Source organism: Pandoraea apista, assembly GCF_001465595.2.
Taxonomy (GTDB): domain Bacteria; phylum Pseudomonadota; class Gammaproteobacteria; order Burkholderiales; family Burkholderiaceae; genus Pandoraea; species Pandoraea apista.
The window spans coordinates 1,376,179-1,490,646 of sequence record NZ_CP013481.2; the positions used below are offsets into that span (position 1 = coordinate 1,376,179).

At 62.9% G+C, this 114,468-nt stretch carries 100 protein-coding genes and 2 tRNA genes (1 of these 102 only partly in view); 56 read left to right on the plus strand and 46 right to left on the minus strand.

The window, feature by feature from the left end; all coding sequences use genetic code 11:
- Nucleotides 1-782: the 3' portion of a DEAD/DEAH box helicase gene (locus tag AT395_RS06370; RefSeq protein ID WP_042112581.1), read on the plus strand. The gene continues 709 nt to the left of window position 1, outside the view; the window shows 782 of its 1,491 coding nt (coding positions 710-1,491); the start codon falls outside the window, past its left edge; it ends in the stop codon at nt 780-782.
- 109 nt (nt 783-891) lie between these two features.
- On the opposite strand, the gene gluQRS is transcribed toward AT395_RS06370, so the two are convergent.
- Both gluQRS and AT395_RS06380 read right to left on the minus strand, forming a co-directional pair.
- Nucleotides 892-1,827 (minus strand): tRNA glutamyl-Q(34) synthetase GluQRS, encoded by a 936-nt coding sequence (gluQRS, locus tag AT395_RS06375; RefSeq protein WP_231606030.1) that lies wholly within the window; start codon nt 1,825-1,827, stop codon nt 892-894.
- Between the two features lie 8 nt (nt 1,828-1,835).
- On the minus strand, nt 1,836-2,735 hold the full coding sequence (locus AT395_RS06380; RefSeq protein ID WP_048627849.1) for a sulfurtransferase: 900 nt from the start codon (nt 2,733-2,735) through the stop codon (nt 1,836-1,838).
- Between the two features lie 227 nt (nt 2,736-2,962).
- On the opposite strand from AT395_RS06380, the gene dnaE reads away from it, so the two are divergent.
- On the plus strand, nt 2,963-6,523 hold the full coding sequence (gene dnaE / locus AT395_RS06385; RefSeq protein ID WP_376738416.1) for a DNA polymerase III subunit alpha: 3,561 nt from the start codon (nt 2,963-2,965) through the stop codon (nt 6,521-6,523).
- Nucleotides 6,524-6,613: 90 nt separating this feature from the next.
- Nucleotides 6,614-7,465, plus strand: coding sequence for a glycosyltransferase family 2 protein (locus AT395_RS06390; protein WP_042112576.1), 852 nt, complete (start codon nt 6,614-6,616; stop codon nt 7,463-7,465).
- 172 nt (nt 7,466-7,637) lie between these two features.
- Here AT395_RS06390 and AT395_RS06395 read toward each other — a convergent pair whose 3' ends face one another.
- Both AT395_RS06395 and recQ read right to left on the minus strand, forming a co-directional pair.
- Entirely contained in the window at nt 7,638-8,408 is a 771-nt protein-coding gene (locus tag AT395_RS06395; protein ID WP_376738417.1) for a glycosyltransferase family 2 protein, read from the minus strand.
- Nucleotides 8,409-8,525: 117 nt separating this feature from the next.
- Nucleotides 8,526-10,334, minus strand: a complete 1,809-nt coding sequence (gene recQ, locus AT395_RS06400) for a DNA helicase RecQ (protein ID WP_042112574.1) — start codon at nt 10,332-10,334, stop codon at nt 8,526-8,528.
- A gap of 163 nt (nt 10,335-10,497) precedes the next feature.
- Between recQ and msbA the strand changes: the two genes are divergently transcribed.
- The 5 genes from msbA to rfbC are packed head-to-tail and all read left to right on the plus strand — an operon-like array spanning nt 10,498 to nt 15,461.
- Nucleotides 10,498-12,249: a lipid A export permease/ATP-binding protein MsbA gene (gene msbA, locus AT395_RS06405; RefSeq protein WP_042112573.1), complete on the plus strand. Its 1,752-nt coding sequence runs from the start codon at nt 10,498-10,500 to the stop codon at nt 12,247-12,249.
- A 48-nt stretch (nt 12,250-12,297) separates the two neighbouring features.
- Nucleotides 12,298-12,882 (plus strand): peroxidase-related enzyme, encoded by a 585-nt coding sequence (locus AT395_RS06410; RefSeq protein WP_042112572.1) that lies wholly within the window; start codon nt 12,298-12,300, stop codon nt 12,880-12,882.
- Nucleotides 12,883-12,910: 28 nt separating this feature from the next.
- The gene (rfbB, locus tag AT395_RS06415) at nt 12,911-13,975 is read left to right on the plus strand and encodes a dTDP-glucose 4,6-dehydratase (RefSeq protein ID WP_042112571.1); all 1,065 of its coding nucleotides are present in this window, start codon (nt 12,911-12,913) and stop codon (nt 13,973-13,975) included.
- A 7-nt stretch (nt 13,976-13,982) separates the two neighbouring features.
- The gene (gene rfbA / locus AT395_RS06420; RefSeq protein ID WP_042112569.1) at nt 13,983-14,870 is read left to right on the plus strand and encodes a glucose-1-phosphate thymidylyltransferase RfbA; all 888 of its coding nucleotides are present in this window, start codon (nt 13,983-13,985) and stop codon (nt 14,868-14,870) included.
- A gap of 42 nt (nt 14,871-14,912) precedes the next feature.
- On the plus strand, nt 14,913-15,461 hold the full coding sequence (gene rfbC / locus AT395_RS06425; protein WP_048627814.1) for a dTDP-4-dehydrorhamnose 3,5-epimerase: 549 nt from the start codon (nt 14,913-14,915) through the stop codon (nt 15,459-15,461).
- 55 nt (nt 15,462-15,516) lie between these two features.
- Here rfbC and AT395_RS06430 read toward each other — a convergent pair whose 3' ends face one another.
- The 15 genes from AT395_RS06430 to AT395_RS06500 form a co-directional block, all read right to left on the minus strand.
- Nucleotides 15,517-16,824, minus strand: coding sequence for a cation diffusion facilitator family transporter (locus AT395_RS06430; RefSeq protein WP_048627813.1), 1,308 nt, complete (start codon nt 16,822-16,824; stop codon nt 15,517-15,519).
- 29 nt (nt 16,825-16,853) lie between these two features.
- Nucleotides 16,854-18,323, minus strand: a complete 1,470-nt coding sequence (rng, locus tag AT395_RS06435) for a ribonuclease G (protein WP_039367595.1) — start codon at nt 18,321-18,323, stop codon at nt 16,854-16,856.
- Between the two features lie 48 nt (nt 18,324-18,371).
- Nucleotides 18,372-18,971, minus strand: coding sequence for a Maf family protein (locus AT395_RS06440; RefSeq protein ID WP_042112565.1), 600 nt, complete (start codon nt 18,969-18,971; stop codon nt 18,372-18,374).
- A gap of 213 nt (nt 18,972-19,184) precedes the next feature.
- Nucleotides 19,185-19,964 carry a glycerophosphodiester phosphodiesterase gene (ugpQ, locus tag AT395_RS06445; RefSeq protein ID WP_042112564.1) on the minus strand — a complete coding sequence of 260 codons (780 nt, stop codon included), beginning with the start codon at nt 19,962-19,964 and terminating at the stop codon, nt 19,185-19,187.
- The gene (locus AT395_RS06450) at nt 19,961-21,058 is read right to left on the minus strand and encodes a sn-glycerol-3-phosphate import ATP-binding protein UgpC (RefSeq protein ID WP_042112563.1); all 1,098 of its coding nucleotides are present in this window, start codon (nt 21,056-21,058) and stop codon (nt 19,961-19,963) included. The genes ugpQ and AT395_RS06450 overlap by 4 nt, the downstream gene beginning before the upstream one ends.
- A 2-nt stretch (nt 21,059-21,060) precedes the next feature.
- A complete protein-coding gene (gene ugpE, locus AT395_RS06455; protein WP_042112562.1) occupies nt 21,061-21,906 on the minus strand; it encodes a sn-glycerol-3-phosphate ABC transporter permease UgpE in 846 nt (281 codons plus the stop codon).
- Entirely contained in the window at nt 21,903-22,799 is an 897-nt protein-coding gene (gene ugpA, locus AT395_RS06460; protein ID WP_042112561.1) for a sn-glycerol-3-phosphate ABC transporter permease UgpA, read from the minus strand. The genes ugpE and ugpA overlap by 4 nt, the downstream gene beginning before the upstream one ends.
- Before the next feature lie 135 nt (nt 22,800-22,934).
- The gene (gene ugpB / locus AT395_RS06465; RefSeq protein ID WP_042112560.1) at nt 22,935-24,266 is read right to left on the minus strand and encodes a sn-glycerol-3-phosphate ABC transporter substrate-binding protein UgpB; all 1,332 of its coding nucleotides are present in this window, start codon (nt 24,264-24,266) and stop codon (nt 22,935-22,937) included.
- A 289-nt stretch (nt 24,267-24,555) separates the two neighbouring features.
- Entirely contained in the window at nt 24,556-25,026 is a 471-nt protein-coding gene (gene rlmH, locus AT395_RS06470) for a 23S rRNA (pseudouridine(1915)-N(3))-methyltransferase RlmH (RefSeq protein WP_042112559.1), read from the minus strand.
- 24 nt (nt 25,027-25,050) lie between these two features.
- Nucleotides 25,051-25,491 (minus strand): ribosome silencing factor, encoded by a 441-nt coding sequence (gene rsfS / locus AT395_RS06475; RefSeq protein WP_042112557.1) that lies wholly within the window; start codon nt 25,489-25,491, stop codon nt 25,051-25,053.
- 54 nt (nt 25,492-25,545) lie between these two features.
- Nucleotides 25,546-26,295, minus strand: a complete 750-nt coding sequence (locus tag AT395_RS06480) for a nicotinate-nucleotide adenylyltransferase (protein WP_048627810.1) — start codon at nt 26,293-26,295, stop codon at nt 25,546-25,548.
- A 13-nt stretch (nt 26,296-26,308) separates the two neighbouring features.
- Entirely contained in the window at nt 26,309-27,244 is a 936-nt protein-coding gene (gene hemF / locus AT395_RS06485; protein WP_042112554.1) for an oxygen-dependent coproporphyrinogen oxidase, read from the minus strand.
- A gap of 125 nt (nt 27,245-27,369) precedes the next feature.
- Nucleotides 27,370-28,260 (minus strand): mechanosensitive ion channel family protein, encoded by an 891-nt coding sequence (locus AT395_RS06490; protein WP_042112553.1) that lies wholly within the window; start codon nt 28,258-28,260, stop codon nt 27,370-27,372.
- A gap of 312 nt (nt 28,261-28,572) precedes the next feature.
- Nucleotides 28,573-29,850: a phosphoribosylamine--glycine ligase gene (gene purD / locus AT395_RS06495; RefSeq protein ID WP_042112551.1), complete on the minus strand. Its 1,278-nt coding sequence runs from the start codon at nt 29,848-29,850 to the stop codon at nt 28,573-28,575.
- Nucleotide 29,851: 1 nt separating this feature from the next.
- Entirely contained in the window at nt 29,852-30,577 is a 726-nt protein-coding gene (locus AT395_RS06500) for a YebC/PmpR family DNA-binding transcriptional regulator (protein WP_010807005.1), read from the minus strand.
- A gap of 481 nt (nt 30,578-31,058) precedes the next feature.
- On the opposite strand from AT395_RS06500, the gene AT395_RS06505 reads away from it, so the two are divergent.
- On the plus strand, nt 31,059-32,534 hold the full coding sequence (locus AT395_RS06505; RefSeq protein WP_042117238.1) for a helicase HerA-like domain-containing protein: 1,476 nt from the start codon (nt 31,059-31,061) through the stop codon (nt 32,532-32,534).
- Nucleotides 32,535-32,652: 118 nt separating this feature from the next.
- Nucleotides 32,653-33,507 (plus strand): DMT family transporter, encoded by an 855-nt coding sequence (locus tag AT395_RS06510; RefSeq protein ID WP_048627809.1) that lies wholly within the window; start codon nt 32,653-32,655, stop codon nt 33,505-33,507.
- A 69-nt stretch (nt 33,508-33,576) separates the two neighbouring features.
- Here AT395_RS06510 and upp read toward each other — a convergent pair whose 3' ends face one another.
- Nucleotides 33,577-34,227 carry a uracil phosphoribosyltransferase gene (gene upp, locus AT395_RS06515; RefSeq protein ID WP_042117237.1) on the minus strand — a complete coding sequence of 217 codons (651 nt, stop codon included), beginning with the start codon at nt 34,225-34,227 and terminating at the stop codon, nt 33,577-33,579.
- A gap of 218 nt (nt 34,228-34,445) precedes the next feature.
- Here upp and AT395_RS06520 point away from each other — a divergent pair, with 218 nt between their 5' ends.
- Genes AT395_RS06520 through AT395_RS06530 form a run of 3 tightly spaced genes read left to right on the plus strand, consistent with a single transcriptional unit; the run spans nt 34,446 to nt 36,680 of the window.
- Nucleotides 34,446-35,225 (plus strand): SDR family oxidoreductase, encoded by a 780-nt coding sequence (locus AT395_RS06520; protein ID WP_042112547.1) that lies wholly within the window; start codon nt 34,446-34,448, stop codon nt 35,223-35,225.
- A gap of 19 nt (nt 35,226-35,244) precedes the next feature.
- On the plus strand, nt 35,245-35,658 hold the full coding sequence (locus tag AT395_RS06525) for a methylglyoxal synthase (protein WP_042112546.1): 414 nt from the start codon (nt 35,245-35,247) through the stop codon (nt 35,656-35,658).
- 47 nt (nt 35,659-35,705) lie between these two features.
- Entirely contained in the window at nt 35,706-36,680 is a 975-nt protein-coding gene (locus AT395_RS06530; RefSeq protein ID WP_048627808.1) for a quinone oxidoreductase family protein, read from the plus strand.
- Nucleotides 36,681-36,780: 100 nt separating this feature from the next.
- Here the strand turns inward: AT395_RS06530 and AT395_RS06535 are convergent, their stop codons facing one another.
- Complete coding sequence (locus AT395_RS06535; protein WP_042112543.1) at nt 36,781-37,107, minus strand: YkvA family protein; 327 nt, start codon at nt 37,105-37,107, stop codon at nt 36,781-36,783.
- A 303-nt stretch (nt 37,108-37,410) separates the two neighbouring features.
- On the opposite strand from AT395_RS06535, the gene AT395_RS06540 reads away from it, so the two are divergent.
- Nucleotides 37,411-38,904 carry a gamma-glutamyl-gamma-aminobutyrate hydrolase family protein gene (locus AT395_RS06540; protein ID WP_048627807.1) on the plus strand — a complete coding sequence of 498 codons (1,494 nt, stop codon included), beginning with the start codon at nt 37,411-37,413 and terminating at the stop codon, nt 38,902-38,904.
- Between the two features lie 124 nt (nt 38,905-39,028).
- Here AT395_RS06540 and AT395_RS06545 read toward each other — a convergent pair whose 3' ends face one another.
- Nucleotides 39,029-40,195: a porin gene (locus AT395_RS06545; RefSeq protein WP_048627806.1), complete on the minus strand. Its 1,167-nt coding sequence runs from the start codon at nt 40,193-40,195 to the stop codon at nt 39,029-39,031.
- A gap of 844 nt (nt 40,196-41,039) precedes the next feature.
- The gene (locus AT395_RS06555) at nt 41,040-42,281 is read right to left on the minus strand and encodes a sigma-54-dependent Fis family transcriptional regulator (RefSeq protein ID WP_082164645.1); all 1,242 of its coding nucleotides are present in this window, start codon (nt 42,279-42,281) and stop codon (nt 41,040-41,042) included.
- A gap of 182 nt (nt 42,282-42,463) precedes the next feature.
- On the opposite strand from AT395_RS06555, the gene AT395_RS06560 reads away from it, so the two are divergent.
- Nucleotides 42,464-43,408, plus strand: a complete 945-nt coding sequence (locus tag AT395_RS06560) for a LysR family transcriptional regulator (RefSeq protein WP_042112539.1) — start codon at nt 42,464-42,466, stop codon at nt 43,406-43,408.
- 104 nt (nt 43,409-43,512) lie between these two features.
- On the opposite strand, the gene AT395_RS06565 is transcribed toward AT395_RS06560, so the two are convergent.
- The gene (locus AT395_RS06565; RefSeq protein WP_042112538.1) at nt 43,513-44,235 is read right to left on the minus strand and encodes a GntR family transcriptional regulator; all 723 of its coding nucleotides are present in this window, start codon (nt 44,233-44,235) and stop codon (nt 43,513-43,515) included.
- A 354-nt stretch (nt 44,236-44,589) separates the two neighbouring features.
- Between AT395_RS06565 and AT395_RS06570 the strand changes: the two genes are divergently transcribed.
- The 3 genes from AT395_RS06570 to AT395_RS06580 all read left to right on the plus strand — a co-directional run bounded on the left by AT395_RS06570 (nt 44,590) and on the right by AT395_RS06580 (nt 48,454).
- The gene (locus tag AT395_RS06570; RefSeq protein ID WP_042112536.1) at nt 44,590-45,882 is read left to right on the plus strand and encodes an iron-containing alcohol dehydrogenase; all 1,293 of its coding nucleotides are present in this window, start codon (nt 44,590-44,592) and stop codon (nt 45,880-45,882) included.
- A gap of 122 nt (nt 45,883-46,004) precedes the next feature.
- Nucleotides 46,005-47,387 carry an MFS transporter gene (locus tag AT395_RS06575; RefSeq protein ID WP_042112535.1) on the plus strand — a complete coding sequence of 461 codons (1,383 nt, stop codon included), beginning with the start codon at nt 46,005-46,007 and terminating at the stop codon, nt 47,385-47,387.
- Between the two features lie 257 nt (nt 47,388-47,644).
- Nucleotides 47,645-48,454 carry a hypothetical protein gene (locus AT395_RS06580; protein WP_042112533.1) on the plus strand — a complete coding sequence of 270 codons (810 nt, stop codon included), beginning with the start codon at nt 47,645-47,647 and terminating at the stop codon, nt 48,452-48,454.
- A gap of 104 nt (nt 48,455-48,558) precedes the next feature.
- On the opposite strand, the gene AT395_RS06585 is transcribed toward AT395_RS06580, so the two are convergent.
- From AT395_RS06585 to AT395_RS06595, 3 genes are all read right to left on the minus strand, one after another.
- On the minus strand, nt 48,559-49,314 hold the full coding sequence (locus AT395_RS06585; protein ID WP_042112532.1) for an SDR family NAD(P)-dependent oxidoreductase: 756 nt from the start codon (nt 49,312-49,314) through the stop codon (nt 48,559-48,561).
- A 101-nt stretch (nt 49,315-49,415) separates the two neighbouring features.
- Nucleotides 49,416-51,278, minus strand: a complete 1,863-nt coding sequence (locus tag AT395_RS06590) for a TRAP transporter large permease (RefSeq protein WP_042117234.1) — start codon at nt 51,276-51,278, stop codon at nt 49,416-49,418.
- A gap of 15 nt (nt 51,279-51,293) precedes the next feature.
- Complete coding sequence (locus tag AT395_RS06595) at nt 51,294-52,313, minus strand: TRAP transporter substrate-binding protein (RefSeq protein ID WP_082117627.1); 1,020 nt, start codon at nt 52,311-52,313, stop codon at nt 51,294-51,296.
- A gap of 661 nt (nt 52,314-52,974) precedes the next feature.
- Between AT395_RS06595 and AT395_RS06600 the strand changes: the two genes are divergently transcribed.
- The 4 genes from AT395_RS06600 (at nt 52,975) to AT395_RS06615 (ending at nt 56,756) form a co-directional block, all read left to right on the plus strand.
- The gene (locus AT395_RS06600; RefSeq protein ID WP_042112531.1) at nt 52,975-54,141 is read left to right on the plus strand and encodes an acetyl-CoA acetyltransferase; all 1,167 of its coding nucleotides are present in this window, start codon (nt 52,975-52,977) and stop codon (nt 54,139-54,141) included.
- Between the two features lie 94 nt (nt 54,142-54,235).
- On the plus strand, nt 54,236-55,813 hold the full coding sequence (locus AT395_RS06605) for an acyl-CoA synthetase (RefSeq protein ID WP_231606026.1): 1,578 nt from the start codon (nt 54,236-54,238) through the stop codon (nt 55,811-55,813).
- Nucleotides 55,810-56,346, plus strand: a complete 537-nt coding sequence (locus tag AT395_RS06610) for a PPC domain-containing DNA-binding protein (protein WP_042112530.1) — start codon at nt 55,810-55,812, stop codon at nt 56,344-56,346. Before AT395_RS06605 ends, AT395_RS06610 begins: the two co-directional genes overlap by 4 nt.
- Nucleotides 56,343-56,756: a PPC domain-containing DNA-binding protein gene (locus tag AT395_RS06615; RefSeq protein WP_048627805.1), complete on the plus strand. Its 414-nt coding sequence runs from the start codon at nt 56,343-56,345 to the stop codon at nt 56,754-56,756. The genes AT395_RS06610 and AT395_RS06615 overlap by 4 nt, the downstream gene beginning before the upstream one ends.
- Nucleotides 56,757-56,836: 80 nt before the next feature.
- On the opposite strand, the gene AT395_RS06620 is transcribed toward AT395_RS06615, so the two are convergent.
- A complete protein-coding gene (locus tag AT395_RS06620) occupies nt 56,837-57,601 on the minus strand; it encodes an alpha/beta fold hydrolase (RefSeq protein WP_048627804.1) in 765 nt (254 codons plus the stop codon).
- Between the two features lie 127 nt (nt 57,602-57,728).
- Between AT395_RS06620 and AT395_RS06625 the strand changes: the two genes are divergently transcribed.
- On the plus strand, nt 57,729-58,508 hold the full coding sequence (locus tag AT395_RS06625; RefSeq protein ID WP_048627803.1) for an AraC family transcriptional regulator: 780 nt from the start codon (nt 57,729-57,731) through the stop codon (nt 58,506-58,508).
- Nucleotides 58,509-58,605: 97 nt separating this feature from the next.
- Here the strand turns inward: AT395_RS06625 and alaC are convergent, their stop codons facing one another.
- Entirely contained in the window at nt 58,606-59,823 is a 1,218-nt protein-coding gene (gene alaC, locus AT395_RS06630) for an alanine transaminase (RefSeq protein ID WP_048627802.1), read from the minus strand.
- A 180-nt stretch (nt 59,824-60,003) separates the two neighbouring features.
- On the opposite strand from alaC, the gene AT395_RS06635 reads away from it, so the two are divergent.
- Nucleotides 60,004-60,333 (plus strand): DMT family transporter, encoded by a 330-nt coding sequence (locus AT395_RS06635; RefSeq protein ID WP_048627801.1) that lies wholly within the window; start codon nt 60,004-60,006, stop codon nt 60,331-60,333.
- 51 nt (nt 60,334-60,384) lie between these two features.
- Here the strand turns inward: AT395_RS06635 and rocD are convergent, their stop codons facing one another.
- The gene (gene rocD / locus AT395_RS06640) at nt 60,385-61,590 is read right to left on the minus strand and encodes an ornithine--oxo-acid transaminase (RefSeq protein ID WP_058375297.1); all 1,206 of its coding nucleotides are present in this window, start codon (nt 61,588-61,590) and stop codon (nt 60,385-60,387) included.
- Nucleotides 61,591-61,783: 193 nt separating this feature from the next.
- On the opposite strand from rocD, the gene AT395_RS06645 reads away from it, so the two are divergent.
- The 3 genes from AT395_RS06645 to AT395_RS06655 all read left to right on the plus strand — a co-directional run bounded on the left by AT395_RS06645 (nt 61,784) and on the right by AT395_RS06655 (nt 62,967).
- Nucleotides 61,784-61,860: transfer RNA gene (locus tag AT395_RS06645), tRNA-Arg, on the plus strand.
- Between the two features lie 32 nt (nt 61,861-61,892).
- Nucleotides 61,893-62,381, plus strand: coding sequence for a hypothetical protein (locus tag AT395_RS25910; protein WP_174554639.1), 489 nt, complete (start codon nt 61,893-61,895; stop codon nt 62,379-62,381).
- Between the two features lie 103 nt (nt 62,382-62,484).
- Entirely contained in the window at nt 62,485-62,967 is a 483-nt protein-coding gene (locus AT395_RS06655; protein WP_042112519.1) for a YaiI/YqxD family protein, read from the plus strand.
- On the opposite strand, the gene AT395_RS06660 is transcribed toward AT395_RS06655, so the two are convergent.
- The 3 genes from AT395_RS06660 to AT395_RS06670 all read right to left on the minus strand — a co-directional run bounded on the left by AT395_RS06660 (nt 62,945) and on the right by AT395_RS06670 (nt 67,326).
- Complete coding sequence (locus tag AT395_RS06660) at nt 62,945-65,188, minus strand: hypothetical protein (protein ID WP_048627799.1); 2,244 nt, start codon at nt 65,186-65,188, stop codon at nt 62,945-62,947. The two genes, AT395_RS06655 and AT395_RS06660, sit on opposite strands and share 23 nt — an antisense overlap.
- 116 nt (nt 65,189-65,304) lie before the next feature.
- Nucleotides 65,305-66,372: a helix-turn-helix domain-containing protein gene (locus tag AT395_RS06665; protein ID WP_048627798.1), complete on the minus strand. Its 1,068-nt coding sequence runs from the start codon at nt 66,370-66,372 to the stop codon at nt 65,305-65,307.
- Nucleotides 66,373-66,453: 81 nt separating this feature from the next.
- Complete coding sequence (locus tag AT395_RS06670; RefSeq protein WP_048627797.1) at nt 66,454-67,326, minus strand: LysR family transcriptional regulator; 873 nt, start codon at nt 67,324-67,326, stop codon at nt 66,454-66,456.
- A 348-nt stretch (nt 67,327-67,674) separates the two neighbouring features.
- Between AT395_RS06670 and AT395_RS06675 the strand changes: the two genes are divergently transcribed.
- Genes AT395_RS06675 through AT395_RS06685 form a run of 3 tightly spaced genes read left to right on the plus strand, consistent with a single transcriptional unit; the run spans nt 67,675 to nt 73,513 of the window.
- Nucleotides 67,675-68,895, plus strand: coding sequence for an efflux RND transporter periplasmic adaptor subunit (locus AT395_RS06675; RefSeq protein WP_231606024.1), 1,221 nt, complete (start codon nt 67,675-67,677; stop codon nt 68,893-68,895).
- 2 nt (nt 68,896-68,897) lie between these two features.
- Complete coding sequence (locus AT395_RS06680; protein WP_048627795.1) at nt 68,898-72,053, plus strand: multidrug efflux RND transporter permease subunit; 3,156 nt, start codon at nt 68,898-68,900, stop codon at nt 72,051-72,053.
- Nucleotides 72,054-72,055: 2 nt separating this feature from the next.
- Nucleotides 72,056-73,513 (plus strand): efflux transporter outer membrane subunit, encoded by a 1,458-nt coding sequence (locus AT395_RS06685; RefSeq protein ID WP_048627794.1) that lies wholly within the window; start codon nt 72,056-72,058, stop codon nt 73,511-73,513.
- A 109-nt stretch (nt 73,514-73,622) separates the two neighbouring features.
- Here the strand turns inward: AT395_RS06685 and AT395_RS06690 are convergent, their stop codons facing one another.
- A complete protein-coding gene (locus AT395_RS06690) occupies nt 73,623-74,219 on the minus strand; it encodes a nitroreductase family protein (protein ID WP_042112513.1) in 597 nt (198 codons plus the stop codon).
- Nucleotides 74,220-74,334: 115 nt separating this feature from the next.
- Here AT395_RS06690 and AT395_RS06695 point away from each other — a divergent pair, with 115 nt between their 5' ends.
- Nucleotides 74,335-75,288, plus strand: a complete 954-nt coding sequence (locus AT395_RS06695; RefSeq protein WP_042112512.1) for a LysR family transcriptional regulator — start codon at nt 74,335-74,337, stop codon at nt 75,286-75,288.
- Here the strand turns inward: AT395_RS06695 and AT395_RS06700 are convergent.
- Nucleotides 75,188-76,420 carry an MFS transporter gene (locus AT395_RS06700; protein WP_048627793.1) on the minus strand — a complete coding sequence of 411 codons (1,233 nt, stop codon included), beginning with the start codon at nt 76,418-76,420 and terminating at the stop codon, nt 75,188-75,190. The two genes, AT395_RS06695 and AT395_RS06700, sit on opposite strands and share 101 nt — an antisense overlap.
- Nucleotides 76,421-76,486: 66 nt before the next feature.
- Between AT395_RS06700 and AT395_RS06705 the strand changes: the two genes are divergently transcribed.
- From AT395_RS06705 to AT395_RS06715, 3 genes are all read left to right on the plus strand, one after another.
- Nucleotides 76,487-77,380, plus strand: a complete 894-nt coding sequence (locus AT395_RS06705; protein ID WP_048627792.1) for a LysR family transcriptional regulator — start codon at nt 76,487-76,489, stop codon at nt 77,378-77,380.
- A gap of 146 nt (nt 77,381-77,526) precedes the next feature.
- Complete coding sequence (locus AT395_RS06710; RefSeq protein WP_042112508.1) at nt 77,527-78,294, plus strand: LuxR family transcriptional regulator; 768 nt, start codon at nt 77,527-77,529, stop codon at nt 78,292-78,294.
- 362 nt (nt 78,295-78,656) lie between these two features.
- Nucleotides 78,657-78,926: a DUF4148 domain-containing protein gene (locus tag AT395_RS06715; protein ID WP_042112505.1), complete on the plus strand. Its 270-nt coding sequence runs from the start codon at nt 78,657-78,659 to the stop codon at nt 78,924-78,926.
- A gap of 242 nt (nt 78,927-79,168) precedes the next feature.
- On the opposite strand, the gene AT395_RS06720 is transcribed toward AT395_RS06715, so the two are convergent.
- The 6 genes from AT395_RS06720 to AT395_RS06745 form a co-directional block, all read right to left on the minus strand.
- Nucleotides 79,169-80,662, minus strand: a complete 1,494-nt coding sequence (locus AT395_RS06720; protein ID WP_048627791.1) for an efflux transporter outer membrane subunit — start codon at nt 80,660-80,662, stop codon at nt 79,169-79,171.
- Between the two features lie 17 nt (nt 80,663-80,679).
- Nucleotides 80,680-81,651, minus strand: coding sequence for an efflux RND transporter periplasmic adaptor subunit (locus AT395_RS06725; RefSeq protein WP_048627790.1), 972 nt, complete (start codon nt 81,649-81,651; stop codon nt 80,680-80,682).
- Nucleotides 81,648-81,857, minus strand: a complete 210-nt coding sequence (locus AT395_RS06730) for a DUF1656 domain-containing protein (protein ID WP_042112501.1) — start codon at nt 81,855-81,857, stop codon at nt 81,648-81,650. Before AT395_RS06730 ends, AT395_RS06725 begins: the two co-directional genes overlap by 4 nt.
- Entirely contained in the window at nt 81,854-83,863 is a 2,010-nt protein-coding gene (locus tag AT395_RS06735) for an FUSC family protein (protein ID WP_048627789.1), read from the minus strand. The genes AT395_RS06730 and AT395_RS06735 overlap by 4 nt, the downstream gene beginning before the upstream one ends.
- A 3-nt stretch (nt 83,864-83,866) precedes the next feature.
- Nucleotides 83,867-84,340 (minus strand): MarR family winged helix-turn-helix transcriptional regulator, encoded by a 474-nt coding sequence (locus tag AT395_RS06740; RefSeq protein ID WP_042112500.1) that lies wholly within the window; start codon nt 84,338-84,340, stop codon nt 83,867-83,869.
- A 194-nt stretch (nt 84,341-84,534) separates the two neighbouring features.
- The gene (locus AT395_RS06745) at nt 84,535-85,071 is read right to left on the minus strand and encodes a MarR family winged helix-turn-helix transcriptional regulator (RefSeq protein ID WP_042112498.1); all 537 of its coding nucleotides are present in this window, start codon (nt 85,069-85,071) and stop codon (nt 84,535-84,537) included.
- Nucleotides 85,072-85,216: 145 nt separating this feature from the next.
- On the opposite strand from AT395_RS06745, the gene badH reads away from it, so the two are divergent.
- The 12 genes from badH to AT395_RS06805 all read left to right on the plus strand — a co-directional run bounded on the left by badH (nt 85,217) and on the right by AT395_RS06805 (nt 101,188).
- Entirely contained in the window at nt 85,217-85,984 is a 768-nt protein-coding gene (gene badH, locus AT395_RS06750; RefSeq protein ID WP_042112496.1) for a 2-hydroxycyclohexanecarboxyl-CoA dehydrogenase, read from the plus strand.
- A 66-nt stretch (nt 85,985-86,050) separates the two neighbouring features.
- A complete protein-coding gene (badI, locus tag AT395_RS06755) occupies nt 86,051-86,833 on the plus strand; it encodes a 2-ketocyclohexanecarboxyl-CoA hydrolase (protein ID WP_039375510.1) in 783 nt (260 codons plus the stop codon).
- A gap of 15 nt (nt 86,834-86,848) precedes the next feature.
- On the plus strand, nt 86,849-88,003 hold the full coding sequence (aliB, locus tag AT395_RS06760; protein WP_048628066.1) for a cyclohexanecarboxyl-CoA dehydrogenase: 1,155 nt from the start codon (nt 86,849-86,851) through the stop codon (nt 88,001-88,003).
- An 87-nt stretch (nt 88,004-88,090) separates the two neighbouring features.
- A complete protein-coding gene (gene aliA, locus AT395_RS06765) occupies nt 88,091-89,773 on the plus strand; it encodes a cyclohexanecarboxylate-CoA ligase (RefSeq protein ID WP_042112492.1) in 1,683 nt (560 codons plus the stop codon).
- 13 nt (nt 89,774-89,786) lie between these two features.
- Nucleotides 89,787-90,956, plus strand: a complete 1,170-nt coding sequence (locus AT395_RS06770) for an acyl-CoA dehydrogenase family protein (RefSeq protein ID WP_042112491.1) — start codon at nt 89,787-89,789, stop codon at nt 90,954-90,956.
- 80 nt (nt 90,957-91,036) lie between these two features.
- Nucleotides 91,037-92,530: an MFS transporter gene (locus AT395_RS06775; RefSeq protein ID WP_224787424.1), complete on the plus strand. Its 1,494-nt coding sequence runs from the start codon at nt 91,037-91,039 to the stop codon at nt 92,528-92,530.
- 338 nt (nt 92,531-92,868) lie between these two features.
- Complete coding sequence (gene nirB / locus AT395_RS06780; protein WP_048628065.1) at nt 92,869-95,319, plus strand: nitrite reductase large subunit NirB; 2,451 nt, start codon at nt 92,869-92,871, stop codon at nt 95,317-95,319.
- 10 nt (nt 95,320-95,329) lie between these two features.
- On the plus strand, nt 95,330-95,680 hold the full coding sequence (nirD, locus tag AT395_RS06785; protein WP_042112488.1) for a nitrite reductase small subunit NirD: 351 nt from the start codon (nt 95,330-95,332) through the stop codon (nt 95,678-95,680).
- A gap of 26 nt (nt 95,681-95,706) precedes the next feature.
- Nucleotides 95,707-98,424 (plus strand): nitrate reductase, encoded by a 2,718-nt coding sequence (locus AT395_RS06790; RefSeq protein ID WP_048628064.1) that lies wholly within the window; start codon nt 95,707-95,709, stop codon nt 98,422-98,424.
- A gap of 91 nt (nt 98,425-98,515) precedes the next feature.
- Entirely contained in the window at nt 98,516-99,313 is a 798-nt protein-coding gene (cobA, locus tag AT395_RS06795; RefSeq protein WP_048628063.1) for a uroporphyrinogen-III C-methyltransferase, read from the plus strand.
- Between the two features lie 111 nt (nt 99,314-99,424).
- Entirely contained in the window at nt 99,425-100,000 is a 576-nt protein-coding gene (locus tag AT395_RS06800) for an ANTAR domain-containing response regulator (RefSeq protein ID WP_048628094.1), read from the plus strand.
- Nucleotides 100,001-100,009: 9 nt separating this feature from the next.
- Nucleotides 100,010-101,188, plus strand: a complete 1,179-nt coding sequence (locus AT395_RS06805) for a CmpA/NrtA family ABC transporter substrate-binding protein (protein WP_048628062.1) — start codon at nt 100,010-100,012, stop codon at nt 101,186-101,188.
- 45 nt (nt 101,189-101,233) lie between these two features.
- Here the strand turns inward: AT395_RS06805 and AT395_RS06810 are convergent, their stop codons facing one another.
- Nucleotides 101,234-101,491, minus strand: coding sequence for a hypothetical protein (locus AT395_RS06810; protein WP_048628061.1), 258 nt, complete (start codon nt 101,489-101,491; stop codon nt 101,234-101,236).
- A gap of 294 nt (nt 101,492-101,785) precedes the next feature.
- Complete coding sequence (locus AT395_RS06815) at nt 101,786-102,127, minus strand: zinc ribbon domain-containing protein YjdM (protein WP_042112476.1); 342 nt, start codon at nt 102,125-102,127, stop codon at nt 101,786-101,788.
- Nucleotides 102,128-102,463: 336 nt separating this feature from the next.
- Between AT395_RS06815 and AT395_RS06820 the strand changes: the two genes are divergently transcribed.
- On the plus strand, nt 102,464-102,802 hold the full coding sequence (locus AT395_RS06820) for a hypothetical protein (protein ID WP_224787425.1): 339 nt from the start codon (nt 102,464-102,466) through the stop codon (nt 102,800-102,802).
- A gap of 147 nt (nt 102,803-102,949) precedes the next feature.
- A complete protein-coding gene (locus tag AT395_RS06825; protein WP_048628060.1) occupies nt 102,950-103,918 on the plus strand; it encodes a bifunctional helix-turn-helix transcriptional regulator/GNAT family N-acetyltransferase in 969 nt (322 codons plus the stop codon).
- Nucleotides 103,919-103,935: 17 nt separating this feature from the next.
- On the opposite strand, the gene AT395_RS06830 is transcribed toward AT395_RS06825, so the two are convergent.
- Both AT395_RS06830 and AT395_RS06835 read right to left on the minus strand, forming a co-directional pair.
- The gene (locus AT395_RS06830; RefSeq protein WP_042117224.1) at nt 103,936-104,460 is read right to left on the minus strand and encodes a cysteine hydrolase family protein; all 525 of its coding nucleotides are present in this window, start codon (nt 104,458-104,460) and stop codon (nt 103,936-103,938) included.
- Nucleotides 104,461-104,734: 274 nt separating this feature from the next.
- Nucleotides 104,735-104,811 (minus strand) — tRNA-Met (locus AT395_RS06835).
- A 198-nt stretch (nt 104,812-105,009) separates the two neighbouring features.
- On the opposite strand from AT395_RS06835, the gene AT395_RS06840 reads away from it, so the two are divergent.
- The 8 genes from AT395_RS06840 (at nt 105,010) to AT395_RS06875 (ending at nt 113,519) form a co-directional block, all read left to right on the plus strand.
- Entirely contained in the window at nt 105,010-105,654 is a 645-nt protein-coding gene (locus AT395_RS06840) for a TetR/AcrR family transcriptional regulator (RefSeq protein WP_042112471.1), read from the plus strand.
- A gap of 150 nt (nt 105,655-105,804) precedes the next feature.
- Entirely contained in the window at nt 105,805-106,608 is an 804-nt protein-coding gene (locus tag AT395_RS06845; protein WP_039375320.1) for an ABC transporter permease, read from the plus strand.
- A 113-nt stretch (nt 106,609-106,721) separates the two neighbouring features.
- On the plus strand, nt 106,722-107,786 hold the full coding sequence (locus AT395_RS06850; RefSeq protein ID WP_231606063.1) for an ABC transporter substrate-binding protein: 1,065 nt from the start codon (nt 106,722-106,724) through the stop codon (nt 107,784-107,786).
- 65 nt (nt 107,787-107,851) lie between these two features.
- The gene (locus tag AT395_RS06855) at nt 107,852-108,631 is read left to right on the plus strand and encodes an ABC transporter ATP-binding protein (protein WP_042117221.1); all 780 of its coding nucleotides are present in this window, start codon (nt 107,852-107,854) and stop codon (nt 108,629-108,631) included.
- Between the two features lie 83 nt (nt 108,632-108,714).
- Nucleotides 108,715-110,148, plus strand: coding sequence for an enolase-like domain-containing protein (locus AT395_RS06860; protein ID WP_048628059.1), 1,434 nt, complete (start codon nt 108,715-108,717; stop codon nt 110,146-110,148).
- A gap of 162 nt (nt 110,149-110,310) precedes the next feature.
- Nucleotides 110,311-111,474, plus strand: a complete 1,164-nt coding sequence (locus tag AT395_RS06865; protein WP_048628058.1) for a Gfo/Idh/MocA family protein — start codon at nt 110,311-110,313, stop codon at nt 111,472-111,474.
- A gap of 3 nt (nt 111,475-111,477) precedes the next feature.
- On the plus strand, nt 111,478-112,647 hold the full coding sequence (locus tag AT395_RS06870) for a dihydrodipicolinate synthase family protein (protein ID WP_042112467.1): 1,170 nt from the start codon (nt 111,478-111,480) through the stop codon (nt 112,645-112,647).
- Nucleotides 112,644-113,519, plus strand: coding sequence for a sugar phosphate isomerase/epimerase family protein (locus AT395_RS06875; RefSeq protein ID WP_042112466.1), 876 nt, complete (start codon nt 112,644-112,646; stop codon nt 113,517-113,519). Before AT395_RS06870 ends, AT395_RS06875 begins: the two co-directional genes overlap by 4 nt.
- 69 nt (nt 113,520-113,588) lie before the next feature.
- Here the strand turns inward: AT395_RS06875 and AT395_RS06880 are convergent, their stop codons facing one another.
- Nucleotides 113,589-114,317, minus strand: a complete 729-nt coding sequence (locus AT395_RS06880) for a transporter (RefSeq protein ID WP_048628057.1) — start codon at nt 114,315-114,317, stop codon at nt 113,589-113,591.
- Nucleotides 114,318-114,468 lie beyond the last annotated feature (151 nt).

The following is a 114,468-nucleotide window of genomic DNA, read 5'->3' on the forward strand; positions in this document are numbered from 1 at the left end:
AAGTTGACGAAGACGACAAGCGCGCTGCCGTGGTGCAGATTCTGAATGAGCGCGACCTCAAGCAGGTCATCGTGTTCGTGAACAGCAAGGTCGGTGCGAGCCGTCTCGCACGTCAATTGGAGCGTGAGGGCATTGTCACCGCTGCAATTCACGGCGACAAATCGCAGAACGAGCGTATGCAAGCGCTCGAAGCGTTCAAGCAAGGTGGCATTCGTGCACTGGTGGCGACCGATGTTGCCGCGCGCGGGCTGGACATCTCGGATCTGCCGGGCGTGATCAACTACGACCTACCGTACAACCCGGAAGACTATGTACACCGTATCGGTCGCACGGGCCGTGCGGGCGCGTCGGGCGAGGCGATCTCGCTGTGTGCACCGGATGAGCGCAAGCAACTCGTGGAAATCGAGAAGCTGATCAAGCGCGAACTCAAGCGTGGAGAGCTGGTAATGGAGCGTCGCAGCCGTTCGCGCGATGACCGTAACGGCGAACGCTACGATCGCGGTGAGCGTACGGATCGATCGGAGCGCAGCGAGCGTCATAGCCGCCACGATGGCCTGCGCGCCAGCCGTACCGGCAGTTCCGCACCCCGTCGCGTTCGTCCGGAAGACGAATTTTTCTACAAGCCCTACGAGCCGTCGCCGTCGGCGGACGACATGCAACGTGAAACGCGCTCGTCGCAAGAATCCGCTGCGCCGACCGCGTTCGGTGCGCTACCTGACAAGGCGCCGAAGCGTCAGGTGGCAGCGCTGCTCGCGGGCTTCCCCCGCAAGGCGAGCAACTAAGACGGACCGCGGGGCGCGCCGCCGCCATTTTGGCGCGCAGACAGTGAAGAGCCAGCGTGATTGCGCTGGCTTTTTTCATTGGGCGCCTGGGATAGAGAGGGGACGGGCCTCAGCGTCCGCGCTGTTCTCGCCAAGCCTGCGTGGCTGCCGCGTAGAAGTCTTCGCAGTGAGATACGCTGGCGAGTGACGGCGGTAAGCCGAGATGGATGGCGGCGTGCTTGAGGGCGGTGAGCACTGCGTCGGGCGTATCGAGGACGAGCGGCGCGGCACCGTTTTGCTTGCTCAGCTTCTCGCCGTCCTCAGCCATGACCAGCGGGACGTGCAGATAGCGTGGCGTTGGTGCGCCGAGACAGGTCTGAAGATAGATCTGACGCGCCGTCGAATCCAGCAGATCTTCGCCACGCACGATATCGGTGATGCCCTGCGCCTGATCGTCGACGACCACGGCCAACTGGTAAGCCCACTGGCCATCGGCCCGCTTGAGCACGAAGTCCCCGACTTCCGTTGCCAGATCCTGCGTTTGCGGGCCCATCCAACGATCTTCGAAGTGCATGCGAGCCGCGTCGCCGTCCGGCACCCGCAGGCGCCACGCGCGTGCCGTCTTGCCGTGCAGACCGTCGCGGCAGGTGCCTGGATAGGCGAGCGTACTGTGACGGGCGTGTACGCGTGTGAGCGAGTCGGCAATCTCGCGCCGCGTGCAACCGCAGGGGTACACCCGTCCGTGAGCCGTAAGCGAAGCAAGTGCTTGCTCGTAGAGGGCGTGCCGCCGGCTTTGCCAGACGACGGGCTCGTCCGAGTGCAGGCCCAGACGTGTCAGGGTAGCGAGAATGTCTTCGGCCGCGCCCGGCACACATCGCGGCGTGTCGAGATCTTCCATGCGGACGATCCAGACGCCGTCATGGGCGCGCGCATCGAGCCAACTGGCCAGCGCGGTAACGAGCGAGCCGAGGTGCAGCGGGCCGGTCGGCGAAGGCGCAAAACGGCCCCGGTAGCGGCGCGCGAGGCTGGCGGGCGGTGTGGCGTCGTGCACCGAAGTGTGGGCCACCGGCGCGCTTAGGCGGACGTGGCGGGCGTGATGGACGTCTTAGCCGTCGCGGCGCTTTCCGGTGCGCTGACGGCCGCCCGGGTGCCAACGCATGCCGGACAGTGCGCACCTTCGACGTAATCGGGGCTTTGTTGGTCCTCGGCTGTGACTACGGCACGGCATGCGAAGCACTGCTTGGTCGTCGACGGTGCGAGTTCGGGGGTGAGCGCCGTGCGGTAGTCGAACACGAAGCAGTCGCCCCGATAATGTGCGCCGCCCACGTCTTCAAAGTACTTGAGAATACCGCCGTCGAGCTGATACGTATGTTCGAGACCGATATCGCGCATGTAGATCGCCGCCTTCTCGCAACGAATACCGCCGGTGCAGAACGATACGATGGTCTTGCCTTCGAAGTCCTCGCGGTGTGCGGCGATGACGTCGGGAAATTCCGAGAATTTCGTCAGACGATAATCGATGGCGTTGTCGAACGTGCCGACATCGATCTCGAAGTCGTTGCGCGTGTCGAGCATGACGACCGGGCGGCCTTCGTCGTCCTGGCCCGCGTCGAGCCAGCGCTTGAGCGTGACGGGGTCGACGCCGGGCGCACGGCCATCTGCCGGCTTGATGACCGGCATCTTCATCGTGATGATTTCCTTCTTCTGACGCACCAGCATCCGGCGGAACGGCTGCGTCTCGGACAGGCTTTCCTTGACGGTGAGGTCGGCAAAGCGGGCATCGGCGCGCAGGCTGCCAAGGAAAGTGTCGATGGCCTCGCGCGAGCCAGCCAGAAACAGGTTGATACCTTCCGGTGCGAGCAGGATGGTGCCCTTCAGGTCGAGTGCCTGACAGCGTTCGAGCAGGGCCGGACGCAGGGTCGCGATGTCGTCGAGCGTGACGAACTTGTACGCAGCGATATTGACGATAGACATGGCAACAAAATTTCGCAAAAGCGTGAAGCAATAAACCGCCATTATCGCCGATTCGGCCCCGAAGCACTTTGATTTCACACCGGATTTCGCCAAATCGGACGGCATCCCGGGTTTGAAGCGGAAAAATTCTTAGTGCCTGTCCGGCGCCATCCGAAAAGCGGGGAAAGGCCGGACGTTTCGTCGGGCGAAGTCCGCTATCCGGGGGGCGCCGCGTTACAATACGGCCCATGTCAGAACCTCGCTTCGTCCACCTCCGTCTCCATTCCGAATACTCGATCGCCGATGGCATCGTGCGGCTCGACGACGTCGTCAAGGCCGCCGCCAAGGACGGTCAGGGCGCGCTCGCGCTGACCGATCTCGCGAACATGTTCGGCGCCATCCGTTTCTACAAGGAAGCCCGCGGCAAGGGCGTCAAGCCGATCATCGGCTGCGACGCCTGGATCACGAACGCTGCCGACCGCGACAAGCCGTCGCGCCTGTTGCTCCTTGCGCGCGACAAGGAAGGCTATCTGAACCTGTGCCAGTTGCTGTCCAAGGCGTGGCTAGGCAATCAGTGGCGTGGGCGGGCAGAGATTGAACCGTCGTGGCTTCAGGCCGACGGACTCGCACGCGGCCTGCTGGCGCTTTCCGGCGCGCAGATGGGCGACATTGGTGCCGCACTGGCGGCGGGCAATTCCGAACTGGCGTTGCAGTGCGCGCAGCACTGGGCAAGCGTGTTCCCGGGGGCGTTCTATATCGAGTTGCAGCGCACCGGTCAGGCCGGCATGGAAAACTACGTGCAGCAGGCCGTGCAACTGGCGGCGAAAGCCGGGCTGCCCGTCGTCGCCACGCATCCGATCCAGTTCATGACGGCCGACGATTTCACCGCGCACGAGGCGCGCGTGTGTATTTCGGAAGGCGAGATGCTGGGCAACGCACGCCGTGTGCGCCGTTTCACTCAGGATCAGAGTTTCCGCACGCAGGACGACATGATTGCCGCGTTCGAGGACGTGCCTTCCGCGGTGGCCAACACGGTTGAGATCGCCAAGCGCTGCAACCTGACGCTCGAGCTCGGCAAGCCGAAGCTGCCGCGCTTCCCCACGCCGGACGGTATGTCGCTCGATGACTACCTCGTGCACCTGTCCAAGGAAGGGCTGGAGACGCGTCTCGCGCAGTTGTTCCCCGACGAGGCGGAGCGAGACAAGCAGCGCCCGGACTATTACAAGCGGCTCGACTTCGAGACGGGCACGATCATCAAGATGGGGTTCCCCGGCTACTTCCTGATCGTGGCGGACTTCATCCAATGGGCGAAGAACAACGGTGTGCCGGTGGGTCCGGGCCGGGGGTCGGGCGCCGGTTCGCTGGTCGCCTACGCGTTGGGCATTACCGACCTCGACCCGCTTAAGTACAACCTGCTGTTCGAGCGCTTCCTGAATCCGGAACGCGTTTCGATGCCCGACTTCGATATCGATTTCTGTCAGGACGGGCGCGATCGGGTCATTCAGTACGTCAAGGAAAAGTACGGCGCGGACGCCGTTTCGCAGATCGCGACCTTCGGCTCGATGGCCGCCAAGGCCGCGGTGCGCGACGTTGGCCGCGTGCTGGATCTCGGCTACAACTTCGTCGACGGCATTTCCAAGCTGATCCCGTTCAAGCCGGGCAAGCACGTCACCATCGACGACGCGCTCAAGGAAGAGCCGCAACTCGCCGAGCGTTTCCAGACCGAGGACGAAGTCAAACAGTTGATCGAGTTGGCGCAGCGCGTCGAAGGCCTCACGCGTAACGTCGGCATGCACGCCGGGGGCGTGTTGATCGCGCCGGGCAAGCTGACGGATTTCTGCCCGCTGTACACACAGGGCAGCGGCGAAGATGCCAGCGGCGTGGTGAGTCAGTACGACAAGGACGACGTGGAAGCCGTTGGCCTGGTGAAGTTCGACTTTCTGGGGCTGACAACGCTCACGATCCTGAACTGGGCCGAGCGCTACATCAAACGCTTGCACCCGGAGATGGCGGACTGGTCGCTCGATCAGGTTTCCCTCACGGACCCCGCCGCGTTCAGCATCCTCAAGAAAGCCAACACGGTGGCTGTGTTCCAGTTGGAAAGCCGCGGCATGCAGGGCATGTTGAAAGACGCTCAGCCTGACCGGTTCGAGGACATCATCGCGCTGGTCGCGTTGTACCGCCCCGGCCCGATGGACCTGATCCCGAGCTTCTGCGCCCGTAAGCATGGCCGTGAGAAGGTGGAATATCCGGATCCGCGCGTTGAGCCGGTGCTCCAGGAGACCTACGGCATCATGGTCTATCAGGAGCAGGTGATGCAGATGGCGCAGATCATCGGCGGATACTCGCTCGGTGGCGCCGACTTGCTGCGTCGCGCGATGGGGAAGAAAAAGGCCGAAGAAATGGCCGAGCATCGCGAGATTTTCGCGAAGGGAGCCGCTGAAAACGGCCTCACGCGCGAAAAGTCGGACGAAATCTTCGACTTGATGGAGAAGTTCGCGGGTTACGGCTTCAATAAGTCGCACGCGGCGGCGTATGCGCTGCTCGCGTATTACACCGCATGGCTCAAGGCGCACCACCCCGCCGAATTCATGGCAGCCAACATGAGCTTGGCCATGGACGACACGGACAAGGTCAAGATTCTCTACGAAGACTGCCTGTCGAGCGCCAACGGGTTGGGCGTGCTGCCGCCGGACGTCAACGTCTCGGCTTATCGCTTCGAGCCCGCCGATTCGAAGACCGTGCGTTACGGTCTGGGGGCCATTAAAGGTAGCGGCCAATCGGCGATCGAAGAAATTCTGCGCGCCCGCGAAGAGCGGCCGTTCACCGATCTGTTCGACTTCTGCGCGCGGATCGACCGTCGGGTGGTGAATCGTCGCACGATTGAAGCCTTGATTCGAGCCGGCGCGTTCGACAGCATTCACGAGAACCGTGCGCAGTTGATGGCATCGGTGCCGATGGCGATGGAGGCTGCCGAACAGGCGAGCGCAGCGGCCAATCAGGTCAGTCTCTTCGATCTCGGCGACGAAAGCTTGCAAGCCCCGCTGGAGCTTGCCGACGAGCCGGCGTGGACCGACAAGCGCAAGCTGCAGGAAGAGAAGCAGGCACTGGGCTTCTATTTGTCCGGCCACATGTTCGACTCGTACTCGGAGGAGGTGCGCCGTTTCGTGCGCACGCGTATCCGTGACCTTTCCGAGGGACGGGACAGGCTCGTCGCCGGGGTGATTGCCAGCATGCGCACGATGATGACTCAGCGCGGCAAGATGCTGATCGTTCAACTCGACGACGGCACAGGCACGCTCGAAGTGACGATCTTCAACGAACAGTTCGAGGCGAACAAGCACCTCTTCAAGGAAGACGAACTGTTGATCGTGCAGGGCAATGCGCGCCCCGACAGCTTTACGGGCGGTTTGCGCTTCACCACGGAAAGCCTGATGGATCTCGGCCGGGCCCGTGCGCGCTTCGCGCGCGCGCTCAAGCTGTCGTTCAATGGCAATGCAGACTGGACACGTCTGCGCGCCACGCTGCAACCGCACTGCACGATGTACCGCGTCGCGGCTACCGCGAGTTCCGGCGGTGGCGGATTCAATGGCGGCGGCGGTGGCTTCGGCCGCCGGAATGGCAGCAACGGTAACGGCAATGGTGACGACGACAAGCAGAGCGGCTTGCCGGTGCACATTGTGTACCGTCGGCCGGACGCCGAATGCGAGTCACGATTGGGTGATGACTGGCGGGTACAGCCCGGCGATGAATTGCTTGGCGAGCTTCGCCATTGGCTCAAGCCCGACTCGGTACAGATCATTTATTGAGGTAACCCTCGGGGCCGGGCGTGGCTTGGCGCCGCCTGATGCCGCTCGCCAGTTCGTCAGTTCGCTATTCGGTACAACAAGGAAATCCGGATGTTCTCCATCATCGTTCCGACGTGGAACAACCTCGCTTTGCTACAACTCTGCGTGCGCAGCATTCGCCAGAATTCGAGCCATGCCCACCAGATCATCGTTCACGTGAACGACGGATCGGATGGATCGCTAGAGTGGGTGCGAGCCGAGGGCATCGAGCATACGGCCTCGCCCGGGAACATTGGTATCTGCTACGCCGTGAATCAGGCCGCAGCGCTCGCACGTGAGAAGTACATTGTCTATCTGAACGACGACATGTACTGCTGCCCAGGCTGGGACAGCGCCCTGATCGAACGCGCCGAAGCCATGCCCGACAAGGCTTTTATGCTCTCGGGCACGATGATCGAGCCGGTCGACACCCGCAATCCTTGTGTGCTGGTGCACGACTTTGGCCGTGACGTCGATACCTTCGACGAAGCGGGGTTGCTTGCTGCGGTACCGACTTATGCCAAGCCCGATTGGTTTGGCGCCACCTGGCCGCCGACGCTAGTGCATCGCGACTGGTGGTTCCTCGTGGGCGGCTACAGCACCGAACTGAGCCCGGGCATGAGCAGTGACAACGATTTTTCGATGAAGATGTGGGCCGCAGGCGCTCGCCGTTTCGTGGGCGTCGGGGCGAGCCTTGTGTACCACTTCCAGTGCAAGAGCACCGGCAAAGTCGTGAAGAACGACGGCCGCACACAATTCCTGCGCAAGTGGGGCATGACCCAGTCCATTTTCGACCGCTATTACCTGCGTCGTGGCAAGCCGGTGCCGACGGGCAACGATGGACGTTTGCCCGAACCCGTCGACGACGGCAAACTGCGCTGGGAGCTATTCCGCTCCCGCGTGAAGCGCGCGCTCGCCAAGTAACGGCGAAAGTCGGACGCTGAACATCGACGGCAGATAAAAAACGGACGCCAATCGCGTCCGTTTTTGCTTTTGCGGAGGTCCTGTGCTGGCGCATCGGACGCAATCGACTCAGCGGATTCGGTCGACGCAACCGATTCAAGCGATTCAACCGGTGCACACCGTGCTGGCGGCGTCAGACATCCCCACGTCGCAGCAAGGCGTACTTGAGGAACGCACTTCGCGCATTCATTCGCGCAATGGCGGCGCCGGTCGCGCCGTCGAGAAAACCGCGACGCAATACAAAGGTGCGTACGAACGCCCACCCTCCATTGATCCACGGCTTGAGCGGTGAAACTCGCTTGCCTCGCAACGCCATCTCTTTCGCGCCTGCGCGCGCATAACGCTGCACCTTGTCCTCGACCTGGCGGGCTTCGGTATAGCTGTAATGCAGCAGATGATGCGTCAAAGTGCCGATCTCGCCATCGACGATCACGCGCTCGTGCACGAGATTGTCGGAAAAACGACCCGCCTCGCGTCGGAACAGCCTTAGCACGTAGTCGGGATACCAGCCGCAGTGGCGCACCCAGTGTCCGAGGAATTGCGACAGGCGGGGCATCCGATAGCCCGTATGGGCGCTTTGTGCGATCGCTGCCGTAATGTCGGCGGCCAACTCGGGCGTGACGCGTTCATCGGCGTCAAGCGAGAGCACCCACGGCTGCGTGGCGTGCGAAAGGGCGCGGTTCTTTTGCGGACCGAAGCCGGGCCAATCTGTCGTCACGTGCACTTCGGCGCCCGCCGCGCGAGCGATATCTGCGGTGCCGTCCGTGCTTGCGTTGTCGACCACGACAATCTGAGATGCCAGCGACTGCACCGACGCAATGCACTCCGCTATGTTATGACGCTCGTTGCGCGTGAGTATCGTGACCGTAAGCGGCAAACGCGACAAATGCGGCGTTTGCGACATTTGCGACATTTGCGATGGCGAGGAAACGGACGGTGTAGCTTCGATCATGTGAATTCACGAAATGGCGGCAACAGACCTCAGACCCGCGAGTCCGGGGAGTCATCTCGCGTCGTCGGCTCAGGCGTTGAGCAGCTCGACGAGCGCTTCGCCGTAGCGTTCGATCTTGGCCTCACCGAGTCCGGTGATGTCGACGAGACCGTCGCGATGGCGCGGGCGGCGTTGTGCAAGCTCACGCAGCGTCCGGTCGTGCAGGATAACGTATGCAGGCACCTGCTGCGTCTTGGCGATGTCCTGCCGCCAGGCGCGCAATTTATCGAACAGTTGCTGATCGGCGGCGTCAAGTTCGATAGCGGGCGATGATGCGTAGCCGGCAAAGCGGCTCTTCTTGCCAGCCGTTGGTCGCTGGCGCCGCAACGATAGCGTGGTTTCCCCCTTGAGCACGGGGCGCGCCGCTGCGTTCAGCGTCAATGCGCCGTACTGGCTGCTGTCGGGTTCAATAATGCCGTGTGCGATCAACTGACGAAACACTGCGCGCCAGCCTTGATCGTCGAGTTCGCCGCCGACGCCGAATGTCGGCAGGGTTTCGTGCCCGAACTGACGAATCTTGTCGGTGCTGCGCCCGCGTAACAGGTCCACCAGATGCCCGGCGCCGAAGCGCTGGCCCGTGCGCAGAATGGCCGAAAGTGCCTTCTGTGCCGCAATCGTGCCGTCGAAAACTTCTGGCGGGTTCAGGCAGACGTCGCAATTGCCGCAAGGCTCGCTGGCCTCGCCGAAATACGCCAGCAGCACGGTGCGGCGGCAACGCGGCGCTTCGCAATAGCCGAGCAGGGCGTCGAGCTTTTGGCGCTCGATACGCTTTTGCAGGTCGGGGGCGTTCGACTCGTCGATGCGGCTGCGATGCACCACGACGTCGTTTAGCCCGTAGGCCATCCAGGCTTCCGCGGGTTCGCCGTCGCGACCGGCGCGGCCTGTTTCCTGATAATAGGCTTCGAGGCTCTTGGGCAAATCCAGGTGAGCAACGAAGCGCACGTCGGGCTTGTCGATGCCCATGCCGAAGGCCACGGTCGCCGACATGACCAGACCTTCCTCTCGCAGGAACCGCTGCTGGTGCGTGCGTCGAACCTCCGCATCGAGTCCGGCGTGATAAGGCAGGGCCGGAATGCCCTGCGTTTCGAGCCACGCGGCGGTTTCCTCCACCTTTTTGCGCGACAGGCAGTAGACGATGCCCGCCTCGCCGCGATGCCTGGCAAGAAAGGCAAGCAACTGCTTGCGCGGATTGTCGCGATCGACGATCTCGTAACGAATATTCGGCCGGTCGAAGCTCGAGACGAACAGGCGCGCTTCGGTCAGGCCGAGGCGTGTCTGGATTTCGTCGCGTGTCGCGTTGTCCGCGGTGGCGGTCAGCGCAATGCGCGGCACGCGCGGGTAGCGTTCGTGCAGTGCGGAGAGCTGAATGTACTCGGGACGGAAGTCATGGCCCCACTGGGAAACGCAATGCGCCTCGTCAATGGCGAACAGCGCCAGTTGACCCCGCTCGTCGAGCCGGTCGAGCAGATCGAGAAACCGCTCCGTGAGCAGGCGCTCGGGCGCGACATAGAGCAGATCGAGTTCGCCACGGGCAGCGCGACGCTCGGTATCGAGCGCTTCGTCGAAGCTGAGGCTGGAATTCAGATAGGCAGCGCGCACACCCGCTTGCAGCAAGGCGTCGACCTGATCCTGCATGAGCGCGATGAGCGGCGACACGACAATGCCGATGCCTGGGCGCAGCAGCGCGGGAATCTGGTAACAAAGGGATTTGCCACCGCCGGTCGGCATCAGTACGAGCGCATCGCCCCCATCGGCCACATGGTCGACGATGGCGGCTTGATCGCCGCGGAATGCGTTATAGCCGAATACGGTACGGAGGACTTCGAGTGCGCTTGCCATGGGCGGGAGTATACCGGTTCCACCCAGGCTTCGGCGCGCCGGATGCCCCGGATTGCGGGCACTGTCGCTATTTTTGCGGTGGCGTCCGAGTCCGCTCAGGACGTGTCCCGGCGGGACCGGCCGGTACGATAGAATAGCGGTTTTCCCGCCGTCCCCAACCTACATGAGCGTACCCCACAAGCCCACCGGCCCGATTTTGCGGCGTCTGCTGGGCTATCTCCAGCCGTATTGGCACATGGGCCTGCTGGCCGTTCTCGCCATGGCGCTTGTCGCCGGGACGGAAGCGGCCATTCCGGCGGTCCTCAAGCCAGTGCTCGACAAGGGATTTTCGGGGGGCGACCCGTGGAAGCTCTGGTACGTGCCCGCGGCGGTGATCGGTCTGGCCGTCATCCGGGGGCTGGCGCAGTATTCGGCCAACTACATGCTTTCGTGGGTCTCGAACCGCGTGCTGCTCGATCTGCGCGTACGCATGTTCGAACGGTTGCTGCATGCGCCGGCTTCGTTCTATCAGCGCGAGACCACCAGCACGCTCATCAACGCGCTGGTCTACGAAGTCAATCAGGTGCTTGGCGTGCTCACCACGGTGCTCATCACGCTCGTGCGCGATTCGCTGACGGTTGTGGGGTTGCTGGGCTATCTCTTCTACCTGAACTGGCGCCTCACGCTGGTGGTGGCCGTGATTCTGCCGCTCATCGGCTGGCTCGTCGGCAAAATCAATCGTCGACTGCGCCGTCTGAACCGCGAGCAGCAAACGCTGACCAATGCACTCTCGTACGTGGTCGAGGAGGCGGTGGGCGGTTACAAGGTAGTGAAGATCCACAACGGCGAGGCGTATGAAAAGTCGCGCTTCGACAAGATGACCAGCACGCTGCGCGGCTATGCCATGCGTGTGACTGTCTCCGGCGGTCTGGCGCAGCCGGTCACGCAGGCGCTCGCCTCGCTCGCCCTGGCTATTGTCATTACGGTGGCGATGATCGAGTCGTCGTCGGGCGAGATGACCGTCGGTGGCTTTACGGCGTTTGTCACGGCGCTGTTGCTCGTTGTCTCCCCGCTCAAGCATCTGATGGACGTCAACCAACCGCTGCAACGCGGTGTGACGGCCGCCGAGCTGATTTTCGAAGTCATGGACGTCGAAGTCGAGCCGATCGGTGGCGACCGCACGCTTGAGCGTGCCAAGGGCCGCGTGACATTCGATCATGTGAGCTTTCATTACGGCGCCAGCGAACGGCCGACGCTCGACCGGATTTCCCTCGATGTGGCGCCCGGTGAGATGGTGGCGCTGGTCGGGCCGTCCGGCAGCGGTAAGACAACGTTGGTCAATCTGGTGCCGCGCTTCTTCGACCCCACGGGGGGACGGATTCTGCTCGACGATATTCCGCTGACCGATCTGCGTCTGGCCGATTTGCGCCGCCAGATTGCATTCGTGAGCCAGGACGTCGTGCTCTTCAACGACACCGTGGCGGCGAACGTGGCGTACGGCCAGGAAATCGACTACGAGCGCGTGCAGGCGGCATTGCGTGCGGCCAATCTGGCCGATGCGGTGGCCGCCATGCCTGACGGAGTGGAGACACTCGTGGGCGACAACGGCATGCGCCTCTCGGGCGGTCAGCGTCAGCGTCTGGCGATTGCGCGCGCAATTTACAAGGACGCCCCGATTCTCATTCTCGACGAAGCGACGTCGGCGCTCGATTCGGAGTCGGAGCGCCATGTGCAGGCGGCGCTGGAAGTGTTGATGGAAGGGCGAACCACGCTGGTGATCGCGCACCGGCTCTCGACCATCGAGCGTGCGGATCGCATTGTGGTGCTGGAGCACGGCCGGATTGTGGAACAGGGCTCGCATCAGGCGCTGGTGGCACATAATGGCCTCTACGCGCATTTGCACCGCATTCAATACGCGCAACAACAGGAAGCCTGACCTCGCATTGCGCGCGTCAGACCTTTTGCCGAATTTGAGGAGATCACGATGAGCCAGCCGCCGATCAGTCGTTTCCCCGTACCCGATCTCGCCGCGTTGCCGGCCGATATCCGGGCACGCATCGACGAAGTGCAAGAAAAAGCAGGCTTCATCCCGAACGTGTTCCTCACGCTGGCGCATCGTCCCGACGAGTTTCGCGCGTTTTTTGCCTATCACGATGCGCTGATGCTCAAGGACGGCAATCTGAGCAAAGGCGAACGAGAGATGATTGTGGTTGCCACGAGCGCTGCGAATCAGTGCCTGTATTGCGTGGTCGCCCATGGTGCGCTGGTGCGCATCTACGAAAAGCAGCCGCTACTGGCCGATCAGGTCGCTGTAAACTACCTCAAGGCTGACCTTACGCCGCGTCAGAAGGCGATTCTCGCTTACGCGATGAAGGTTTGCGAACGCTCTCACGAGGTGGGCGATGGCGACTACGCAGCGCTGCGCGAACACGGTCTCGACGACGAGGATATCTGGGACATTGCCGCGATCACCGCGTTTTTCGGCATGTCCAATCGCATCGCCAACGCGATCTCGATGCGGCCCAACGACGAGTTCTTTTTGATGGGGCGCGTGCCGCGCGCCCGCTAAGTTTACCTCTCACCTATACTCGATACTTATGATCTTCGTGACTGGCGGTGCCGGTTTCATCGGTGCAAACTTCGTTCTCGACTGGCTGGCGCAACATGACGAGCCAGTGGTTACCATCGACAAGCTGACTTACGCCGGCAACCTGGCGAATCTGGCGAGTCTGGAGCGCGATCCGCGTCACCACTTTGCGCAGGTCGATGTTTGTGATCGTGCCGCGTTGGATCGTCTCTATGCAGAGCATCGCCCGCGTGCCGTGCTGCACTTTGCGGCCGAGAGCCATGTTGACCGTTCCATTCATGGCCCCGGCGACTTCGTACAAACGAATATCGTCGGCACGTTCACGATGCTTGAAGCGGCGAGGGCCTATTGGGGAACGCTTGACGCAGAGGCGCGCGGTGCCTTCCGTTTTCTGCATGTCTCGACGGACGAAGTCTATGGCTCGCTGAGCCCCACCGACCCGGCGTTTACCGAGACCACTCCCTACGCGCCCAACAGCCCGTATTCGGCGTCGAAAGCGGGTTCGGATCATCTTGTGCGTGCCTACCATCACACCTACGGTTTGCCGACGCTGACGACCAATTGCTCGAATAACTACGGCCCGTATCAATTCCCGGAAAAGCTCATCCCGCTGGTGATCGCGAACGCACTGGCCGGTAAGCCCCTGCCAATTTACGGCGACGGCAGTAACGTGCGTGACTGGCTGTACGTTGGCGATCATTGCTCGGCCATTCGGGAAGTGCTCGCCAGGGGCACGTTGGGCGAGGTGTATAACGTCGGTGGCTGGAACGAACAGAACAATCTGTCGGTGGTGAAGCATCTGTGCACGTTGCTCGACGAGCTGTCGCCGCGTGCGGATGGCAAGTCGTACGTCGATCAAATTACGTTCGTTACCGACCGCCCGGGACACGATCGCCGCTACGCGATCGATGCGCGAAAGCTTGAACGCGAACTGGGCTGGCGTCCGGCGGAGACATTCGAGACGGGTATGCGCAAGACGGTGCAGTGGTATCTCGCCAATGCCGAGTGGGTGCGTCAGGTGCAGTCGGGAGAGTACCAACGCTGGATCGAAACACACTATCAAAAGAATGACTGAGGCAGCTATGGGCATCAAACGTAAAGGCATTATTCTCGCCGGAGGATCCGGTACTCGGCTGTATCCCGCAACGCTAGCCGTCTCGAAGCAATTGCTGCCGGTGTACGACAAGCCGATGATCTATTACCCGCTCAGCACGCTGATGCTGGCGGGAATCCGCGACGTGCTGATCATCTCGACGCCGCAAGACACGCCGCGTTTCGAGCAGTTGCTGGGCGACGGTAGCCAGTGGGGGTTGAACCTGCAATATGCCGTGCAGCCCTCGCCTGACGGTCTGGCTCAGGCGTTCCTGATCGGGGCGGAATTTATCGGCAACGATCCGTGTGCGCTCGTACTGGGCGACAACCTGTTCTACGGGCACGATTTCGCGGGGCTGCTCTCGGCGGCAAATGCGCAGACAGAGGGCGCCTCCGTGTTCGCGTATCCGGTGCATGATCCCGAGCGTTACGGCGTGGTGACGTTCGATGCGAACGGCAAGGCTGTCGACCTCGTCGAGAAGCCGAAGGAGCCCAAGTCGCGTTATGCCGTGACCGGGCTGTACTTTTGCGACAACGACGTGATCGAGATTGCCCGGTCGATCAAACCCTCGCCGCGTGGCGAGCTGGAAATTACAGACGTCAATAACGAATATCTGCGCCGTGGCAAGCTCAATGTGCAAATTATGGGCAGAGGTTACGCGTGGCTCGATACCGGTACGCATGAGTCAATGCTCGAAGCGAGCACATTCATTCAGACGATCGAGTCCCGTCAGGGCCTGAAGGTCGCTTGCCCCGAGGAGATCGCATTCCGGCGCGGGTGGATTGACGCGGCAGCGATCGAAGCATTGGCGCAGCCGCTGGCCAAGACCGGTTACGGGCAGTATCTGCTCTCCATGTTGCGTGAACGGGTGTTCTAAGCCTGCGCAACGGATTCTTTCGATTTCTCTCGGTATCTCATCATGCAAGTGATTCCCACCGCCGTTCCGGCAGTTCGCGTGATCGAACCCAAAGTGTTTGGCGACTCTCGCGGTTATTTCTTCGAGAGCTTCAACCAGCGCAACTTCGACGACGCCCTGGGCGAGACACTCACGTTCGTGCAGGACAACCAGTCACGCTCCGGACGCGGCGTGTTGCGGGGGTTGCACTACCAGATCCGGCAGCCGCAGGGCAAACTCGTGCGCGTGCTGCACGGCGAAATCTTCGACGTGGCGGTCGATATTCGTGAAGGTTCGCCCACGTTCGGCCAATGGGTCGCAGAGGTTTTGAGCGCGGAGAACAAGAAGCAGTTGTGGATTCCGGCGGGCTTCGCGCACGGTTTTGTCGTGACGTCGGAGACGGCGGAAGTGCTGTACAAGACCACGGACTACTGGGCGCCGCAGTTCGAGCGCTGCATCCGCTGGGATGACCCGACACTTGCCATTCCCTGGCCGCTCGACGGCATCACGCCTATCGTCTCCGACAAGGATCGGCAAGGCATGCTGTTCGCGGACTACAAGCACGAAGATTAATACGGGCACGGGGAACGGCCCCGTACGGCAGGTCTCCGGCCACCGTGGCCTGTCGTCAGTCGACGGCGGGACCGGTGGCCGGTGTTTTTTCGGACGCCGCTGCGAGCTGGATATCGCCGGGCTCCTCCGCCCCCGACTCCGCTGACGATTCCCCCGTCATCCGCAGCACCCGGACATTGCGTAGCCCGAAGCGAGCGGTGAGCGTGTCGGCCACCGTTTGCGACGGAGGCTCCATGCCGCCATGTCTCACGTCCGCCTCATTTCCGCTGCCGGTCTGAGTGTCCGGGCGTGCCGGTTCCCGCAGACCTTCGACGATGACGTCAGCCTCCAATCCATTGTTCAGATAGTGCAGTTTGACGTCGTGCAGCGCGAGCGCGTTGGCACGGCACAGAACTTCTGCCGCGCCGACCATCGCCGCGCGTGCAGGCCATTGCTGCAAGGCGGTACCCTTGGTGTCGCTCTCGGGATCGACATGCACCAGCACGTCGAGAATCTGCGGTTCGCGCATGACGGCGGTGCGCGCCTGCTCGGCGATGTAGTGCCCTTCCGAGACCGACAGGCGTGCGTCAACGAGAATGTGCACGTCGACGACGATCTCGTCGCCCATACGCCGTGTGCGCAGCATGTCGACGGCGCGCACGCCGGGCGTGCTCAGCAAGTGTTCACGAATGTTGACGGTCGTGGCGTCGTCCACGCCGCGATCGATGAGGTCCTGCAACGCGTTCCAGCCGAACTTCCAACCGGTTCGGCCAATCATCAGGCCCACCAGCGCGGCAGCCAGCGGGTCGAGAATGCGATAGCCGGCCAGATTGCCCAGAATGCCGCACGCCACAACCAGCGACGACAGGGCATCGGAGCGCGCATGCCAGGCGTTCGCCACAAGCATGGCGGAGCGCACGCGCTGTGCCGCACGCAGCATGTAGCGGAAGAGCCCTTCCTTGCTGACCAACACGATCACGGCAACCACCAGCGCGACGGTATGGACTTCCGGAATCTCTTCCGGATGCAGCAGCCGTTCGACACCACGCCACAACATGCCCGCACCTACCACCAGAAGAATGACGCCCAGAAACAGCGACGCTGCGTTCTCATAGCGGCTGTGGCCGTAGGGGTGATCGGCGTCCGGCGCGCGGGCGCTGCCGCGCGCGGCAGCCAATACGACAAAGTCGGACACGATGTCCGACAGAGAGTGAATGCCGTCGGCGATCAACGCCTGCGAGCGGGCAAAAACACCGATGACGATCTGCGCCGTCGTGAGCATGACATTGACCCAGATGCTGACCCAGGTCGAATGGCGTGCAACGGCATGTTTGTCGAGCGCCTCGCTCGATGCCGCCAGATTGTCGTAGTTCGAGTAGGGCATGACGTCGGGGCGCGCGTGTCGGGAGAGGGTTACATCAGAATGATGTCGTACTGCTCCTGATGGAACGACGATTCCACCTGAAGCGAGATCGGTTTGCCGATGAAATCGATGAGCATCGCCAGATGTTGCGATTCTTCTTCGAGGAACAGATCGACGACTTCCTGCGAGGCGATCAGGCGGAATTCGCGCGGATTGAACTGGCGAGATTCACGCAGAATCTCGCGCAGGATGTCGTAGCACAACGTACGCGGCGTCTTGACCTGGCCCTTGCCCTGGCAGATGGCGCACGGCTCGCACAGCACGTGGGCAAGCGATTCGCGGGTGCGCTTGCGGGTCATCTCCACCAGTCCGAGCTGCGAGAAGCCGTTCACGGTGATGCGCGTGCGGTCGCGTGCGAGGGCCTTCTTCAACTCGGCCAGCACCGAGTCGCGATGCTCGGCACTTTCCATGTCGATGAAATCGATGATGATGATCCCGCCCAGATTGCGAAGCCGCAACTGACGCGCGATCATCAGCGCCGCCTCGAGGTTCGTCTTGAAGATCGTGTCGTCGAAATTGCGCGCCCCGACATAGCCGCCGGTATTCACGTCGATGGTCGTCATCGCCTCGGTCTGATCGATCATCAGGTACCCGCCGGACTTCAGATCGACGCGACGCGACAGCGCCCGCTCGATTTCCGTCTCCACGTTGTACAGATCGAACAGCGGGCGCTCGCCGGTGTAATGCGTGAGCTTGCCGAGCACGGCCGGTGTGTAAGTCGTGGCGAATTCGGCCAGCTTCTGGAACGTCTCGCGCGAGTCGACGAGAATCTTGCCGGTCTCCTCATGCACGAAGTCGCGCAGCACGCGTTGGGCCAGATTCAGATCCTGATACAGCAGCGACGGAGCGGGCAGGCGTGTGCTCTGCTCGCCAATGGTCTGCCACGACTTGCGCAGATAGGCGATGTCGTTTGCCAGTTCGGCATCGGCGGCGTCTTCCGCGATAGTGCGCACGATGAAGCCGCCTTTTTCGTCGGCCGGCACGAGCGCCTGAATCTTGCTGCGCAGCGCCTCGCGTTCCGCTTCGCTCTCGATGCGCTGCGAGATACCGATATGCGGCTCTTGCGGCAGATAGACCAGCGTTCGCCCGGCAATGCTGATCTGCGTCGACAAACGCGCACCCTTGGTGCCGATCGGGTCCTTGATGACTTGCACCATGAGCGTCTGCCCTTCGAAAACGGTCTTCTCGATGGGCGGCTGCGGGTGCGGCGTGGACGTGTCGTTGTTCGTGCGGGGATGCCAGATATCGGCGACGTGCAAGAACGCCGCGCGCTCCAGTCCGATATCGATGAACGCCGATTGCATGCCCGGAAGCACGCGCACGACCTTGCCCAGATAGATGTTGCCGACCAGGCCGCGCGACAGCGTGCGCTCGATGTGCAATTCCTGCACCGCACCGAGCTGCATGAGCGCCACACGGGTTTCCTGTGGCGTGATGTTGACCAGAATGTCTTCGTTCATAAAGTGTCAGTGTCGACCAGGCTCGAAATGCTTGGGCATCGGTATGCGTCAGAACTCGACGCCGGCTTGACGCAACAGCGCAGCGGTCTCGCACAACGGCAGCCCCATGATGCCTGAGTAGCTGCCATCGATGCGCATGACAAATTCAGCGGCTTTGCCCTGAATGCCGTAAGCGCCAGCCTTGCCACTCGGTTCACCCGAAGCGACGTAGCGCTCGATTTCTTCCCGGCGCAGCGGCCGGAACCAGACGTGCGAGATGTTGACCGCCTGATGCACCTGCCCGTCCGCACATACGGCCACGGCCGTCAGCACGCGATGGCGGGTGCCCGACAGGCGGGCGAGTACGGCACAGGCGTCGGCGTCGTCGAAGGGCTTGCCGAGGATGGTGCCATCGAGGCAGACCGTCGTGTCGGCGGCCAGAATGGGGGCGCCGGGCAGACCGGCGCGAGCCAGACGCGTGACAGCCGCTTCGGCCTTGGCACGGGTCACGCGCTGCACGTAATCGTCGGGCGGTTCTCCAGGCAGCACGGCTTCGAGCGCTTCGGCGTCTTCGTCGGCTCCCGGCAACAGCAGTTCGAAACGAACACCGAGCTGTTGCAACAATTCCTGGCGGCGGGGGCTTTGCGAAGCGAGATAGATGTACGGCATGGCGGCTTGGCTTGAATTCGTCCAGCCCGGCGCACGACTTTGCAGGGATTTGCAACGCGTGTACCGGGCCGCTGGATGGGCTGGGCGAGGGAACGCCCTATTATGCCGCCTTGCGCCCACGCCCGCCAGCACAGGCGGGCGGGCGGGGGCGGGGCGCTATCGGGCGCGAACGCGGAACCTGCCGGGCAGTGGGGGCCCTGCGGGCCGTGGCCCTCAGACGTCGGCGAGGAAGTCGACGCCAATCAGGTCGATGCGGTCGGTGCAGATGGCGTCTACACCCCACGCGGCCAGCTCACGCGCGCGCGCGGGCTCGTTGACCGTGTAGACCAGCATCTGGAGTCCGGCAGACTTGATCTCGGAAACCTGCGGGCCGTCGAGATGTTTGTGGCTCGCATGTAGCGAGACGGTGCCAAGCTTGCGGGCGTCGTCGCGCCAGTGCGCCGGCACGGCCTCGTAGAGCATGCCGCGCGGCAATTCGGGGGCGGCAGCGGCAGCGGCTTCGAGGGCTTCGTAGGAGAACGACGAGAGCAGGGGCGGCTGAGGATGCCCGGCCCACAGTGTCCGGACGGCCTCGGCCACGCGTTTGCCCGTCTCCACCTCGCGGCCCGGGCACGGCTTGATTTCGACGTTCGCGGCCAATCCCAGCGTCAGGCAGCGCTCGGCAACCTGAGCGAGCGTCGGCATTGTCTGACCGGCGAAGCGCGCATCGAACCAACTGCCGGCGTCCAGCTTGGCGATTTCGTCGTAGGTCATCTGCGCGGCGGCCCCGTGGCCGTTGCTCGTGCGGTCGACGGTGTCGTCGTGCAGCAGGAAGACGACGTTATCGGCCGAGAGCTTGGCGTCGAACTCGACCATTCGCAGGCCGAGCGACGCGCCCATTTCCAGGGCGGCCAGCGTGTTCTCCGGCGCCAGCTTGCCCCCACCGCGATGCGAGACGATGCGGGGATAGGGCCAGTGGCGCCATAGGTGGGCGGGTGTGGAGGTTTCGCTCATGCTTCGACTCGCTTGCCGGACGTCGGATCGAACAGATGCAACGTCTTGGCCGACATGGCCAGCGGTACCACCGTGCCCGCGGCCGGACGCAGTTCGTGAGGCAGTCGCACCGTGACGTGCTGATCGCCCCAACGGCCGTGCGCCAGATTGTCGGCACCCAACAGTTCGAGCTGATCGACGAGGATGTTGGTCTGTGCGGCGAACGCCCCCAGGCCATTCTGTTGTTCGGCGGGCACCAGATGTTCCGGGCGCACGCCAAGCACCAGTTCGCGATTGGCATGCGCCATGCTCGTGGGCGGCAACCGCAGCGACGGGCCACCGCCGTCGACCTGGAACGTGCGGCCTTCCGAGTCGACGCGGCCCTTGAGCAGGTTCATCGCGGGCGAGCCCATGAAGCTGGCAACGAACAGCGACGCCGGGCGCTCGTACACATCGGTCGGCGTGCCGATCTGTTCGGCGTAGCCCTTATTCATGACGATCACGCGATCGGCAAGCGTCATGGCTTCGACCTGATCGTGTGTGACGTAGAGGCTCGTTGTCTTCAGGCGGGCATGCAGGCGCTGGATTTCCAGGCGCATTTGCACGCGCAGCTTGGCGTCGAGGTTCGAGAGCGGTTCGTCGAACAGGAACACGGCCGGCTCGCGCACAATGGCACGGCCCATGGCCACGCGCTGACGCTGGCCGCCGGAGAGCTCGCGCGGCTTGCGGGCGAGCAGCGGCTCGAGCTCCAGAATGCGCGCAGCGGCGAGCACACGCTCGTCGATGGTCTTTTTGTCGATGCCGCGAATCTTCAGGCCATACGACATGTTCTGACGCACATCCATATGCGGATAGAGCGCGTAGTTCTGGAACACCATCGCAATGTTGCGATCCTTGGGCTCCAGTTGATTGACGACCTGCGAGCCGATCAGAATGCTGCCCTCGCTTACCGACTCGAGGCCGGCGACCATGCGCAGCAGTGTCGACTTGCCGCAGCCCGAGGGGCCGACGATGACCACGAATTCGCCGTCCTGGATATCGATGTCGACACCGTGCAGGACATAGTTGGTCTGGTCGTAGGTTTTCTTGACGCTATGGAGTTTGAGATTTGCCATGATTACTTTTCCGAATCCACCAGACCGCGCACGAACCAGCGCTGCATGAGCAGGACCACCGCGAGCGGCGGCAGCATGGCGAGCAGTGTGGCACTCATGACGAGTTGCCATTGGGTCGCCGTGTCACCGCTGCCGATCATGCTCTTGATGCCCACCACGGCGGTCGTCATTGACGGTGCGTTGGTCACCAGAATCGGCCACAGGTACTGATTCCAGCCATAGATGAAGGTGATGACGAACAGCGCCGCGATGTTCGTCTTCGACAGCGGCAGCACCACGTCGAAGAAGAAACGCATCGGGCCGGCGCCGTCGATGCGTGCGGCTTCGATCAGTTCGTCGGGCAGTGTCATGAAGAACTGCCGGAACAGGAACGTAGCCGTGGCCGATGCGATGAGCGGCACGGTCAGACCCACGTAGCTGTTGATGAGCCCGAGGCTGGAGATCACCTGCACCGTCGGGAAGATCCGCACTTCGACCGGCAGCATCAACGTGACGAAGATCAGCCAGAAGAACAGATTGCGCAACGGAAAGCGGAAGTACACGATGGCGAAAGCCGACAGGATCGACACCGAGATCTTGCCGATGGTAATGACCAGCGCCATGATCAGGCTGTTGCCGAGCATCAGCCCGAAGGGCATCGCCGTGTCGCCCGTGCCCTGATTCCATATCGTGGCGAGGTTCTGTAACAGGTGAGTGCTCGGAATGAGCGACAGGGGAACGGAGAAGATTTCCTGCTCGTTCATGGTGGCGGCGACGAACGCCACATAGAGCGGGAAGACCACCAGCAACACGCCGATTACCAGCATGACGTGGCAGAAGATATCCAGGCCGCGACGGTTCTCGATCATGCGTATTGCACCTTGCGTTCGATGAATCGGAACTGCACGACCGTGAGCACGATGACGATTGCCATCAGCACCACTGACTGGGCAGCCGAGCTGCCGAGGTCGAGCCCCTTGAAGCCTTCCGAGTAGATCTTGTAGATCAGCGTCATGGTCGACTGGCCCGGACCGCCGCCGGTGGCGGCATCTATCACCGGGAAGGTGTCGAAGAACGAGTACACGAGATTGACCACGAGCAGGAAGAACGTTGTCGGCGAAATCAGCGGCAGCACCAGTCCGAAGAAGCGCCGGACCGGGCCCGCGCCGTCAATCGCCGCGGCTTCCACGAGCGAGCGCGGAATGGCCTGCAACCCGGCATAGAAGAACAGGAAGTTGTAGCTGATCTGCTTCCAGATAGAGGCGAGCACGACGAGGAACATGGCCTGTCCGCCGTTGAGCGCGTGATTCCACTCGATACCGAACTTCGCCAGCCCGTAGGTCACGAGGCCGATACTCGGGTTGAACAGGAATGCCCATAGCACGGCGGCAATGGCGGGCGCCACGGCGTAGGGCCAGATGAGCAGGGTCTGGTATGCGCGTTTGCCGCGCGTGACGCGATCGGCCATTGCGGCGAGCAGCAGCGAGATGACCAGCCCGCAGACCGTGACCAGACCGCTGAAGATCATCGTGGTGCGAAACGATGCGAGGTAGAGCGGATCGCTCCACAGTGCCCTGAAATTGTCGAGTCCGACGAACTCGCTGGACAGCCCGAAGGCGTCTTGTGCCGATGTCGATTGCCACAGGGCTTCGCCTGCGGGCCAAAGGAAGAACACGACCGTGATGAAGAGCTGCGGTGCGACGAGCGCGTACGGCAGCCAGCCGGTTCCGAAGCGGGGGCGTTCTCTTGAATTGTGCGCCATAACGTAGTGACCAAAAAAAACCAACCCGGCCCGCATTGACGGCGGGCCGGGTGGTGTCATTGTAACGTCACGATTCGCACGGCGAATGCAGGCGACTGGCCCGCACGTCGCGCGTCATCGTACGTTGCGGGCCGCTTAGCTGCCCTGCTTCTGGAAGCGGCGCAGCAGATCGTCGCCACGCGATGCCGCCTTGTCCAGCGCCGCTTTGGGGGTTTGCTTGCCACTCCACACGCCTTCGAGTTCCTCGTCGATCACTGTGCGGATCTGCGGCATGTTGCCCAGACGCAGACCCCGCGTGAACGGCAGAGGCGGTTTGTTGAGCATCTGCTTGATGGCCATGTCGGAGCCCGGGTTCTTCGCGTAGAAGCCTTGCTTCTCGGTCAGTTCGTAAGCGGCCTTCGTGACCGGCAGGTAGCCGGTATCCTGGTGCCACTTGGCCGCCACGGCCGGCGAAGCGAGGTAGTTCAGGAACTTGGCCACGCCCTTGTACTCGGCAGGCGACTTGCCGGCGAGCACCCACAGGCTGGCGCCGCCGATGATGGCGTTCTGCGGTGCGCCCTTCACGTCGGCGTCGTACGGCATCATGCCCACGCCGTAGCTGAACTTGGCGTACTTGGCGATGTTGGCGAGTGCGCCCGAGGTGGTCATCGCGATACCGCAGTCGCCGCTGTAGAACTTCGAGGTCACTTCATCCTTGCGGCCCACGTACGTGAATGTGCCGTCCTTGGCCATGTCGGCCAGGAACTGGATGTGCTTGATCTGCTGCGGGCCGTTGAAGCTCAGCTTCGCGTCGAGACCGTCGAAGCCGTTGTTTTTCGTGGCGAACGGCAGTGCGTGCCACGCGCTGTAGTTCTCGAGCTGTGTCCAGCTTTGCCAGCCCATGGTGAAGCCGCACGACAGACCGGCCGCCTTGAGCTTCTGGGCGTCGGACTTCACGTCGGCCCAGGTCTTCGGCGGTGTGTTCGGATCGAGGCCGGCCTTCTTGAAGGCGTCCTTGTTGTAGTACAGCACCGGCGTCGAGCTGTTGAACGGCATCGACACGAGGTGATTGGTCTTGCTGTCGGCGTAGTAGCTTGCCACGGTCGGCACGAAGGCCGATTCGTCGAACGGCTCGCCAGCGTCCTTCATGACCTGCCACACCGGCTTCACAGCCTTCTGGGCTTGCATCATCGTGGCCGTACCGACTTCGTACACCTGAAGAATGGCCGGTGCATTGCCCGCGCGGAAGGCGGCAATACCGGCCGCCAGACCCTGCTCGTAGTTGCCCTTGTAGATCGGGACAATCTTGTAGTCGCTTTGCGAAGCGTTGAAATCGTTAGCGATCTGGTTCACGCGCTCGCCGAGCGCCGATTCCATTGAGTGCCAGAACTGGATCTCGGTGGCGGCCAGCGCCGAGGTGCTGATGCCGAGCGCCATTGCAGCGCCAACGCCGGCCAGGGCGATACTGCGCAGGGAAGGTTGCTTCATGCCAATCTCCGATGGTTCACGAGAAGTCTAGTTGTTCGCGGTGCGAACCTTGTAGCGGCGGCTAGACTATCACGCTGCCATGATTTTTCCACTCGCAGCGCACAATGCGTGTTGCACGGGAGCGTCTGAGGGGGATTGACAGTTTGGGGCGCAGGCCATCCGGCAAGGGGTTACGCCCCATCGGCAGCCGGATACAACGTTGCATTGCGCTGCACAAAGGGACCTGACTTATTTTTGACTTATTTTCTCGGTACACGCGCACGGCTGGGGGCGCGGCGGTGCGTTTCGGTCAGACCCGGTGATAAGGATGATTGGCGTTGATGCTCCACGCGCGATAGAGCTGCTCGGCGAGCAGCACGCGCACCATGCCGTGAGGCATGGTCAGACTGGATAACCGGATCAGGGTATCGGCGCGGGCCTTGAGGGCCGGATCCAGTCCGTCGGCACCGCCAATCACGAAGGCCACGTCGCGGCCGTCCTGTTGCCAGTTCGTGAGCGACTGGGCCAGACGCATCGTGGTGAGATCCTGCCCGCGCTCGTCAAGGCAGACCAGACGGCATCCACGCGGCAGGGCCGCATCGATACGCTGCGCCTCGGCGGCCATCACCGTCTCGGCCGTGCGGGAGTTGGAGCGTTGCTCCGGCTTGATTTCCTTGAGTTCGATGCGCAGCTCGGGCGGCATGCGCTTGGCGTACTCGGCGAAGGCGGTCTCGATCCAGCCGGGCATCTTGTGCCCGACGGCGAGAATGAACAGGCGCATGACGGCAGAATCCCGCGCCGGGCCTTACTTGGCCTTGCGGCGAGCGGGCGCCGGAGACTCGATCGCGTCGTCCTCGTCTTCGTCGTCGTCTTCCGCGCTGGCCTTGGCGCCGGCCTTGGTGCCGGCGGCCTTCAGGCGCACCGGCTTCTCGCCCCAGATCTCTTCGAGGTTGTAGTACTGGCGCAGGGCCGGTTGCATGATGTGCACAATGGCGTCGCCCGTGTCGACCAGCACCCATTCGCCCACATCTTCGCCTTCCATGCTGACGATGTCGCCGCCGGCTTCCTTGACCTTGTCGCGCACACTGGCGGCGAGGGCCTTGGTCTGGCGGTTTGAGGTGCCGCTCGCAATGACCACGCGGTCGAACAGGGCGGTCAGATGCGAGGTGTTGAACACCTTGATGTCTTGAGCCTTCACGTCTTCGAGGGCGTCGACGATCAGGCGCTGCAGTTTACGAATATCCATAGTGCGTCTTTTTGGTGAAACAGGGAGTGCGAGGTAGCGGCCCGTCGGGGGCCGTCAAGCGCGGTACAGGTGTTGCGCGCGGATGTACTGCCACACGGGTTCGGGCAGGTTCGCCGGGGGCGTGGCCGCGTCTCGCGCGTGCGCCAAAGTGGCGCGCAACTCGGTGGCGGAGATGTCGACGGCGAGTGAGTCGTCGATCAGAATGCCGCCGCATGGCGTGGATTGTACCCCGAGCGCGGACATTTCCCGTTCGGCGAAGACTTGACGCAGTTGGGGAGAGGCCGAATCGCGGTTGAAACCGGGGCGTGCTGCCGCACAGATATTGGCGTAATTGAACAACTCGCGCCACGCGTGCCACGTATCCAGACGCACCAGTTGATCTGAGCCGATGAGCAGCGAGAGCGATGCCTGTGCGCCGGCATCGCGGCGCAGTTCGCGCAGCGTATCGACGGTGTAGCTCGGGCCTGCGCGCTCGATCTCGCGCGTGCTGACGATCAGTTGTGTGGCCGGTTGTGTGCGCGCCAGCTCTGCGGCGAGCGTTTCGGCGGCCAGACGCGTCATCGCCAGCCGGTGTCCGGCCGGGGTGCTGCCTTGTTTCTGCGGTTGCTGGCCCGCCGGCATCAGGATCAGTTCGTCGAGCGCCAGCGTGCGGGCGAAAAGCGCGCCCAGCGCGAGGTGCCCGGTGTGAATCGGATCGAATGTGCCGCCCAGTACGCCAATGCGCCGGATCGAACCGATTGAGCCGATCGAGCCGGCGGGCGACGTACCTGGCGTCTGCGGTGCTGCCACGGAAGAGAGAGTCATGCGCGGCTGGCCTTCACACCCACTCGCGGCGCACGAGGAAGTCGGTATAGAGCTTCGCCTCCGGGGTGTCCGGTTCGGGCTTCCAGTCGTAGTGCCATTTCACGATCGGCGGCATCGACATCAGGATGGACTCGGTGCGTCCGCCCGATTGCAGGCCAAAATGCGTACCGCGATCCCAGACCAGATTGAATTCGACGTAGCGGCCGCGGCGGTGTGCCTGAAAGTCGCGCTCACGCTCGCCGTATGGCATGCCGCGGCGGCGCTCGACGATCGGCACATAGGCGTCGAGGAACGCGTCGCCCACGCTTTGCATGACGGCAAAGCCGGTCTCGAAGCCGCCCCCGGAGAAGTCGTCGAAGAAGATACCGCCAATGCCACGCGGCTCCTGACGGTGCTTCAGATAGAAGTATTCGTCGCACCACGCCTTGAAGCGCGGGTACCACGCCTTGTCGAAAGGATCGAGCGCGTCTTTGCAGGTCTGGTGGAAATGCCGGCAATCCTCTTCGAACGGATAGTACGGCGTGAGGTCCATGCCGCCGCCGAACCAGAACGCGGGCAGTTCGCCGGGCGCGGTCGCAATCAGAATGCGCACGTTGAAGTGCACGGTCGGGCAGTACGGATTGCGCGGATGCAGCACCAGCGAGACGCCGAGGGCTTCGAAACCGCGCCCGGCCAGTTCGGGGCGCGAGGCGCTGGCCGAGCCCGGCAGCTTATCGCCGACCACGTGGGAGAAATTCACGCCGCCGCGCTCGAAGAAGTTGCCGTCGTCGAGCACGCGGGTACGGCCGTCACCACGCAGAGCGCCGTCGGCCGGGCGTTGCCAGTCGTCGGCAAAGAAGCGTTTGCCGTCGAGACGCTCAAGCGTCTCGACAATGCGGTCCTGAAGCCCGAGCAGATAAGTTCGCACCGCGCCGGTATCCGGCGTCGGTGCGGCGTCTTGCGCTGTCATTCTGAGACGTCCCCATGCGTGGTAATAACTGCGATTGTACCGGCAGCCACGCGTTCGGGGGCACGACGGGGCGGCAAACGGCCTCGCCGAATGCCGCCCGAATGACCTGTATCAAGCCCCGGTGATCAGGGCGTTGGCGCGTTGGGGAGCGGGTTCGCCGGGGCTGCGCCGCCTGCGGCAGGCGATGCGGGCATTGCGCGGCCGCCGGTGTCGCCGGGCGGCGGCATGAAGATCTGGCGCGGTGCGGGCACTGGCCAGTGGGCGATGCCGCCGACCTCGGCAATCGCCTGATTGGTATCGAAGTACACCTGCCAGTAATCCTTGTTGTGGCAGTACGGACGCACCGCGAGCATCGGTCCGGCCGGCGTGAATTCGAGAATCACGACGTCTACGGCGGGGGTGCTCATCACGTTCGGAATCTGTGCGATGCGTGCCTTCAGGCGCGCAATCGCGTCCTGCACGTCGACCGTGTGCGCGAGTTGTGCCTTCAGATCGACGCGGCGAAAGGCGTTGGCGTCGTACACCGTGATGTTGTCGCCGAAAACCTTCGTGTTGCCGACATACACGCGCAGATTGTCGGCGGTCGTGAGCGTAGTAACGAACAGACCGATCTCGTCGACCACACCGGTCACGCCGCCCGCACTGATCATGTCGCCGGTCTTGAACGGGCGCAGCACGATGAGAAAGATGCCCGAGGCGAAATTGGATAGCAGTCCGGACCATGCGGCGCCGATAGCAATGCCGGCGGCGGCGAGCAGGGCGGCGAACGAGGTCGTTTCGATACCGCAGACACTGAGGATGGAAATGATCAACGCGATACGCAAGGCGATGCGTAGCGTCGATTCGGTGTAGCGAACGAGGGTGGGATCGATGGCCCGGCGGGTCATGGCGGCACGTACGAGCCGGGCAACCACGTTGATGACGATGCCGCCGACAATCCAGATGACGATGGCCATCGCGATCTTCAGGCCGAACGGCACCAGGTAATCGTTGACCAGTTTGTCGAGATCAAACATGTAAGTCTCCGTCGAGCGAGGGTCTGTCGGGAAAACTGTATGGACTCCGCCGGGATTGGCCGGATGCGCGAGCCCCCATGAGGCGAATGAGGCCAGTGAGGCCAGTGAGGCATGAGTGACGGCACCACGCGGTGCCAGCGTGCCAACTTGCCGGGCGCTTGTCAATCGCGGCAGCGCAGCATGGCTTCATGGCGGCGAGCCCCCGCCCCATAAGACGTCGCCCAAATGACAACGGCCCAGAGGACTTGATGTCCCCCGGGCCGTGGCAGACCGGTTACGCACCTGACGGCGAGCCTTCAGGTGCCGCCGGCCTTACTCCGGTTTGCGCGCCAGCGCGCGGTTACCGATGTCGTGGCGATACTGCATGCCGTCGAAGCTGATCTGGTTGACCATCTGATACGCCACGCTTTGGGCGCCACGCACGGTGTCGGACAAGCCAACCACGCACAACACGCGTCCGCCGGTAACGGTGAGCACGTCGTTTTCGAGCTTGGTGCCGGCATGGAACGTTACGCAATCGGCAGTCTCGGCCGGCACTTCGGAGATCCGGTCCCCCTTGCGCGGGGTGTCGGGATAGCCGTGAGCAGCAAGTACCACGCCCAGGGCGTAACGTCGATCCCAATCGAGTTCGACCTTGTCGAGCGTGCCGGCAATGGCGTGCTCGACCACCACCGAAAAGTCGCCTTTCAAACGCGCCATGATCGGCTGCGTCTCGGGGTCGCCCATGCGGCAGTTGAACTCGAGCGTCTTGATATTGCCTTGCGCGTCGATCATCAGGCCCGCGTACAGGAAGCCCGTGAAGCGAATGCCGTCGGTCTCCATGCCGCGCACGGTCGGCAGAATGATCTCGCGCATCACGCGGGCGTGAATCTGCGGCGTGACGATCGGCGCGGGCGAATAGGCGCCCATGCCGCCCGTGTTCGGGCCTTGATCGTTATCGAGCAGACGCTTGTGATCCTGCGAGGTGGCCAGCGGCAGCACATTTTTGCCGTCGACCATCACGATGAAGCTGGCTTCCTCGCCTTGCAGGAACTCTTCGATCACGACGCGGGCGCCGGCATCGCCGAGCTTGTTGTCCGCAAGCATCATGTCCACGGCGTTATGCGCTTCTTCGAGCGACATCGCCACGACCACGCCCTTGCCGGCGGCCAGACCATCTGCCTTGATGACGATCGGGGCGCCCTTCGCGTCGATATAGGCGTGCGCGAGCGCGGCGTCGGAGAACGTTTCGTAGTCGGCCGTGGGAATGCCGTGGCGCTTCATGAACGCCTTGGCGAAGTCCTTCGACGATTCAAGCTGCGCGGCTTCCTTTGTCGGGCCGAAGATCTTCAGACCGCGCGCGCGGAAAATATTGACGATACCGGCGGCAAGCGGCGTTTCCGGGCCGACCACCGTGAGTGCGATACCCTCGCGCACGGCGAATTCGGCGAGTACGTTCGGATCGCTGATCGGCACGTTGCGCAGGCGCTCGTCGAGCGCCGTGCCGCCGTTGCCCGGTGCGACATAAACCAACTGAATGCGGGGCGATTGGGCAAGCTTCCACGCCAGCGCGTGTTCGCGCCCGCCCGATCCGACAACCAGAATTTTCATCTTATTCCTCGATGACGGCGTTGGTGAATACTTCCTGCACGTCGTCGAGGTTTTCGAGCGCGTCGAGCAGCTTTTGCATCTTTACGGCGTCTTCGCCGGTGAAGACCACTTCCGTTTGCGGTTTCATCGTGACTTCCGCGACTTCGGCCTTCAGACCGGCCGCTTCGAGCTTTTCCTTCACGGCCTGGAGGTCGTTCGGCGGGCAGACGACTTCAAAGCTGCCGTCGTCGTTGGTGATCACGTCGTCGGCACCGGCGTCGAGCGCCACTTCCATCAGCTTGTCTTCCGGGGTGTCCGGCGAGAACAGGAATTGACCGCAATGCGTGAAGAGGAAGGCCACCGAGCCATCGGTGCCCATGTTGCCGCCGAACTTGGAGAAGGCATGACGCACTTCCGCCACGGTGCGCACGCGGTTATCCGTCATGGTGTCGACGATCACGGCAGCACCGTTGATGCCATAGCCCTCGTAGCGGATTTCTTCGTAGTTCGCGCCGTCAAGGCCGCCAACGCCGCGATCGATCGCGCGCTTGACGTTGTCCTTGGGCATGTTGGCGTCGGCCGCCTTTTCCACGGCCAGACGCAGGCGCGGGTTGCTGTCGGCGTCGCCGCCGCCCAGACGTGCCGCGACCGTGATTTCCTTGATCAGGCGTGTCCAGACTTTACCGCGCTTGGCATCTGCCGCAGCCTTCTTGTGCTTGATGTTGGCCCACTTGCTATGACCCGCCATGAATTTCTCCGTCGTGCCGCGCTGTGCGGCGAAGTATGCTCTGCCGGCCTGCGCAGTGCGGCGCGGCCGACCTTTGAAACGGGAGCGCCCGCCACCCCTGGGGTCGCGGGCGCCGATTGCCCAATCGCCCCGCGGGTTTGCCGGAATCGTCTCGATCCCGTCGGTCCCATCCGTCCAGCATTTCGGGCCGGGGCAGTCCGAGCGGCAACCTGCCGCTATAATCGGAGGCAATTTTATCATGCCGCCGCACCGTGCCACGGGTGTTTGCTGCGCCGTGTCACGAGCCCCGCCGCGTCCACCGCCGAGGTCTCTCATGCCCCAGAAGCCCGTGCCGCCGCAGGCGCCGCCGCAAGCGACGTCAGCCATCTCTCCTTCCACAGCCCCCGCGACTGCTGCGATAGCCGCCAGTTCCGCTCACGCCCCCGGTGAACAGCTTGTCATCGCCCGCAACGATCAGCATGTTCTCGGCCTGCTGCCCGCCATGGGCAATCGGCACGGCCTGATCACGGGCGCCACGGGCACCGGCAAGACCGTCACGCTGCAAGTCATGGCGCAAGCGTTCTCCGACATCGGCGTGCCCGTGTTTCTCGCCGATGTGAAAGGCGATCTGACCGGTATCACGCAGCCGGGCGTCGAGACCCCCAAGCTCAAGGAGCGCATTGCCAATCTCGGCTTCGAAACCCCCGACTGGCACGGCAGCCCGGCCACGCTCTGGGACGTATTCGGCGAGCAGGGCCACCCGGTGCGCGCGACCGTCTCCGATCTCGGGCCGCTGCTGCTCTCGCGCCTGCTCGGTCTGAACGAGACGCAGACCGGGGTGCTCAATCTCGTCTTCAAAATTGCCGACGACAACGGACTGCTCTTGCTCGACAGCAAGGACCTGCGCGCCATGCTCCAGCATGTGGGCGATAACGCGTCGAGCTTCACCACGCAGTACGGCAACATTTCGGCCGCCTCGGTCGGGGCGATCCAGCGCGGGTTGCTCACGCTGGAACAACAAGGGGCGGACAAGTTCTTCGGCGAGCCGATGCTCAATATCGAAGACTTTATGCAGACAGACGCGCAAGGGCGCGGCATCGTCAACATTCTTGCGGCCGACAAGCTGCTCGCCGCACCGCGCATCTACGCCACCTTCCTGCTCTGGCTGCTTGCCGAGCTGTTCGAGCGACTGCCGGAAGTGGGCGATCCCGACAAGCCGAAACTCGTCTTCTTCTTCGACGAAGCGCATTTGCTGTTCAACGAGGCGCCCAAACCGTTGCTCGAACGCATCGAGCAGATGGTCCGATTGATCCGTTCAAAAGGGGTTGGCGTGTATTTCGTGACGCAAAACCCCGTCGACGTGCCCGACACGGTGCTTGGCCAGTTGGGGAATCGTGTGCAGCACGCGTTGCGCGCTTATTCGCCGCGCGATCAGAAGGCGGTGAAAGTGGCGGCGCAGACCATGCGCGCGAACCCGGCGCTCAACATTGAAGCGGTGATCGGCGAGTTGGGGGTGGGCGAGGCGCTGGTGTCGTTGCTTGACGAGAAAGGGCGTCCTGCCGTGACCGAGCGGGCGTATATCACGCCGCCGGCTTCGCGCATCGGCCCGATCACGCCGCAGGAACGCGCAGCGCTGATGGCCTCGTCGCTGGTGGCGGGCGTGTATGAAAACGCGGTGGATCGCGAATCGGCCTACGAAAAGCTCGTCGGGCGCACGCAGACACGGCAGTCCGACGCGCCGGCGACTGCCGGAGGCACTGCGTCGCCGGACGGCGGCGCAGCATCCGGCGGCGGGTTGCTCGATACCGTGAAGGACTCGCTCGGTGGCCTGCTGGGCGGGGCGGGCGGCTCGCGCCGCAAGGACACCGCCGTCGAGGCCATGGTCAAGAGCACGGCGCGCACCATCGGCAGTCAGTTGGGCCGGGAGATCGTGCGTGGCGTGCTGGGCAGCATTTTTGGCGGTAACAGGCGCCGGTGAGCGCGTCCGCCTCACGTAACGATAAGGAACAAGTCCGGCGATCGGCTGCTGACGATGCGCGTTGCACCTTGCAGCGAGTCGCCGGCACCGTCGCCTCTCACGGATTCCCCGCTATCTCATGTCGCTGAAATCGTCGCTGGATCCGGTGCGTACCGGTGTGGCCCACGACCCGCTGTGGCTGCGCGCCGCACCGCTCACGTTTCTCGCCTTGCGCTACGGTCTGGTGCTCGTTCTGCTGACGCCGCTGGCGGTCGTCATGCGCCCGCCGCTGCCGAAGACGGCCGCTGCGTGGGGGCATCTCGTCGTCATCGGTCTGCTGATTCAGGCGTTGTATTTCAGCATGACATATCTGGCGCTGCGCCTTGGCGTATCGGCGGGCAGTGTGGCGTTGATCACCTCGCTGCAACCGATTCTCGTGGCGTTGGCGGTGCCGCATCTGGTCGGCGAGCGCGTGAGCGGTCTGAACTGGATCGGACTTGGGCTGGGACTGGCCGGGGCTGCGCTCGTCATCGTGGCGCGCTCGGCGGTAGAGGCGACCTCGGCGGTGGGGTTGATCCTCACGTTCGTGGCGCTCGGCGCGATTACCTGCGGCACCCTCTACGAGAAGCGTTTCGGCGTGGGACAGCATCCTGTCACGTCAAATCTGGTGCAATACGCGGTGGGTTTCGCGGCTACGCTGCCGCTGGCGTGGTGGCTTGAGCCCATGCATATCCAGTGGAATTGGCAACTCGGCTTATCGCTCGTCTACCTCGTGATCGGCAATTCGATCGTGGCGATCTCGTTGCTGCTGGCGATGATCCGGCGTGGCGAAGCGTCGCGCGTGTCGGCGCTGTTCTTCCTCGTGCCGCCGTCGGCGGCGCTGGCGGCGTGGGTCATGGTCGGCGAGCATATGCCTGCGCTCGCGTGGGGCGGCATGGTGCTGGCGGCCATCGGGGTGGCAATGGCCACGCGGCGCAAGGGCCGGTCTCGATGACCAAGGGGATGCGATGCGGGATGCGGCACCCCGGCGAGGCCGGGGCGCCCGGTTTGCGCCCGAGAGAGGTCAGTTCTTGGTGCCGAACAGACGGTCGCCGGCGTCGCCCAGACCCGGAATGATGTAGGCGTGATCGTCCAGACGCTCGTCGAGCGATGCGACATACAGCTTCACGCCGGGATGCGCGTCATGCAATACCTTCACGCCTTCCGGCGCGGCCACGAGTGCGAGGAACGCAATGTTCTCTTCTGCCACGCCGCGCTTGCGCAGCACGTCCACGGCGTGCACGGCCGAATAGCCGGTCGCGACCATCGGGTCGCACAGAATGAAGCGGCGGTCGGCCACATCCGGCAGACGCACCAGATATTCGACAGGACGATGCTGCTCGTCGCGATACACGCCGATATGACCGACGCGTGCCGACGGCACGAGATCGAGCAGACCGTCGCTCATGCCCACCCCCGCACGCAGCACCGGCACGATGGCGAGCTTCTTGCCTGCGATGACGGGGGCGTCCATGGCGACCATCGGCGTGTCGATGCGCTCGGTCGTGAGCGGCAGGTTGCGGGTGATCTCGTAACCCATGAGCAGGGTGATCTCGCGCAACAGGCCACGGAACGTGCGCGTCGACGTTTCCTTGTCGCGCATGTGCGAGAGCTTGTGCTGGATCAGCGGGTGATCGCAGATAAAGAGATTCGGGAAGCGGGAGTCTTGTTTCATGGCGGCGATCTGAGGCTGGGCCGGTGTGGCCCGCATGGCCGCGATTTTAGCCGATGCGGCGGCTGCCGGTCCGGGTTTCGACGCCGCAGGCCGCAAATCTCAGGGCCATGTTCGCTCTGCGCGGGACAAAGCGGCGCTCGCGCGATTCCCTTAGAATCGCTGCAAGACGGCCGAACGGCCGCATTTTTCCAATGCTTCACTTGTCTTGAAGGCTGATCATGGATCTGGGAATCAAGGGCCGCACCGCATTGGTGTGCGGTGCGAGCAAGGGGCTGGGGCGCGCATGTGCCCAGGCGCTGGCCGAGGCCGGCGCGAATGTCGTGATCGTCGCGCGTACGGCCGGCGCACTGAATGCCGCCGCCGACGAGATTCGTGCCGCGACCGGCGTGAGCGTGACTGCGGTGGCTTGCGACATCACCACGCCGGAAGGGCGTGCTCAGGCGCTCGCGGCGTGCGGGCAGCCCGACATTCTCGTGACCAACGCCGGCGGGCCGCCGCCGGGTGACTTCCGCGACTGGCAGCGCGACGACTGGATTCGCGCGCTCGACGCCAACATGCTCACTCCCATCGAACTGATCAAGGCGACCGTTGACGGCATGATTGCGCGCGGCTTCGGGCGCATCGTGAACATCACGTCGTCGGCCGTCAAGGCGCCCATCGACATCCTGGGGCTGTCCAACGGCGCGCGTTCGGGGCTGACCGGCTTTGTCGCCGGGCTAGCACGCACGACGGTCGCTCACAACGTCACCATCAACAATTTGCTGCCGGGCGCTTTCGATACCGACCGTCTCGCGGGCACCATGAAGGCATGGGCCGACAAGAGTGGACAAACCCTCGACGAGGCACGCGCCAAGCGGGCCGCGGCGATTCCGGCACGACGCTTCGGACAGCCGGACGAATTCGGCGCAACGTGTGCGTTTCTTTGCAGCGCGCACGCGGGCTACATCACCGGGCAGAACGTGCTGATCGACGGCGGCGCCTATCCGGGCACGTTCTAACGCTTCAGGAATCGATTCAATGACTGTATCGACAGTACCGAAAGTGCGCATCGCGCTCATCGCGCATGACAAGAAGAAGGACGAAATTCTCGCCGTCGCGCGCGACTATGTCGACGTATTGCGCCAGTGTGAACTGGTGGCCACGGGCACCACGGGCGGACGTATCGCCACCGAGTTGGGGCTCGACGTCGAGCGCAAGCTCTCGGGGCCGCACGGCGGCGACCTGCAGATCGGCGCGCAACTCGCCGAGGGGCGTGTCGACATGGTGCTGTTCCTGCGCGACCCGATGACACCGCAGCCGCACGAGCCGGATATCAACGCGCTGGTGCGCGCCTGCGACGTGCACAATGTCCCGTGCGCCACGAATAGCGCTACGGCGCGTCTGTTACTCGAACAATTGATCGTACGTCTGGCGGCACAGCCGGCAGCGTAACGCCGACAATCACGACATCACCCCGGCAAAAGGGGGAAGGAGCGAGGATGACCAAGGCAATTCGCATCGAACAGAATGGCGGCCCCGAAGTGATGAAGTACGTGGACGTCGAAGTCGGTGACCCCGGGCCGGGCGAGGCGCGTGTGCGTCACAACGCCGTGGGTCTGAACTATATCGACGTGTATTTCCGCACCGGTCTGTACCCGCAGCCGCTGCCGGCCGGCCTGGGCATGGAGGCCGCCGGCGTGGTCGAGGCGGTGGGCGAGGGCGTAACGCACGTCAAGCCGGGCGACCGTGTGGCGTATGCGAGCCGTCCGTGCGGGGCTTACTCGCAGGCGCGCGTCATGCCTGCGGCGTCGCTCGTGCGTGTGCCCGACGCCATCAGCGACGATCAGGCTGCCGCGATGATGCTGCAAGGCATGACCGCGCAGTACCTGCTGCAACGCACTTACCCGGTCAAGGCGGGGGATACGATTCTCATTCATGCGGCAGCCGGGGGTGTCGGCCTCATTGTGTGTCAGTGGGCCAAAGCGCTTGGCGCGACGGTGATCGGCACGGTCGGCTCCGACGAAAAGGCGGCGCTGGCGCGCAAGCACGGCTGCGACCATCCGATCGTCTACACGCGAGAGAATTTTGTCGAGCGGGTGAAGGAGATCACCGGCGGCGAAGGGGTGCCGGTCGTCTACGACTCCATCGGCAAAGACACGTTCATCGGCTCGCTCGACTGTCTGCGCCCGCTGGGCACGATGGTGAATTTCGGCAGCGCGTCGGGCCCCGTCACACAGATCAATACGGCGGATCTCGTGTCGCGTGGCTCGCTGTTCTTCACGCGTCCGACGCTGTTCAATTACACGGCCAAGCGTGCCGATCTGGAAGCCTCGGCGAATGCACTGTTCGACGTGGTGGGCAAGGGCGCGGTGAAGATCGAGGTCAATCAGCGTTACGCGCTGGCCGACGTGGCGCAGGCGCACCGCGATCTCGAAGCGCGCAAGACCACCGGGTCGACGTTGCTCATGCCCTGACGGGCCGGTGCGGCAGGAAAACCGCAGGAAGAATGAAAAGGGACGCCTCGGCGTCCCCTTTTTTTGACGGCTGACGATGCTGCGAGCGGCCGGGCGAGACTCAGGCTCGCTGGGTGAAGACGTGGGCGCGGGCATCCTCGCGCACGTCGGCGGGCAGACGCTTGATGAGCCAATGCACGACCATACCGATCACAATGACGTCGTCGAGCAGGCCGAAGACCGGCACGAAGTCCGGAATCAGGTCGAACGGGCTGATCAGATACACCACGAGCAGCGCCAGGGCGGGCAGCAGCCAGCGCGGGCGGCGCGGATCGCGTGCCGCATGCCATAGCACTCTGAAATCGTGGCGGGCGACTTGCCATAGACGGAGAAAACGCTTCACTTGCAGGCTCCAGATACCGGTATGCTCGCGGGGTGAGGCGAGCATCTTCACTCAATCGGCGCAAACGTCGCTCAATATTCTATGAATATCTCGCAACTTGTTCTGATTATACGCATCGACGATAGGATGTGCCGGATAAGCTCGCGTACGCGCGATGCGTGACAATGGCTTTCGACAGCGCCGGACCAAGACGGTTTCATCGCTGGTTATTTCGTGACGAATTCCGGTGCGTTGCACCCGGTGATCCGTCGGCTTTCCCGGTTGCGGCAGGATCGGTGCAGCGGGATAATTTGCCGGCCGCCGTGGTCAATCCATTTTTCCCTTCGCGGACGCCTTCCAAACGCCATCATGACCGACGCTCAAGATCCGAAATCGCCGCAACAGCCGAACAAGCCCGAGTCCGATACGAGCAAGAGCGTGCCCCCATCTCAGACACCGCCAGCCAGCAGCGCTGGCGCCCCCTCTGCTTCCCCCTCACCATCCGAGGGAGCCTCCGAGTACTCCGAGTACGTAGCGCCGGCAACACCGGCGACACCGCGTCCGACGGGCAAGCCCGTTGCCGGTACCGCGGAAGGTTCGGGCGATATGCCGCCGAACCCCGACACGCTTACGCGCCCGGCCCATGCGGCCGAGTCCGAAGCGTCCGGCCACACGCAGGCAGAGACGGCGCATGCAGCGCAAGCCTCCACGCCGTCGCCGCAGGCAGCCACGGCCCAGGTGGCGTCTGACAGCAACCCCATTGGCAAGCCTGCGCCAAAGTCGACTGAGGATGTCAAGGCGGCTGGTGTCGGTAGCGCTGGCGGCAACATGGGGGCGACAGGGCACTCGACGGCAGGCACGACAGCACCCGGCGGCGCTACGCCAAGCGGTACCGGTGGCGCGGGCGGCGGCGAGCCGCCGCATCAACCCACATTCAGCCCCGGCGCGGCGCGTCCGGGCAGTCCATCGTCGATGGGCGGTCAACCGTCGTACTTGCAGGCGGGGGATTCGCCCTGGTCGGTACTGCGCCGGATCATGTCGGCACGGTTCCGTGCGTGGTATGACCGTGCGGGGCAGCGCATTACGCAGCGCACCCTGAAGATCGGCATTTCGGCGCGCATTTTCCATCCGGAGCCGGGCTCGAAGGGGTTGCGCAGCAAGACACTGCAATACCTCGAAGAGTCGATCGCCCACTGGGTGATGTCGCGCGACGTGCTGGTATTCATGATTCCGACCGTCGACACGCAGGGCCAACTGCACCCGAGTCATATCCGTCTGCACGATTACGCGAAGCATCTCGACGGGCTGGTGTTGCAGGGCGGGGCAGACGTGGCGCCGCTCACTTATTCGGAAGTGGCGACGCGCCACGAATGGCAGGGCGACCGCATGCGCGACATGTACGAACTCGAGTTGCTGCATGAGTTCGTGGAGCAAGGCAAGCCGATTCTCGGTGTTTGTCGCGGTTGCCAACTGATTAACGTGGCATTTGGCGGCACCCTGCATCAAGACATCGCAACCGATCTGCCCGAGGCGATTCCGCATGTCACCGAGACGTACGAACACAACCGTCATACGCTGACGTTCCCGGAGGGGTCGTCGCTTGCCCAGATGCTGGGGCCGGTCGACGTGCCGATCGTCAACTCGATCCATCACCAGTCGGTGAAGACACTGGGACGCGATCTGAGCGTAGAGGCGATGTGTGCGGAAGACGGCGTGGTCGAAGCCATTCGCTATCGCAAGGCGCCGTTCGTGATGGGGTTGCAATGGCACCCGGAGTTTCACCGGGCGGGCGGGCCGGAGTTTCTTGACTGCACGCCAGTCCTCGATAACTTCCTGCGCGCGGCGCGCGAGACACGTTTCTGATTGGCGTGCTGCGAGCGCAGCACTTCGGTTCAGGAGCGCCGGGCAATAAAAAAGGGCAGCCGCGAGGCTGCCCTTTTTACGTCAGGCGTACCGGAAAACTGCCCCGGTACTCACGCCGCTTTGCTTAGAAGCGGTGACGGATACCCGTGCCCACAACGGTTTGCGAGCTGGTCGACGACATACCGCCGGCAGCGCCGACACCGGCTTGGAGGCCCGTGCCTTCGTTGTCGGAGATGTGCTGGTACGAACCGGTCAGGTACACATCGGTGCGCTTCGACAGACGGTAGTCAGCTTGCAGCGTAACGGTGTGGAACTTCGGCTTCTGGTCCGTCGAATCTTGCTTGGCCATCGTGTACGTGTACGCGGCCGACAGCGAGACTGCCGGGGTCAGCATGTAGCGACCGTTGATTTCGAAGTTGTCGAACTTCAGACCATCGTTGTTGAACGAAACAGCGGTGCTGTTGTAGTTCAGGCCCGACAGACCTTGCAGTTGCGTGTGGGTGTACACCAGGCCGACCGTTGCCGGGCCGAAGGCGTAGTTACCACCGATACCCCAGACGCGTTGCTTCGATGCGTTGAACACCGAGTCACCGCCGTTCGACGTGTCGACTGCACCGCCGGTGTTGTTGCTACCCGGATTGCCTTGGCGCTCCAAGTAAGCAGCAGCCACCGTCAGCGGGCCGTTTGCGTAGTTCACGCCGGCGCTGAATGCACGGTTGTTGGCGAAGTCGCCAGCCTTGTTCGAGAAGCCATACAGGCCGCCGAAGGTCAGGCCGTTGTAGTTGGCGCTCGAGTACTTGACCGAGTTGTTCACACGGAACGAGTTGTTCGTGTTGTCGTTATCGTACGGGTGCGATGCGATCGTGCCGCCGAACGACGAACCATTCAGGGTCAGCGGAGCCAGGTAATCAACCAGCGAGTCGTACTGACGGCCGATCGTCACAGCGCCGAACTTGTCGTTCTGCAGGCCAACGAAAGCCTGACGACCGAACATGCGGCCGTTTTGGCCCGACGTGCCGTTGTTGATCGAGAAACCGTTTTCCAGCACGAAGATGGCCTTGTTACCGCCACCCAGATCTTCCGAGCCCTTCAGGCCCCAACGGCTCCCGTTGATCAGGCCGCTCGTTGCGCGGAAGTTCTTCGAGCCCGAAGCACCTGCCGTGGTGGTGGAGTTGCTCGTGTAAGCAATGCCAGCATCGATCAAGCCGTACAGCGTGACGCTGCTTTGTGCATGCGCGGCGGTTGCCGAGAACGCGCCGACAACGGCTGCGGCAAGAAGAGTTTTTTTCATGGTTTAAGCTCCAGTAACGTGACACGAATCGCAGAATTCGCGTGAAAACAGAACGCGGCGAAACAGAACATGTCGAGGTGACGGTTTGTCATTCGCGGACCCGATCAGGTATCGGCACTGTTCTGCTGACAGGGGGCAGTGTATGAGTGAGCGTTACTCGCGCCTATTTCAGAATCCGCAAGAATCTATTGCAGATACGAAAAGAATCCGTCGCATGCGCCGCAAAGCTTTGTGCAATAAGGGATTGGCTTGATTAAGCCTAGGCGAGAAATAGCGATGCAAGCGACGTGTGTTGCGCTTGGGACACAGTGTGCGGCACATGCGAACACGCGCGCGAAGCGTTGTCAGTGCTGGATTTGCGCGCGACACGCGTGGATTGATTTGGTTCCTGCGATGCGCAAACATGTCGCAGACGCTGCGCGCGCAAGCAATGCATCGAGCGATGTTGTGTTGTCGATGCCGTCGTGCGAATCGATTCGGTTCGATGTGCGGCGCCTCGTGATGGGAGGTGTCTGTATCGATGGGTACCGATGCGCATCTCAGGTCGCTGCCATGCGCATGTCATCAAACGAATCTATGCGCGCGCGATGAGGGAAATCCGAGATGTTGGCAAGCGAACGATGTCTGCGCGGTTCGAAAAAGCCCTTTCTTTGCGAGGTTTTACGGACTATTGCGAGTCGCCGAATAATTCATTGCGTCGAATGATGACAATGATTTTGGGAGCCAGACCTATACTACGTTCCGCGAGAAGTAGACTTTTGCGTTGAGTGAAAAGTCTCCAAACCTTGGCGCGGCCTCATCGGCCGCGCTTTTTTTTGTCCATGCGATTAGGTCCGCCCAATTGTTATGCGTAAAGCCCTGCGCTGAGGGCTTCGCCGCAATCGCGCACATGCGGAATGCGCAACTGTTTGAGCTTGCGATACAGTGATGCGCGACAGAAACCGAGCGTGCGTGCGGCGGCAGAAATGTTCCAGCGGTGTTGTGCGAGCGCTTGCAAAATGCGTTCGCGCTCGCTGTCATGACGAGTGCATTGCGCCTTCGGCGCGACGGGCAGATCGTGCGGCACGGATAGGTCAGCATCGGTTGTCTCGCCGACGCATTCGCCTGCCATCGCGGATGTCTCGCCACACGGCGTGTGCCCATGCGACGCCACCGCAAGTTCCGGCGGCAGATCGTCCGCATCCAACAGATTGCCGCTCATCACCGCGCACGCATAACGTAGTGCCGCGCGGAGTTGACGCAGATTCCCGGGCCACGCATGCGTGAGTAGGCACGAGAGCGCGCTGGGCGAGATACGCGCCAATGCCTGATCGGGCCGCAGTCCCGGCCATTCGTCGCATAACATGCGCGCGATCAGTTCGCGCTTGTCGTCGCGCTCGCGCAGCGTGGGCAGTGTGAGTACCCCTACGGCAATACGGTAGTAAAGATCTTCGCGGAAGGTGCCTTGCGCCACGGCGCGTGCGAGATCCTGATGGGTTGCGCAGATAAGCTGTACATCCACAGGTACCGCATGACTCGCGCCCAGCGGGGTGACTTCGCGCTCCGACAGCACGCGCAACAGCCGCGTTTGCAATGCGTGCGGCATATCCCCGATTTCGTCGAGGAAAAGCGTACCGCCGTCGGCCTGTTGCAATTTCCCTTTCATGCCGCCCGGCAACGCCCCGGAAAACGCTCCGCGCTGATAGCCGAACAATTCGCTTTCGACGAGATGTTCCGGCAGCGACGCCGTGTTGATGGCGACGAAGGCTTGCGCGCGCCGCTCACTGTAGGCGTGCAGTGCTCTGGCGAGAAACTCCTTGCCTGTTCCCGTATCGCCGAGAATCAGCACGGGCAGGCCGCGATCGATAAAGCGCTTGCCACGAGCGAGCAGATCGCGCATGCGGGCGTCGGTGCCGCACAGGTCGTCGATGGCAAGGTAGTCGGGGCGCATCTGACGCGCGGCGGCGGGGGCGGCCGGCACACGTGCGATGCGCTCTGCGAGGGCGGCGATGTTGCCGAAGGCGGTATTGGCACTGGCCGCGCCGGTGGTGCTGGCATGGCCGACAGGTCGAGCGGGGGCAGGCGCTACAGCAAGGTGAGCGGGCATGACTTGTCTCCTTCTCGTATCGGTACGAAAGGTCGCCGTCGGTGGCTTGTGGCCTGGCGTTTCCTGACGTCTCTTTTATGTCGCAGCCGGCTCGGGTGACCAACTGCCAATGCAGCATACGACTGCACAGTCATAACATCCAATACAATATTGATGCACTATTAATACCTTTGAGGCATTAAATGATTGAGCTGCGTCATTTCCAGTACTTCGTGGTGCTCGCGGAGACGCTGCATTTCGGCCGGGCGGCCCAGCAGTTGCATATCTCGCAGCCCCCACTGTCGCGTCAGATTGCATTGATGGAAGCGGAGTTGGGCGTGCTGCTTTTCGAACGCACGCGTCGCAGTGTCCGGCTGACGCGCGCCGGCGCGCGCTTTTATCAGGACGCGGTGGAGATTCTCAACTCGGTCGAACGGGCGCGGCGCAATGTCGTGGCGGCGAGCCGGGGAGAGGACGGCGCGATCACCGTCGGTTTCATGATGTCCTCGGCATACAACATCTTGCCTGCCCTGACGCGCACCTATGCGGCCGCGTATGCGCGCGTCGACATGAAGCTGGCGGAAACGCTCCCCAATTTGCTGGCCGAGGCGGTGCGTGCGGGGCAAACGGACGTTGGCATCATGTACCGACCGGAAGACCTTACCGGGCTCGATACGGCGACGGTGTTTCGCGAGGAGATGGTGGCGGTATTGCCGCGCACGCACGCACTGGCGAAGGCGCGGGTGCTCGACGCCTCGCAGTTGGCCGAAGAATCGTTCGTGAGCATTCCGCGTGAGATTGCGCCGCTGGTCTACGATCTGGTCGTCGACCATTGCCGACGCGCGGGGTTTTCGCCGCACATCCGGCTGGAAACCAATTTGCAGCAGACGATTATCAATCTGGTGGGCGAGGGCCTGGGCGTGGCGATGGTGCCGATGTCGATGAGCAGCGCGAGCGCGTCGGGCAACGCGGTCTTCAAACCACTGCGCAACGCGCCGGTAGCGGAGGTGGCGCTACTGTGGAGCCGCGACAATCACAACCCATGTGTTGCCACGTTTGTGGAGAACGCGCGAACGGTGTGGCGCGAAATGCAGCGCGCACCGGGCGCGCGGCTGGTGCCGGACAGGCCGGACACCAGCGTGAGGTAAATATGCCGGGCAGGCAGATGGACGCGAAATCGCAACCGCCGGCTGCGCACCGAGGTTGTCACAAAGTGCGACATGCGCGGAAATTCTGCGGCGCTGCCGGTTGACTAGGCTCGGTCGCCCAACACGGTGGCCCGGGTGAATGCTTCGATGTTATCCAGCAATGCGTCGAGGCGCTCACCCGCTTGTTTCACGTCGCCGGCAGCAATCGCCTCGGCGACTTCCGCATGCAGCCGCGCCATGGTTGGCAGGTCGGCCGCTTCCTTGTAGTGGTAGTACCAGAAGCGGCGTGATAGCCCGTGCATCAGACGCATCGCCCCTTCGGCGAATTCGTTTCGAGCCGCGACGAGGCACAACTCGTTGAACTCACGGTCGGCACGCACAAACTCCACATCCTTGCCGCTGCGGGCGGAACTCTTGAACTCTTTCGCCAGACGCGTGAAGTGCTCGCGTTGCTCCGTCGTGGCTTTTTTCGCAGCGCTTCTGGCAATTAGCCGTTCGACTTCGCGTCGCGTTTCCAGCAGGCGCAACTGCTTGGAGACGTCCATCGGAGGCACCAGCAGGCCACGCTGCGGCAACACAACGATCAAATGTTCCCGGGCCAGCCGCTGAATCGCTTCACGAATCGGTGTACGGCCAAAGCCTGTCATTTCGCTTAACTGCAACTCTGACATGGTTGAACCCGGGGCCAGTCGCAGCGTCACTATCGCTTCTTCGATCCACTCATACGCCATGTCGACCATTCGGCCGCGAGGGATCGCGCTTACTCGTTCATCGAGCGCTGCGGCTTCTGATTTCCCCGTCCGTCGGGGCGCCTTCTTTGTCGCCATTTGGTGAATGCCCAGAGCAAATTTTAATTGTATATCACTTGCTTTTGGCAATAGCGCCGACCTGTCCCGGCTTCCGTTGCGCCCCGACGCTACGGGCATTCCCGGTAGCCGTACGGCTTGCTACAGAGATCTAATGTGCTATTATTAAGCAACTAATATATTACTAAGATTGGCGGGATAAGCGACGATGGACATCATGCGGGAAGGAATTCGTCACGCCGCATTGCACGTGATCCCCGGCGGTCGTCACTCGATCCTGACGGAGAACCTCCGCGAGGTCGGCACAGTCATGCGCGATTTCCTGACACCGTACTGCGCACAGCCAAGACTACGACAGACTCCACGGGAGAATTCATGAGGATCGACGACTGCGTACACTTTTGTGCGCCTTCCCGGCTCATCATCGAGCTGGGTTATCGCCACAAACTTCCCAACCTTCTGCAAACGCTGGGCTATCGGCGCGGGTTGCTTGTGACCGATAGCTTCTTTGCAGAAGAAACACCCTGGGTGAACGAGTACGTGACGGCCTGTGAATGTTTGGGGGTGCATGTGGACGTCTACACCGGCGGTCAGCCCGACCCTACGACGGATCTCTGCGATCGTGCGACCGCCGAATTGCGTAATGCTCAGGGCGGCCAGTTACCCGACCATATCGTTTCGCTGGGAGGCGGCAGCAATATTGATCTGGCCAAGGCGTTGTGCGTCACGTTGGCTCAGGGCCGCCCAATTCGTGAGTTCGCAAGCGGCGTGGCACGTGATGCTCCCGTCATTGACCACATCGCCATGCCAACAACAGCCGGCACGGGGTCGGAACTCACCCCGGGGACTATTCTTTTCGATCCGGCGAACGGTATCAAGACTGCCGTGATGGACAATCGGCTACGTCCAGTCGTTGCAGCGATCGATCCCGAGCTTACATTCACTTGCCCGCCTAAGGTGACGGCCGAGTCCGGCATCGACGCCTTGACCCACGCGCTCGAATCGTTGGTCACGCTCGACTCCGATCGCTTCGATCGGAACGATGCCTTCGATCCCGGCTATAGCGGTCGCAACGGTCTGACCATGATCTTCGCGCGGGAGTCGATCCGGCTCGCCGTTGCGTATCTGCTTCGATGTTACGAAGACGGCAATGATGTCGAGGCGCGGGTTGGCATGTGCTACGCGAGCGTCTACGCCGCAATGTCTTATGGGAGCGCCGGGCTCAATGCCGTTCATGGCATCGCATACGGCGTCGCAGCGCTGACGCACAAGTCGCATGGGGCAACGAACGCCGTTGTCTTGCCGTATGTCATCGATGCGCTGCGCGAGTCACGCCACACCGAACTCCTGGAGGTGGCCCGAATGTTCGGCATCGAGGATAACGATGAAGTGCGGGCCGTCTGCGAATTGCCTCGAAAATTGCGCGAGCTCGTTGGCAAGCTCGGCATTCCCACCGATCTCAATGCCTTTGGCATTGCCCAGGAATCACTGAGCGATTTGCTCGTTGATTCGCTGGGGGTGACTCGGTTGGCCAAAGCATTCCCGGTAGGGAATATCGAAGAAAGCTACGCGCAGATCATCGACAACGCGTGGCGCGGAGGTCTTCGAGACGAGAAGACAGAGGAACGGACGGCAGCCCGATCAACGCGATTCCCATCGTTTCGATAGATCGCTGCCGCCGCGCAAAAAGACACCATTCACTATTCGGCCGGACACACCGGCCACTTTTGCGCCTTCATGTCTAATATGTTAGATGTCTATTAGAAAGATGTTCCGGAGGAGACACAAGCATGGATATGTCCGCAGCCGCGTCGCGGCTAGGTGTTGACGTCGCCGCACGTCTTGAGCGACTACCGATGACGCGCTATCAGCGAACGCTTTTCTCTATCATTGCCACCGCCTGGTTCTTCGATTCAATGGATCTCGGGTTGATGACATTTGTGCTCGGTTCGATCAAGGCGGAGTTTGGTCTATCCGCTTCGCAGGCCGGGCTGCTCGCTAGTTCCAGTTTTCTCGGCATGTTTGTCGGCGCTGCCACAGCAGGTCTTCTTGCCGACAAGTTCGGACGCAAGCCGGTTTTTCAAGTCAGCATGATCTTCTGGGGCGTGGGCAGTCTGATGTGTGGTTTTGCTCACAGTGCCGAGTCGCTGATGATGTATCGCGTGTTGCTCGGCTTTGGCATGGGTATGGAGTTTCCGATCGGCCTGTCGATGGTTTCCGAGATCGTTCCCGCCAAGAGTCGGGGCAAGTATGTGGCCATTCTCGAAGGATTTTGGCCCATTGGTTTCATCGCGGCAGGCGCGTTTGCATACTTCACGCTGCCGGTGATCGGATGGCGCGGTATCTTCATCGCGTTGGCGATTCCGGCTGTTTTCGTGTTCGTCGTCAGACGCATGGTGCCCGAATCGCCTCGCTGGCTGGAAGACACCGGGCGCATGAAAGAAGCGGCGGACGTGATGAATCACATCGAAGCCAAAGTGCAGGCAGCGTACGGTCGCAAGCTGCCCGAGCCGGTCATTGTGCCTGGCGCACGGCATCCGCAGACGAATCGGAAGGCGCTCTTTTCAGAAATCTGGCGCGGCGTGTACGCCAAGCGCACGGTCATGTTGTGGACCACCTGGTTCTTCGCGCTGCTGGGCTACTACGGTCTGACAACATGGCTGGGGGCTCTGCTTCAGCAGGCCGGCTACGAAATCACCAAGTCTGTGCTCTACACCGTCTACATCTCGCTGGCTGGCATCCCCGGCTTTCTCTTCTCTGCGTGGCTGCTTGAGAAGTGGGGGCGCAAGCCGACTTGCGCTTTGATGTTGCTTGGCAGCGCGGTCGCGGCTTATCTGTACGGTCAGGCGGCCGGCGCCAGGGCGCCGATCGAGCAACTGATCGCCACGGGGCTGCTGATGCAGTTCTTTCTCTTCGGCATGTGGTCTGTCCTGTACGCCTACACGCCGGAACTGTATCCGACCCGGACACGAGCGACGGGCTCGGGCTTCGCCTCATCCATCGGGCGTGTCGGTTCCCTCGCGGGTCCCTTCGCGATTGGCGTGCTGCTCCCGACCTGGGGGCAGGCGGGTGTGTTCACGATGGGAGCGCTGTCCTTTGTGATCGCCGCGCTTGCGGTGCTGCTACTTGGCGTCGAGACGAAGGGCCGTTCACTGGAGGATGTTTCGCACTGACACGAGGCTCGCGATTGATCTGCATTAATCCGGCGGGGCGCGGTCCCCGCCGCATGGAATCGGGGCATCGATCGAACCTGTCACCGGCACGTGCCGGTCAACGTGCCTTCTCCGGCGCCGACGCCGATTCCGCATCCCAGTCTCGCTTCCACTTGCCGAAACAGTGAACGGCGGCCGGTTGACTTTTATTTTAATGCAACTAATATATTAGTTGTGTATTTTGTAGTGTGCATCGATTCGGATACAGGAGACAAGCCATGGTGACAGAGCGTCAGTTGAAATTCAGGGAGCAATACAAGTCCGACATAAGCCCGATGTACAACGGCTTGTTACACATTGCGGTGATGTATATCGTGGCGATTGGTGCGGTCTGCTATGCCGTCAGCCGTTTGCAGAGTCCGACGTGGGAATGGTTCCTGATCCTTCCGGTCTTCCTGGCGGGTAATTTTGTCGAGTGGTTCATGCACCGGTTTGTCATGCACCGTCGTGTAGACGTCTGGGGCCTGCGCGAGATCTACAACCGGCACACACGTCAGCATCATCAGTACTTCACCGACCAGTTGTCGACTATCGACACGACGCGTGAGTTTCGAATCGTGTTCTTCCCGTGGCGTGTGCTAATGACATTGGGGGTTGGCGGCGGGGCCATGGGCTATATGACCTCGTGGATTTTGAACGATAACGCCGGCTGGATCGTGTTCCTGACCATGGTGGGCCAGTACGTCGTCTATGAAACATTCCACTATTGTTGCCACTGTCACGAGAACTGGTTCGTGCGCAATGTGCCGTTCATCAACACCATCCGACGTCACCACACTGCCCACCACAACATGGGCATCATGATGAAATACAACATGAATCTGACGTTTCCGATTGCCGACTGGTATATGGGAAGCAGCGATTTGCGTCGGGGCCTGATCGGCCATCTGTTCAATGGCTACAGCGAAAAGCACATCAAGAGCGAATTGAAACCGATCATCGCGAAGTTCAAGGACGATCATTCGCAAGTCACGCTGGACGGCCCGATGCTTACGGAGGAAGAGCGCAGGGTTATGACAGCCCGCTGACTTGTTGTGCACACCAGGCTCGCCCGGGGTGCACCGGTTCAGCGGGCGATAGACCGGGCTTGCCTCGTGCCTATCCCGTTCAAACGGAAGTCATAAGGACCGTGTCAGATCTCCAGAATCCCGGCAGCAACGAAACCACCGTCGACCGGCAGGATGTGGCCGGTGACATACGAGGCGTCGTCGGACGCGAGAAAGCTCACCGCCCCGGCGATTTCGCGCGGTTGCCCGTAGCGGCCGAGCGGCGTCGTCTCCGTGTAGTGACGGCGAGAGATGTCGGAGTGCAGCACCTGCGTGAGCGGCGTGTCGATCGGACCGGGCGCAACGCCGTTGGCGGTGATGCCGAACGGTGCGAGTTCGATGGCCATCTGACGGGTAAGGCCAATGACCGCGGCCTTCGACGTGCCGTAAGCCGTGCGCCCGGCGCTCGCCAGAATGCCCGCCACCGACGCCAGATTGACGATCCGTCCCCAGCGCTGTTCGCGCATCAGGCGTGCGGCATGTTGCCCGCACAGCAGCGTTCCCGTGAGATTCACGTTCATGACCTGATGCCAGTGATCGAGCGGATAGTCGAGAAACGGAAACGTTTTTGCAATGCCCGCGTTGTTCACGAGCACATCGCAGCGGCCGTGCCGTTGCGCAATCTGCGCGAAGCCGTCGGCAATCGACGCCGCGTCGCCCACATTCATTCCCAGCGCCCACGCTTTGCCGCCCGCAGCGCTTAGCTTCGCCGCCGTTTCGCTCGCCGCACCTTCATTCAGATCGGCGACAACCACGGTCATGCCGTCGCTCACCAATCGTTCGCAGATGGCGGCACCAATGCCCATGCCGCCGCCCGTTACAACTGCCACTTTCTCCGTCATGCTATGGACTCCTAAATTTATTAATTTCTACAGCACGGACCCCGCCGCCAGCAGCGCGGCGGAGCCCGTCGGTGATACCGAGAATCGTGAGTGGAGGGGTCTTACTTCAGGAAACCGATCGAGATCCAGGGAATGAAGACCACGATAAGCAGCGCGATAAGCAGTGCGCCCATGTAGGTCCACATCCGGTTGAACACCTTGTCCGGCGATGTCTTGCCAATGGCGCACGCCGCATAAAAGCCCACACCGAGCGGCGGTGCGAACAGTCCCATGCCCATCGACAGAATCACGACCATGGCGTAATGCACATCGTGAATGCCCAGCGAGCGGGCGACCGGAAACAGCAGCGGACCAAACAACACGATGGCGGGAATGCCTTCCAGCACGCTGCCCAGCACAATGAACACCACTACCGAGATGAGCAGGAAGCCGATCTGTCCGCCCGGCACGCCATGCATCAGCCCGACAAGCTTGGCCGAGAAGCCCGATTGCGTGAGGGCCCACGCCATGGCCGTCGCCATGCCGATGATGAGCAGGATCGCACCGGAGAGTGCCGCCGTTTCCGTCAGCAGCGGATACAGACGTTTGAAGTTCAGGTGCTTCTTGAAGGCGTGCACGAGAAGACCGATCACGATCGTGTAGGCGATACCGACCGTAGACACTTCGGTGGCCGTGGCGGCCCCTTCGATCACCGCCGTGCGAATCAGAATCGGCAGCGCGAGGGCAGGCAATGCCACGATGAATGTCTTACCGATCACGCTCCACGGCGCACGGCGTGCCGCGCTCGGGGCTTCCTTGCGCGAGCGGGCGAAGCACACCACGACGATGGCGAGCGTGGCGATCACGGCAGGCAGCAAGCCGCCGACAAAGAGCGCGGTAATCGATACCCCGCACACCGCACCGATAGTGATGAGCACGAGACTTGGCGGGATCGTCTCCGTCATGGCGCCGGTTGACGAAAGCAGCGCCACGAGGTCTTCCGGTTTCGACCCGCGCCGTTGCATCTCGGGGAAGAGCGCGGGCGCGACGGCCGCCATGTCGGCAGCCTTCGAGCCAGAGATGCCCGAGACCAGGAACATGGCGCCAAGCAGCACGTATTGCAGACCGCCTCGCACGTGGCCGAGCAGCGAGGCCATGAACTCGATCAGGCTGCGAGCGAGCCCGCTCATCTCGATCAACGCACCGAGCAGCACGAACAGCGGCACCGACAACAGAATGAGGCCCGACATGCCCTCGTCCATGCGGCTCACGACAATCTGCAACGGCGCGTCGGTCACGAGCGCCAGATACGCCAGCGTTGCCGTGCCGAAGGCGAAGGCAATCGGAATCCCCCCCGCCACGCAGGCGCCGACGATCAGCACGAAGAACACCAGCAGGTTGTAGTTGCCCATCGCAATCAGCGCGGGGCGGCCGAGCCAGAGCGCCGCGCCCAGCGCCGCGACGAACAGCACGCCGAGACCGAACTGACGCAGCGTGGAGCACCGCGCCATGCGCGAGATCGCGGCGATGAGCATCAGCGCCGCGCCAACCGGCAACGCGGCAGCGCGCAGGCCGTCGGGGATTTCCAGCGCGGGCGTGGTGATGTCCATCTGTTCGATGGCATGCGTGTACGCAGGCATGATGATGAGAGCGACGAACACGCAGACCGTGAGCGCAGCCATGGTCTGGAACCAGTCCCGCCACGCCGCCGGAAGTTTGTTGACGATGGCGGAAAGACGCATGTGCTCACCCCGGTCGAGGGCCAGCACCGCGCCAAGCATCGATAGCCAGATGAACAGGATCTGCGCCAATTCGTCCGACCAGGTGAGGGGATTGTCGAACCCGTAACGCGAGATCACGCCCGCGAGCAGGATGAGAGTCTCCGCCACCACCAGCAGCACGGCAGCCGCTTCGGTGACTTTCATCACCGCGCGGTTGACATGGCAGAAGAGGCGGGCGAGCGCGTGCGTCGGCTCGGCCGTCATCGTCAACGTTTCCATTTACGCGAGCTTCCCGGTGTACTTTTCCAACACGCTCCACGCCTCGTCGCCGAACTTCTTGTGCCATTCGGCATAGAAACCGGCCGTGCGGAGCTTCTCGCGGAACTGCTCGTTGTTCGGTGCGTTGAACACGAGACCTTTCTGCTTGAGTTCGGCCATCACGCCGTCGTTGAGCTTGCGCACATCGTCGCGTTGCGCCATGGCTGCCGCGTTCACATTGGCGGTCACGATCGCCTGCAAGTCCTTCGGCAACTTGTCCCACTTCTGCTTGTTGGCGAGGAACCAGAAGCCGTCCCACATATGGTTCGTCATCGACACGTACTTCTGCACTTCGTACAGCTTCGCCGTGGTCAGCAGAGCAAGCGGATTTTCCTGTGCTTCGACGATATGCGTCTGCAAGGCCGAGTACACCTCGGCGAAGTTGATCGACGTGGGCGACGAGTCGAACGCGCGGAACATCGACGTCCACAGCGGGCTCGTCGGCACACGGATCTTCAGGCCCTTGAGGTCGGCCGGCGAATTGATCGGACGGCTGCTCGTCGTGATCTGGCGATATCCGTTTTCCCAGATCTTGTCGAACGCGAACACCGACGTCTTGGCGATCTGGCCACGCACGTGCGCCCCGAGGTCGCCGTCCATCGCTGCCCACACCTGACCGTAATCCTTGAACGCGAAGCCCACGCCGGAAATCTGCGCCGAGGGCACCAGCGTGCCGAGAATCAGCGGCGAGAGCGTGAAGAAGTCGATGGCGCCCGAGCGGATCTGGCTCAGCATGTCGCTGTCGGTGCCGAGCTGGTTATTCGGGTAGATCTGGAAGTCGATACGGCCCTTCGACTGCTCAGCAATTTTCTGCGCCATTTCTTTGGCGCGAATGTTCATCGGATGGCTGATGGGGAGGTTGTTGGCGAACTTCAGCGTGAATTCGGCGGCGCGGGCCTGCGTCTGATACAACCCCGTGGCGGCAGCGGCCGATGTGGCGGCCACAACCTTGATGAAGTGGCGGCGATCCATGTTGCTCATACTGCATGTCTCCTGATTATAGGTTTGGTGACTGCGTCTGAAGCACGAGGCGTGCGGCGTATTGCCCTGCAACGTCCCGGCCCACTCGGAGTGCAAACGTGATGCGGCTCGCAAGTGGCTTGGCTATCTTACGCAAGTCGAATGCCAGATCGCGGTCCCAACGGGAAAACCCTTACGTTGTTAAGCACTAGTGAAATCCCGTGTCCGATGCATTGCATCGCGCTCCTTTCTTTTATCTGGCGGAACCCGGCGCGATGCCGCCCCGGCGTCGCAAAACGGGTTTGCTGCATCTGCGACGGGGGTCGGATCCGTGCTTGCGCGGGGTGATACACCTGTCGCATTTCTCGCGCGCCCTGCTACACCTGTCGCAGGGCGTCGGCAGGCAAGATGCGACAGGTGTTGCAGGGCGCTGGCGCGGGACAGTCGTGTTGCAGCACAGCAAATTCGCTTCACCCGAGCGGCATCCGAATTCACTTGATGGCGCAATACGTACGGCTTTACGCTTACGTCAATTGCGAGAGCGCCAAAAGCGCGAGTGTCGCAATCGAGACGCAATGAGCAGGGAATGCCGTTGGCGCTTCATCAAGGGGAGATGCGCGCATGTCTGGCATCGAAATTGCTCACCGGAGTCTGGATGACCCCAATTTTCCGGAGACACTTCATGGTTGCTGCATGCCTTACCGGCTGGGCCCACTCCCAGTTCGGAAAACTCGATAACGTCGATGCCGAAGTTCTGCTGGCCGATGTTGCCCAAGCTGCGCTCGACGATGCGGGCCTTGCGCCCGAACAGATCGATTCCATTCACGTCGGCACTTTCAACGGCGGTTTTCTGTATCAGGATTTCCCGTCGTCGCTCGTCTTCAACCGAATTCCCGGCCTGCGCTTCAAACCCGCCACACGTTACGAAAACGCCTGTGCGACGGGGTCGGCTGCCGTGCATGGCGGACTCCAATCCATCGAAGCGGGTAAGGCCACGCACGTACTCGTGATCGGCTTCGAGAAAATGACCGAGCTGGCTACGCCGCAGGTCGGCGAGGTGTTGCTCAAATGCTCCTACGCCCGGGAAGAGGCTGGCATTCCGGGGGGCTTTGCAGGGGTGTTCGGCACCATTGCGCAAGCCTACTTCGACCGATATGGCGATCAATCCGATGCACTCGCGCGCATTGCGGCGAAGAACCACCGCAATGGTTCGGTCAATCCTTATGCGCACATGCGTCGCGATTTCGGTTACGACTTCTGCCGCAACGTCTCTGAGAAAAATCCGTTCGTTGCCGGGCCGCTCAAGCGTACCGATTGTTCGATGGTGTCCGACGGCGCTGCGGCCCTCGTGATCTCGTCTGCCGATGTGGCGCGCACGATGCCCAAGGCCGTAGGATTTCGTGCGGCGGTGCAGGTCAACGACTACCTGCCGCTCTCGCGTCGCGATCCCCTGGCCTTTGAAGGCGGTCAGCACGCGTGGCGTCAGGCGCTGGGCGTTGCCGGCCTCTCGCTCAAAGACCTGTCGCTGGTCGAAACGCACGACTGCTTCACCATCGCCGAACTCATCGAGTATGAGGCGATGGGGCTCGCCAAGCCGGGGCAGGGCGCGAATGTGCTGGCCGAGGGGCTGACCGAGAAGAACGGTTTGCTGCCGGTCAATCCATCGGGCGGGTTGAAGGCGAAAGGCCATCCGGTGGGGGCGACGGGCGTGTCGATGCACGTCATGGCGGCCATGCAACTCACAGGCACTGCCGGCGAGATGCAAATCCCCAACGCGAAGCTCGCGGGCGTTTTCAACATGGGCGGCGCGGCAGTGGCGAACTACGTGAGCATTCTCGAAGCGCGCTGATCCATTGCGCGACAGCGTGTCAGGCGGGCTGCCCGGCGTTGGCCGGGCAAGACAGACAGCAAGACTGAGAAAGAAGAAAGAGGAGACGAGCGAAATGCTCAAGAAGGTCATGAATCTCGGCCGCCTGCTGGCCGACGTTGCCCGGCGTCATCCCGATGAGCCCGGCGTGATCATCGGCGAGACGGTCAGCACATGGGGTGAGATCGACGCCCGCGTGAATGCCGCCGTCGAAGCCTTGCGCAAGCTGGGGGTGGGCAAGGGCGACAAGCTGCTGGTGCATTCGCGCAATAACCTGCCTATCTTCGAGAGCGCGTGGATCGCCTTTCGGCTGGGCGCGATCTGGGTGCCTACGAACTTTCGCATCACTGCGCCGGAGGCCGCGTATCTGGGCCAGTCGAGCGGTGCGTGCGTGATGATCTACGACGCCGGCTTCGAGGGGCATGTCGATGCGGTGCGGGCTGCGTCGCCTGCATTGCGGCATGTGATAGCGCTGGGCGCGCCGCGTGCCGGCGAGCTGCACTACGAGACCCTCGTGGCTGAGCATCTCGGCGCCCCGGGCTACGAGGCAGAAGTCGAGTACGAAGATCCTCTGTGGTTCTTCTACACGTCGGGTACGACCGGGCATCCGAAGGCGGGCGTGCTCTCCCACGGGCAGATGGCTTTTGTCGTGACCAACCATCTGGCCGATCTGATGCCCGGCATTACCTACCGCAGCCGCTCAATGGTGGTGGCGCCGCTCTCGCATGGCGCGGGCATTCACGCCATCGTCAATACCGCGCGCGGGGCGGCGAGCGTGCTGCTGCCGGGCGAGAAGATGGATGCGGAGCAGGTCTGGCGGGCCATCGAGCGTCATCGCGTCGACAACATGTTCACGGTGCCGACTATCGTGAAGATGCTGGTCGAGGACCCGGCCGTCGACCGTTACGACCATAGCTCGTTGCGTTTCGTGATCTATGCCGGGGCGCCAATGTACCGTGCCGATCAGAAATACGCACTGCAAAAGCTGGGCCGGGTGCTGGTTCAGTACTACGGGCTGGGCGAGGTGACGGGCAACATCACCGTATTGCCGCCGTGGCTGCACAGTGAGGACGACGACGCTCCCGACGCGCGCATCGGCACCTGCGGCGTGCCGCGCACCGGCATGGAGGTGGCAATTCTCGACGAGCGCGGCGAGCGTCAGCCGCCGTTCGCGTCGGGCGAGATTTGCGTGCGCGGGCCGGCCGTCTTCATGGGGTATCACAACAACCCGGACGCGAACGCCAAGGCGTTCAAGAACGACTGGTTCCACACCGGAGACCTCGGTCATGTGGATGCGCAGGGCTTCCTGTACATCACCGGGCGAGCGTCGGACATGTACATCTCGGGCGGATCGAACGTCTATCCGCGCGAGATCGAGGAAGCGTTGCTCACGCACCCGGCCGTTTCCGAGTGCGCGGTGCTCGGCGTGCCCGACCCCAAATGGGGCGAGAGCGGGCTCGCGGTGGTGGTCGCCCGGGAAGGCATGGCCGCTCAGGCCGATGAACTGCTCGGACATCTCGAAGCGCGTATCGCCCGCTACAAGTGGCCGCGTCGCTTCGTATTCTGGAGTGCCATGCCCAAGTCGGGCTACGGCAAGATCGTGAAGAAGCAAATCAAGACGATGCTCGAAGAGCAAGGAGACTATCGACTATGAAACCTGCGCTTTCACGGATCTATCGGCATGCAGGCGCCCCCACGTTACCCCGTGTGGAAGACTGCGTGTTGAGCGGGCAGCACGAACTGCGCGTGACGATCCGGTCTGGTGCGAATCTCGGCGAGGCCCTGCGCGCGGCGTTATCCCGCTATGCGTACGGCGGCGGCGTCGGCCGTTTCTGCGCGGGTACCGCGCGAGGTCTGCGGTATCACATGATCGAGAACACCGCAGACACGGAGCGTCCCTTCGGTTATGGGGCGCCGGTCGACGAAACCCGGGAAGTGGATCTGATCGGCGGCGCAATCACGGTCGGCCGCACAGCCGACGGTGCCACGCTGTTGCATTGCCATGCGGGGTTTTCCGATCCGTCGGGCGAGTTGCACGGCGGTCATCTGATTCTCGATCACACCTGGGCCGGCGACGAGCCCGTGGTAATTCGGCTGTGTTTGTTCGAACACGGCGGATACGTGACCGCAGACGACGAGGAGACACGCTTTCATCTGCTCCATCCGGTTGCCGGAGGTCTCTCATGAGCGCAGCACTGGATGTTCCGGTCGCCATCGAGAACGGCACACTGGGCAGGTTGGTCGTGGCGCGTCTCAAGCCGAATCAGGATCTGACGGAAAGCATCGAAGCGCTGTGCGCAGAGCACGGCATATCGCGCGCCATCGTGCGCGGCGCAGTGGGCAGTCTGATCGATGCACGTTTGGCGTTCCGCGCAGGTGATGGCTGGCGTGAGCAACTGGTGAGCGGCCCGGGGGTGGAGATTCTCAACGTGTTCGGGGAGGTCGATGTCCGGCCCGACGCCGCGCATGCGCTGCCCATGCTGCACGGCATGGTGGCGGACACCGACGGGCGCATGTTCGCCGGGCGCTTCGTGCGGGGAGGGAACCTCTCGTTCATCACTATCGAAGTGACGTTGCAGGAGTGGTTGCCAGCGTAGCGGCGGTAGTTGAGATTGCGCGTGAGACGAGTGGGGAGTCCAGGGACTCCCCATTTTTTCGTCGGCGTTGCGCTTGGCGTTCAGGTGTCGCCGGCGCTGCGCAGGAAGGTTTCGATAGCCGCGACCAGCGCGAGGGGCGTCTCGTTCATCGGATAGTGGCCGGCGTTACCGAGGACTTCGAGACGGGCATGCGTGTAGCGGCGCAGATACGTTTGCGTCATGAGCTCGGTGTTGAACACGGGATCGTGTTCGCCGATCAGCACCTTGACCGGCAGCGCGCTGTGAATCTCGTCGATGAAGTCCGTGTCGGCCCAGGCGTTGAAATAGGCGGCGAACGCCTGAGCAGACGAATGCGTCGCCGAGTATTGCGCCTTCCATTCGATCCATGACGGCGGCAAGCGCTCGCCGGTACTGCGCGCGATGATCGTTTTGCGATAGTCCTGCGACGTTGCTGCACCTTCGAACAACGCGCGCCGCGCGGCATCGAACGACACGCCGCCGCAAGGTACCGGCGCGATGGGAATAAGTTTGCGCACGCGGCGAGGGGCCAATGCGGCGACCTTTTCGATAGCCATGCCTCCCATCGAATGGCCGATCAGGCTGAAGGTGGACAGATCGAGGGCGTCGGCCAGCGCGATAGCGTCTCCGGCGATTTCCGCAATAGTGTAGCGGCCGGGCATGGCTTGCATGCCGCCATAGCCGCGGTAATCCATGAAGACATAGCTGAACTCGTCTGCCGAAAACCACGGCTCGCATTCGTGAAAGGAACGGGCGTCGCCGAACCAGCCATGCAGCACGATGACAGCATGCGGGCCGTGACCGACACGGTGATGGGTATTGGGCATTTCGACTCCGGTAGGAACGCTCAGATCCCCGGGCGCGCCTCGTGGCGGCCGGTGAGCAACGCTAATCGTAGGGATGCCGGCGGGTGCCCGCTGCCGATGTTGGGTCATTGTCTGTAGAATTCGGGCCATGCGAAATACGCTGATCGACCCTTACGAACATCTGCCCCGAAGCGTGGTTGTCACGGCCAACGATTACCCGGCGGGATTCACCTTTCCGGAGCATGCGCACGCGCGTGGGCAGTTTGCGTTGGCGTCGCGGGGCATGATTACGGTATCGACACCGCAAGGCCGGTGGTTCGTGCCGCCCCAGCGCGCCTGCTGGGTGCCTGCTGGTGTTTCGCATGCCATGACGATGAGCGGCCCGGTCACCATGCTCAATACGTTCGTCACACCCCACGCGGCGTTGGTCGCGGGGTTGCCGGATCGTTGCTGTGTGTACGGTGTGTCCCCGCTGCTCAGGCAGTTGCTGGACCACGCTGTCGATCTGCCGCCGATGTACGACGAAGACGCACGCGACGGCAAGCTCATGGCGTTGCTGATGGCCGAGATGGCGGTCATGCCGCCTCTGTCGTTACACGCACCGTTGCCGGGCGACGCGCAACTGGCACGCGTTTGCCGGGCGATCTTCGAGGCCCCATCGATGACCACAGATCTCGAAGCGGCGGCGGCGATGGCATCGATGAGCCGTCGCACGTTTACGCGGCGGTTCCGTGAAGAGACGGGGGTGAGTTTTGCCGAATGGCGTCAACAAGTTTGCCTGCTGGCGGCGATTGCGCGGCTGAACGACGGACAGTCCGTGACCCGCGTGGCGCTCGATCTGGGGTATGGCAGCCCGAGTGCATTCACCGCGGCGTTTCGACATGTGCTGGGCGCGGCGCCCAGCCGTTATCTTGCGGCGCCGGATTGAGCGTTGTTGCTTGCCAAGCCGCCAAACGAATCGGGACGCTTCGCCTACGGCGAGTGCGTCCCGATGTTGCTCCCAACGTTACACGTGCGATCGCGCTTTAAGCGACCGTTGGCTGCACCAGCCCGTCTTCACGGAACATGTGCTTGATGCCACGCACTGCCTGGCGAATGCGCGACTCGTTTTCGATCAGAGCGAAGCGCACATATTCGTCGCCGTACTCGCCGAAGCCGATACCCGGCGAGACGGAGACCTTGGCTTGCGCGAGCAGCTTCTTGGTGAATTCGAGCGAGCCGAGGGTGCGATACGGTTCGGGAATGCGCGCCCAGATGTACATCGACGCACGCGGCAGATCGACCGCCCAACCGGCTTCCGTCAGACCCTTGTAGAGTACGTCGCGGCGGCGCTGATACTGCGCGCGGATCTCTTCGACACACTGCTGATCGCCTTCCAGCGCAGCGATGGCCGCGACCTGCACCGGCGTGAACGTGCCGTAGTCGTGATAGCTCTTGATGCGTGCGAGGGCGGCGACCAGTTCCGCATTGCCGACCATGAATCCGATGCGCCAGCCGGCCATGTTGTAGCTCTTCGACAGCGTGAAGAACTCGACGGCGACGTCTTGCGCGCCGGGCACCTGCATGATCGACGGCGCCTTGTAGCCGTCGTAGACGATATCGGCGTAGGCCAGATCGTGCACGACGAGAATGTCGTGTTTGCGTGCAAGGGCGACCACGCGCTCGAAGAATTCGAGCTCGACGCACTGCGCCGTGGGGTTCGACGGAAAACCGAGGATCACCATCTTCGGCTTCGGATGACTCTCGCGAATGCCGCGTTCGAGTTCGGTGAAGAAGTCGATGCCGGGCGTCATCGGCACGGAGCGAATGTTGGCCCCTGCGATGACTGCGCCGTAAATATGAATCGGGTACGACGGGTTCGGCACCAGCACCGTGTCGCCCTGATCCAGTGTGGCGAGCATCAGGTGCGCCAGGCCCTCCTTGGAGCCGATGGTGACGATAGCTTCGCGCTCGGGATCGAGGTCCACGTCGTAGCGATTCTTGTACCAGTGCGTGATCGCGCGGCGCAGGCGCGGAATACCGCGCGACGTCGAATAACCGTGCGTGTCGGGGCGTTGAGCGACTTCGACGAGCTTGCTGACGATATGTGGCGGTGTCGCGCCGTCGGGATTGCCCATCGACAGATCGATGATGTCTTCGCCACGGCGGCGCGCCGCCATCTTCAGCTCGGCGGTGATATTGAAAACGTACGGGGGAAGACGATTGATGCGCGCAAAGCTGCGCGAGCCCTGAGAGCTTGACATGTTGATCCTGGAACGTAAGCGCCCGGAACCGTCCGAGCGACGCCGGTGTGCTGGCCACACCGTGACGGCGACTGTAGCGCGGCGCGGCGCGCTTAGGCAAGCGATTTTTGCGGGGGGGGGGGCGTGGAACCCGTCGGTTATGATGAGCGCCTCTTGAGTTCGGGCATACGAGGAGTTTCGATGGCGTATCTGTACCTGCTGGTGGCGATCGTGGCAGAGGTGATTGCAACGTCGGCGCTCAAGGCATCGGAGGGGTTCACGCGTGTCGGACCGGTGGCGCTGGTTGTCGCGGGGTACGGCGTGGCGTTCTACATGTTGTCGCTCACATTGCGCACGATTCCGGTGGGCATTGCCTATGCGATGTGGTCGGGCCTGGGCATCGTGCTCATCTCGATTGCGTCGCGCGTGCTGTTCGGGCAAAAGCTCGATGCGCCCGCGATGCTCGGTATGGCGCTCATCGTCGCGGGTGTTCTCGTGATGAACGTCTGGTCGAAATCGTCGGCCCATTGACGGGCGTAGCCATTGCCCGGCGTTCTTATGCGTCGCACTAAGGTCCTGCGCTCAGGCATCGGCTTCGGCTTCTGCGAGCACCGCCTTGAGCGCGGAGATGCAGGTGTCGATCTCGGAGCGCTCGATAACGAGCGGCGGGGCGAGGCGCAACACCGTCGCTCGTGTTTCTTTCGCCAGCACGCGCCGGCGCAGCATGCGCATCGAGAGGTCATGCGCATCGGCGCGCGCCGGATCGATCTCAATGCCGGCCCAGAGACCGCGTCCGCGGACTTCCCGAATGAGTGGCGAGTGAATCGCGTGCAATCGCGAGAGCAGGTATTCCCCCATTTCGGCGCTTCTTCCCGGTAAGTCTTCGTCTGCCATCACGTCGAGGGCTTCCAGCGCAACGGTGGCGGCCAGCGCATTGCCGCCGAAGGTCGAGCCGTGACTGCCGGGTTCGAACAGGTCGATGATGTCGCGTCGGGCCACGAATGCCGACACCGGCAGCAACCCACCGCCGAGGGCTTTGCCGAGCATGAGGCCGTCGGGCACGACGTTCTCGTGCTGATAGGCGAACCAGCGGCCGGTGCGCCCGAGTCCCGATTGAATTTCGTCGAGCAACATAAGCACGTTCTGTTCCGTGCAGAGTTGGCGCAGGGCGCGCAGAAAGCCGTCGGGGGGCACGACGATGCCGCCTTCGCCCTGAATGGTCTCGAACAGCACGGCGCAGGTGTTGGGCGTGATGGCCGCGCGTACGGCATCGATATCGCCGAAGGGGACGCGCACGAATCCGGGGGCGAACGGGCCGAAGTCGGCGCGATAGGCCGGCTCGGAGGAGAAGCCGACGATAGTGGTCGTGCGTCCGTGGAAATTGCCGTCGGCGACAATGATCTCCGCTTTGTCGGCAGGAATGCGCTTGACGCTGTAACCCCAGCGCCGCGCGGCCTTGATGGCCGTTTCGACAGCTTCTGCGCCCGTGTTCATCGGCAGCGCGCCGCCGAGGGTCGTGAGATCGCAAAGCCGTTCGAGAAAGGCGCCGAGCCGGTCGGTATAGAAGGCGCGGGAAACGACTGCGAGGCGTTGTGCCTGAGCCGCGAGCGCGGCGACCAGACGCGGATGCGCGTGGCCGTGGCTGACGGCAGAGTAGGCGCTCATCATGTCGAGATAGCGATTGCCCTCGACATCCCAGACCCAGACCCCTTTGGCGTGCGACAGCACCACGGGCAGCGGTGCGTAGTTATGGGCGCCAAAGCGTTGTTCGCGTTCGATTTCATTCATGACGCGCTCCTCCACGTCAGCAGTCTAGAGGCGAACGGGACGGTACGTAAAGAGGACATATCCTGAAGTCGCCATCACGAAATCGGCATGCGCGTGCGCTATAATCGTGGATTACTCGAATGCAATGCGATTTTCATGCGCATTGTTGCGTCGAGTCCTGCCGGCAGCGACGCCCGGTCGCCGCCATCACGCACTGCCCATAGCTCAGTTGGATAGAGCATCGGCCTTCTAAGCCGACGGTCGGGGGTTCGAATCCCTCTGGGCAGGCCAGCCAAAGCATCAGGCCCCGCCTGAACGAGCGCGTGAATTCGACGTTCACTCCCTTAGGTTCGGTGCCTCTTTCTGAAAAGATACTGCCGATGTTTCGAATTTCAGCCCTTTCCATTCCTCTCTGCGTCGTGTCGCTCGCTGGCGGTGCATTGGCGGTTGAGCAACCGGAGAAGCACGCCGGACCGGCCGTTATGGTTCATTTTGATTACTACCGAACGGATGACGCAACGCTCCGCAGTCTTGAGCAGCGGCTCGGCAAAGCGATCAAAAAGGCCCAGGTGGGTGAGTTGAGCGAAAGCGAATTGCACCTCGACGGCAATGACGGTTACCTATATATGTACGGCCCGGATCCTGATCGGCTGTATGACGTGGCCCGCCCGATTTTGCGAGCTTACCGGTTGACGGCAAACGCCGAGATCACCAAATGGCACGGCACGGCCAAGGAGACGTTTTTGCTGCCGCCGGGCAAAACCCCCCATCCTGTCGGCGCAGGAGGGCGCACGCCCAATCGTTCGGAGTGACCGGCGATCCCGTAGCCATCGGGCGTGCCCGCGACGTGGCACGGCACAGCATTCGACGCGGTGCCTTATGATGGGCGCTTCAATGTTCCCGAAATCAACCCACATGCAAGTTTTCGTCGACGCCGACGCCTGTCCTGCCGCGATCAAGGAAATTCTGTTTCGCGCGGCGCGCCGTGAGGAGATTCCGGTGACGCTGGTGGCGAATCAATTCTTGCGCACCCCTCCGTCGCCATTCATCAAGACGATTCAGGTACCGTCCGGATTCGACGTTGCCGACGCACGCATTGTCGAATTGGCCGCGGCGGGCGACCTGGTGATTACCGGCGATATTCCGCTCGCGGCGGCAGTGCTCGACAAGGGGGCCAGCGCACTCGATCCCCGGGGAAGCTGGTTCACGCCGGACAATATCAGGGAGCGTCTGTCCGTTCGCGACATGATGGATCAGCTTCGCACCGCCGGTATCGAAACCGGCGGACCCGCGCCCTTTAGCCCCCGCGACAGCAAAGCGTTCGCGGGGGAGTTCGACCGCTTTCTCTCGCGCTATCGCGCGTCGGCCAACGCTGTCAAAAGAACATCTCGAGATTGACCCCGACGTGAGCGCGCGAGCCGATATCGGCGCCCGTCACCCCGTTGACGAATGCCGAGACCTTCGCTTTTTTATTCACCTGGTAGCCCAGCCGGGCGCCGTACTCCATCCAGTTGAGGCGGTCCGGCACTTGCGGCGAGAGGGCCCCAACGCCGCCGACATTTAGCTGCGAGCTGTCGCGATAGCCGAAGCCGTGCGCCCACGCACCCCAGATGGCAGCGTCGATACTCGACGTCAACGCATGCACCCATTTCGCGCGCAGCTTGAACACGTTCATCGTGGACGACGACGCCTGCATGTTGGCCTCGAACGGGTTGGCGGGCGATAGTACTTCGCCGTACGATCCTGTGTGCAAGACCTGACGGCCGATTTCAAGTGACTGCGTCAGTTGATCGTTCGCGCTCACGTTGATCAGCACGCCAAGACGCGCGAAACCATACGCCTGTCGGCCCGACGCACTGCCGCTGCCCGTTGCGGTGCTCGTGCCGTTCGCGTATTGGCGAGAAAAGCGATAGTTGCTATCGGGTGAGTAAAAGCCGCCGGCTTCGCCGAACCAACCGATTCGGTCGTCGAACCTATAGGTGTAGCGCAGCTTGGCTGCCGCCGTAAAGGCGCCTTTCATCTCCGTATCCGAATAGCGCTCCGACGCATAGCCCAGTCCTGCGACAAGTTCGAACGGCGCCAGATTCACATGCCCTGTGATCCCGGCGGCGAGCGAGCCGACCGAACCGAAGGCCGACACGCCGCTCGGTGCACCGGAAAGCGAACCTTCACCCAGCATCTGATCGGCGAAGCCGTGCATTTGCCCCATGACGGTCTGGCGCGCCTTGCCCACCTGATTCGCCGAGGCTTGCACCGATGCCGGCGTGGTGATACCTGCGATCACGGGGGGCGCAGGCGGGATCGGAGAGGGAGCGGCGCCTGGCGTGCCGGCCGGGTCCTGCGGGGTACCGGGCTCCGTTGCGGGAGGTGTCGAGACCGTCGCATCGATATATCGGACGAGATAGGCCTGGACGACGCCATTCGTCGCCGGCCCGCTGCCGTCGGCGACGATGTACTGCCCATTCGATGACAGGCGTGGTATCCCGGACAGAGTGACGCCGTACGTGCGCACACCGGCATTGGCAAGCAAAACTTGCAGATCCTGAATGCCGGTCGCACTCGTCCAGCGAAAGACGTGCGAGTCGCCATTGGTCGTCTCGGCGAGACCCACGACGACAGACCCATTGGCGTTCACCGCGCTCGCCGTAGATTGGAGGCCACCCAGCGTTCCGAGATCGACCATACCCGTCGTGCTTGCCCAGCGGAAGGCGTGAATGACGGGAGGCCCCGACAACGCTGCCCCGCCGACGAGCACGGAACCGTCGGCGTTCATGCCGTAAAAGTAGGTGTTGTCTCCGCCAAGCGTGCCGATATCCTTCATGCCTGTGGCGCTTGTCCAGCGGAACACACGCAGGCCGTTGCCTATCGAGGTCGCCTGACCCGCCACGACGGTGCCGTCCGCACTGACCGCCGATGCGCTTGAGCTTCCGCCGTCGAGGGCGCCCAGGTCCTGCATTGCCGTAGAGGACGTCCATCGGAAAGCGCGCGTGACATTGCCGCTGGTCAAGGCGGCGCCTACGACCACACTGCCGTCGGCACTGACGGCATAGGCGTTGGAGTTAGGGCCGCCCAGCGTTCCCAGATCTGCCATGCCGCCCGAGGCTGTCCAGCGAAAGGCATGCGAGTTGAAGGCGGTCGTGGTGTCCGAGATGCCGACGACCACGGCGCCATCGGCACTCACGGCTGTCGCACTGGAAGTACTGCCGCCGAGGGTGCCGAGACTCTGCATGCCCGTGGCGCTTGTCCAGCGAAAGGCGAACGAGCCGCTCGTGAACGTCGGCATGTGTAGACCGACGACGACACCACCATTGGCGCTGACCGCAGCCGGGACGGACTCGATGGCATTGGACGAGCCGAGATCCTGCGTGCCGAGCGTGCTCGTCCAGCGAAAGGCTCGCGCGAGGCCCTGAGTCGTGGCAATGCCGATGACGGTGGAGCCGTCTGCACTGATGGCGACGGAATTTGCCGAGCCGCCGTTATTCGGTCCGAGAGAAAGGGGGGCGTCCGCAATCACTGCATCGGCCGCAAATGCTACCGGGGCGAACAGCGCACCGATCGATAGGGCAAGGAGCGAAACGGGCGGATAAGGGCTTCGGCGCGTGGTCGGGGTGGGGAGCATCGTTTAGGATCGTGAAAAAACACGATCGTCTACGAATCGAAAATCTCATACCCCGCCCTACGTCCCAGAAAACTTGACCGACGATCCCACTGCTGACGATGACGTATCGCCTTGCTTCAGGCGGACGTCTTCGCCCAGATCGCCGGCGTGCGTTGAATCCCTTCCAGCCAGCCTCGCACGGTCGCCTCGTCGTCTGGCGATGCCGGTCCGGCGGGGTGACGATCCCTCGTTTGTCTGGCGCTGGCGCGCACTTCGCGCGGACTGACGCCGAACCGGCGGCGAAAGGCTCGGCTGAATACGCTCTCGCTCGAGAAGCCGTAGCGATAGGCAATCTCGATGATCGTGACCCGATAACCCGTGGACAGCATGAGTTCATCAAAGCACCTGTCCAGCCTGCGCCCCTGAATATAGGCCTGGACTCCCCCCTCCGCCTGAAACAATCGATACAGGTTGGAGCGCGAAATTCCCATCGCCGCCGAGATTTGCTCCGGCGATAACGCATCGGTCGTCAGGTAGCGATCGATGTGATCCCGAATCAGCCGTTTGACGCCGTCCCGGATGACCTGCTGCGCGTCGCCTGCGCTGTCGAGCAGCTTCGACTGTGCGCCGCCAAGCAGAATCAGACTAGCGTTCACGGAGGCGGCCATTTCTTCGCGAGTAAGCAGAGGAGCGCTTTGCAGCAACTCGGTAAGATGCGAGGCCAGCAAACGGGTCGCACCCAAACCGGGGGCCAATACCGCGCCGTGCAGTTTCTGGCTGCGTAGCGACGTCGGCAGACGGTCGCGCGGCACGGTCAGGGTGATGGTCGAGAACGACGTGGTGCGGCTGTCGACCGTTTGCCCCAGATCGAACACGCTGATCGCCCCCGCTGCGGCGTTGACCGTGCGCTTGCCGTACGTCCCCTGAACGCCTCCCGAAGTGAAGAGCTGGATCAGCAGATGATCCACATGGCTTCGACGGATATCCATTGCGTTACGACGGTGGTCCATCGTGGCGGTGCATGCACTGCGGCTGATCAGGCAGTCCCCGAGATGGGTGCCGCTCATCTCGCCCGAGAAGCCGTGTGGGCTCGCCTCGATTCGAACGTCGACGTAGGGCCGCACCAGGGTGCGCCAGACCTCCGGTGCCTCCGGAAGCGCCCGGCTGTCGAACCGGGCGACGAACTGCCTTGACGCTGCTTGCATTGATTCATGTCTCCTCTGAACTTACCCGCAACAACCTGGCAAACCGAGCATCGCATCAGCGCTCCCCAATCGTCGGCGTGCTCACACCTGAGGCGCGCTTGCCCGCAGCAGTTCGGCAAATCGCGCCTCGCACCAGCGCATGACATCGTTGGGTTCTCGCCCAAAACGCCAGAGCATCCGCACGGGCAACTGTGGCAGACCGAGATCGTCGCAGCGCAGTTCGTGCAGGTCTTCGTATTCCGCAATGTCGATGGGGAGCACTGCCCAGCCGAGTTTGTCGACAACCATGCTCGCAATCACGTACGAACTGTCGGCCCGCCAGATCGACGGGCTAAGCTGCAACGGAGTGATATCGTCCATTTGCAACAGAATCTGGCGGTACTTCGCCAGATCGCCGCGGGTTACCTGATCGCGATGCGCCAGCGGGTGGTCGCCCGCCACGAATACCCCCTGCACGGCCGCCCCAATGTACTTGTGTCCCAGCGCCGACGAGATCGCGCCGCGATCCACGTGAAAGCCAATGTCTGCGCGCTGTTTCTCGACATACTCGGCGACCTCCGTCGACGTGCCGTTCAGCAGCGTGAGTTCCAGATACGCGAACTGATGAGCCAGATCACGCATCAGCTCGCTCACCGCCTGATAGGGGAGTGCCTCATCGAGCGCCAGCGACAACTGCGGCTGCTCGCCGTACGCCAGGGCATTCGCGCGATGGTTCAGGCCTTCGGCTTGCCGCAGCAACTCCTTTGCCTCGAGCAGCATCACCTCGCCCTGATCGGTGAGTCTCGCGTTACGGCGACTCCGATCGAATAGTTCAAATCCCAAATCGGCTTCGAGCAGCGATATCGCCGTACTCACCGCCGACTGAGCTTTGCCGAGCCGCCGGGCGGCAGCTGATATCGATCCTTCCTCCGAGGCCGCCACAAAGTAGCGCAATTGTTCTATTGTCCAGTTCATCCATCCATTTTATAGATAAGTTCCAACTTTTTCTAACGGCAATTTCGGTGCAAACTCGCACTTCTCCAAATAAAGCGCCAGTTTGAACGCCAACATAGGCGAGGCGGCAGACGACCGGATCTTCCGGTCCGGTGGTCTCAGGCAAAGATCCCCTTCGCGTAACGCGCACCTGCCACCCAACGCGCTCCCGGAGAGATGTGGGCCCCCGGTTCCCCACCACTGGCTTCGCCACTGGTTGACGTCGCGCACCGAAAGCGGCCTCGACACCCTGACCGGATGTCGTAAATCCAAAGTTCTTATATGTCATCGAAAATCGATTGCCGAACCCGCTTCGGAATGCTAACTGGCATGTCCGCGAGCCTGATCACCAGTGTTCTCCTGCTCGCCGCCTGCTCGGATCGCGGCGAGAAGGACACTGCCGATGCCACGCCCGAAGCCGTTGTACGCACGGTCGAGCGTCGCGCCGAGCCGCTCACGACTCAGCAACCGGGACGCCTGGAGGCTTTCCGCAGTGCCGACGTGCGCGCCCGTGCGAGTGGTGTGGTCATCGAGCGCCGCTATCAGGAAGGCCAGAAGGTCGCCAAGGGAGACGTGCTGTTCCGCATCGACCCGCAACCGCTGTCGGCGGCGCTCGACGCCGCTCGCGGCGCGCTCGCCAAAGCGCAGGCCGAGCATGATTCGGCCCGTGACAAGATCGAACGCTATCGGGGCCTGCTCGAAGAGCGTGCGATCAGCGCCCGCGAAGATGCCGAGTCGCGCGCGGCCGAAGCCCGCGCCCGTGCAGAGGTGCTCGCTGCCCGGGCAGAAGTCCGTAAGGCGGAACTCAACCTCGGTTATACGAGTGTGGTCTCGCCCATCGCGGGGCGTGTGCGTCGCGCAGAAGTCACCGAAGGCGCACTCGTCGGACTCGATTCGGCGACGTTGCTCACGCGCGTGGAGCAGATCGACCCGATCTACGTGAACTTCTCGCAACCGGCCGCCGAGGTCTACGCCATGACACGCGATCTGCGCGCGGGCAAGCTGCAACATGGCAGCGAGTCGGCTGCGCCACAGGTACACGTGACCTTGCCCGACGGGCGCGCGTACACGTTGCCCGGCAAGCTGCTCTTCACCGATCTGGCGGTCGACCCGGGCACGGACACTATCGCCATGCGCGCCTTGCTGCCAAACCCGGACGGCGTGCTGCTGCCGGGCGCCTTCGTGAAGGTGAGCATGCAGGGGGCGGTCAATCCGAACGTCGTTCGCGTGCCGCGCGAATCGCTCACCCGCACGGCCGATGGCGCTGTGGTGCGTGTGGTCGATGCGCAGGGCAAGGTACACGACACCAAGGTGCATGCCGAAGCGATCGACGGCCATGACTGGCTGGTGACGGACGGTCTCAAAGGTGGCGAGAAGGTCATCGTGCAGAACGTCGCGCAGTTCGCCGACGGCATGCAAGTCAAGCTCAAGGAAGCCGCCACGGACGCCGCCGCCAAAGCGCAACCGCCTCGTGACGCGAAGCCGCAAGACAACGCCAAACCGGTAGAGCCCGCACGGGCTGGTCCGGCCTCCAACGCGGAGACGCAATAACCATGGCCCGTTTCTTTATTGATCGCCCGGTCTTTGCCTGGGTGATTTCACTGTTGATTACGCTGGTGGGCGTGCTCGCGATCCGGGCGCTGCCCGTCGCCCAGTACCCCGACATCGCACCGCCGACAGTCAGCGTGTGGAGTAGCTATCCGGGCGCTTCGGCGAAGGTGGTCGAAGACTCCGTCACGGCGCTCATCGAACGCCAGATGAACGGCGCACCGGGGCTCATGTACACGTCGGCGTCCAGCGGAAATGGCCGTTCGTCGATCAACCTCACCTTCCGTCAGGGCACCAGCCTCGATCTGGCTGCGGTGGAAGTGCAGAACCGCCTGAAGACCGTCGAATCACGCTTGCCTGAAGTCGTGCGCCGCGACGGCGTGGTGGTGGAGCGTGCCGCCGACAACATTCAAATGGTGGTCACGCTCGCGTCGGCCAATCCTGCCATTGACGAGTTCGACCTCGGCGAGCTTGCCGCCGCGCAGGTCGTCAATCAGCTCAGGCGGATTCCAGGTGTCGGGCAGGTGCAGGTCTGGGGCACCGAAAAGGCCATTCGTATCTGGCCCGATGCTGCAAAGCTCGTCGCGCTGGACCTGACAGCGTCGGATGTCGTCTCGAAGGTGCGTGCCTACAACGCGCGCGTGACGGTCGGCGATATCGGCGCGGGCGCCACGCCTTCGTCGGCACCCATCAACGCCAACGTGGTGTCGGACAGTGCCTTGTCGACACCGGAAGCGTTTGCCGATATTCCGTTGCGGGTGCGCGCCGACGGCTCGGCGATTCGCCTGGGCGATGTGGCCCGCGTGGAATTGGGGGCGTCCGATTACAACTATTCGTCGCGTGTGGACGGCATGCCGGCCACGGCAATGGCGATCAAACTGGCGGCGGGTTCAAACGCCGTCGAGGTGATGAAGGCGGTGCGCAAGGTGATGGACGAGCAATCGGCGCTGTTCCCGGCCGGGGTCTCGTATCAAATCCCCTATGAAACGGCGTCGTTCGTGAAGGTCTCGATTCAGAAGGTCTTGATTACGCTGCTCGAGGCCGTGGTGCTGGTGTTTCTGGTGATGTATCTGTTCATGCAGAACCTGCGCGCTACCCTGATTCCGACGCTCGTAGTGCCGGTGGCGTTGCTGGGCACTTTCGGTGTGCTGCTCGGACTCGGCTATTCGATCAACACCCTCACCATGTTCGGTATGGTGCTGGCGATCGGCATTCTGGTCGACGACGCCATCGTCGTGGTCGAGAACACCGAGCGGATCATGGTCGAAGAGGGGCTTTCGCCCTATGCGGCGACCGTCAAGGCGATGTCGCAGATCAGCGGGGCCATCGTGGGGATTACGGTGGTGCTCGTCACGGTGTTCGTGCCGATGGCGTTCTTCTCGGGCGCGGTGGGCAACATCTACCGGCAGTTCGCGGTCACGCTGGCGGTGTCGATCGGATTTTCGGCATTCCTCGCACTCTCGCTCACGCCGGCGTTGTGTGCCACGATGTTGCGCCCGATTGCTGCCGGCCACCATGAGAAGCGAGGCTTCTTCGGCTGGTTCAACCGCACGTTTGCGCTGGGCACCGCGCGCTACACGCGCACGGTCGACAAGACGCTGCGTCGTCCGTGGCGCGCCTATCTGGTCTACGGCATTGTGCTGATCGCCGTGCCGCTGGCGTTCATGCGCTTGCCGTCGGCGTTCATTCCCGAGGAAGACACGGGCAGTTTCATGGTGATGGCCTCGGAGCCGCAGGGGGCGACCCTGCCCGAAGCGATGACTGCGCTCAAGCGTATCGAGAGCTATCTGCTCAAGAACGAGCCGGTCAAGCACGTCTTCGTGCTGGGCGGATGGAACGAGTTCGGCTCGGGCCCTGGGGGCGGCATGTTGTTCGTCACGCTCAAGGACTGGCATGAACGCACGTCGAAGCATGACAGCGTGCAAGCCGTCGTCGACCGCGTCAACGAGACATTCGGGGGGCAACCCGACCGCATGATGATGGCGATGAACAGCCCGGCGTTGCCGGAACTGGGCTCGTCGAACGGCTTCAACCTGCGTTTGCAGGATCGTGCCGGGGTGGGCAAGGATACGCTCGTTGCCGCTCGCGACGAATTGCTGAAAAAGGCTGCACAAGACCCGTTACTCAAAAACGTGATCTTTGCGGGACAGGGAGATGTGCCGCAGATCGACGTCACCATCGACCGCCGCAAGATGGAAGCGCTCAAGGTCAGCATGGACGACGTGAACACGACGCTCGCCACCATGTTCGGCTCCGACTACGTGGGCGACTTCATGTTGGGCACGGAGAACCGCCGGGTGATCGTGCAGGCGGACGGCAAGCAACGCGTGTCGCCCGAAGACATCGGCAATCTGCGCGTGCGCAACGTCAACGGCGAAATGGTGCCGCTCTCGACATTCGTCTCGCTCAAGTGGAAGCTCGGCTCGCCGCAGCTTCGGCGCTACAACGGCTATCCGTCGTTCACGATTCAGGGCGAGGCGGCACCGGGCAAGAGCAGCGGGGAAGCCATGGCGCGCATGGAGCAATTGATGACCGAATTGCCCAAGGGCATTGGTTACGAGTGGAGCGGACAGTCGCTCGAAGAGCGTATCTCGGGGGCGCAGGCGCCAATGCTGTTCGCGTTGTCGGTGCTGATCGTATTCCTGGCGCTCGCGGCCCTCTATGAAAGCTGGGCCATTCCGGCGGCTGTGATCATGGTGGTACCGCTCGGTGTGATCGGGGCGCTGGGCGCCGTGAGTCTGATGGGCATGCCCAACGACATCTACTTCAAGGTGGGGCTCATTGCGACCATCGGTCTGTCGGCGAAGAACGCGATTCTGATCGTGGAGGTCGCTAACGATCTGACGAAGCAGGGCATGACGTGGCTCGATGCGGCCGTGGAGGCAGCGCGTTTGCGTCTGCGCCCGATTGTGATGACGTCGCTCGCGTTCGGGTTTGGCGTGGTGCCGCTGGCAATTGCCTCGGGGCCGGCGTCGGGCGCACAGCGTGCCATTGGCGTGGCGGTGCTTGGCGGGATTGTGACGGCCACGGTGCTGGCGATCTTCCTGGTGCCCTTGTTTTTCCTGTTGGTCGGCCGCTTCGTGCGCCGGCCGAAAGCAGACAGTACGGATAGCACGGACGCCTCGCGCGAGGGTGCGCCAGCCGTCGAGGGGAACGTATGACAATGTTTCAAACCCGCATACGCGGGATCGCTGTGGCGAGTGTGTGTCTGATCGCATTGCTGGGCGGATGCACGCTGGCGCCGACGTATGAACGCCCGGCGGCGCCGATGCCCACCACGTATGAAGCCGCCCCGTCGGGCAGCGAAGTTCAGCTCGCGCTGGCCGAGCCGCTCACGGCCGACGCGGACTGGGCCGACGTGTTCACCGATCCGGGTTTGCGCACGCTGATTCGCCGCGCGCTTGAGCAGAATCGCGACTTGCGTCTGGCGTCGTTGCGCGTGCAGGAAGCGCGAGCGCTCTATGGTATCGAGGCGGCCAATCTGCTGCCGAGCGTGCAGGCGGGCGGCACGTTCTCCCGCCAGCGCTACTCCGGTTCGGCAGGTTTGCCGGATAGCAGCAGCAATACCGCCGGCGGCTACGTGGCGAACGACTTGCGCGCCACAGCCGGGGTGAGCGCGTTCGAACTCGATTTCTTCGGACGCGTTCGCAGCTTGCGCGACGCGGCTTTGCAAGCGTATCTGGCGAGCGAAGAAGCGCAGCGCGCCGCACAGGTGAGTCTGGTGGCGGAGGTGGCAACGTCTTACATCGGACTCGTGGCGATCAACGAGCAGATCGCTTACGCTCGTGAGGTGCTATCGGCTCGCGAAGAAGGTATTCGGGTGATTCGCCTGCGCGCTGAGCGCGGACTGGTCGATGATCTCGATCTGAACACCGAGACCACGCAGGTCGAAGTGGCGCGAGCGGCGTTGGCTGCGCGCGAGCGTCAGCGCAGCGAGATCGTGCATGCGTTGCAGATTCTCACCGGCGATGTCGGTGCGAAGCCGGTGGCGGCGGCCACGCTCGACGACGCGTTCGTCGTGCCCGTCGCGGCCGGGTTGCCTTCATCGCTGCTGATGCGCCGCCCGGACATTCGTCAGGCGGAAGCACAACTGCGCGCCGCCAACGCGAATATCGGCGCAGCACGCGCGGCCTTCTTTCCGTCGATCAAGCTGACGACAGATATCGGTACGGCCAGCGCGCGCTTCTCGGATCTGTTCAGTGCGGGTACCGGCGTGTGGTCGTTCATGCCGCAGATCACCGTGCCGATCTTCGAAGGCGGCCGCAACCTGCAAGGGCTGAATCTGGCGAACGTGCGCAAGGAGATGGCCGTCGTGACCTACGAACGTGCCATTCAGACGGCGTTCGCGGAAGTGGACGACACCCTGGCCGCAAAAGAACTGTTGGCGCGTCAGTTTCAGGCGCAAAAGCGGGTGTCGGACGGCGAGCGCGAGCGACTTCGTCTGGCCAAGCGCCGCTACGTCAACGGTGTGGCCAGCTATCTCGAACTACTCGATGCACAGCGCAGCGAGTTTCAGGCCGCGCAACAACTGATCGACGTAAAGCAGCGGGTGCTGGTCAATCAAGTCGCCCTGTATCGCGCGTTGGGGGGCGGCTGGTCGCCGCAGACCAGTGCTTCCTGATACCTGGCTGTTCGTCTGGCATCACGCAAAACCCCGCCGGGTCTTACGATCCGGCGGGGTTTTGTTTGTGGGGCCCGGCGCGGTTGACGACAGCGCGAGGACAGCGGCGTCAGAACGCGAAACGGCCCTCTGCGGCGATCTTCGACAGCGGCTCGCGCGGGCTCGGAACTTCGCGAGCACGCAGGCCTTCGGGCAGTGTGGCGGGGTCGCCGGGGCGGCCAATGGCGACGGCCGCTTCGATCTTGTACTTCGGCGACAGATCGAGTTCGTTACGAATCTTGTCGTGCTCGATACCTGCCATGGCGTGCGTTGCCCAGCCCGAGAGCGAAGCTTGCAGCGCGAGGTAGCCCCATGCCGCGCCAGCGTCGAACGCATGGGTCGGGGCGGGCACTTCCTGGTCGCTGCCCGGCGGCGTCAGCGTGGACTTCGAGATCACGATGACGATGGCTGCGGCGTGCTTCGCCCAGCTCTGGTTGAATTCGTTGAGGAAGCCGACGAACTGTTCCCAGTGCGGCGTGCCCCGGCGTGCGTAGACAAAGCGCCACGGCTGGGCGTTGTATGCCGACGGCGCCCAACGGGCGGCTTCGAAGAACGACAGCAGCGTGGCTTCCGGCAGCGTTTCGTCGGTGTAGGCGCGCGGCGACCAGCGGGCAACGAACTGCGGGTCGATGGGGTGGTCGGCTTGGCGGGCGGTCGTGTCGGGCATGCGAATGTCTCGTCGGCGAAAAAGGCTCAGTGGATCCCGAGCGGGTGGCTAGGATACCGTGCGAGCGTGCCGATCCCAACCAATATCGCCGCATGTACATATATCATCACGCCTCATGAACACCTTAAAGAACATGCGGATCTTCGTGCGCGTGGCCGATGCGGCCAGCTTTGCCGGTGCGGCGCGCTCACTCGACATGACGACGGCGCAGGTGTCGAAGGCGGTCTCCGAGCTGGAAGCGCACTTGCGCACCCGCCTGCTGCACCGTACGACACGCAAGCTGGCGCTGACTGACGCGGGCAAACGCTATCTGGGCCGCTGCCGCGACATCATCTCGCTCGTCGACGACTCGGAAGCCGAAGCGGGCGCAGCAAGTGCGGCACCCGCCGGCACGCTACGTTTGCATGCGCCGGCCAGCTTCGGACAGGTGTTCGTGATTCCCGCGCTCGCCCGGTTTCTTGAGCGGTACCCGGAGGTCGAGGCAGACCTTTTGCTGTCGTCGCGCGTGCCCGATCTACTGGAAGAGAATATCGATGTCTCGCTGCGACTCGCCACGTCGCAGTTGCCCGACTCCGGTCTTGTGTCGGCGCGGATCTGCCGTATGGCGTCGGTGTTGTGCGCTGCGCCGCAATACCTCGACAAGCACGGCGCCCCGGCGTCGCTCGACGAATTGGCGCAGCACACGCAAGTTCGTCTCGTCGCACCGCATTACTCGGTCGATCACTGGGATTTCGACGGCCCGGACGGCCGCGTGAAGTTGCCGGTGCCCTCGGCGCGCTTGCGGGTGAACACCGCCGACTCGTTGGCGGCGGCGCTGATCAGTGGTTGCGGTGTCGGGCCGGTGCCGTTGCTCTCGGCACTTCCGGCGTTGCGCAGCGGCACGCTGATTCGTGTGCTGCCGGCCTATGAAATGCAGGGGACAAATGTCTATGCGGTCTACGCGTCGCGCCTGTATCTCGACGCCAAGGTCAAGACGTGGATCGCGTTTCTGCAAGGGTTTGTGGAGCAGGCGCTGGCGGCGCCAGACGCCGCAGCGTTAGCGCCGCAGCCGCAATCAGCAGGCCGATAGCGAGCGAGACCCAGAGAATCGCGGCATCGCCCCAGTGCTCGCGTGCCACGGCATATCCCCATGGGGCAACGGCAGACAGCGCAAACGCAGGCGTGAGCAAAGTGCCCAGCGCGCGTGCGTAGGCCTCGGGGGCAAAGAGTTCGAGTGGCAGGCTGGCACGCAACAGGGTAGCCAGACCATTCAGGGCGCCATACGTGAAAATGAACACGCCCGCGGCGTAGACCGACGAGAGGCCGGCAAGCCCCAGTGCGAAGCACAGTGGCAGTCCGCCGCCCACCACGAGATTGAGTTTGATAGCGCTTGCCTGACGCGGCTGAAGCCATTCGAGCGTACGTGCGCACACCTGACCCAATCCCCAAAGCGCGGCGAGCCCGGCCGGTAGTCCCTGAGCGCCGAGCAGCGACGTGAGATGCGCCGCCAGCCCCGAGGACAGAATTGCTACCAGCGTCATGACCGCACAGTAAAGCAGGGCGGGTGTGCGGGGCAGCGGTGAGCGCGTGTGGCGAGGCGCATGCGCGGCAGGCATCCGCGGGGGTGTCGGTGGCAAGCTGCGCAGCAACGCCCAGGCGAGAAGACCGAAGAGACCGTAGACGAACACACCGGTCCGCCATCCCCAGGTATCGCCCAGCCAGTTGCCCAGCGGCCAGAAGACGGTCGTTGCGAGTCCGCCCATGAGTGTGATCTGCGTCATCGGTCGGCGCGCAGCGGGTCCGTAGAGGGCCGCGAGCGTGGCGAACGCCGCGTCGTAAAGCGATAGGCGCATGCCAACACCGAGCAGGCACCACGCCGCGTAGCACTGCACGAGGGTCGTGCTGGTGCCTAGCACCGCACAACCCGCCGAGCAGACAAGCGTGCCGGTACACATGACCCGGCGCCCCCCCATCCGCTCGATCCAGCGGCCTGAGAGCGGCGAGATCGCGGCCATCACGAGCATGGCGAGCGACGGCCCGGCAAATACCCACGTTTGCGGCCATCCGGTCGTTTGTGCGATACGCCACGCGAAAGCGCCGGGCAGGTAAAAGCTCACTCCCCAGTTGATCAATTGCGCGAGGCCGAGGGTGATGACGGTGGGCATGGCGGGAGAGGGCGGTGACGAAACCGGAGAACCGATGGGGCGAAGAGACGTTTGCATGGTGCGCCGATAGCATCTCTTGGTAAAGTCTTGGCATCTTATCCGGCTCATAAGGAAAACTTTGAGATGCGCCGCCTGAATCTGGACCAGCTTCACACGTTTTCCGAGGTCGTCGACGCCGGGAGTTTCTCTGCGGCTGCCACTCGCCTCGACCTGTCGCAGCCAGCCGTGAGCTTGCAGGTTCGCCAGCTTGAGCTGCGGCTCAATGTCAGGTTGATCGAGCGTGTAGGCAAACGGCTCAAGCCGACATCTGCCGGGCTGACATTACTGGAGCACGCCCGGCGCATCGACGCCACTGTCGAAGAAGCCATGCAGGCGTTGTCGAGCCACGCGAGCGATGTGGCGGGCGAAGTGGCGATCGGAACCGGGGCGACGGCCTGCATTCATCTGTTACCGCCGATTCTGCGGGCGATGCGCAAGCGCCATCCGATGCTCGACATTCGCGTGAGTACCGGTAACACGGACGACGTGGTGGCCGCGGTGACCGAGAATCGGCTGGACATCGGACTCGTTACATTGCCTGCCGCCGGGCGCAGCCTGCACGTCACGCCGGTGTTGCGCGACGAGTTTGTTGCCATCGCTCCCCTCAAGGATGAAGGCTGGACAGCCGAGGTCACGCCAGACAAGCTCGTTGCGTCGCCGATGGTCGCGTTCGAGTCGGGTAGCAGCACGCGGTTGTTGATCGACGAGTGGTTTCTGCAAGCCGGATTGCGCGTGCGGCCGGTCATGGCGCTGGGCAGCATCGAAGCGATCAAGGAAATGGTGGCGGCGGGATTGGGCTACAGCATCGTGCCGCGCATGTCGGTGGCCGCCGCGCATTACCGGCGTGGACTGCGCATCTCGGCGCTCGTTCCGGAATTGTCGAGAACGCTTGCGATTGTCGTGCGTCAGGATAAACCGCTCACACCGGGATTGCGCAAAGTTATGTCGGCATTGGAGACGTTGAATAATGCCGCATAATTTTCAATGCGTAAATGATTGGCACTCCGCGTTAAAAGACCTGTTGTTTGATGAACAAAATTACTACCCGCAAACCATAAGGCTAGGACTACAATGCGCGAATATCGGCACTTCGCCGGAAAATACTAAGAAACGTGCAACTCGCAATGCATCATCATCTTTACCGATATGAGGGGCTGTTAGGGGCCCGCTCGGTCGAGGCACTCGACGCAGAGTTTCAGAATCTGACGCACGCGCTGGGATATGACGCGCTGTTCTATGCGCCGCTCCTGCCCCGTCGAGAACGAGAGGCCGCAGCATTTCAGATTGAAGATCAGCGGATTTCGGCGAAGGGTATGCCGAGTCGCCATATTTTTACGACATTTCCTGCGGCGTGGATTGAGCGTTATCAAAGCGCGGGATATGCCGAAGTCGATCCCGTTCTGATTGCCGCCAATTTATCGCCACTGCCGATTCTGTGGCGGACTTTTCTGTCTCAGAAACGACCGCATCCGATCTTCGCGGATGCCCGCGCGCACGGGCTCGCGTCCGGGGTGTCGATTCCCATCTATGGCGCGGCCGGCGAGCGAGCCATCTTCAGCGCTGCGACAGCACAGTCGCCTGAAGCCTCGGCTGAGCACGAAGCGCGCATGGTCGGGGAAATTTATCTGACGGCGGTGTATTTTCACCAGGCGATTCAGCAACTCGACATGCAATGGGTGGCGAGTCGCAGCGTTGGCAAGCTCAGTCCGCGCGAGATCGAAAGTCTGCTGTGGGCCGCGCGCGGTAAAACGGCGTGGGAAATTGGTTTGATTCTGAAGATTTCCGAGCATACGGTGACGTTCCATATCAATAACGCCAAGCGTAAGCTCGGTGCCGTCAATCGGCACCAGGCCATTGCCGCTGCGATCAGCAGCGGTTTAATTTCCCCCTGAATTTCTCCCCCGAATTTTCCCCTGATTCCTCTGCGATTGATTCCCGCTCGTGAGCGCGTTCTGCGGCCGCTCACGAGGCGATATTCGCCCGCCATTCCTGCACGTACCGTTCCCGCCAACGGGCTTCAGACGAAATCGCACGATCTTCGAAAGACCGGTGCGGTTTCCGTCCCGGTTTCTGCCACATTCAGGCCATTTCAACGTCGAATTCGGCCGATTTCACAACTTTTCCGAAACAGTGTGTTGTCGCTTTAGGGCTGGTTCGTTGGTAAGGGAAAACTATAATTTACTCATGGCGAAAACTAATTGATTGGCGGTTTTCGAGTCCATGAGCGTTATATGAACGATAAAAGGAGTTTTCCATGAAAAAGAACCTGTTAACCGCTGTCGCGCTCGTTGGTCTGACGATGGCTGCTGGCTCGGTGTTTGCGGCAGATCAGAGCCAAACGGGCGGTGTGACCCGCGCCCATGTACGTGCCGAGCTGCAAGCTGCACGTGAACTCGGCCTTTCGCCGGTGACGGAATTCAACTTCCCGTACACCTACGAACAGTCGGTTCAGTTGCAGAATCTGACGGCCAAGATTGAAGCGCAGAACCAGGCAGGTGCACCGCAAGCCCCGAGCGCCAACTAAATGGCGTTCAGATAACCTCGGTTATCGATAGCAGTCCCGGATTCGCCGACGGCCCGCCCAACGCTTCATCGAGCCTTGCCCGCGCCGCGCGATTCCGCTCACAGACGCCATAGCGCGTCGCCTACCACAGCCCCGCCCGAGAATTCGTTCCCGACGGGGCTTGTGTGTTTCTGGAGGGAAGGCGTTACGAGAACGCGAGAACGCGAGAACGCCGCGCCCCTCGTCCTCATCATTTCAATGGATCAATGGGCAGACGGTGCCGGCGAGGCGTTTGTGCCGCCGTGTTCCGCCATCGAATGCGACCCGGCCACCGATGTCTTGTCGTTGGCGGCGCTCGATTGCCAGCCACCCCCGAGTGCCAGGAACAGATTGACCTGATCCATCGCGACTTGCGTTTCGGAGGCGGCTAACGCTGCCTCGGCGTTGGCGTGGGTGCGCTCGGCATCGAGACTGGTCAGGTACGGTGCGCGACCGGCCTGATAGAGCTTGTGATTCTGCTCGGCCGCGGCGCGCGACTTGTCGCGGGCGTCGCGCAGGGCGTCGTCGCGCTGCAATTCACGGGTGTACGCCGAGAGCGACGTCTGCGTTTCCTGCAACGCCTTCAACACCACGCCGTCGAAATGGGCGAGGGCGGCGTCGGCGCCGGCTTCCATACCTTTGATGTGGGCGCGCACGCCGTTGGTCGGCAACGACCACGTGATCATCGGTCCCACGGTCCACTGCTCCGTGCGGCCTTGTCCGAAGTGTTCCAGGACCCCGCTCGCCCCGATCGAGGCACCGAGTCGAATCGACGGGTACAGGTCCGCCGTAGCGACACCGATCTTCGCCGTGGCCGACGCCAGTTCGCGCTCGGCCTGACGTACATCGGGGCGGCGCTTGAGCAGTGCCGTGCCGTCGCCGACAGGCAGCGTCTGGCTCAGTTGGGGAATGCGGCGGCATTGCGCGATGCTTGCGTCGAGCGTGCCGGGTACCTTGCCGAGCATGACGGCCAGCCGATAGGTCGCGGCTTCGTGCTGTGCCTGAAAATGAGGCAGCGCGGCGCGTAAGGTGTCGGCCTGCGCCTGAGCGCGCAGCAGATCGGTGGGTTGATCACGCCCCGCGTCGACCAGCTTGCGTGTAATGGCCACGCTCTTTTCCTGCAATTGCAGTTGCTCGCTGGCGATGTCGTACTCATGATTGGCCGCGCAGCTTTGCACATAGGCGCGCACCGTTTCGGCGGCCACGCTCACGCGAGCGACGTCGAGTGCTGCCTGACTCGCTTCGGCGGCGGCGAGCGCAGCTTCGTCCGCGCGCGCCAGCTTGCCGAAGAAGTCGATCTGGTACGAGACGGACAGTGCGGCGGCGGCAAGATTGATGACCGGCAGTTTCTCTTCCTGGAGAAAGCTCTCGCCGGAAAGCTGGGCGCGTGCCGCATTGGCTTCCACGCCGCCCTGCGGCAGATTCTCCGACTCGACTTCGTGATACATCGCAATAGCGCGGCGCACATTGGCGAGCGCCACACGCACGTTCGTGTTGGCGGCAAGCGCCTCTTTCACGAGCGCGTCGAGCTTGGGGTCGTCGTAGAGTTGCCACCAATCATCGGGAACGGCGGCAATTGAAACCGCGTGCTGTGCATTGCCGGCGATGGGGCCGTTCGCTTCGGGCGAGCGCATCACCGAGTTTTCCGGCAAGTGGTAGTCGGGGCCGACGGTGGTACATCCGGCAACGAGCGCGGCCGCTGCGGCCACGGCGCTCATCAGGAGTAATCGAGTTTTCACTGACGGGCTCCCGGTTGGGCGCCGGTCTCGCGTGAGGCGGCCAGCGTCGCGGATGCTGCGTCAGCCTCTTTCGACTGCCTCGACTGCCCGGACTTGTCCTGCTGATCTTGTACGACGGTCACGGTCGCGGTGCGGCCGGCGACCAGCCGCATGTCCTGGGGCACATCGTCCAGCGCAATGCGCACCGGAATGCGCTGGGCGAGACGTACCCAGTTGAACGTCGGGTTGATGTTGGGCAGCATCGACGCGCCGCTCGTGCGATCCCGATCCTCGATCCCGGCAACGATGCTCTGCACGTGGCCGTGCAGCACATGCCGCTCGCCCATCAGGCGCACTTCGACTTTGTCGCCGATATGGATGCCACGCATCTTGGTTTCTTCGAAGTAGCCTTCGACGTGCAGCGAGTTGGCATCCACCATCGAGAGCACCGGGCGGCCGGTGCTGACGTAGTCACCCACGCGCGGCAAACGATCGTTCAGGTAGCCGTCGGCGGGGGCGAGAACGCGCGTGCGCTCAAGGTTGAGCTTCGCGAGTCGCACGGCCGCTTCGGCCTGCGCGACGGCGGCCTCGCCGGATTCGACCTTGGCCTGACCGGCCTCGACCACTTCCTTGGCGACCACTTCCGTCAACTGATGGTTACGTGCGTTTTCGCGGCGTGCCTGCGCGAGCGTGGCGCGTTGCGCGGCAACGGTAGCTTCCGCCTGTTGCAGTGCGAGTGTGTAGCGATCACGGTCGATCACGAACAGCAGGTCGCCACGGTGTACCTGCTGGTTGTCCTTGACCTCGACATCGGTGATGAGACCGGAGACGTCGGGCGCCACCTGCACGATGTCGGCGCGAATGCGCCCGTCGCGTGTCCAGGGGGCAACGGTGTAGTAGTCCCACAGATGCAGCAGCACGAAGACGGCGACGCAAGATACCGCAAGCGTCAGCACAACGGGGCCGAGAGAGCGAAGTTTCAGTTTCATGGTTGGCAGGCGCGCGCAATGGCGACGATGCCGCCCAGCGCGATGATGTACACAGCAAGGTTGAATAACGAACGGTGCCAGACGAGCTTGTAAAAGCCGATGCGCGCGAGCACGAAGCGCAGCACGCCCGTCAGCACGAAAGCCACGACCATCAGGACTAGCAGTGTCGGCACGAATACGCCGTAGATATCGATCTCACCGCTCATTGGATACTCCCGGATCGTGTGGCCGGGAACAACGCGACGTGGATGTCCATGAGCGACGCGCGCGCACTGCGCGACGCCTGATCGCTATGGGCCACCAACGAGCGCACCGCGCCCAGCAGTTTGTCGTGCAGCGTGGTGTCGGGCTCGCTCACCTGTTCGTCGAGTCGCGCTTGATAGAAGCGCGCCACGTCGGTGAGCACGGCCTCGACGGCGTCGCGCTGCGATGGATTCAGATGCGGCAGCTCGCGCTGCAACGCCAGCGCAGAGAGTTCGACGCGGACTTCGGTAAAACCGTCGCTCGACGTCTCGCTCTCGCTTGCCGCCAGACGCGGCACCAGTTGGCCGAGCCGGTCGAGCAGTCTCGCGCGCAGGCGTCCGTGCTCGGCGACCGAGCGGCCGACCGCGTTCTTCGCAATGTCGCGCCAGCTCGAATGAATTAGGCGGCGCATGGCGACGCGTGTGCCGAAGGGGCGGGTCTGCAACGTCCAGAGCAGGGCGAACAGGACACCGGCCAGACCGGCAAGATTGCTATTGAAGAACGCCTGGAAGTCGGCGCTGTAGCCCCCCTGAATACCGACGAAGCTCGCGGTATTGACGGCAACGAGCATCGCCACCATCGTGAAGCGGGGCTGTGGAATGAGCGTGCCGAGCAGCAGATACGGTACGGCGAACATCGCCACGAGCAGACCGAAGTCATGCGCATTCGTCAGGATAAAGAACACGTAGACGGCGGCGAACACCACGCACACGGCCGTTGCCCAGAAGAACGAGCGGATGAACGGTGCGGGCTCGTCCATGGCCGCGAAGAAGCAGCAGGCTACGGCGCCGAGCGAAACGCCGGCGGCGCCGTCGTTCCAGCCTGTGTAGATCCAGGCCATGCCCATGAGAAACGTACACAACGCGGCCGATACGGTTGAGAACAGCAGCAGGCCGTGATCGTAGTGGCGTGCGCCGCCCAGTTCCCAGTGCTGGAAAGCGGGCTTCCATTCGTAGCCGCTGTCCCGATCGTCGTATTGGCCGAAGCGGCGTTGCAACGACACGCAGTCCTGCCAGAGTTGCACCAGCGAGCGCAGGCGATCCTCCGTTGCGGCCACCAGCGCGCCGTACCAGTCCGAGGCTTCGCCGGCCGATTGCGGCGGGCTCAGCAAGTGGGCCGGGGCGGGTGACGGTGCGCCACGCCGCAGCCATGCGACCACCTCTGCCATCTTCGCTTCGAGTGCTTCGGGTGCGCCCTTGGGGTGCTGACGCAACGTGTGCACCAGCGACGCCACCGTCGAGAGCACCGGCATCATCATGGTCATGCGCCCGCGCAATTCCTGCGCATCGCGCACGCGCTCCGACGTGTCGGCATCGTAGGAAAGCTGGCTGATCAACTGGTCGAGCGCCAGAATGTCGGCCGCCATGCGGTGACGGCTCATGTGGCGCGTTGCCTTGCCTTCCGGGTCGGCGGAGAGCATGTCGGTTGTCCAGCGTGCGGCGTCGGTGAGCCAGCGGGCCGAGCGGTCGTGCAGTACCTTGGCCACACTTGTGGGCAGGATCACGGCGCCGACGACGCTCGCGCAGATGATGCCGAGAATGATCTCTTCGGAGCGCGCCACGGCAATGTCGAAGATCACGTCGGGCGTGTTCACCGCTGGCAGGGCGATCAGCGGCAGCGTGTACGACGCCAGCAGAAACACGTAGCTACGTGGCGAACGATGCAATAGCGAGATATAGAGCAGCGTGCCGGTCCACAGCCCGACGGCCGCCATCAGCAACTCGGGGTTGTTGACGAGCGCGGGGACGAAAGCAATGGAAGCGGCGGCGCCGAGGAGTGTGCCGAGCACGCGATACAGCGCCTTGGAGCGTGTCGCGCCGGTCAGCGGGTGCGACACGATATAGACCGTGGCCATGGCCCAGTATGGGCGCGGCAAGCCGAGCGCCAACGCGATGTAGAGCGCCAGCATCGAGGCGACAAACGCCTTGATCGAGAAAATCCAGTCGCGTGAGGATGGCCAGTTGAACACGGTTTACTTCTTCGGGGGCTCCATCGTGAGAATCCCCACGTCGGGGCTCGCCACGTTGGAAATCGCTTCGAACACACGCAACACCGCCTCGAAATCCTCGCGCGGGATGTTCGCGAAAACCTTCGCGCGCAACTGGCTGAGTTCGATTTCGAGCTTCTCGGCGAGCGCCTCGCCGGCCTCCGTGAGCCGCAGCGCGTTGGCGCGACGGTCGCTAGCATCCACTTCGCGCAGCACGAGTCCGGCTGCGCACAATTGATCGAGCAGCCGCACCAGAGATGCGCCTTCGAGCCCGACGTATTCGGCAAGCTCGACCTGACGCACCCCCTGGCCAAGGCGGCGGATGAACAACAACGGGCCTGCGCTCGCCGCAGAAATTCCGTATTCGACGATCGCGCCCTGTGAGATCTGACGCCACTGCTTGCCTGCCAGCAGCAAGTGGCTGGTGAAGACAAAGCGGAGCGATTCTAGGGAGGTCATGGAGAAAGATTATATGTTAACTAATAATTAGGATGCTAGTTAATGCGTTATTGCGTCAGACGGCGAGATCGACTGGAAAGTCCGGCCTGCAAGGGGGCTGGGGCTATTCCAGGGGCTCTGACAGGCGCGCGGAATCGGGCACTTTCGGTCGTTTGTGCCCGTTTTATTTTTCGGTGTGCGCCGAAACTGGCCTGTCAGACGCCTGTGACATCGGCCGGGCTGGCGTCGGCGATTTCTCCGTCCGCGCCGGACATCTCGTCAATCCGCTTCATGTTCTCGAGCAGTTTGAGCAAGTAGTGCAGGGTGTGGGTGATGTCGCCTGTCGAGAACTCATCCAGTGCGCGCCCGTAATAGTCGTGAATGCGCGGCACGGCTTCCCGGTGCCAGACATGATGACCGTGCTCGGTCATCGTAATGCGCCGGGAGCGCCGGTCGCGTCCGTCCGGTGCGCTGACGATATGGCCGTCGCGCTCCATGCGGCTGATCAGGCCAGACAGGTTTTGGCGGCTCACCATCAGATAGCGGGCCAGATCGCCCACGCTCATCCCGTCTGGCACTTCCGGCCGGGACAGTGCCCCCAGCACGGCCCATTGCTGAGTCGTCAGGCCAAGGCTTTCGACGGCTCTCGTCCCTGTTTTATGCAACATATTGGCGCATTGATAGAGCCGGAAAAACAATCGATTGGCCAGCTCCATCCGGGTAATTTCTACGTTTTTATTAGGGTTTTCCATATCGAATCCTCTGCGGTTACGTGCTTGCGCATCACCGATCTGATGTCTAGTATACGTCAATATATTGACGTAATTTAATCGGCGGGCAGGCCCCTTTCGCGCTCAGCAAGGATACCGTGCCCGTCAGCGACTCTGGAGGCAGGACATGCAGCGGTTCGAGGGCAAGGCCGTCATTGTGACGGGGGGCGGGGGCGGGATTGGTGGGGCGACGTGCCGCCGGCTGGGAGGCGAGGGAGCGGCCGTGGCCGTGTTCGATCGCGATTTGGCCGCAGCGCAGCGTGTGGCCGGGGAGATCGTCGAGGCCGGGGGGCGGGCACAGGCGTTTGCGTGCGACATCACCGTGCGCGAGCAGGTCGACGCAGCAGTGGCCGCAGTCGCGCAGGCATTCGGTCCGGTGAGCGTGCTGGTCAACAACGCCGGTTGGGACATCTTCAAACCCTTTACCAAGACAGTGCCCGCCGAGTGGGACCGGCTGATCGCCATCAATCTGATCGGCGCATTGCACATGCATCACGCGGTACTGCCGGAGATGGTGGCGCGGCGCAGCGGACGGATCGTCAACATCGCATCCGACGCCGCGCGGGTCGGCTCGTCCGGCGAAGCGGTCTATGCCGCGTGCAAGGGCGGGATTGTGGCGTTCTCGAAAACCATCGCGCGTGAACATGCGCGTCACGGCATCACCGTCAATGTGGTGTGCCCCGGGCCGACTGACACGGCGCTTTTCGCCGACTACAAGGAGGGGGCCGGAAACCCCGAAAAACTCGTCGAGGCGTTCACGAAGGCGATCCCTCTGGGGCGCATTGGCCAGGCAGACGATCTGCCCGGTGCAATTGCCTTCTTCGCAAGCGACGACGCGGCGTTCGTCACCGGTCAGGTGCTGAGCGTGTCCGGCGGCCTCACGATGAACGGCTGACATTTCCTATCAAGACGATGCCGGACACGGCCGGAAGTCGTGTGGCCGGCGGCGAGGACCAAGACAATGAACTACGAAGACATTCTGTATGAAGTGCGCAACGGTGCGGCATGGATCACGATCAACCGTCCGGAGAAGATGAATGCATTTCGCGGACGCACCTGCGACGAATTGATTCACGCGATCAACAAGGCGGGCTACGACAGGGAGATCGGCAGCATTGTGCTTGCCGGTGCCGGCGAGAAGGCGTTTTGCACCGGCGGCGACCAGTCCGCGCATGAAGGGCAGTACGACGGGCGCGGCACCATCGGCTTGCCGATGGAGGAACTGCATAACGCGATTCGCGACGTGCCCAAACCGGTGATTGCGCGTGTGCAGGGCTATGCGATTGGCGGTGGCAACGTGATTTGCACCTTGTGCGACTTCACGATCGCTTCCGAGAAAGCTGTCTTCGGTCAGGTCGGGCCGAAAGTCGGTTCGGTCGACCCCGGCTTTGGCACGGCGTTTCTGGCACGCGTGGTCGGTGAGAAGAAAGCGCGCGAAATCTGGTACCTGTGCCGTCGCTATACCGCAGCTGAAGCGCTCGGAATGGGCCTTGTGAACACCGTCGTTCCGCATGAGCAACTCGACGCCGAAGTGCAGAAATGGTGCGACGAGATCATGGAGCGCAGCCCGACCGCGATCGCCATCGCAAAGCGCTCGTTCAACATGGACACCGCGCAGCAGGCGGGCATCGCCGGCATGGGCATGTACGCGCTCAAGCTCTATTACGAGACGGAAGAGTCGCGCGAAGGCGTGCGCGCGTTTCAGGAAAAGCGCAAGCCCGATTTCCGCAAGTACGCCAAATAAGCGAGGCAGACCGCGATGCTCAATCCGTATCTCGACGACGATCTCGTAGCCCTGGCCGAGCACACGCAGCGTTTTGCTCAGGCTCGGATTGCTCCCGGCTTTCAGACGCGCGACCAGACGCGCGTGCTGGAGCGCAGTCTTATGCGGGAGATGGGGGAAATGGGGTTGATTGCGCCCGAACTCCCGGAGGTCTATGGCGGGCAGGGCATGGGGCGTTTGGCCGCCGGTGTGATTCACGAGGCGATCGCGCGCGCCGATCTCAGCATGTCGTACGTCAACCTGCTGGCGTCGCTCAACGGTCAGATTCTGGCTGAGCACGGCAAGCCGGAGGTGGTGACCCCCTGGTTGGAGAAGCTCACGCGCGGCGAGACGCTGCTGGCCATCGCACTGACCGAGCCGCGTGGCGGCTCCGACGCCGCAAACCTGCGCATGCGCGCCGACTTCGACGGCACGCACTACGTTCTCAATGGCGAGAAGACCTCGATCTCGGCTGCCGATCAGGCAGACGCGGCCGTCGTCTTCGCGCGAACCGGCGAGGTGTCCGAACTTGCGCGCGGCATCTCGGCGTTTTTTGTGCCGCTCGACCTGCCGGGTGTCACGCGCCAGCGCTTTGACTGTCATGGGCAACGCGCCATCGGCCGGGGGTCGCTGTTCTTCGAGAACGTCAGAATTCCTGCCGACCATGTGCTCGGCGCGCCCGGCGAGGGCTTCGTGCAGGTGATGCAGGGCTTCGACTTCTCGCGCGCGCTGATCGGTCTGCAAGTGCTGGCTGTCGCCCGGGCGGCACTGGACGAAACATGGGCGTACGTGGCCCAGCGCGAGGCGTTCGGCAAGCCGCTTTCGGCCTTTCAGGGGGTGTCGCATCCGCTGGCGGATTTCGACACACAGGTCGAGGCGGCCAGACTGCTTTGCCTGCAAACGCTCTGGCTCAAGGACCGCGGCTTGCCGCACAGCGCCGAAGCCGCGATGTGCAAATGGTGGGGGCCGAAGCTGGCGTACGACACGATTCATCAGTGCCTGCTGATGTTCGGACACGGTGGCTACGATCGTGGCGTGATGGAGCAACGCCTGCGCGACGTGCTGGGGTTCCAGATCGGCGACGGCACCGCACAGATCATGAAGACGATCATTGCGCGCACCCGGGCGGGCAGGCAGGCCGTACCGATCTGAGGGCGCAGGCATCGACGCCGGCAGCAGCAAAAAGCGACAGCAGGACCATAACGATACGAACGATGCGACAGCACAGGAGACGATGCAATGGAATTCGATGCGGTGTTGCTTCCCCCAAGGCGCGAGCAGAGCGTGGCACGCGGCTGGTGGCCCGAACGCACGATCAACGATGCCCTCGATGCTGCTGTCGCGGCATCGCCCGACAAGGTTGCCCTCACGGCGGTGTCGAGCGCCACGGGACAGACGCAGCGGCTGACTTATGCGGCCCTTGCCGATGCCGCGGAGCGCCTCGCGCTGGGGCTGATGCGTCGTGGTGTCGGGCGCGGTGATGTCGTGGCCTGTCAATTGCCCAACGGCTGGCAGTTCGCCGTCACTTATCTTGCTTGCGCAAGGATCGGCGCCGTGCTCAATCCGCTGATGCACATTTTCCGCGAGCGGGAGTTGTCGTTCATGCTGCGCCACGGCGAGGCGAAGGTGTTCGTCGTGCCTCGCCAGTTCCGGGGGTTCGATCACGCGGCAATGGCTCGGGCGCTACAGCCGGACTTGCCGGACCTGCAACATGTCATCGTGGTCGACAGCAAGAACAACAGCGACGGCCTGGGCGAGGACAGCTTCGACGCGGTGCTCATGGCGGGCGAACCCGCCGCGTCGAGCGACGAGCGGGCCACGATGCTGGCAGCGCGCGCCCATCCCGACGACATCATGCAGTTGATGTACACCTCGGGCACGACGGGTGAGCCCAAAGGGGTGATGCACAGCGCGAACACCACGTTCTCGAACATTCTTGCCTATGCCGAGCGCATGCGCCTGGGCCGCGACGACGTGATCCTGATGGGGTCGCCCCTCGCTCATCAGACCGGCTTCATGTACGGACTCATGATGCCGGTGATTCTCGGGGCGAGCGCCGTGATGCTCGACATCTGGGACCCGGCAAACGCCGTGCGGCTGATTCGCGAGCAAGGGGTGACATTCACCATGGCGTCGACACCGTTTCTTTCCGACCTGACGAAAGCGGTAGCGGCCAGTGGCGAGACCGTGCCGAGCCTGCGTGCATTTCTGTGTGCCGGCGCACCGATTCCCGGCCCCGTCGTCGAACAGGCGCGCAGCGTACTCGGCGCAAAGATCGTTTCGGCATGGGGGATGACGGAGAACGGTGCCGTTACGCTCACGCGTCTCGATGACGATGATGTGCGGGCCTCCACGACCGACGGTTGCCCGCTGCCGGGCGTAGAGTTGCGCGTGGTCGACGCGCAGAACGACACGTTGCCCGTCGGCGAGACCGGGCGGCTGCTGGTGCGCGCCTGTTCAAATTTCGGTGGCTATCTGAAGCGCGCGCAATGGAACGCTACCGACGATCAGGGCTGGTTCGACACCGGCGACATGGCGTGGCTCGACGAGACTGGCTACGTGCGCATTGCCGGACGCAGCAAAGACGTGATCATTCGCGGTGGCGAGAACATCCCGGTCGTGGAAATCGAAGCCCTTCTGTACCGGCATCCGGCGATCGCTACGGTAGCGATCGTGGCCTACCCGGACGAGCGTCTGGGCGAGCGCGCCTGCGCGGTCGTCGTGCCGCGCGCGGGCGAATCGATCGACCTCGCGGCGGTGACCGACTTCCTCGCGTCGCACAAAGTGGCGCGGCAGTACTGGCCCGAGCGGATCGAAGTTCGTGAGACGCTGCCGACGACGCCCACGGGTAAGATACAGAAATTCAAGCTGCGCGAGATGCTCCAGGCCTCCCGCGCAAGCGCCACTGAACACACGCCTTGAGGACGACTGGCAAATGACAACGAAGGGACTGGATCACGAATCGTTCGAGCTGTTGCTCGCGGCGGTCCAACGTTTCATCCGCGAGCGGCTGGTGCCCGCAGAGAACGACGTGGAGGAGCACGACGAAGTGCCTGCCGCGATCGTCGACGAAATGAGAGAGATGGGATTGTTCGGCCTGTCGATCCCCGAGGAATTCGGCGGCATCGGCTTGTCGATGTCGCAGGAAGTACGCGTAGCCTACGAGTTCGGGCAGACGTCGCTGGCCTTTCGCTCCGTATTCGGCACCAATGTCGGCATTGGCTCGCAGGGCATTCTGATGGACGGCACCGAGGCGCAGAAACGCGATCTGTTGCCGCGTGTGGCGAGCGGCGATCTGATCATGTCGTTCGCGCTCACGGAGCCCGACGCCGGCTCGGACCCGGCGGCCCTCAAGACGCGGGCGGTGCTCGACGGCGACACTTACGTGCTCGACGGCGTGAAGCGTTTCATCACGAATGCGCCGCGCGCCGGGGCCTTCACATTGATGGCGCGCACCGGCGGCGAAGGCGCGGGCGGCATTTCGGCGTTCATCGTGCCGGCCGACACGCCGGGGTTGTCGCTGGGCAAGCCTGACAAGAAGATGGGACAACGCGGCACAAAGACCTGCGACGTCGTGCTGGAGGGCGCGCGCGTGCCGGCAGCGAATATCATTGGCGGCGAGGCGGGCAAAGGATTCAAGACGGCCATGAAGGTGCTCGATCGCGGACGTTTGCATGTGGCGGCGCTCTCATGCGGCATGGCGCAACGCATTCTCGACGAATCGGTGGCCTACGCGCGCGAACGCAAGCAGTTCGGTCATCGCATCGGCGATTTTCAGCTTGTTCAGGCAATGCTCGCGGACAGTCAGGCCGAACTCTATGCCGGGTGGTCGATGGTGCAGGACTGCGCCGCGCGCTACGACGCGAAACCGGCAGGCAAGCGCGATGCCGATGTCAGCATGCGGGCATCGTGCGCCAAGATGTTCTGCACGGAAATGGTCGGCCGCGTGGCCGATCGTGGCGTGCAGGTGCATGGCGGAGCAGGGTATATCAATGAGTACAAGGTCGAGCGGTTCTACCGCGACGTGCGCTTGCTTCGTCTGTACGAGGGCACCACGCAGATTCAGCAATTGATTATCGGCCGCGCACTCATGCAGGACGACTGAGGTTGCCGCTTCGGCACCGGGCAGCGCTGGCGTGGCGGTTGTAATACACTCGCTGGCGTTCGCTGCCCCCGAGAGCCGTCGTGTCCGAAACTGCCCAGTCGCGCCAGCCGTCCGCATCACCTTCGCCATCCGGGCTATCCGGGCTATCCGAATCGTCCGGGAAGCCTCCCCGCCAGGGACAGACGGTTTCGCAGACGGCATTGCCGTTGCTCGTCGCGTCCACGTTCTTCATGGAGAACCTCGACGCGACCATCATCACCACGTCGTTGCCCGCGATGGCTGTCGACTTCGGTGTGGCGCCGTCTCAACTCTCTATTGGTTTGTCGGCCTATCTGGTGGCCCTCGCAGCGTTCATTCCTGCGAGCGGCTGGCTTGCCGACCGGCTTGGCCCGCGTCGCGTGTTTCCTTCGGCGATTGCGCTCTTCACGCTCGCGTCGGTGTTGTGCGCGATGAGCACCAGCCTCGACATGTTTACGCTGTTTCGCGTGTTGCAAGGGCTTGCGGGCGCGATGATGGTGCCCGTCGGCCGGCTGGTTGTCTTGCGCAACACGCCCAAGCCTGCGCTGGTGCGCGCCATTGCGACGATCACCTGGCCGGGGCTTGCCGCGCCGGTGTTGGGGCCGGCGCTCGGCGGCTTCATTTCATCGACGTGGAGTTGGCACTGGATCTTCCTCATCAACGTGCCGCTCGGCATTGCGGCCTTCGCGGCGGCGCTGTGGCTGGTGAAACCGTCGCCCGGGCAACGCAAGCCGTTCGATCTGCCGGGATTCATCGCAAGCGGCGTGGGCGCCAGTCTGTTGATGTTCGGCGTGGAACTGGCCAGCCGCACGCCGGCCGACTGGCCGCTGGTGATTGGGTGTCTCGCACTCGGGCTGGTGGCCATGGTGTGGTCGATACGGCATTTCATGCGCGCGACGCATCCGCTCATCAATCTCGCCGCACTGCGTGTGCAGACGTTCGCCGTGACCGTGTGGGGCGGCTCGCTGTTTCGTATCGCCATCGGCAGCGCACCGTTTCTTCTGCCGCTGATGTTCCAACTGGCGTTCGGCATGAGCGCCGTGACGTCGGGGTTGCTGATGCTCGCCCTGTTTGCGGGCAATCTGGGAATCAAGCCTGCGACCACGCCGATCCTGCGCCGCTTCGGTTTTCGTAGCGTATTGCTGGGCAATGGCGTGCTCGTGGCGCTGGGCTTCGGGCTATGCGCGCTACTGACGGCGACGACACCGCTGTGGCTCATTGCGCTGGTGCTGCTCTTCGGGGGCGTCTGCCGCTCGGTGCAGTTCACTACCCTCGCCACGATGGGCTTCGCCGACGTGCCGCCAGACGACATGAGCGGCGCCACCACGCTTTTCTCCGCCCTTCAGCAAATGACCTCCGGCCTGGGCATCGCACTGGGCGCGCTCGTCCTCAAGATCACCGAAGTGGCGGGGGCCACGCCATTCGGCGCGACCAGTTTCCGGTGGACGTTCGCCGCAATGGCGGCCATTGCGCTCCTGGCATTGATCGACGGCGTTCGCCTGCCTGCCAACGCCGGTGCGCACGTGAGCGGGCATACGCCGTCGGCGGCACGCTAACGCGCATCATCCTGGTGCGAACAAGGCGGGCTTGCCCCGTCTTGCACTGCTGCGGTGCAGCAGGTTTCGCCAGATTTTCGGGTGTTTCCCATAGACATTTCTGCCATATCGCCTTAGCCGGCAAGGCTCTGCCGAGAGTGGTCGCGTGGTTGGCACGCTTGTTGCGTTAGCGTAGAGGCCAGCGGCAAAGGCGTCGCCGGCAACGAATTCAAGGGTGACGTCGGGCGCGATAGCCTGTGACGTTCCCACAGGACAACGGCGTCCCTCCGTGCTTCGGCACGGATGGACGCCGTTTTGTTTTTTCGGGCGCTGCACGCGTTGCAACAGGAGAAGACAGCATGCGCAAACCTCGTCTGGTCGTGATCGGCAATGGTATGGCGGGCATCCGCACGCTAGAAGAGTTGCTGGAGATCGCACCGAATCAGTACGACATCACCGTGTTCGGCGCGGAGCCGCATCCGAACTACAACCGCATTCTGCTCTCGCCGGTGTTGGCGGGCGAACAGGCGTTCGCCGACATCGTGCTCAATCCGCTGGATTGGTATGCGGAAAAGGGCATCACGTTGCATCTGGGCAAGGAAGTCGTGCAGATCGACCGGCCGCGCCGCGTGGTGCGTTGTGCCGACGGTACCGAGGCGTCTTACGATCGCCTGCTGATCGCCACCGGCTCCAGCCCGTTCATCCTGCCGGTACCGGGCAAGGATCTCGACGGCGTAATCAGCTATCGCGACATTCGCGACACCGAAATCATGATCGAGACGGCGCGCGTGAAGCGTCACGCGGTCGTGATCGGTGGCGGCTTGCTCGGTCTTGAGGCGGCGAATGGCCTCAAGCTGCGCGGCATGGACGTCACCGTTGTCCATCTGGCCGAAACCCTGCTCGAGCGTCAGCTCGACAGCACGGCGGGCAAGCTCCTGCAACAGTCGCTTGAGGCACGCGGTCTCGCGTTCCGGTTGTCGCATCAAACGTCTGCGATTCTCGACAACGGCAAGGGAGCCGTGCGCGCCGTGCAGTTCAGCCATGGCGAAGAGATTGCCGCCGACCTGGTGGTGATGGCAGCGGGCATCCGGCCGAATACCACGCTTGCCGAAGCGGCCGGGCTGTATTGCTCGCGAGGTATCGTTGTGTCCGATACGCTGCAAACCTACGATCCGCGCATCTACGCCGTGGGCGAGTGCGTGAGCCATCGGGGCGTGGCTTACGGTCTCGTTGCGCCGCTGTTTGAACAGGCCAAGGTCTGCGCCAACCACCTCGCCCTCATGGGCATTGGCAGCTATCGTGGCTCGGTGCTGTCGACGAAACTCAAGGTCACGGGCATCGACCTGTTCTCGGCCGGCGATTTTCTCGGCGGCGACGGCACCGAAGAAATCGTGCTGTCCGATCCAGCGAGTGGTGTCTACAAGAAGCTGGTGATCCGCGACGACAAGCTCGTCGGCGCGTGTCTGTACGGCGACACGGCCGATGGCGCGTGGTATTTCAAGCTGCTGCGCGAAGGGCGCGCGCTAGGTGAATTGCGCGAGCGCATCATGTTCGGCGAGTCGAGTGTGGGCGACGTCGGTACGCAGGGGCAGAACCGTGCGTCGGCCATGTCCGATAGCGACGAAGTCTGCGGATGCAACGGGGTGTGCAAAGGCACCATCGTGAAGGCGATTACCGAGAAAGGGCTGTTCACGCTGGACGACGTGAAGAAGCACACCAAGGCTGCCAGCTCTTGCGGCTCGTGCGCGGGATTGTGCGAACAGATTCTGATGAGCACGCTGGGCTCGACCTACGACGCCGCGCCGAAGGAAAAAGCCGTGTGCGGGTGCACCGACCTCTCGCACGCGGACGTGCGCCGCGCGGTGCGCGAGCATCACCTGACAACGCACCGCGCCGCCTTCGACTTCCTGGCGTGGCGCACGCCTAACGGCTGCGCGACGTGCCGTCCCGCGCTGAACTACTACATGCTGAGCACGTGGCCGAAAGAGGCCGTCGACGATCCGCAGAGCCGCTTCGTCAATGAGCGGGTGCACGCCAATATCCAGAAGGACAACACGTTCTCCGTCATCCCGCAGATGAAGGGCGGCGTGACGAATGCGAGCGAGTTGCGCCGTATCGCCGACGTGGCGGACAAGTACCAGATTCCGATGGTGAAGGTCACGGGCGGTCAGCGCATCGACCTGCTAGGTGTGAAGAAGGAGGATCTCGTGAATGTCTGGCGCGATCTCGGCATGCCGTCGGGACACGCTTACGGCAAGTCGATCCGCACGGTGAAGACGTGTGTGGGCAGCGAGTTTTGCCGCTTTGGCACACAGAACAGCACCCAGATGGGCATCGATCTCGAGACGATGCTCGCCAATATGTGGTCGCCACACAAGGTGAAGCTCGCTGTGTCGGGTTGTCCGCGCAATTGCGCCGAGGCGGGCATCAAGGACGTGGGCGTGATCGCCGTCGATTCGGGCTGGGAACTGTACGTTGGCGGCAATGGCGGCATCAAGACCGAAGTGGCGCAGTTTCTCGTCAAGGTGAAGACGGCCGAAGAGGTGAAGGAGTACACGGGCGCCTTCCTGCAACTTTATCGCGAGGAGGCCTACTACCTCGATCGCACGGTGCACTACCTCGAGCGCGTGGGTCTCGACTACGTGAAGCAGCGTGTGGTGAACGACGCGGCCAGCCGTCATGCACTTTACGACCGGCTGCTGTTCGCGCTCGACGGCCTGCCCGACCCATGGAAGGCTCGTATCGAAGGGGCGCAAGCCAACGAATACCGTCCGCTTGCGCCGCTGGGCGTGGCGCCTGCGACTGTCTGAGGAGCTCACCATGACGCTATCCGAACCGATCTGGCTGCACGTATGCGACGTCGATGCGATTCCGCGTCTGGGCACGCGCGTGTTGCGGCATGCGAGTGGTGACATCGCGCTCTTTCGCACCGAGAGCGATAACGTTTTCGCGTTGCGCGACCAGTGCCCGCACAAAGGCGGCGCGCTGTCGCAAGGCATTGTGCATGGCGAGAAGGTCACGTGTCCGCTGCATGCCTGGAACATCGATCTGACGACCGGCGAGGCGTGCGCTCCCGATGTGGGTTGCGCGCAGCGCTTTCCCGTGCGGATCGACGCCGGTGAGGTGTACCTCTCGCTCGACGAGGCGGTGCAGGCCACCGCCGCCGCCTGATTCTCTCTCCACCGCCGGAGCGCCCTATGACCACCATGACGCGAACGACCTGTTGCTACTGCGGCGTGGGGTGCGGCATGCTTGTCGAGAGCGACGGTGAGCGTATTGTCGGTGTGCAGGGCGATCCGGCGCATCCGGCGAATTTCGGACGTCTGTGCAGCAAAGGCATGACGTTGCCGCTCACTGCGCAGTCGCTGGCCGGCCGTGTGCTGATGCCGGAGCTTCGCCACACGCGCGAGGCGGCGCGCGCACCTGCGACGTGGAACGACGCGCTCGAAACCGTGGCCTCGCGCTTTGCCGACGTCATCCACCGTCACGGGCCGGACGCCGTAGCGTTCTATGTGTCGGGGCAGTTGCTGACCGAGGACTACTATGTCTTCAACAAGCTGGCCAAGGGGTTGGTGCGCACCAATAACATCGATACGAACTCGCGGCTGTGCATGTCGAGTGCCGTGAGCGCTTACAAGATGGCGTTCGGCGCCGATGGGCCGCCGACATGCTATGACGATCTCGAAGCCGCCCGCACGGTGCTCTTCGCGGGCAGCAACATGGCCTACGCGCATCCGGTGCTGTTCCGTCGGTTGGAAGCGGCGAAGGCGGCCGATCCGTCGATTCGCTGGATCGTCGTGGACCCGCGTCGCACCGACACGGCGGCAATGGCCGATCTGCATCTGGCTATCGAGCCGGGCACCGATGTCGCGCTTTTTCACGGCATGCTGCATCACCTGATATGGGAAGGGCGCATTGATCGGCGATACATCGATGCGCATACGCAAGGGTTCGACGCGCTCAAGCAAGTGCTGCGCGCCTATCCACCGCAACTCGCGGCGGATATTTGCGGCATTGAAGAGTCCGCGTTGCGGCAGGCGGCGGACTGGTTCGGCGAAAGCCCGGCCGCGCTGTCGCTTTACTGCATGGGGCTGAATCAGTCGAGCCATGGCACGGAGAAGAATCTCGCCCTCATCCATTTGCATCTGGCCACCGCGCAGATCGGCCGCGCGGGCGCCGGGCCGTTCTCGCTCACCGGGCAACCCAACGCCATGGGCGGCCGCGAAGTGGGCGGGCTGGCAACGATGCTCGCTGCGCACCGCGAGATCGGCAACGCGGCGCACCGCGCGGAAGTCGAGCGGCTATGGGGTGTGCAGGGGCTCTCGGACAGGCCGGGCCTGCCCGCTGTCGAGATGTTCGACGCCGTGCGCGACGGCCGTATCAAGGCAATCTGGATCGCTTGCACGAACCCTGTGCATTCGATGCCCGACAGCGAGCGCGTGCGTGAGGCGCTGGCCAAGGCGGAATTCGTTGTGGTGCAAGAGGCCTTCCATCAGACCGATACCGTGCCATATGCCGATGTGCTGCTGCCCGCATCGAGTTGGGGCGAGAAGGCGGGCACGGTTACGAACTCGGAGCGTCGTATCTCGCGTGTGCGGGCAGCCGTGCCGGCCCCGGGCGCGGCGCGCGCAGACTGGTGGATTGCCGGCGAGGTTGCTCGTCGTCTCGCGCCGAAGCTCGGTGCCTCGCCGGCGCCGTTCGCGTTGTCTGGCGTCGAAACGATTTTCGAGGAGCACCGTTCGCTGACCGTGGGGCGCGATCTGGATATCGGTGGCATCGATTACGCGCTGCTCGACGCTCGCGGCCCCCAGCAGTGGCCGTTTCCGTCAGGCGCATTGCATGGACAGGCGCGCCGGTATGAGAACGGCGTGTTCGCCACCGTCGACGGGTGCGCACGTTTTCATGCGTTCGACTATCACCCCGTTGCCGAGCCGATCAATGCCCGACACCCGATGCGCCTGATTACCGGGCGCCTGCGCGATCAGTGGCACGGCATGAGCCGCACGGGGCGGGTGGGGCAGTTGTTCGAACACGCTCCCGAACCCGCACTGACGATGCACCCGGCCGATGCCGCGCGACGCAGCTTGCGCGCGGGCGATTTCGTGCGCCTGTCCAGCCGTCGCGGCGAGCGGGTGCTGATGTTGAACGTGAGTGAAGACGTTGCGTCGGGCACGGTTTTCGTCCCCATGCACTGGAGCGGGCAGTTCCTCGGGGGCGGCGGCGTGAACGATACGACCCTCAGTGCCGTAGATAAATACTCGAATCAGCCGGAGTTGAAGCACGCCGCCGTGCGCGTCGATCCGCTCACGCTGCCGTGGCGCGTGGCGGCGGTGCGTCGCGGCGACGCGCTGCAATTGCACGCGGCGGTACAGCCGTTGCTGGCGGAGCGGCGTTTCGCGATGGTTCGTCTGGAGGGCGACGACCGGATTGTGGTCGCCGCGGCCGACGATCAGCCCGATGCCGTTTGGCTCGAACGTTTGCACGCTGCGTTGGCGCTGCCGCGTGACGCGTCGTTGCTGGAGTATCGCGACGCACGCCGGGCAATGACCAAACGCGTGGCGTGGCGCGACACATGGATCGACGGCGTACTGGTGGCGGGGAGCGAGGCGGATGTCGCCGCGTCGGCGTCGCTGCTCGCGCGCGTGCGGGAAACGTCACCGTGGACACGCGCACGCCACGCGGTTTTCGTGGCGGACAGCGGGCCGGTTACGCCGCGCGATCGCACCGTATGTCAGTGCAAATCGGTCGCGGCGTCGAGCATCGAAGCCGCGATTTGCGCGGGCGCCGACGTTGCACAACTCAAAGCGAAACTCGGTTGTGGCACCGTTTGCGGCTCGTGCGTGCCGGAGTTGCGTCGCATGTGTGCGGCAGCGGACAAGCCGGCCGCGCAGCCCATGGCGACGAACGCCGTTTGATAGCGAAATTCCGGCGTTCGATCCCGAGCGCCACGACCCAACTTTGAATCGGGCGACATGCAGGACATCGAGGATTTGAGGGAGAACGATCATGAAGAACGGCAAGGTTACCCTGCTCAGCGCGGGCCCCGGCGCGCTCGATCTGCTCACACTGCGCGCGGCGCGCGTGCTCGGGGAGGCCGACGTATTGCTCGTCGACGATCTGGCCAACCCCGAGATCGCCACGCTCGCACCCCAGGCCCGCGTAATTGCCGTGGGCAAGCGCGGCGGTTGCCGGTCGACCCCGCAGGCTTTCATCGAACGGCTGATGTGCCGCTTCGCGCGCACTGGCGCGCATGTCGTGCGCGTAAAGGGGGGCGACGCGCTAATGTTCGGGCGTGCCGGCGAAGAGATGTCGGCGCTTCGCAGCGCGGGTGTGCCAGTGGAGATCGTCAACGGGGTGTCGGCGGCCTTCGCGGCAGCGGCCGGTCTCGGCATGTCGCTCACGCATCGCGATCACTGCGCGGGCGTGACCTTCGTGACCGCCCACCGGCAGGACGGCAGCTCGCCCAACTGGGCGGCGCTTGCCGCCACGGGCACCACGCTGGCGATCTACATGGGGGTGAATCGGGTCGAAGCGCTGGCCGAGACGTTGATGGCCCATCTCGACGCGACGACACCGGCGGCGGCTGTGCAGTGGGCCGGCACGCAGCAAGAGCGGCGACTCGTGACCTCACTGGGGCGTCTGGCGGCCGACGTGCGCGCCGGAGCCTTCGCCAGCCCGGCCATTCTGCTCGTGGGCGGCGCGGTCAGTGAGGCGGCGTTGACGGCACCGCCGCAGGCGTCCGGCATTGTGACCGGGCATGCGTCTGGCGATATCGCGCCGGACGTCATCGCGCAGGCGGCCTGACGCGTTATCTCCTTTATGGCCATGACCCCTCGCGACCCCCGCCCGCCTGCCGACCCTGCGGCTTCTGCGCCCGCTGCGACGCCCGATGTCGAGACGGGCGGGACGCAGGGCATGTTGCGCGTGTTGCTCGTGACCGACACCGACAAGCCGATTGGCGAGTTGCGAGTCGAACTCGCGCGTCTGGGCTGCGAGATGCTGGCGGAAGTCGCCAAACCGCAGGCGTTGCCGCGCGTGGTGGAGAGTGAGCGCCCGGACGTGGTCATCATCGATACCGAATCGCCGTCGCGCGACACGCTCGAACAACTTGCCGTGATGAATGCGGCCGCGCCGCGCCCCGTGCTGGTGTTCTCTGCCGACGGCAATCAGTCGCTGATTCGCGCGGCCGTGGATGCGGGTGTCACGGCGTACTCCGTGGAAGGGCTCGCCGCCGACCGGCTCGCTCCGATTCTCGAAGTCGCGCTCGCGCGTTTCGCTCATGAGGAGAAGTTACGGGCCCGGCTGGTCAAAGCCGAGAGCGAACTGGCCGACCGCAAGCTGATCGACCGCGCGAAGCGCCTGCTCATGGATCGACGCAGGATTTCCGAGCAGGAGGCCTATGCCATTCTGCGCAAACGGGCGATGGATCAGGGCGAGAAGCTCGTCGAGGTGGCACGCCAACTCGTCTCGATTGCCGAATTACTGGGGTAGACACAGCTCATGTCGACGTCATCATGGTTGGCTTCCGATGCGCAATCGCCAAACGGTGCACCGGAGAAGCGTCATTTGCGCGTGGGGTTCGTCGCGTTGTCCGACGCCGCGCCGCTGGTCGTGGCGAAGCGTCTGGAACTGGGGCACGAGCATGGGTTGACGCTGGAGTTGAGCCGGGAATCCTCGTGGGCTGCCGTGCGCGACAAGTTACTCACCGGCGAGCTGGATGCAGCGCATTCGCTGTACGGTCTCGTGTACGGTGTGCAATTGGGCATAGGCGGACCGCGCGAGGACATGGCGGTGCTCATGGTGCTCAATCGCAATGGACAGGCCGTGACGGTGACGCCGCAACTCGCCGACGCGATGGCGCGCACCGGCGATTTGCGCGACGCGCTCGCGTCGCTGGGGCGCAAGCCGGTCTTCGCGCAGACGTTCCCGACGGGCACGCATGCGATGTTTCTCAATTACTGGCTGGCCGCGCAAGGTATCGATCCGCTCGCCGAGGTCTCGAGCATCGTGATTCCTCCGGCCCACATGGTTGCCGCGATGGAAGAGGGCGGCCTCGACGGCTTTTGCTGCGGAGAGCCCTGGCACGCAGTGGCGCAGGCGCGTGGATTGGGACGTACGGTCGCGGTGTCGAGCGACATCTGGCCGAATCATCCCGAGAAGGTGCTCGCGTGCCGCCGGGATTTCGTGACCCGTTACCCGAAGACGGCACAGGCGTTGGTGCGCACGTTGCTCAGCGCGTGCCGCTGGCTGGATATGCCCGGGCATCGGGCGGAAGCGGCGGGGTGGCTGGCGGAGCCGGCATGGGTCGGTGCGCCGCGCGACCTGATTGCGGCGCGTCTGCTGGGCGATTTCGGGCGATTGCAAGGGCGGCACGCCTTGCTGGCGGTGAGTTTCTTCGACGAGGGGGCGGTGAACTACCCGCATCCCTCGGATGGCATGTGGTTCATCTCGCAATATCGCCGATGGGGTATGGCGGGGGCTGAGGCGGTGGCAGAGGCCGCGCGCACAGCTGCCGAGGTGAATCAAACCGCGTTGTTCGAGGCGGCAGCCCGGGCGGAAGGCGTGCCGGTAGTGTCGTCGCCGGCCAGCGAAGTGCTTTGCGACGCAAAGGTCTGGGGGGCGGCAGAGGCCAGCGATCTGAATGCCTACGTTGAGGGATTTGCCATCCGAGCGCGGTGAGCGGTCGATAGATCGGTCGTCTTGTGTTGGGCTGGATCGGCAGAATTACTGTGCGAGGGCGTCGCAGTCGCCGCCGCGCGCCTCACAGGCGCGCAGTGCGCGTTCCCGGTGGCGATGATGCAGGTTCAGGTGATAGACGAGTGCGAGCAGCACGACCTGACGCGACACATTGGCGAGCATCGGCTCGATACCGGCGGCGCGGGCCAGCGCGCGGCGCAGGACCGGGTGCAGGCAGGCGAGCGCGAGGATCGCGAAGGAGCCGGGCACTGCGAGGAACGCGGCTAAAGCAATTTTCTTTTTCATGGCCGTCTGGTGTGGTGATGGCGTGCCGGTGTATGGGTGGCTTGCCTTCCGGAGACGGTTGAGGTTTGAACGGAAACCGGCGCACCTGTATGCGCCGGTTGCATCGTTTTGGCGGGCGTCTCCTCCCGTCTCACTGCATGCGTTTCAGTCTAGAGACTCGCTCTGGTCCGATAAACACTCGAAACTGAAAGCGACTCTTGCATGGAGTGGGGAGAATCGGCCGGCAGCGCGCGGAGCGCGCCTTGTCGTGGGGCGTGAAGCGTAAATCAGGCCACGATCTGGCCTGTGCGCCAGTCACACCTTCTTGACGAATTCCGACTTCAGGCTCATCGCGCCGAAGCCATCGATTTTGCAATCGATATCGTGGTCGCCGTCGACCAGCCGGATGTTCTTCACCTTGGTGCCCACCTTGATCACGCCGGACGAACCCTTGAGCTTCAGATCCTTGATGACGGTGACCGTGTCGCCGTTCTGCAGCACGGTACCGGTGGCGTCGCGGTAGACACGTTCCGTGACCTCGGCCGGGGCGGTGTCTTGCGCCGACCATTCGTGCGCACATTCCGGGCAGATGTACAGACCTCCGTCTTCATAAGTGAATTCGGAGTTGCATTTCGGACAAGGGGGCAGTGCGCTCATGTGGTGAAGTCCCTGAGAGGTGACGAAGACGGTAAGAGCGCGAGAGTATAACGCTGCGTGGCGAATTGTCCGGCGCACGGTCTCTGCTCTGCGCAGAATGAGGCGCCGCGCCGGCACGCGGACATCCCTAATGGATGTAAATCGACATAATAGGGATACTTGAGCCGCCGACAATTGAAGCGCTGCGACAGGTCTGCGTGAGCGCCGCGCAAGGGCTGCGGCAATCCCGGCAATCCCGGCAATTCGCTTCCCGTCATCGACATGCACGACGAGACCCTTTTCCCGATCCGTACCGAGTGTCCGCCCGGTGCCTGCACCTGCGAGCGGGAGCGCCTCATGGAGGACCCCCACGGTGATCGCCGGATCTTGCGTTTGACACAAGCGGAAGAGAAGCGGCTGGTGGCGCGCATCGAATCGCTTACCAGTTACGCCGAGTTGCTGCGTCTGTCAGAGCGTATGCATGCCCAACTCGGCATTGTGCTGCGGATCGCGCCGAGTCTTAACGAAGTTCGCACGGTTCGGGGCATCGCTATCCAGTTGGAAGTCCAGCCCGGTCTCTGCCGGAAGACACATGCTGCGATTCCAGCGGCCATACGCCGCTGTCTCGATCAGCGTCCCGAGATTGCCTATGCGATTCTGGACGCAGACGGCCTGTTCGGTGCCGACAGCCAATAATCGCTTGCGGGCGAGCCGTCGCAAATCCCTGGCCGCGTACAAGAAGGCCGATTCCAGCGCGATGCTGACGAGCTATGGCGCGGTGGTTGCCTAAGTTGCGATTCGCAACTATATTGGTTGCGTTGCGCAACTTATGTGGGATGACACATGGATCTCGTCGATCTGCCCGGCAAGCCCCGCGAAGCGGAGATTCTGGAACTCCGCGACTTTTCCCGCCGATTGGTGCGTGAATTGGGTTTCATGCGCACGACGCTGGCCGACAGTGATCTTGCGCCATCGGCCGTGCACGCCATCATCGAAATCGGCGCTGCGCCAGGAATCAGTGCGAAGGACCTCGGCAACATCCTCCGGTTGGACAAATCGAACACGAGCCGTCAGGTCGCCAAGCTCGAGGCCGGCGGTCTGGTCAAACGCGAGACCGCAAACGGCGATGCGCGCTCGTCCGAGCTTTATCTGACGGAGGCCGGGCAGAAGCTTCGGAAGAAAATCGATCGCTTTGCGACGGATCAGGTGTCCAGTGCGCTGCGACGGATCGTGCCGGCCGATCAGGCGGCGCTGGTTCGTTCTCTCGCACTTTATGCCGACGCGCTCGCGCAGGACAACGCCGCGCACGGCAGGGCAGACAGTGACGTGTCTGCCCAAATCGTGCAAGGGTATCAACCGGGCTGCATCGGCGACATTGCCAGCTTGCACGCCCGGTTTTACTCGGCGCATTGGGGCTTCGGCGCGTTCTTCGAGAAGAAAGTGGCGACGGAGCTTGCCGAATTCGCCGGTTCGCTGCCGGCCAACGGGAAGGCGTTATGGTGCTACGTCGAGAATGGCCGAACGCTCGCGTCTCTCGCCATTGACGGGAATGAGGCAACCGGCGTCGCGCATCTGCGATGGTTTATCGTCGACGACGCCCTGCGCGGTTCCGGTGTTGGACGGCAATTGATGTCGCAAGCGATGCGTTTCGTCGATGAGTACTTTCGCGAGACTTACCTGTGGACCTTCAAGGGGCTGGACGCCGCTCGCCATCTGTACGAGTCGTTCGGTTTTCGATTGGGCGACGAGTCCGAGGGCGAGCAATGGGGCACCAGGGTGGTCGAGCAACGGTTCTGGCGTCGCGCGGGGTGAGTGCTGCCGACCGGCGTTCAGCCGAGCAGATCCAGTGCGCCGGCCAGAGACAGCACCGTTGTGCGTGAGTCGAACGCTGTCGAGAACAGATGCTCGTGCACGACAGGATCCGGGTCGTAGCAACAGTCCTTGACAGTGAACAAGCGGTAGTCGGCATCGCTTGCATAGGCGATTGACGAAAGCATCACGCCGGTCGAGGCAATGCCCACCATGATCAGCGTATCGATACCCTGTGCCGACAGCCGGACTTGCAGGTCGGTGCCGAAGAACACACTGGCGCGATGCGCAATGACGAGCGGTTCATCGGCGCGCTGGCCGAGTTCGGGCGAGATCCGGTCGTCGACAAAGCGGCCCAGTTGTTTGATGCCTTGCCCGTTCCGGTTCAGCGGACTGACTTCCGGATAGCCGGGGCTGAAGTGGATCTTCGCGAAATAGACGCTGACGCCTTTTGCCCGCGCCGCATCGCACAGCGTGCGCGTGTTGGCGAGCAGGGCCGGCGCGACCGACGGGAACAGCGCCATGATGTCGGTCTGATAATGCATGACCAGCAGCGCGGTCTTCGCGGGTGAAATGTTCCGGCTGTGTGCGCTGACGGCACTGTCCGCGCGCGATTGACGATCTGCTGAATCGGCGGGCTCACGTTCAACGGGAAGCGACATATGGTGGCGCAATAGAGAAGGATGGCCGACTCTATCACGACCCCGCCGGTCATCGTTTGCCAGCGGAAGCGGGGAGGAGGCCGCCATCATGCTGCGGGATGCCGGCGCCCGGAATGACAAAAGCCCGTCGATCTTGCGATCAACGGGCTTTCGAATTTGGTTGCGGGGACAGGATTTGAACCTGTGACCTTCGGGTTATGAGCCCGACGAGCTGCCAGACTGCTCCACCCCGCGTCTGAAGAAATGAATAGTACGGGAATTCTGCGCATTGTGTCAAGCATTTATGACATTTGTTTAATGGACTTCCTGAAAATCATGCATGAGGCGTGCATTTTCGGCGCGTCCCGCGCGCATGTGTTGTGCCACAGGTATTCACTTGTCCCATCCTCTGGTTTAGTATTTGTGTTACCAACCAGTTAATTAAAGCTATCCATGACGAACGATCCTCAAGTGGCTCGAGTGACCCGAAACCGTGATCGCACGCGTGCTCAGATTCTCGCCGCCGCGCGCGATGAGTTTTCGCTGCGCGGCTATGAAGGCGCCCGTGTGGAGGCCATCGCCGAGCGTGCTGGCTCCAACAAGCGCATGCTTTATTACTACTTCAAAAACAAAGACGAGCTGTTTCTCGCCGTGATGGAAGAGACCTATCGCGGCATTCGCGACGCAGAAGCCGAACTGCGCCTGCTCGACCTTCCGCCTATCGACGCCATTCGAGCACTCGTGACATTCACGTGGGAGTACTACCTCGCGCATCCCGAGTTTCTGTCGCTGCTGAATAGCGAAAATCTCTATCACGCACAACATTTGCGCCGCTCCACCGACATTCGCTCGCTGAATTCGCCGCTCATCGACACTCTCGGTGAAATCCTCGCACGCGGTCACCGCGAGAAGCTCTTCCGTGGCGGCGTCGATCCGCTTCAGCTCTACATCTCCATCGCGGCGCTCGGCTATTTCTACCTGTCGAACAACGCCACGCTGTGCACTGTGTTCGGGCGCGATCTGTCCACACCCAAAGCGCGTCTCGAACGTCTTCAGCACATGATCGACATGGTCTTGGGGTATCTACTGATCAACTGATTTTTTACGCGATTCCCCGTTGACAGCGCAATATCGCCTGCCTAAGATAATTAACCAGTTGGTAACAAAAGACGAAAAAGACGCCGGCGATGTCCGAGACCTGATCTCGCACACGACCGGCCCGTACCTCGCCAAGGATGGAGACAACTCATGGCGCAAGCGACACCGTTGGTTCGTAAGGTATTCGAGTCTCGCGCGTTCAGGCCCATTGCCCTGATCGCATTCATCATCATCGGCTGGGAGCTGACCATTCAGCTCTTCCAGATCAAGCCGTATCTGGTGCCCGATCCGCTAGTCGTCATCCGCCAGCTTGTGACCGATTGGCCCAAGCTCTGGAGCGAGACACTGGTGACGACGTACGCCACTGTCGGCGGTTTCCTCCTCTCTGCCCTGATTGGTGTGCCGCTCGCGATGCTCATCGCGTACTCGCGGCTAGTGGAGAGCTATGTCTACCCACTGCTCGTTTTCTCGCAATCGATTCCGAAGATCGCGATCGCGCCGTTGCTCGTGGTCTGGTTCGGTTTCGGCATCGTGCCGAAAATCGTCACCGCGTTTCTGCTTGGCTTCTTCCCGGTGGTCGTATCGACAGTCATGGGGTTCAAGTCCGTCGACCGCGACATGATCGACCTGGTGCGTTCCATGAAAGCCAGCCGCTTGCAGACGTTCCTCAAGATCAGTCTGCCATTCGCCATGCCCAGCATCTTCAGCGGATTGAAGGTGTCGGTCACGCTGGCGGTGGTCGGGGCCGTTGTCGGCGAGTTCGTCGGCGCCAACTCCGGCATCGGTTATGTGTTGCAAGTGGCGAACGGCAACTTCGACCTGCCCCTCATGTTCGCCGCGCTCATCCTGCTCTCGCTCGTCGGTGTGGTGCTGTTCGTGCTCGTCGACATGGTCGAGCGGGTGATGATTCCCTGGCACGCTTCGCATCGCGACGATTACTACGTCAGTCCCTGATCGCAGCACCGTATCAGCGGCTTGGCAGAGTCACCGAATTTCGCCGTGGCGTGGCGCAGCTCGCGCGCGGCTCGTCTCATCCCCCGTACGAAGAACGACATAAGGAGACTGGCATGATTCGAATGGAAGCGCGGCGCGGTGGTGTGCCGCGACGGGTATCGGGCGCAAGACCCATGTTCCTCGCAACGATCACCCGTATGATCGGGATGGTCGCGACCGGCGCAGTCATTGCATTCGGCATGGCCTCGCCGGCACAAGCGCGCGATAAAGTCACGCTGATGCTCAACTGGTACACCTATGGCGAGCATGCGCCGTTCTACCTTGGTGTCGAACGTGGTTACTTCGCGGCAGAGAACATCGATCTCGACATTCAGGAGGGACGCGGCTCGGCCGTCACCGTGCAAGCCGTGGCGGCAGGTTCGACAACGCTCGGTTATGCCGACGTCAGCACCATGATCAAGGCAGCCGCGAAGGGCGCGCCGGTGGTAACAGTCGGTGTGATGCTGCAAAAGAGTCCGGCATCGGTGATGGGCTTCGCCGACAAGAACATTGTCAAACCTTCGGACATCAAAGGCCGCACGGTTGCGATGACCCCGGGCGACTCGCTCTCGCAACTCTGGCCGGTCTATCTCAAGTCGAATCATCTCGGTGACACAGACTACAAACCCGTGTCGGGCGACGCGGCCACCAAACGTAACGCTGTGGTCAACGGCCGTGCCGATCTGTTGCTGGGGAATGTGAACGACCAGAAGCCGATCATCGAGGAAATTACGGGCAAGCCGGTGCGAGCGCTGTTGTTCGCCGATGCAGGCGTCAATCCTTTGAACGGCGGCATCATCGCGCGAAAGGAAATGCTGAAGTCGAACCCCGACTTGCTGCGTCGCTTTCTGCGGGCGGCGGTGAAATCGGTGCAGGCAGCCACGCAGTCGCCGCAAGACGCCGTGAACGCCATGCTCAAGATCAATTCGAAAGCCGGTAAGCCGGAAACGCTGGCCAAGAGCTGGGAGGCAACGATTCCGCTGCTGCATACCGCCAGCACGCAGAATCTGCCGCCGCTGCGCTTCGATCCTAAGGACATGGCCGCAACGCTCGATCTGATGGTGAAGTACGGCGGCGTTGACGGCGCCACCGCCGGTAAGGCCGAGGACTACTACACGCTGGAGTTTCTGCCGAAATGAACCGTCCAGTTGAAAGTGTGCTGACGGCGTTGTCGGCGGTGCCCGGCAACGCGCCTGAACCTTCGATGCGCCTGGAACCGATGATCCGTTTCGACGGCATTGCGAAGACGTACGACACGAAAGAAGGGGCGGTTCGCTCGCTGAATCCCGTGTCGCTCGACGTGGCGCCAGGCGAGTTCGTATCGATCGTCGGACCCAGCGGCTGTGGCAAGAGCACGTTGTTGAAGATTGCCGCCGGATTGCTGCCGGCCTCGGAAGGCGAACTGATCATTAACGGTAAGTCCGTCGACGGGCCGCCGGACGACATCGGCATGGTTTTTCAGAATGCCGTGCTGCTTGCGTGGCGCGACATTCTGTCGAACATCATGTTGCAGATCGAAGTGCGAAAACTTGATCGGGCCACGTATCTGGCACGGGCAAAGGCGCTCATCGAGATGGCCGGTCTGACGGATTTTGCGCACAAGTTGCCCTGGCAACTTTCGGGCGGAATGCAGCAACGCGCCGCGATCTGCCGCGCGCTCGTGCACGATCCGAAGATTCTGCTCATGGACGAGCCGTTCGGCGCGCTCGACGCCATGACGCGCGAGAAGATGAACCTGGAGTTGCAACGCATCTGGCTTTCCACGGGCAAAACGGTGTTGCTCATCACGCACAGCATTCCGGAGGCCGTGTTCCTGTCGGATCGTGTGGTGGTGATGTCCGAGCGTCCGGGCAGCATTGCGGCGATCTACGACGTGAAGTTGCCGCGTCCGCGCGGGCTCGACGTCATGGGCGATCCGGAGTTCGCACGCCTCACGCGCCAGATTCGCTCGCACTTTTACGCGCAGGGGAATCTGGACGAGTAATTCCGGCGGGCAGCGCCCGCATCGCACCGGCCGCCCTGCGGCGGCTTCGAGTTAACGCGTTGTTTCTTTTTTGGGACTGACGTATGTCAGCGGTATCGCTCACCCTAACGTTTTGCGAATTGTTCGAGCGCGACGTTGCGCTGCGCTTGCCGTTCCGCTTCGGTGCGGTCACGTTGCGGCATGCGACGCAGGCCTTCGTGCGCGTAGGGGTGCGTCTGGCCGACGGTCGCGAAGCGGTGGGGGCGACCGCCGAACTGATGGTGCCGAAATGGTTCGACAAGTCGCCGGAACTCTCGCAAGCGCAGAACACCGAGCAGCTACGCGAGTCGCTTCGCCTGGCGCGTCGCCTTGCGCTGGAAAACAGTGCGCCTGCGACCGCCTTTGCTCGCTTCGAGCGGCAGTATCCCGCGCAACTGCATGAAGGGGCGGCGCTTGGACTGAATCCGCTTGTGGCGTCGTTCGGGCTCGCGCAGATCGACAAGGCAGTCCTCGACGGTCTGTGCCGAGCGTTGGGGATCTCGTTTTTCGACGCCATGCGGCGCAACGTTGTGGGTCTGCGGCACACGACGCTCGCCCCGGATCTCGACGGCTTCGATTTCGACGCGCTATTAACGGATCTCCGGCCGACGCGCGCGCTGGCCTTGCGTCACACGGTGGGCATGGCAGACGCCCTCGCGCGTGCGGATGGTGCGGACTTTCCCGGCGACGGACTTCCCGCAACGCTTGAGGAGGTGGTGCGCCGCTATCGTCCGCGCGAATTCAAGCTCAAGCTCGGCGGCGATGCGAAGCAGGATCGCGAACGCCTTGCGGCCATTGCATCGCTGCTGGGGCAAGCGTGCCCGGATTACCGGGTCACGCTGGATGGCAACGAGCAATACCCGGACGCCAGTACGTTTCTCGCCTTCTGGCGCGCGATGGAGCGTGACCTGTATCTGGCCGACATGGTGCGCAGGGTGCGTTATGTGGAGCAGCCATTGGCGCGCAGCGTGGCGTTGCGTCACCCGTTGGGGCCGCTCGCGAGCGCTGTGCCGATGATGATCGACGAATCCGACGAGACGCTCGATGCCTTCGTGAGCGCCAAGGCGCTGGGTTATCGCGCGGTGTCGAGCAAGAGTTGCAAGGGGCTTTACAAGTCGCTGATCAACCGTGCGCGTTGCGAGCTCTGGAACACACAGACGGGGGTACGCCGCTACTTCATGACGGCGGAGGACCTGACCTGCCAGGCGGGGCTTGCCGTCCAACAGGATCTCGCGCTTGCCGCACTGCTTGACGTAACGCACGTCGAGCGCAACGGGCACCACTATGTTGCCGGAATGCCGGGGGCGCATGAGGATGAGCAGCGAGCGTTCGCGCTGCGTCATCCGGCGCTCTACACGTGGCAAACCGGGCAGGCGTCGGGCGCGTTGCGTTTGCGAGTCGACGAGGGGGACATCGCGTTGGAGGATCTTTATGCCGAGGGTTTCGCGTCGAGCGCCATGCCGGACTGGACGAGGCTTCGGGAAATGACGACTCGTTGAGACGAGGCAGCCGGCGAAATGTCAGGCCGGAATGATCGTCAAACAATTAGGTATACGAAATTTTATTTCGTCAGGCAGCTTCGATGACCGGCGCCGGGCATTAACGAAGCGACGACGAATCGATAGGGCATCGCTACAAGGGAAGTCACAGGAGATTACATAATGGCAACGCTTCGAATCGGCATCATCATGCACGGCGTGACCGGTCGCATGGGTATGAATCAGCACTTGATCCGCTCCATCGTGGAGATTCGCAAACAAGGGGGCGTGACACTCGCCAACGGCGACCGTCTCATGCCCGATCCGATTCTGGTCGGACGCAACGCGGAGAAGATTGCGGCGCTCGCGCGTCAGTATGGTATCGAGCGCTGGAGCGCGAATCTGGACGAGGCGCTCGCCAACCCCGACGACACGGTGTTCTTCGACGCCGCGACCACGCAGGCGCGTCCGGCGTTGCTCAAGCGCGCCGTGAAAGCGGGCAAGCACATCTATTGCGAGAAGCCTGTTGCGACCAATCTGGCCGAAGCGCTCGATCTGTATCGCGCGGCGCAAACCGCAGGCGTGAAGCACGGCGTAGTGCAGGACAAACTCTGGCTACCGGGACTGCGCAAGTTGCAACTGCTCAACGACGCGGGCTTCTTCGGGCAGGTGCTGTCCGTGCGCGGCGAATTCGGTTACTGGGTGTTCGAAGGCGATCTGCAACCGACACAGCGTCCGTCGTGGAACTATCGCAGTGAAGATGGCGGCGGCATCATTCTCGACATGCTGTGCCACTGGCGCTATGTACTCGATAACGTCTTCGGCAAGGTCAAAAGCGTGTCGTGCCTTGGCGCCACGCATATTCCGCAGCGCTGGGACGAGCAAGGCAAGCCGTACAAGGCGACGGCCGACGATGCCGCTTACGCGACTTTCGAGCTCGAGAACGGCGTGATCGTTCAGTTGAACAGTTCGTGGTGCGTGCGCGTGCGACGCGACGATCTCGTCACGTTCCAGGTGGACGGCACGCACGGCTCGGCCGTTGCGGGGCTGACGGACTGCTGGACGCAATCGCGCGTGAACACACCCAAGCCGGTGTGGAATCCGGACGTACGCCAGACCCACGATTTCTTCGACGACTGGGTCAAGGTGCCCGATACGACCCCCTACGACAATGCGTTCAAGGTGCAGTGGGAGCTGTTCCTGCGTCATGTGGCGGGCGAGGGCGAATTCAAGTGGAACCTGCTCGAAGGCGCGAAGGGGGTGCAACTCGTGGAACTCGGACTGCAAAGCTGGCGCGAGCGCCGCTGGCTCGACGTGCCGGATCTGTCCGGCCGGGAAGGAGCGTAAGTCATGGCGCCGACGCTCAAGCTGATCGATCGCGACGGGCATCTCGTGCCATTCACCGTGCGTACCGAACGCACATGGCATCCGACGCCGTCGCCAAAGATGAATCGTATTGCCTATTCCGCCGCGCACGTGGTGGCGGATGCGCGCTCGGCGGCCGATCCGTGGCTGACGGCCGCCGTCGACTGGGACGCCACGCTGGCGTATCGCGAGCGGCTGTTCTCGCTCGGCCTCGGCGTGGCCGAGGCGATGGATACGGCGCAGCGTGGTATGGGGCTGGACTGGCCGACGTCGCTCGAACTTATTCGCCGCAGTGTTGCACAAGCGAAGCATCATCCCGGCGCGCTGATTGCCTGTGGTGCCGGCACCGATCACCTCGTGCCAGCCGCGGGCCTTACGCTCGACGACGTGATTCGCGCGTATGAGGAACAGATCGAGGCGGTCGAAGCGGCCGGCGGCCGGATTATCCTGATGGCAAGCCGTGCACTGGCCGCTGTGGCCAGCGGGCCGGAAGACTACCTGCGCGTGTACGAGCGGATATTGCGTCAGGTGCGCGAGCCGGTGATTCTGCATTGGCTTGGCGACATGTTCGACCCGGCGCTGGCGGGCTATTGGGGGCATGGCGATCTCGATCGCGCGACGGATGTCTGTCTGCAGGTCATCGAGACGCAACCGGCGAAGGTCGACGGCATCAAGATTTCGTTGCTCGACAAGGACAAGGAGATCGCCATGCGCCGGCGTTTGCCGCAGGGCGTGCGCATGTACACGGGCGACGACTTCAACTACGCGGAACTGATTGCGGGCGACGCGCAGGGGTACTCGGATGCGCTGCTCGGTATCTTCGACGCGATTGCCCCGGCGGCGTCGAGCGCGCTTGAGGCGTTGGGCCGAGGTGATCGCGCGAGCTTCGATGCAATTCTGGCGCCAACGGTGCCGTTGTCGCGTCATATCTTCGCCGCGCCGACGCGATTCTATAAATCGGGCGTGGTCTTCATGGCATGGCTTAACGGCCATCAGGATCACTTCGCCATGATCGGCGGCCAGCAGAGCGCGCGCAGTCTCTGGCATTACTGTGAGTTGTTCCGTCTGGCGACCGCCGCACAACTGATCGAAGATCCGGCGCTGGCGGCCTATCGCATGAAGCTCTGGCTGGCAGTGAACGGGGTGGAAGCATGAGCGCCGGCACGCGTGACGTGGTGACATCGGTGTCGCCTTACGTGCCGCCGCCTGCGGAGAAGCTGTCGATCAACACGGCGACGGTGCGCCAGCAGTGGAAGCTCGACGCCATCATCGACGGCATTGCGCGGCATGGCATCCGTGGCATTTCGCCGTGGCGCGATCAGGTGGCTGAGTTAGGGCTCGCCGAGACGGCACGACGGATTCGCGCGCATGACCTGACCGTCACTGGATACTGCCGGGGCGGCATGTTTCCGGCAGCGGATGCGGCGGGGCGCCTGGCCGCACGAGATGACAACCGGCGGGCGGTCGACGAGGCGCTGACCGTAGGGGCCAAGTGTCTTGTGCTCGTCGTGGGTGGGTTGCCGGCCGGGTCGAAGGATATTGCGGGTGCGCGGGCACAGGTGCGCGATGGGATTGCCGAGTTGCTGGATTATTCGCGCGGCGCAGGGATGCCGCTGGCGATCGAGCCGTTGCATCCGATGTATGCCGCCGACCGGGCGTGTGTGAACACGATGTCGCACGCCAACGATCTTTGCGACGAACTGGGCGACGACGGATTGGGTATTGCCGTCGATCTGTATCACGTGTGGTGGGATCCGCAGTTGGCCGCGCAAATTGCTCGGGCGGGAAAGAAGCGTTTGCTGGCGTTTCACATTTGCGACTGGCTCGTTCCGACGCGTGAGTTGCTGCTCGATCGCGGAATGATGGGCGATGGCGTCATCGATATCCCCGCTGCTCGCGCGCTCGTGGAGGCGCAGGGGTACGACGGCATGCATGAGGTCGAGATCTTTTCGTCGCAGGATTGGTGGAAACGTGCGCCCGACGACGTGCTGGCAACTTGCAAGGCGCGCCATCTTGCCTGTTGCTGACGAGGGGAGGGTGAAGCAAGGCGGGTGGCTGTTGCGTTACCGGATAGTCCCCCCGCCGTGTGGCTGCGCTTACCAGCGGATGGTGACGCCGGCCTGTACCGAGTGCGAGATCGAGGCGGGGTTCAGGCCGCGTTTGTAGCCCACGTCCAGATCGAGATCCTTAGTGGGGCTGTAGATCGCACCGACCAGAGCGTAGCCCGGTTTCGTTTGGGTGGTGCTGTCAGGATTGGTCGCGAGGCCGATGTCCGCCACCAGCCGCAGGGTATCCGTCACACTGAAAAGCACGGCCGTGGAGGCATTCCAGAGGCTTTGCCGATTGCCGATGCCGTTGTTGTTCCAGGTGTAGCCCATGTTGGCGAGGAACGTCCAGCGATCGAGGTTGTATTGCATCAGCAGGTTCGCCCCGGTCGTTGCGCGGCCGTTGCCCAGACCTCGGTTCTGGCTGGCAGTCGGCAGCGCGACGAAGGGTTTCAGACCGAGGCTCCATGCTTCGCCTTCGAGGAAGCGCCATTTGGCTTGCAACTGAAGGTCGGAGAAGCCATTGGTCCAGCCGTCGCCATCGGGGCGGTTGCGTTGGTAGGGCGCCTGGATGGCAACGTCGAGGTTGGGCAGCACGCCATAGGTCAGCGTGTTGTTCCATTGTTGCTGGCGCGCGCTCGGCAGCGTCGTCCACTCGCTGTTCAGCTCGAGCTGCCAGTTGCCGGTGTCCTGCGTGCCGGTATCGTCCGTCACGAGCGGGTTAGCGGCGTGTGAGGTCACCGGTGCCAAAGCGGCGGCCAGGATCAGAAACTTCTTCATCAAAAACTCCTGCGGGCGAGTCGTTCGTCTTGGCGCGAAAGTCTGGAATTCTGCCGGGCGGATCGTACGGGGCGTATATGACACCGTCAATCGAATCGCACAGAGTGTGGCGAATTTGAGATTCGTCGCCCGGCAGCGTTGCGCTGGCGTG

What these genes read in the sequence shown, in the direction of transcription:
- AT395_RS06545 (WP_048627806.1), bottom strand. Translation starts at nt 40,195, where the DNA reads ATGAAAAAAACTCTTCTTGCCGCAGCCGTTGTCGGCGCGTTCTCGGCA.
- AT395_RS06530 (WP_048627808.1), top strand. Translation starts at nt 35,706, where the DNA reads ATGACCAAGGCAATTCGCATCGAACAGAATGGCGGCCCCGAAGTGATG.
- AT395_RS06480 (WP_048627810.1), bottom strand. Translation starts at nt 26,295, where the DNA reads ATGACTCTCTCTTCCGTGGCAGCACCGCAGACGCCAGGTACGTCGCCC.
- AT395_RS06500 (WP_010807005.1), bottom strand. Translation starts at nt 30,577, where the DNA reads ATGGCGGGTCATAGCAAGTGGGCCAACATCAAGCACAAGAAGGCTGCG.
- AT395_RS06540 (WP_048627807.1), top strand. Translation starts at nt 37,411, where the DNA reads ATGACCGACGCTCAAGATCCGAAATCGCCGCAACAGCCGAACAAGCCC.
- AT395_RS06660 (WP_048627799.1), bottom strand. Translation starts at nt 65,188, where the DNA reads ATGCTCCCCACCCCGACCACGCGCCGAAGCCCTTATCCGCCCGTTTCG.
- AT395_RS06800 (WP_048628094.1), top strand. Translation starts at nt 99,425, where the DNA reads ATGTTGCGCGTGTTGCTCGTGACCGACACCGACAAGCCGATTGGCGAG.
- AT395_RS06570 (WP_042112536.1), top strand. Translation starts at nt 44,590, where the DNA reads ATGAGGATCGACGACTGCGTACACTTTTGTGCGCCTTCCCGGCTCATC.
- AT395_RS06790 (WP_048628064.1), top strand. Translation starts at nt 95,707, where the DNA reads ATGACCACCATGACGCGAACGACCTGTTGCTACTGCGGCGTGGGGTGC.
- AT395_RS06675 (WP_231606024.1), top strand. Translation starts at nt 67,675, where the DNA reads ATGTCCGCGAGCCTGATCACCAGTGTTCTCCTGCTCGCCGCCTGCTCG.
- AT395_RS06855 (WP_042117221.1), top strand. Translation starts at nt 107,852, where the DNA reads ATGCGCCTGGAACCGATGATCCGTTTCGACGGCATTGCGAAGACGTAC.
- AT395_RS06860 (WP_048628059.1), top strand. Translation starts at nt 108,715, where the DNA reads ATGTCAGCGGTATCGCTCACCCTAACGTTTTGCGAATTGTTCGAGCGC.
- ugpB (WP_042112560.1), bottom strand. Translation starts at nt 24,266, where the DNA reads ATGAAGCAACCTTCCCTGCGCAGTATCGCCCTGGCCGGCGTTGGCGCT.
- AT395_RS06555 (WP_082164645.1), bottom strand. Translation starts at nt 42,281, where the DNA reads ATGCCCGCTCACCTTGCTGTAGCGCCTGCCCCCGCTCGACCTGTCGGC.
- msbA (WP_042112573.1), top strand. Translation starts at nt 10,498, where the DNA reads ATGAGCGTACCCCACAAGCCCACCGGCCCGATTTTGCGGCGTCTGCTG.
- AT395_RS06715 (WP_042112505.1), top strand. Translation starts at nt 78,657, where the DNA reads ATGAAAAAGAACCTGTTAACCGCTGTCGCGCTCGTTGGTCTGACGATG.
- AT395_RS06680 (WP_048627795.1), top strand. Translation starts at nt 68,898, where the DNA reads ATGGCCCGTTTCTTTATTGATCGCCCGGTCTTTGCCTGGGTGATTTCA.
- AT395_RS06620 (WP_048627804.1), bottom strand. Translation starts at nt 57,601, where the DNA reads ATGCCCAATACCCATCACCGTGTCGGTCACGGCCCGCATGCTGTCATC.
- rsfS (WP_042112557.1), bottom strand. Translation starts at nt 25,491, where the DNA reads ATGGATATTCGTAAACTGCAGCGCCTGATCGTCGACGCCCTCGAAGAC.
- AT395_RS06745 (WP_042112498.1), bottom strand. Translation starts at nt 85,071, where the DNA reads ATGGAAAACCCTAATAAAAACGTAGAAATTACCCGGATGGAGCTGGCC.
- AT395_RS06490 (WP_042112553.1), bottom strand. Translation starts at nt 28,260, where the DNA reads ATGTTTGATCTCGACAAACTGGTCAACGATTACCTGGTGCCGTTCGGC.
- AT395_RS06840 (WP_042112471.1), top strand. Translation starts at nt 105,010, where the DNA reads ATGACGAACGATCCTCAAGTGGCTCGAGTGACCCGAAACCGTGATCGC.
- ugpE (WP_042112562.1), bottom strand. Translation starts at nt 21,906, where the DNA reads ATGATCGAGAACCGTCGCGGCCTGGATATCTTCTGCCACGTCATGCTG.
- AT395_RS06665 (WP_048627798.1), bottom strand. Translation starts at nt 66,372, where the DNA reads ATGCAAGCAGCGTCAAGGCAGTTCGTCGCCCGGTTCGACAGCCGGGCG.
- AT395_RS06380 (WP_048627849.1), bottom strand. Translation starts at nt 2,735, where the DNA reads ATGTCTATCGTCAATATCGCTGCGTACAAGTTCGTCACGCTCGACGAC.
- AT395_RS06730 (WP_042112501.1), bottom strand. Translation starts at nt 81,857, where the DNA reads ATGAGCGGTGAGATCGATATCTACGGCGTATTCGTGCCGACACTGCTA.
- AT395_RS06740 (WP_042112500.1), bottom strand. Translation starts at nt 84,340, where the DNA reads ATGACCTCCCTAGAATCGCTCCGCTTTGTCTTCACCAGCCACTTGCTG.
- badI (WP_039375510.1), top strand. Translation starts at nt 86,051, where the DNA reads ATGAACTACGAAGACATTCTGTATGAAGTGCGCAACGGTGCGGCATGG.
- AT395_RS06600 (WP_042112531.1), top strand. Translation starts at nt 52,975, where the DNA reads ATGGTTGCTGCATGCCTTACCGGCTGGGCCCACTCCCAGTTCGGAAAA.
- AT395_RS06705 (WP_048627792.1), top strand. Translation starts at nt 76,487, where the DNA reads ATGCGCCGCCTGAATCTGGACCAGCTTCACACGTTTTCCGAGGTCGTC.
- AT395_RS06695 (WP_042112512.1), top strand. Translation starts at nt 74,335, where the DNA reads ATGAACACCTTAAAGAACATGCGGATCTTCGTGCGCGTGGCCGATGCG.
- AT395_RS06525 (WP_042112546.1), top strand. Translation starts at nt 35,245, where the DNA reads ATGACTGTATCGACAGTACCGAAAGTGCGCATCGCGCTCATCGCGCAT.
- AT395_RS06410 (WP_042112572.1), top strand. Translation starts at nt 12,298, where the DNA reads ATGAGCCAGCCGCCGATCAGTCGTTTCCCCGTACCCGATCTCGCCGCG.
- aliA (WP_042112492.1), top strand. Translation starts at nt 88,091, where the DNA reads ATGGAATTCGATGCGGTGTTGCTTCCCCCAAGGCGCGAGCAGAGCGTG.
- AT395_RS06505 (WP_042117238.1), top strand. Translation starts at nt 31,059, where the DNA reads ATGGGCAATCGGCACGGCCTGATCACGGGCGCCACGGGCACCGGCAAG.
- AT395_RS06535 (WP_042112543.1), bottom strand. Translation starts at nt 37,107, where the DNA reads ATGCTCGCCTCACCCCGCGAGCATACCGGTATCTGGAGCCTGCAAGTG.
- purD (WP_042112551.1), bottom strand. Translation starts at nt 29,850, where the DNA reads ATGAAAATTCTGGTTGTCGGATCGGGCGGGCGCGAACACGCGCTGGCG.
- AT395_RS06605 (WP_231606026.1), top strand. Translation starts at nt 54,236, where the DNA reads ATGCTCAAGAAGGTCATGAATCTCGGCCGCCTGCTGGCCGACGTTGCC.
- recQ (WP_042112574.1), bottom strand. Translation starts at nt 10,334, where the DNA reads ATGGCAAGCGCACTCGAAGTCCTCCGTACCGTATTCGGCTATAACGCA.
- AT395_RS06825 (WP_048628060.1), top strand. Translation starts at nt 102,950, where the DNA reads ATGGATCTCGTCGATCTGCCCGGCAAGCCCCGCGAAGCGGAGATTCTG.
- AT395_RS06440 (WP_042112565.1), bottom strand. Translation starts at nt 18,971, where the DNA reads ATGCCGTACATCTATCTCGCTTCGCAAAGCCCCCGCCGCCAGGAATTG.
- AT395_RS06685 (WP_048627794.1), top strand. Translation starts at nt 72,056, where the DNA reads ATGTTTCAAACCCGCATACGCGGGATCGCTGTGGCGAGTGTGTGTCTG.
- AT395_RS06710 (WP_042112508.1), top strand. Translation starts at nt 77,527, where the DNA reads ATGCATCATCATCTTTACCGATATGAGGGGCTGTTAGGGGCCCGCTCG.
- rng (WP_039367595.1), bottom strand. Translation starts at nt 18,323, where the DNA reads ATGAACGAAGACATTCTGGTCAACATCACGCCACAGGAAACCCGTGTG.
- AT395_RS06880 (WP_048628057.1), bottom strand. Translation starts at nt 114,317, where the DNA reads ATGAAGAAGTTTCTGATCCTGGCCGCCGCTTTGGCACCGGTGACCTCA.
- AT395_RS06635 (WP_048627801.1), top strand. Translation starts at nt 60,004, where the DNA reads ATGGCGTATCTGTACCTGCTGGTGGCGATCGTGGCAGAGGTGATTGCA.
- AT395_RS06595 (WP_082117627.1), bottom strand. Translation starts at nt 52,313, where the DNA reads ATGAGCAACATGGATCGCCGCCACTTCATCAAGGTTGTGGCCGCCACA.
- rfbA (WP_042112569.1), top strand. Translation starts at nt 13,983, where the DNA reads ATGGGCATCAAACGTAAAGGCATTATTCTCGCCGGAGGATCCGGTACT.
- AT395_RS06395 (WP_376738417.1), bottom strand. Translation starts at nt 8,408, where the DNA reads ATGTCGCAAACGCCGCATTTGTCGCGTTTGCCGCTTACGGTCACGATA.
- AT395_RS06845 (WP_039375320.1), top strand. Translation starts at nt 105,805, where the DNA reads ATGGCGCAAGCGACACCGTTGGTTCGTAAGGTATTCGAGTCTCGCGCG.
- AT395_RS06670 (WP_048627797.1), bottom strand. Translation starts at nt 67,326, where the DNA reads ATGAACTGGACAATAGAACAATTGCGCTACTTTGTGGCGGCCTCGGAG.
- rlmH (WP_042112559.1), bottom strand. Translation starts at nt 25,026, where the DNA reads ATGCGCCTGTTCATTCTCGCCGTCGGGCACAAGATGCCCGGCTGGATC.
- AT395_RS06810 (WP_048628061.1), bottom strand. Translation starts at nt 101,491, where the DNA reads ATGAAAAAGAAAATTGCTTTAGCCGCGTTCCTCGCAGTGCCCGGCTCC.
- AT395_RS06720 (WP_048627791.1), bottom strand. Translation starts at nt 80,662, where the DNA reads ATGAGCGCCGTGGCCGCAGCGGCCGCGCTCGTTGCCGGATGTACCACC.
- AT395_RS06865 (WP_048628058.1), top strand. Translation starts at nt 110,311, where the DNA reads ATGGCAACGCTTCGAATCGGCATCATCATGCACGGCGTGACCGGTCGC.
- alaC (WP_048627802.1), bottom strand. Translation starts at nt 59,823, where the DNA reads ATGTCAAGCTCTCAGGGCTCGCGCAGCTTTGCGCGCATCAATCGTCTT.
- AT395_RS06820 (WP_224787425.1), top strand. Translation starts at nt 102,464, where the DNA reads ATGGAGGACCCCCACGGTGATCGCCGGATCTTGCGTTTGACACAAGCG.
- AT395_RS06725 (WP_048627790.1), bottom strand. Translation starts at nt 81,651, where the DNA reads ATGAAACTGAAACTTCGCTCTCTCGGCCCCGTTGTGCTGACGCTTGCG.
- cobA (WP_048628063.1), top strand. Translation starts at nt 98,516, where the DNA reads ATGAAGAACGGCAAGGTTACCCTGCTCAGCGCGGGCCCCGGCGCGCTC.
- AT395_RS06520 (WP_042112547.1), top strand. Translation starts at nt 34,446, where the DNA reads ATGGATCTGGGAATCAAGGGCCGCACCGCATTGGTGTGCGGTGCGAGC.
- AT395_RS06450 (WP_042112563.1), bottom strand. Translation starts at nt 21,058, where the DNA reads ATGGCAAATCTCAAACTCCATAGCGTCAAGAAAACCTACGACCAGACC.
- AT395_RS06805 (WP_048628062.1), top strand. Translation starts at nt 100,010, where the DNA reads ATGTCGACGTCATCATGGTTGGCTTCCGATGCGCAATCGCCAAACGGT.
- AT395_RS06430 (WP_048627813.1), bottom strand. Translation starts at nt 16,824, where the DNA reads ATGCCCTACTCGAACTACGACAATCTGGCGGCATCGAGCGAGGCGCTC.
- AT395_RS06690 (WP_042112513.1), bottom strand. Translation starts at nt 74,219, where the DNA reads ATGCCCGACACGACCGCCCGCCAAGCCGACCACCCCATCGACCCGCAG.
- AT395_RS06575 (WP_042112535.1), top strand. Translation starts at nt 46,005, where the DNA reads ATGGATATGTCCGCAGCCGCGTCGCGGCTAGGTGTTGACGTCGCCGCA.
- badH (WP_042112496.1), top strand. Translation starts at nt 85,217, where the DNA reads ATGCAGCGGTTCGAGGGCAAGGCCGTCATTGTGACGGGGGGCGGGGGC.
- AT395_RS06875 (WP_042112466.1), top strand. Translation starts at nt 112,644, where the DNA reads ATGAGCGCCGGCACGCGTGACGTGGTGACATCGGTGTCGCCTTACGTG.
- AT395_RS06770 (WP_042112491.1), top strand. Translation starts at nt 89,787, where the DNA reads ATGACAACGAAGGGACTGGATCACGAATCGTTCGAGCTGTTGCTCGCG.
- AT395_RS06510 (WP_048627809.1), top strand. Translation starts at nt 32,653, where the DNA reads ATGTCGCTGAAATCGTCGCTGGATCCGGTGCGTACCGGTGTGGCCCAC.
- AT395_RS06390 (WP_042112576.1), top strand. Translation starts at nt 6,614, where the DNA reads ATGTTCTCCATCATCGTTCCGACGTGGAACAACCTCGCTTTGCTACAA.
- rfbB (WP_042112571.1), top strand. Translation starts at nt 12,911, where the DNA reads ATGATCTTCGTGACTGGCGGTGCCGGTTTCATCGGTGCAAACTTCGTT.
- ugpQ (WP_042112564.1), bottom strand. Translation starts at nt 19,964, where the DNA reads ATGAGCGAAACCTCCACACCCGCCCACCTATGGCGCCACTGGCCCTAT.
- AT395_RS06615 (WP_048627805.1), top strand. Translation starts at nt 56,343, where the DNA reads ATGAGCGCAGCACTGGATGTTCCGGTCGCCATCGAGAACGGCACACTG.
- rocD (WP_058375297.1), bottom strand. Translation starts at nt 61,590, where the DNA reads ATGAATGAAATCGAACGCGAACAACGCTTTGGCGCCCATAACTACGCA.
- AT395_RS06610 (WP_042112530.1), top strand. Translation starts at nt 55,810, where the DNA reads ATGAAACCTGCGCTTTCACGGATCTATCGGCATGCAGGCGCCCCCACG.
- AT395_RS06870 (WP_042112467.1), top strand. Translation starts at nt 111,478, where the DNA reads ATGGCGCCGACGCTCAAGCTGATCGATCGCGACGGGCATCTCGTGCCA.
- AT395_RS06585 (WP_042112532.1), bottom strand. Translation starts at nt 49,314, where the DNA reads ATGACGGAGAAAGTGGCAGTTGTAACGGGCGGCGGCATGGGCATTGGT.
- rfbC (WP_048627814.1), top strand. Translation starts at nt 14,913, where the DNA reads ATGCAAGTGATTCCCACCGCCGTTCCGGCAGTTCGCGTGATCGAACCC.
- AT395_RS06565 (WP_042112538.1), bottom strand. Translation starts at nt 44,235, where the DNA reads ATGGCGACAAAGAAGGCGCCCCGACGGACGGGGAAATCAGAAGCCGCA.
- AT395_RS06560 (WP_042112539.1), top strand. Translation starts at nt 42,464, where the DNA reads ATGATTGAGCTGCGTCATTTCCAGTACTTCGTGGTGCTCGCGGAGACG.
- hemF (WP_042112554.1), bottom strand. Translation starts at nt 27,244, where the DNA reads ATGACAGCGCAAGACGCCGCACCGACGCCGGATACCGGCGCGGTGCGA.
- AT395_RS06815 (WP_042112476.1), bottom strand. Translation starts at nt 102,127, where the DNA reads ATGAGCGCACTGCCCCCTTGTCCGAAATGCAACTCCGAATTCACTTAT.
- AT395_RS06590 (WP_042117234.1), bottom strand. Translation starts at nt 51,278, where the DNA reads ATGACGGCCGAGCCGACGCACGCGCTCGCCCGCCTCTTCTGCCATGTC.
- AT395_RS06850 (WP_231606063.1), top strand. Translation starts at nt 106,722, where the DNA reads ATGATTCGAATGGAAGCGCGGCGCGGTGGTGTGCCGCGACGGGTATCG.
- AT395_RS06700 (WP_048627793.1), bottom strand. Translation starts at nt 76,420, where the DNA reads ATGCAAACGTCTCTTCGCCCCATCGGTTCTCCGGTTTCGTCACCGCCC.
- upp (WP_042117237.1), bottom strand. Translation starts at nt 34,227, where the DNA reads ATGAAACAAGACTCCCGCTTCCCGAATCTCTTTATCTGCGATCACCCG.
- AT395_RS06830 (WP_042117224.1), bottom strand. Translation starts at nt 104,460, where the DNA reads ATGCATTATCAGACCGACATCATGGCGCTGTTCCCGTCGGTCGCGCCG.
- dnaE (WP_376738416.1), top strand. Translation starts at nt 2,963, where the DNA reads ATGTCAGAACCTCGCTTCGTCCACCTCCGTCTCCATTCCGAATACTCG.
- aliB (WP_048628066.1), top strand. Translation starts at nt 86,849, where the DNA reads ATGCTCAATCCGTATCTCGACGACGATCTCGTAGCCCTGGCCGAGCAC.
- nirD (WP_042112488.1), top strand. Translation starts at nt 95,330, where the DNA reads ATGACGCTATCCGAACCGATCTGGCTGCACGTATGCGACGTCGATGCG.
- AT395_RS06625 (WP_048627803.1), top strand. Translation starts at nt 57,729, where the DNA reads ATGCGAAATACGCTGATCGACCCTTACGAACATCTGCCCCGAAGCGTG.
- AT395_RS06655 (WP_042112519.1), top strand. Translation starts at nt 62,485, where the DNA reads ATGCAAGTTTTCGTCGACGCCGACGCCTGTCCTGCCGCGATCAAGGAA.
- AT395_RS06580 (WP_042112533.1), top strand. Translation starts at nt 47,645, where the DNA reads ATGGTGACAGAGCGTCAGTTGAAATTCAGGGAGCAATACAAGTCCGAC.
- ugpA (WP_042112561.1), bottom strand. Translation starts at nt 22,799, where the DNA reads ATGGCGCACAATTCAAGAGAACGCCCCCGCTTCGGAACCGGCTGGCTG.
- nirB (WP_048628065.1), top strand. Translation starts at nt 92,869, where the DNA reads ATGCGCAAACCTCGTCTGGTCGTGATCGGCAATGGTATGGCGGGCATC.